Raw genomic sequence first — 108,240 nt, forward strand, 5'->3', positions numbered from 1 at the left:
ACGGGAGCCGGCATTGCCGTGTTGCCTGATTACGCAGCGGTGGGCAATCCGAACCTCGTCCAGATCCTGCGGGACGTGGAGATGCCGTCGCTCGACAGCTACCTCGTTTATGCAGAGGAAATGCGCTCGGTCGCCCGTGTTCAAGCATTCCGCGACTTCCTGATTTCCAAGGCCCAGCGCTGGACGTTCTAACGCATCGTGAGCAAAAACAAGGCTGATGTTCTAAGGTAAGAATCGCCCCTACTTGTGCAAGCTTGACCGGAATATGACCGTCCGCAGCTTAAGCCATGCACACAGCGCAGCCCTTTCATGAGGCATATTGCATTGCAAATAAGCGGTGAGCAGTCGATATGAGCCTTGGCTGATTTCACGCGGCATCGCTTTCTTCCTCCCGGCGACGCCGTGTCGGCCGTTCCCTCTGGAAGGTTTTGACTTTTTTGTCGGACCTCTACTTTATGCCGGGCCCTTGGCCCGGCTTTTTTTTGCCCTGAAACACGGCGCGCTATATAGAGCCGGTCCGGCTCACCTCTTCCTTGAGCATGCGGCGCAGGATCTTGCCGACATTGGTCTTCGGCAGGAATTCCCTGAACTCAACACGACGCGGGACCTTGTAGCCGGTCATGTTCTCGCGGCAGAAGTGGCGAAGGTCTTCGGCCGTCAGCGACGGGTCCTTGCGGACCACATAGGCCACGACCGCCTCCCCTGATTGCTCATCCGGCAAGCCGATGACGGCGGCCTCCATAACGCCGGGATGCCGGGCGATGACGTCTTCGACTTCATTCGGATAGACATTGAAGCCTGAAACCAGGATCATGTCCTTCATCCGGTCCACGATCTTGATCTGACCATCCGGCAGGATGGTGCCGACATCGCCCGTGCGGAAATAGCCATCCGGCGTCATGACCTTGGCGGTCTCCTCCGGGTTCTCCCAGTAACCGGCCATCACCTGCGGACCCTTGACGCAAATCTCGCCGCGCTCGCCGGGCGGCATGGTGGCGCCGTCCGTCGAGCGGATGGCGACATCGGTGGATGGCAGCGGATAACCGATGGTACCGGTGAACTCCTCGATGTCGAGCCGGTTGGCGCAGACGACGGGCGAGGTTTCGGACAAGCCGTAACCCTCGACGATGGGATGTCCGGAGACTTCCTTCCACTTGCGCGCCACCGTTTCCTGGGTCGCCATGCCGCCTGCGACAGCAAAGACGAGCTGCGAGAAATCGACGTCCTTGATACCTTCCGCATGAGCCAGCGCATTGTAGAGCGTGTTGACGCCGGCCATGAGCGTGAAGTGGCTCTTTTTGAGAATCTTCACGAAGCCTGGGATGTCGCGCGGGTTGGCGATGAGAAGCTGGCATCCGCCGATCTTCGTCATGAAAAGCGCGCAGACCGTCAGCGCGAAGATGTGGTAGAGCGGCAACGCGGTGACCATCGTGTGATCATCACGCTCGCCGAAGAACGGCCGCATCCAGGCCTCGCATTGCAGCACGTTGGCCGTCACGTTGCGATGGAGCAGGACGGCGCCCTTGGAAATGCCGGTCGTTCCGCCCGTATATTGCAGGAACGCGACGTCGTCAGGCGAAACGTCCACAGGAAGCGGCTTCTTCGTGAGCCCCTGTTTGTGGATGCTGGCGAACGAGAGCGCGCCCGGAATGTCGTACGGCTTGACCGCCTTCTTCACATAACGCGACACTAGATTGACGACCTGCCCTTTGAGACCGAGCAGATCACCGGGCTTCACGATGATGACCTTGGTCAGCGTGACATTCGCCATCGCCTCCTGCACGGTCTCGGCGAAATTCTCCAGGACGAAGAGCGTCTGGACGCGCGCATTCACCAATTGATGCCGCAGCTCGCGGGCTGTGTAGAGCGGATTGATGTTGATGACGACGCCGCCCGCCAGCAGCACGCCGAACATGAGCGCCGGATAGGCCATCACGTTCGGCAGCATGATCGCGACGCGATCACCCTTCTTCAATCCCTGGCTCTGCAGCCACGAGGCCACGGCTTCAGCGCTGCGATTGAGCTCGGCATAGGTCATCTTGCTGCCGAAGCTCTCGACGGCGGCACGGTTCGCGTATTCGACGACAGCGGCCCTGTAGATGTCGACGACGGTGCCGATGTGGCTCTCGTCGATGGTCTGCGGCACATTCGACGGATAGGATTTCAGCCAAGGGCGGGTTGAGGCGGTTCCAGCGGCATCGTTGAGGCTGGGCGCTGATGTCGTGGCGTTCATCGTTCTTCCTCCCGCCTGTGAGCGAGGCGTGTCCCTGATGGAGATGATATCTCCTTAAGGCAAAGATTGGCGCGGATACCCCCCTTTGTCGATGGGCCGAAGGAACGAGAAACGGCCGGCTTTGCGAGAGCCGGCCGTTCCAAAGGGTGTTTCAAGGTCAAAACCTGCCGATCAAAGCCCTAATGAGCCTTGTGGAGCACTATTTCAGCCGGCTTGCCGCTCAGTTCGGACAGATGGTCGAAATGCGTGGAGAACGTGCCGACACCGGCCGTCACGGACCGCAATTCGATGATGAGGTCGCCGATTTCCGCTTCCGGAATCGTTGCGCTGATTATGTCCCATCCGGTCCAGCCCGGCCTGCTGTCGTAGCCGAGGATCTGCCCGCGCCTTGCCGTGACGAGGCCGGTCGCCTTGGACAGGGCCTCCGTGGGGATCGCGATCTCGGCGGCGAGCACGGGTTCGAGAAGTACGGGCTTTGCTTTCGGCAGCGCTTCGGCCAGGGCGAGCTTGGCCGCTGCCTGGAATGCGGCATCGGATGAATCCACCGTGTGGTAGGAGCCATCCGTGAGCGTCACGGCGATATCCACCAGCGGGAAGCCGAGCGGACCGCTTTTCAGCGCATCGCGCACCCCCGTCTCCACCGATGGAATATACTGGCGCGGCACCACGCCGCCCGTAATCCTGTCCTCGAACAGGAAGCCTTCACCCTTCGGCAGCGGCCTGATTTCGAGCATCACATCGCCATACTGGCCATGGCCGCCGGTCTGCTTGCGATGCCTGCCGCGCGCCGATGCGGGACCGCGGATCGTTTCACAATAAGCCACGCGCGGCTTCATCATTTCCACGCCAACCTGAAATCGCGCCGCGAGCTTCTCGACCGCGACGCGCAGATGCATCTCGCCCTGCCCGAGCAGCCTGATCTCGCCCATGTCGGGACGGGTTTCGACGATGAGCGAAGGATCCTCCTCCGTGATTTTCGTCAGCGCACTGGAAAGGCGCACATCGTCCTTGCGATCCTTCACCTTGATCGCAAGCATGTAAACCGGTTCGGGCGGTGCGGGGGATACGATGGCGTCCGGCCGCGTCTTTCCGGATGAGAAGCTGTCGCCTGTCGCGATACCTTCCAAGCGTCCGAAGCCCACAGTGTCGCCGGCTTTCGCCTCCTGCACACGCGCGGTGCTGGTGCCGACAATCGTCACAAGGCTGCCGATGCGTGCCTCCGTGCCGCGCGATGCCAGGACCGTGTCGCCCTCATGTAACTCCCCGCGCAGAATGCGGGCGAGCGAGAGCTTGCCGCCCTGCCCCATATGCTGGGTTTTCATGACCTGCGCGAGAGGAGGCCCATCCTCGGACAGACCAAGACGAGTGCGGGTTTCCTCCAATCCAGGCGCCTCGTGGCGCAGGGCCTTGAGAAGACGCGTCACGCCGTTTCCGCGCTCCGCGGAGCCGATGAGGGCAGGCACCACATGCCGCTCCTTCAACTCGCGAGAGAGATCGTCGAACACACGGTCACGCGGGGGCTCGATCTCGGAAATCAGTTCTTCCATCAACGCATCGTCGTAATCGGCGAGACGTTCAAGCATGGCATAGCGTGCTTCGCGCTCGCGGGAATCCTCGCCATCGGGCATCTCCACGATCTCGCTCGGCGCGTGTTCGCGATAGATGAAGGCCCGCTCCAACGCGAGGTCGATGAATCCTCTGACGATGCCGTCCTTCCATAGCGGGATCTGGCGCAGGAGCAACGGCGTGCGTGAGGCCTGCTGCAGCAATGCCAGCGTTTCGCGCACGCGCTGCGTGGCCACGTCGATCTTGTTGATGAACAGGAAGCGCGGAATGTCGGCTTCCTCGAGCTCACGAAGGATCACTTCGAGAGCAGGCACCTTGCGCTCGTCCGCCTCGCACACGACGATCGCGGCGTCGCAGACCGGCGTGACATTGCGCATTTCGTGCAGAAATTCCATGGAGCCGGGGCAATCGACGAAGGTCATCGTCTCACCCATGAAATCGACTGTCGCGACATTGGGCTCGATGCTCATGCCATGCGCGCGAGCCTGGGCGCTTGCATCACCGACGCTGTCGCCATTGGCAACGCGGCCCGCGCGGGAGATCGCGCCTGTCCGCTCAAGGATCGCTTCGAGCAGAGTGGTCTTGCCGCTCTGGAATGGGCCGACGATGGCAACGCATCGCGGGCCCGCAGCTTGTCTGCCGTTGGGTGCCATGAAAAGTCTCCTTCCCTTGCCCCCAATGATCTACGCCCTGTGCGTTAAGGCGTCTGGCAGTCTCTTTTCAAGAATGCTCTGCTCATTGAGCAGCCTTGGCAAGGTGTCTTTTGTGCAAGCAAAACGGCCAAGCTTTCGCCTGGCCGTCGAAAATTTTCCGGTCTCGAAGGATTACCGCGCTGCACGCAACTCGAAGTCGCTGACGCCGAGAGCGAAATTCAACCCGGTCTGGCCGCCGACCGAAAGCGGTTGCAGAGCGACGGACCTGTTGGAGCCGCCGACCAGCACATTCGCTCCCAGGCCCGCGCCGACACTCGCTTCGGCTGTGGCACCGACATAGCTGCCGGCCAAGGAGCCAGGCGCAAGGCTGCCTCCTGAGAAGACTGCCCAGGCGAGAACGCCCCGCCCCGTCACGCCCACATCGAGCCCGAAACGGCGGATCACGCCGACATAGCGTTCGTTGCGGCCTCGGCGGGGATCGAAGGTGCAGGCTGTCGTCTTCTGCGATGTCACGATAAGCCCGATGCCGCCCGACACGTTGCAGGTCAGAACGCCCAAGCGGGTACGGCTCTGGGCTTGCGCCTCGTGGAAACCGGACGATGCGATGAGGGCAAGGATGGCGGCGGGAAGAGCGGCGCGAAGCATGGTTGAACTCCTAAGCTCTATGAAGCTTAGCGAGCAACCGGCAGACAGGAATGTCGTTCCATCGTTAGGCCGACACTCCTGCAGCAATATAGGATTGCCTCGGGAGTTAAGCTGTAATCCCGAGGCGGTAGAGATTGGTGGAGGTTAGCGCAGCGAACCGCAGAAACGCTGAATGCGGTTGCAAGCATCTTCCAGCAGCGTGTTCGACGTAGCGTAGGAGATGCGGAAGTTCGGGCCGAGGCCGAAGGACGAACCGTGCACCGCAGCGACGCCCTCGGCTTCCAGAAGCTCGGCGACGAAGTCCTCATCCGTCTCGATGACCTTGCCCGAAGGCGCGGTCTTGCCGATGGCCTCGGCGCAGGACGGATAGACGTAGAAGGCACCTTCCGGCATCGGGCACTTCAGATACTTCGACTGATTCAGCATGGATACCACGAGGTCGCGGCGCCCCTCGAAAGCCTTCTTGAAGACCTTGAGGTGATCCTGCGGACCGTCGAGGGCTTCCACGGCCGCCCATTGCGAGATCGCGCTCGTGCCGGAGGTCTGCTGGCCCTGCACGAAGTCCATGGCCTTGATCAGCTGTTCGGGACCGCCCGCGTAGCCGATACGCCAGCCGGTCATGGCATAGGATTTCGAGACGCCATTCATGGTGAGCGTACGCTCATAGAGGCGGGGCTCGACCTGGGCCGGCGTGACGAACTCAAAATCGCCGTAGGTCAGGTGCTCGTACATGTCGTCCGTGAGCACCCAAACATGCGGATGGCGCATCAGCACATCGGTGATCGCCTTCATCTCCGTGTAGGAATAGGCGGCGCCGGTCGGGTTCGAGGGCGAGTTGAGGATGATCCACTTGGTCTTGGGCGTAATCGCGCGATCGAGATCGCCCGCCTGGAGCTTGAAGTTGTGCTCCATCGTGCAATCGACGAATACCGGCTTGCCGCCGCAGAGCACCACCATTTCCGGATAAGACACCCAGTAGGGAGCAGGCACAATGACCTCGTCGCCCGGGTTCAGGGTGGCGAGCAGCGCGTTGTAGATCACGTGCTTGCCGCCGGTGGACACGATGGTCTGCGAGGGCTTGTAGTCCAGGCCATTCTCGCGCTTGAACTTGCGGGAAATGGCCTCGCGCAGCGGCACGATGCCGGAGACAGGCGTGTACTTCGTCTCGCCGCGGCGGATGGCGGCGATGGCCGCTTCCTTGATGTTGTCGGGCGTGTCGAAATCTGGCTCGCCGACGGACAGGCTGATTACGTCCCGACCCTGGGCTTTGAGATCCCGCGCTTTCTGCGTGATGACGATGGTTGCAGACGGCTTGATGCGCGAGAGGGCGTCAGACAAAAAGCCCATGGGAATCCTCCGATTGGGGCGGTAAGAAGGGAGCGTGACGGGGGCGGACCCTAATCCGCTCAAGCTGTCCAAGCAAGCAAAACAGCCCCGTTGAAGGGGTTTTTGAGGAGCCGCCGTTTCCCATGACAATATCCGTGACCCGCCGCCTCGCGCTCGGCCTTTTCGCCGGCGCGGCCCTTCTTTCCACCGCTGCCGTCGCGCAGACCTATCCCAGCCGTGTGATCAAGATGGTGGTCCCCTACCCGGCGGGCGGGCCAACGGACGTGATCGCCCGCATCGTGGCCGAGGAAATGGGCAAGGATCTCGGCCAGAACGTGATCGTCGAGAACCTGGCCGGCGCCTCCGGCGCCGTCGGCACCCGGACTGTGGCGCGCGCCGAGCCGGATGGCTACACCATTGTGTTCGGCAACAATCAGACTCACGGGAACAACATGTTCCTGCTGAAAGAGCCCGGCTATGACGCGGTGAAGGACTTTGCTCCTCTCGCAGGCGCCGGCGCGTTCGAGCATGTCTTCGTGGTGAAGAACGACCTGCCGGCCAAGACCATCCCCGAGCTGATCGAACTCGCCAAGAAGGACCCCACCAAGCTGAATTACGGCTCCACCGGTGTCGGCTCAGGCTCGCATCTGGCGACCGAACTCTTCATGACGCGCACCGGCACCAAGATGACGCACGTGCCCTTCCGGGGCGCTGCTCCCCTGGTGACGGAGCTCATGGCCGGGCGCATCGACGTGTCGAATTCGACCCTTCCGAGCGTGCTCAGCCAGTTCCAGGCCGGCCAGATGCGCGCCATCGGCATCGCAAGCCCGCAGCGCAACCCACAGGCTCCTGACGTTCCGACCCTGCGCGAGCAGGGCATCACCAATGCGGATGCGGAATCCTGGGCCGCCTTCTTCGCGCCGGTGAACACGCCCAAGCCCGTTCTCGACAAGCTGTCGGGCATGATCATCGCGATCCTCAACAAGCCCGACGTGAAGGAGCGCATCACAAAGCTCGGCTTTACTTTGAACGTGCGCGATCCCGACACCTTCAAGCCCTACCTGGAAAAGGAAATCCAGACCTGGGCCGAGATCATCAAAGCCGCAGGCATCAAAGCTGAATAACCTGAGCGATCATCACAGGCGACAGATGGCCGGGCTTGCCCCGGTCATCTGCATTTTAAGGATCGAACGCTCTCCTCAATCTTGCCCGCTCACGGTCAAAATGGTTAATGATTAGTTAACGCGGGCACTTAGCCAAGACTTTGAATGAATGACTTCAGTCCGCACCTGGAACTTTCTTGAGTCACAGAGGTTTTTTATCCAAACCCACCTTGGCCTCTTAAGGGGAAGAGCCCATGAAAACCTTTCGCTCAAGAAACACCTGCCATGTGGCATCCCGTGTCCATCGCGTCGACGCGCAGCAGCAGAATCGCTGGTCTCTGGCGCTGATCATGATCATGGGACTTGCGACGCTCTCGGTCCTCGCGACCACGCAATCCCTGTCGGCCCAGGACACGAATACTGTCCACGTCTATTCGCACCGGTAACGCTGGAGTGATGGGCGGCATAGTTGACGCCCTGGCCTGAAAGGTTAGCTCTCCGAACCTGGACTGACGGAGAGTTTTGATGACGATACCCCGCCTTGCCCTCGCCTGCGCCCTGACCTTCGCCGCAATCCCTGCGACCCTCGCCCAGGACACGCAGCGCCTTCGTACCGACAAGGTCGAAGTGATCGTCGAAACCTTCGCCCGGGGCCTTCAGAACCCTTGGAGCCTCGCCTTCCTTCCCGACAACAGAATGCTCGTGACGGAAAAGCCCGGCCGCCTGCGCATCGTCTCAGCGGACGGAGACTTGTCAGAGCCCATCAAGGGTCTGCCCCGCATCTCGGCGCGCGGCCAGGGCGGACTTCTCGATGTGATCCTCGATCCCAATTTCACCCAGAACCGCCTCATCTACATGAGCTTCGCGGAGGATCGGGGCGAAGGCAAAAACGGCACGAGCGTGGCCCGAGCCCGCCTGAGCCAGGATGGGACATCGCTCGAGGACACGCAGGTCATCTTCCGCCAGGAGCCGTCTTATTCAGGCACACAGCATTTCGGCTCACGCCTCGTCTTTGCCCGCGACGGCAATCTTTTCGTGACCCTCGGCGAGCGCAACGACCTGCGCGATCAGGCCCAGAATCTCAACAACCACCTCGGCAAAATCGTGCGCATCAAGCCGACCGGCGGGGCCGCGTCTGATAACCCGTTCCTTAACCGCGAGGATGCGCGTCCGGAGATCTGGTCGTCCGGCCATCGCAACGTGCAATCGGCGGCCATCAATCCGAAAACGGGTGAGCTTTGGGTCGCCGAGCATGGCGCGCGCGGTGGCGACGAGGTCAACATTCCCCAGAAAGGCAAGAATTACGGCTGGCCCGTGATTTCCTATGGCGTGCATTATTCCGGTGGGAAGATCGGCGAAGGCTCGGCGAAGGCGGGCATGGAACAGCCGGTCTATTACTGGGATCCGTCGATCGCCCCTTCGGGCATGGCCTTTTATACCGGCGACAAGTTCCCGGCTTGGCGCGGCAGCGTTCTCGTCGGCGCGCTGGCGGGCAAGCTCCTGTCGCGGCTCGAGACCAGCGGCAACAAGGTGACCGGCGAAGAGCGGGTGCTCCAGAACCTCGGCGAGCGTATACGCGACGTGCGCCAGGGGCCGGATGGCCTGGTCTATCTGCTTACAGATTCCCAGCAGGGCCGCATTCTACGGATGAAGCCGGCGGAATAGGCCACTTTTACCCGCGCGGCCCGAACAGGATGATCGCCGCACCGGCAAGACAAAAGGCGCCGCCGGCCAGATCCCAGCGGTCCGGACGGGTACTCTCCACGCCCCAGAGCCAGAGGAGCGAAGCCACGATATAGATGCCGCCATAGGCCGCATAAGCGCGCCCCGCGGCATCGCTGGGGGCAAGCGTCAGCAGATAGGCGAAAAACGCCAGAGAGCCCATCCCAGGCACGAGCCACCACGCGGATTTGTCCAGGCGCAGCCACGCCCAAAATGCGAAGCATCCCGCGATTTCGGCAAAAGCCGCACCGGCATAGATGGCGAAGGCCATCGTTTATTTGCCGTGGAAGATGAAGGCCGCGCCGCCGGCGATCAGGCAGAAGCCGATCAGATGATTCCAGCCCAGCGGCTCCTTGAGGTAGAGCACCGAGAAGCCTGCGAAGACCAGAAGGGTGATGACCTCCTGCATCGTCTTCAGCTCCGCCGCCGAATAGACCTCGGACCCGATGCGGTTAGCGGGTACGGCCAGCCAATACTCGAAAAACGCGATGCCCCAGCTCACGATCACGGCCACCCAGAGCGCCGTTGTCTTGAACTTCAGGTGCCCATACCAGGCAAAGGTCATGAAGACATTCGATGCGACGAGCATCAGTACAGGCGAGACATGTGGATTCATGGGATGGCCGGGATTTGGAGATTGCGAAAGACCAAAGTGAGATTGCGACCTGCCCTATTCTTCTGGATGGCAGTGTCAAGACACCCGCGAAGCCCGGATAGGATATGTCGCAGGAGCCACAGGCGCGGGGGATGCAGTATCAGCACAAGGCGGCTTGCGCGCCGCCCCTCGGTGGCCGGCAGGCTTGCCGCGAAGGAACAGGCCGGGCATTGAGGCGTGCCAGCACCTCCGACCCGCCAGCGATTTGCGGATTGGACGGATCGAAACCCTCTCGTCTTTCGCGCTGTGTGACAAGACTGCGCGCCGTCTCGAATGCCAGATCGAGGCGAGGCTCCTTGCGCACGGCCTTGTTGAAGAATGCATCCCCGAAATAAGTCCAGGTCGCGCCATCGCGGCAGCCGAAGGAGGGCCTGTCGGCAGCGGCCGCCGTGATCACGAGCGTGCGCGGATCGGCCAGGGCATTGGCGAAGACGCCCGAATAGCAGGCCGAGACGATGAGGATGCGGTGCCTGGCCTTGGTCTCGTTCAACAGAACCTTCACGTCATCCGGCGTCATGAGCTGCGTGTCCTGCCCTGCCACGATACCGATGCCCTCAGGCGCCCCATGCGAGGTCAGCGCGAGCGCCACGATGTCTTCCGCCGGATCGATGACCTGTCCGGTCGCCCGCGCAGCGGCGAGCAGGGCTGGCGGTGTCGCGCCGAAGCGGCGCTTGGTGTTGAAGTGCACAATCGTGCGGCCCTTCGAACCAAGCTGCGTTTCGAGGATGCGCGCAGCCCCCTTCGCTTCGCTCTCGAACACGCTCTGCGAACCCCACAACCCGAAGGAGAGAACATAGACATCGACCTGCCCCGGCCTTTGCGGCTGGAGGTCGAAACGGTTGGCAAGGCCCCTGGATTGAGCCGAGGCCCCAGTCACGCCATCGGCGGACAGCAAGGCTGCGATCAGGGAAAGCATAAGGAACCGGCGCATGACGACCTTTTTCTCTGTCAGAACATCCTAACAGCCATACCGTTTCATGGGAAAGGGCATCGAAAGCTGAACCGAAAGCCCTCTGAACGGTTTCCCTTGTCACAGAATTCAAAACCAATTTTCGAAGAGGGTTTCGATGGATATCGCGCTGGACAAGGTTTGCGAACTCATTCTCCGGGTCAGGGCTATCGACGTTAAGGAAGGGATGACCGATCCGGCTTCGGGCTCCAACCCCATCGATGACGGCGCTATCGACGCCCTCACCACCTCCCCCGACGACGCTACGGAAGACGAACTGCGCGACGTGATCGCCGGCCTCAATGACGACGAGCGCGCCGATCTCATCGCCCTCGTCTATATCGGCCGCGGCGACATGGAGCCGGAAGAATGGGGCGATGCCGTGCGCCTTGCACGCGAGCGTGAGGAGGCGAACTCCGTTTCGACCGCCGATTGGCTGATCGGCATCCCGAGCCTTGCAGATCTCCTGGATGAGGGCCTCAACTCCATGGGGCGCAGCTGCATCTGAGCGTGCACCACGTTCGGCGCTCCTGATCCAACGCCGGACTTGAGATGTCTGGCGTTCAATTTCACGTGTCTATGAGGCTGATCACAGACATTCCTCTCGTATTGGTGTGCATGAGATCGACGGCACGGTGACGGTGCCCTATTTGCGACACCAAGCAAGACAACAATCATATCCATAAATGCATGGAGGATGTCATGTCTCCGCGTTCCCCTGATGACACGCATGAGGACGACATGCAGGACAAGATCCTGCACGCCGTTCACAATGCGTTGGACGAAACTCACGAATCTCAGAAAGAACCCGCTTCCGTGGATGAGGAAGCCCCTGCCGAAAAGGCGAAGCAGGTCGAATTCATCGAGACCACGGTCGAACTCGACCGTGTGGCCGTCTATCTCAAGGGGCCGACCGCGTTCAGTGCCTGAGTGGCCCACCCTTCCTTCATAATCATCCCCTCATTCTGTCCCAATACCCATGATCCCTAGCCCATGGTGCAGGCGACTGTGAGTTAACTATAACCTTAGGTAGATCAAAAATATCTTCAGAAACCATTGGTTGCTATATGCAACACTGATACGTCTAGGCGCACAACCTAAGATTATGTGCGCCCGTGAGTACAACTTCCTCCTCCTGCCCTCTTCCTGTCGAGAACTTCATCGCCCGTTGGACAGCCCGTGAAGGCGGCGCCGAGCGTGCGAATTATCAGATGTTCCTCTCGGAACTCTGCGATATTCTCGAAGTGCCGCGGCCGGATCCTGCAGGTAACGAACGCGAGTTGAACGATTACGTGTTCGAACGCGCCGTGCGCCCACGCGACAGCGAAGGCGTTACGGCGTCCAGACGTATCGATCTCTAGAAAAACGCCTTCATCCTCGAGGCCAAGCAGTCCCGCCTGCCAGGCAAGAAGAATGCCATTCCTGGCCAGCTCTCCCTACTGGCAGAGGAGCCAACTGAGCTCGGCAAACGCAGCATCGCGCGCGGGTGGGACGTGATGATGAAGAATGCGCGTCAGCAGGCGGAATCTTATGTCTTCTTGCTCGATGCCAACCACCCTGCACCACCCTTCATCGTTGTTTGCGATGTCGGCCATTGCCTTGAGCTTTACGCCGATTTCACGGGCACGGGGCGCGCCTACGGTCACTTCCCGGACCGCAACGGCTTTCGCATCTACATGGAAGATCTGCGCAAGGAAGAGGTGCGCGTTCTTCTCAAGCGCATCTGGCTTGAACCGCATTCCCTCGATCCCTCGAAAGAGGCGGCGCGCGTCACCCGCGACATCGCCAGGCGTCTTGCTCAGGTAAGCAAAGCCCTTGAAGAGCGCGGCTGTGATCCGGAAGATGTGGCTCATTTCCTCATGCGCTGTCTTTTTACGATGTTCGCCGAGGATGTAGGGCTTCTGCCGCCCGACAGCCTCAGAGGCCTGCTGGAAAAAAGCGTCAAGGACCCCTCTCATTTCCCACATCGCCTGAAAGCGCTTTGGCAGGAGATGGAAAAGGGCGAGACATACAGCCATGTCATCGAAGCACGCGTGCGCCATTTCAACGGGGGCCTGTTCAAGGACACAACCGTGTTCGATCTGGACCGCGAAGAGATCGGGGAGCTCCTGGCTGCCGCGCGCTATTCCTGGACCGAGGTAGACCCGGCGATCTTCGGCACGCTGCTGGAGCAGGCGCTCGACAAGACGGAGCGCAAGAAGCTCGGCGCGCATTACACGCCTCGCGCCTATGTGCAGCGCCTCGTGGAAGCAACCGTCATGGAGCCGTTGCGTGAGGATTGGCAGAAGGTCATGCGCAAGGCCGAGCATGCGAAGGATACCGGTGATGAAAAGGCAGCGGTCGCGATTGTCCGCAATTTCCATCGCCAACTATGCACCACGCGGGTCTTGGATCCGGCATGCGGAACAGGGAATTTTCTTTACGTATCGCTGGAGCTGATGAAGAAGCTCGAAGGCGAAGTGCTGGAAACCCTCGCCCAGCTTGGCGAACCGGAAAGCATGGGCCTCGAAAGAGAAACGGTCGATCCGCACCAACTCCTCGGCCTGGAGCTGAACCCACGCGCCGCAGCCATCGCGGAACTCGTGGTGTGGATCGGTTACCTGCAGCAGCACTACCGCACCCGCAACGGCCATCCGTCAGAGCCTATCCTGCGCGCCTTCGAGAATATCAATTTCGGCAAGCGCCTGGGCTACGACGCGGTGCTGACATGGGATGGATATCCATCGCCACAGGTGGTGGAGAAGGATGGCAAGCTAGTCGAGACATATCCGAATGCGCGACGGCCTGTGTGGCCGGAAGCGGAGTTCATCGTGGGAAATCCGCCATTTCTTGGCAAGGGGGCTGCGATGCGTGGACCACTAGGCGATGCCTATGTTGATGCACTTTGGACTGCGCACCCTCAAATGAATGAGAGTGCTGATTTCGTGCTATACTGGTGGGACAAAGCAGCAGAAATGCTAACGCAGAAGAACGCGACGCTTCGACGTTTTGGATTAGTGACCACCAACTCTATTTCACAAACGTTTAATCGTCGTGTTCTTGAGCGCCATCTGGGAGAAGAAAGTCAAATAAGCTTGGCTTTTGCAATTCCCGATCACCCTTGGACAAAATCTACTAAGGATGCCGCAGCTGTAAGAATCGCTATGACTGTCGCATCATCTGCTTCGTCCCAAGGTTCACTATATGAAGTTGTATCTGAGAGAGGCTTGGAAACAGATGAGCCACATCTGACATTCTCAGTCAGACACGGAAAGATAAACCCCGATTTGACAGTTGGAGCTGAGGTTAGCCGAGCTAGACCTCTTCAAGCTACCGAAGGTCTATCTTGGAATGGAGTAATGCTCGCTGGAAAAGGCTTCGTACTGTCAGATACAGAGCGAGCGCATATCTGCGCAACCGATAACGGAAAATCTACGCAATTTATAAAGCGTTTCATCAATGGAAGCGATTTGGTCGGAACTGCGAAGAGGTGTTACATTATCGACTTCTTTGGCATCGATGATAGCCATGCCAGATCTAATGCGCCAAGTGCCTATCAACATGTTCTATCAACGGTAAAGCCGGAAAGAGATAAATCCAGAGATACTATGTTCCGTGAAAGATGGTGGCTATTTGGGCGCCCGCGTCCGGATTTAAGAAAAGCGCTATCTGGCATTGAGCGCTATATTGGAACGACTGAAACATCAAAACATCGTTTGTTTCAGTTCATAGATAAAAAAGTTGTTCCTGATCACATGGTTATTGCCATTGCATCTGATGATGCATTGATGCTTGGATACCTTTCTTCACGTCAACATATCTGTTGGGCGCTACGTGCGGGCGGCTGGCTTGGCATAGGAAACGACCCTCGATACTCGAAGTCTCGTTGCTTTGACCCATTTCCCTTCCCTGATCCATCCGAATCCCTAAAGTCCCAAATCCGCGTCGTCGCTGAAGAACTCGACGCCTTTCGCAAAGTGCATCAAGCCGAGCATCCTAAGCTCACGCTGACGCAGATGTACAATGTGTTGGAGAAGCTCAAGGCCAACGCACCGCTCAGCGCCGACGATAAGCGCATCAAGGATGAGGGACTTATCCTCATCCTGAAGGAGTTGCACGAGAAGCTCGATGCACTCGTGTTCCAGGCATATGGCTGGCCGGACGGTCTCACCGATGAAGAAATTCTTGAGCGGCTTGTTGCTCTGAATGCCGAACGCGCGAAGGAAGAGGCGGCGGGGCATGTGCGGTGGCTACGGCCGGATTATCAGATCCCGCGATTTGCCAAAGGCCTTGCTGCCACGAAAACAGGAGAACTGGATCTGGGCGACAACGTGGTGTCCATCGACAAAGGCCTGCCGGATTTCCCCAGGGACCGGACCGAGGATTCCCTGGCAGTGGAGCATGCCCTGTTGCAGGCCGGTCGCCCCATGGATGCGACGGAATTGGCGCGTGGGTTCAAGCGAGGCGGCAAGCGTATCGAGTTTCGCGTCGCCCAAGCCCTTACGACGCTGGTCCGCTACGGCCATATCACCGACATGAAGGACGGCCGCTATCTCGCCCGCAAAGCGGCCTGAGCTACCTTTCAGAGAGCCGCGCCACAATATTGTAATTCAATAGCGCAAAGCCCGATCAGGTGATATTTCCGGCTATCGCCGCAACCGCTGGCCAGACCCGAGGTTGTCGGCATAGGATATTCGACGGGAGACTCCATGAGCATCGGCCTAATCGCGCTGCTGGATGATATCGCTGGCCTTGCCAAGGTCGCGGCGGCTTCGCTCGATGACGTAACAGCGCAGGCAGCCAAGGCCGGGGCGAAGGCCGCGGGCGTGGTGATCGACGATGCCGCCGTCACGCCGCGCTATGTGGTGGGGTTTTCGGCCTCGCGCGAATTGCCGATCGTCGGCAAGATCGCGGCCGGCTCGCTCAAGAACAAGCTGATCTTTCTGCTGCCCGCAGCTTTGCTTCTAAGCTTTTTCGCTCCGTGGGCGATCACGCCGATGCTCATGCTCGGCGGCGCTTATCTCTGCTACGAGGGATCGGAAAAGGTGTTCGAGGCCCTCTTCCCCCGCGGCGCGCACCAGCACGAGGCAGCCGTGGGCGAGGCGTTGCAAAATGCGCAGAGCTTCGAGGATGAGAAGGTGCGCAGCGCGATTCAGACCGATTTCATTCTCTCTGCCGAGATCATGGCGATCACGCTGGCGACGGTACCGGAGACATCATTCTGGATGCAGGCCATGGTGCTCGCGGTCGTCGGCATCGGCATCACGGCGCTGGTTTATGGCGGCGTCGCCCTGATCGTGAAGGCGGACGATGCAGGCCTGGCGCTTGCCGCCAATGACAGGCCCGTTTCCACACTTCTGAGACGTGGTGATGCACGTCCTACCACCGGGGATCGCGCGCTTGCTCCCGTCACGCAGGGTTTCGGACGTGGCCTCGTTCACGCCATGCCCGGTCTTCTGCGCATCCTCGGCATCGTCGGCACGGCCGCGATGATCTGGGTCGGCGGCGGCATCATCATCCATGGAATGGAAGGCTATGGCCTTGCGAGTCTCGGCCATGTCATTCATGAGGTCGCTGCAGCCGCTGCTCATGCCGTTCCCGCTCTCGGCGGCGCTATCGAGTGGATCGTTTCCGCCGCAGCTGCCGGCCTCTTCGGCCTCGTCCTCGGCGCGGTGCTGATCCCTCTCATTCATTACATCGCCGTGCCGCTGCTGCGCGCCTTGCGCGGCACGGGACGGAAGTCTGAAAAGCATACGGCTTGAATCGAAAAGGGGCCGACCGAGAGCAGCCCCTTCGGCCATATATGCCTTGAATCTCAGAGCTTGCCGAGCTTTATGAATTGCGTCTCGCCGGAGGAGCCGCTCACGCCGTCGTTATCGGTGACGATGTAGGCATCACCCGCGGCATCGATGGCGAAGCTTTCCACCTTATCGAGCACATAGCCCTTCGCAGCCTTGAGATCCGGCAGGAGATCGCGCAGCAATGTCTTCTTCACGAGCGGCAGCTCACCGCCGAGGGCGACTGGCTTCATGTCCGATAGAGAGACCGAGTAGAGCTTCTTGATCTTCGCCTTCTCGGCAATCTGGTTGTCGCGCTCGATGATGATGACGCGCTCGCCCACAGCCGTGATCTCGGACAGGCCGACCCAACCCTCCTCCGTCATATCGAGCGGATAGCGCACAGCGCCCCAGCTCTTGTCGGAAGGCTTGTAGGCCAGCAGCTTCACGCTGTTCTTGGCATCGTCCGCCCATTCGCGCTGCACGGCGAGCCAGACGATTTCATCCGCACCGGAGCCGGTGACCGTCACACCCTCGACGCCGTAGTTCTTCGCGCCTTCTTCGAGAGCGGCGGGCAGGGAAATCTCCTCCTGGATCGCGCCTTTGGCATCGACCTTCACGAGCAGGTTTCTCACGCCTTTCGGCACATTGCCTTCCGAGGCAAGCCAGAAGCCGCCGTCGCTTGAAAGCGCCACGCCTTCGAGGTCGAGCTTCTCGGCCGCCTGTCCGTTGCGGGTCACGAGCGTTTCCGCCGTGATAAGAGCGGGCTTCCGCGTGGCATCGATAGTGAGGATGCGCGGCGCCGCGCCATAGGCGCTGTCGGTAATCGCATAGAGCTTACCGGCCTGCGACTTGTCGGCAACTATCCCGGAAAGAGCGCCCCATGCAATTGGAAGCCCCTGGTCGTTCTTAGCCGAGCGGATCGTGGGATACGCGGGCACTGCGCGCTCGGCACGCTGGTAGATCATCACATGCGGGGCGACGCCGCCTTCCACGTGCAGAGGCGTCTCGCTCGTTGCCACGAAGAGGTTGCGCGAGGGAATGGCGATCAGGCCTTCCGGGCCGACGCCCGTGGGAAGAACCTGCACGAGTTCAGGCGCCGCACCCGTATCGCGATAGACGCCGACGACGGAGGCGCGCTCGGAGCCCACGAAGATCAGATTGTCCTGACCGAAGCGCGCGGCCTCGATGCCTTCGAGCTCGACGCCCTTCTTGTTGCGCGCTTCCGGATAATGTCCGAGCGCAACGACTTCATGCTCCAGGCTGGCGCCGGATTCGTAAGATACGCTGCCGTCCTTGTTGAAGATGGTGAAACCGCGCGAGCCACCCTTCCAGTCACCTTCATTGGCGGTGGCGAAGCGGGTGCTGTCGATCCAGTGCACTCCATCGGGCTCACGCACGACGCCGCTCATGGAGCCGCTGAGATCGATCTTGCCGTCCTTCTTGGTATCGATGTTCTTCAGGTCGGTCTGACCGGCGGAGAAATGGGTTTCGACCTTGCCGGTCTTTCCATCCACCACAACGATGTAGTTGTTCTCCTGCATCGTGGCGACGATCTTGCCCTCGCCGTTAACGTCGACATATTCCGGTTCAGGATCATCACCCGCGACATCCGCAAGGCCTGTCATGGCGACCGTTTTGAGGGCCGAACACTCGATGGTGTTGCCCTTCAGGCTGCCGATCACCAGCGCGCCTGCGGGAAGCTGCGGCAGGGCGCCGTCATTCACTTTTTCATCGCGCTCGTTCTCGATGGCGATGGCCAAAACGCCCGCATTGGCGGCAACCGAGTCGGGCTGGCCGGGAAGCTGGCATTCCGAAGCGATCTTGCGGCTCGCCAGATCCACAAGGACGAGCTTGCCGCTCGGATTGGTGAAGCTCTCGGAGGTGTTCACGGCGACGAAAGCGGTGCCGCCCACGACCTTCACCGAGGTGGGCTCGCCGCCCAAAGCCAGCAACCCGCCAGGCTTCGGCGCCGCCGGATCGGTGATGTCGATGAAGCCAAGGCTCTTGCGCGGGCTGTCCGTATAGACGAGCAGATTGCCGTCCTCGCTCGCGGAGATGATCTCCGCCACTGTTTCACCCTTCTTGTCGGCATCATTGGGAAGATTGGCCGTGATCGGGAAACTGGCGATCCGGTCGAAATATTCGGCGGCTGAAGCGTTAAGAGCAGTACCCGATAGGAGAGCGGCTGCAAGTGAGCCGATGGCGAGAGAGCGATGCATGATATCCCCGCGATATGATTGAGCTTGGCACGGTTCTCATGCGTCAGTCTCATGACGGGTGAATGACGGTCGGGAGCCGAACTCCGCCCTTTTAATCCTCGCACTTTTGTACCATATTCGTTCCTATGGCCAAGACACCCAAAAAGCCCAAGCTTTCCACCGGGAAAGCGTCCAAGCCCGATCTTAAGCCCCTGGCCCCTCATCTGGCAGAACTTCTCAATCCCGCCGTCAACCGGGAGCGTGAGGCCGCTGAGGGCTTTGCCGAGCGTGCGCAGGAAACCTTCATTCACGGCGACATCACGGATGTCGACCCGGCGCTGGCCAAGAAGCTTGGCCTGAAGGGTGCCGACGACGGGCCGGATGTGGCGAACGAGCTGGGTGACCTTACGACGGAATCAGGTTTCTCGGCGACCGTAGATGCACTCTCGAGGCTGCTCACGGAAGGCGACCCGCGCTTCAAGGATGGCAAGCTCTGGACGCCGCACCGACCCGCCCGGCCTGAGAAATCGGAAGGCGGCATTCCGTTCAAGATCAAGTCCGACTTCCAGCCTGCGGGCGACCAGCCGAACGCGATCCGCGAATTGGTGGATGGCGTGCGCCGGTCCGAGCGCGACCAGGTGCTGCTCGGTGTAACGGGTTCGGGCAAGACCTTCACCATGGCCAAGGTGATCGAGGAGACGCAGCGCCCTGCCCTCATCCTCGCGCCCAACAAGACCCTGGCCGCGCAGCTCTATGGCGAGTTCAAGTCGTTCTTCCCCGACAACGCGGTGGAATATTTCGTCTCGTATTACGATTACTACCAGCCCGAAGCCTATGTGCCGCGCTCGGACACCTTCATCGAGAAGGAAAGCTCCATCAACGAGCAGATCGACCGCATGCGTCACTCGGCGACGCGTGCGCTGATCGAGCGCGACGACGTGATTATCGTGGCCTCCGTGTCGTGCATCTACGGTATTGGCTCGGTCGAAACCTATACGGCCATGACCTTCTCCGTGAAGGTCGGCGAGAAGATCGAGCAGCGCCAGCTCATCGCGGACCTCGTGGCGTTGCAGTACAAGCGCATTCAGAGCGATTTCGCTCGCGGCACGTTCCGTGTGCGCGGTGATTCCATCGAGCTGTTTCCGGCCCACTTGGAGGACCGCGCCTGGCGCATCGGGCTCTTCGGCGATGAGATCGAGAATATCGTCGAGTTCGATCCGCTGACGGGTAAGAAGACCAACGATCTGTCCTTTGTGAAGGTCTATGCGAACTCGCACTACGTGACGCCGCGCCCGACCCTTCAGCAGGCCGTGAAGGGCATTCAGGACGAGTTGCAGCACCGTCTGCAGGAACTTGCCCGCATGGGCCGCCTGCTCGAAGCGCAGCGCCTTGAGCAGCGCACGCAGTTCGATCTTGAGATGATCGAAGCAACCGGCGTGTGCAACGGCATCGAGAACTATTCGCGCTATCTCACGGGCCGCAAGCCCGGCGAGCCGCCGCCGACCCTGTTCGAATATCTGCCCGACAATGCGCTCGTGTTCACGGACGAGAGCCACGTCACCGTGCCGCAGATCGGCGGCATGTATCGCGGCGACTTCCGACGCAAGGCAACGCTCGCCGAATACGGCTTCCGCCTCCCCTCCTGCCTCGACAATCGCCCCCTACGCTTCGAGGAATGGGACGCCATGCGCCCGCAATCGGTGCACGTTTCGGCGACGCCGCAGAAATGGGAGATGGAGCAGACCGGCGGCGTGTTCGTCGAGCAGGTCATCCGCCCGACCGGCCTCGTCGATCCGGTCATCGAAATCCGCCCGGCGCGAAGCCAGGTGGACGATCTCGTCCACGAGGTGAAGGAGCTCGCCGCGCAAGGATACCGCACGCTCGTGACCACACTCACCAAGCGCATGGCCGAGGACCTCACAGAATACATGCACGAGAACGGCATCCGCGTGCGCTACATGCACTCGGATATCGACACGCTGGAGCGCATCGAGATCATTCGTGACCTGCGGCTTGGCGCCTTCGATGTGCTCATCGGCATCAACCTGCTGCGCGAAGGCCTCGACATTCCGGAATGCGCGCTCGTCGCCATTCTCGATGCAGACAAGGAAGGCTTTCTGCGCTCCGAGACCTCGCTCGTGCAGACCATCGGCCGCGCGGCGCGTAACGTGGAAGGCAAGGCGATCCTCTACGCGGACAAGATCACCGGCTCCATGGAGCGCGCCATCGCGGAAACCAACCGCCGCCGCGAGAAGCAGCTTGCCTACAACGCCGAGCACGGCATCACGCCGCAAAGCGTGAAGAAGAACATCACGGACATTCTAGAGAGCGTTTACGAGCGCGATCACGTCTCCGTCGATACGGGCCTCGCCGGCAAGACCGTCGGCCACAACCTCAAGGCCGTCATAGCGGATATGGAAAAGCGCATGCGCGAAGCCGCCGCGAACCTGGAGTTCGAAGAAGCCGCGCGCCTGCGCGACGAACTCAAGCGTCTTCAGGCGACCGAGCTTGCCATCAGCGACGATCCCATGGCGCGCCAGAGCGATGTGGAGCGCGATGCGGGCAAGTATGGCGGTTCGCGCAAATACGGCCGCAACGCCAACCTGCCGCCGAAAGGCCTGCCGCCTTCGCCCGAAGGCGCAGCCGGGGGCGATGAGGATTCGAATGCTTACGGCCCACTCGGCAAGGGACGCTCGGACGAAGGCACCCGCATCCGCAAGCCCGGGCTCGACGAGATGGGCCCCGGCACGGATCGCGAAGTGCCGCTGAACTTCCGCGAACGGCCGGCAGGCCGGTCGACGCAGGGTTTCGCGGGGCAAAAGCCGAAATACAAAGGACGAAAGGGGCGCTAGACGCCCCTTTGAGGCCGGCTCGCCCAAAAGTCGGGAGGCCCCGCCATGCCGCTAAGGGGATAACAGCCGACGGAGCCTGCCCTTCCCGATCCCGTCTCAGAGGATCCCTGGTCCGATCCGGCGTGCATGGCCGAGAGGTCGAGCGGCCATGAAGGCACCTGTTTCGTCTCGGCTGCGGAGGCGAACCGCAATCGAGAATACATTTCGCAGTAGAATATGCAACCTAAAGATGCATAAAGGCGGCGGGTATTAGCTCCGGTCAGGGAATGCCCCGTCATCCGCTAAGGGGCCAACGGATGACGGGGTCCCTTCCTGGCGCTCAGCACCAGGAAAGATAGCCCCACCCCTCAAGCGGAAGCACCGGCATGAGATAAGGGGAGCCATGCCGGCCCTTCCGTGAGCCCTTGAAGAGCGACGCAGGTTTATAGATAGGGCGGGCCCTTGCCCATCGATGTGCGTGGGCACACAAGCTCGGCAGTACCGTAAGAGCGTCTCGTAAAACGACGATGGCCGGGACATGCCCGGCCATCGCGATCGAGAAAGACCGATCGATCCGTCAGATCCGTCCCAGCAGCAGCAGAATGATGAGGATTAGCAGGATCACGCCGAGCAGACCGCTCGGGCCGTAGCCCCACCCGCGGCTATGGGGCCATGCGGGGACCGCGCCGATCAAAAGCAGGATGATGAGGATGAGAAGAATGGTGCTGAGTGCCATGGTTATTGCCTCCTGTTGTATCCCGCCTGATCCTCGACCGAAGCCTCCGGGTATGGAGACAGGCTTCGTTCGATGACCCGGCAAGGATCACTCTGTTGCAGGGAAACTTGGCCGTAAGGATTAAGTTCCACGAGCCGCATAAAGAGCTGTGGGTAATGCACAGAGCAAGCGCTGCCCTGGAGCATGTGGACCCGGTTTTCACTGGCGTGGCCCTACGGGTCGCTGGCGCGGCCCGCTGGGTTCGCGCGGACGATGCTCTGTTCATGCAGAAAGCATCGGATCGATCCAAAAAGTGCAAATCCACTTTTGGTCCGACGCTGTAACGGAACGATCAAGATGGCTTGACGTTAGCATGTCGGCGATTGGGTGCCACCCTGTGCGTGCCCTCTAAGGGAGGTCGCCACTTCTCCATGGATCAGGACGACCCAATGCAGAAAAAGAACCCAATTCATATGCCTCAGCACGATCCCGAGCCGGTTCCCGGCCTTAGAAAATCCTCATCGCCAGCACTCAGCCGATCCGTCCAGGCCCAACTCGGCCAGCGGCTGCGCCAGTTTTACGAGGCCCTCGCTCTTGGCGAGCAGCCGGTCCCGGATCGCTTCATCGAGATCATCAACCAACTCGATGAGCTTCAGCCGGAGAAGCAGCAATCATGAGCATCGATGCCGATCTTCGCGATTCAATGCTCAAGGCCACGCCGAACCTGCGCGCCTTCGCCATCTCGTTGACCAACAATGTCGACCGCGCGGATGATCTAGTGCAGGAAACATTGATGCGGGCGATTGCGAATATCGAACGCTTCCAGCCCGGCACCAACATGCAGGCCTGGCTCTTCACCATCCTACGCAATCTCTTCCATTCCGAATACCGCAAGCGCCGTCGCGAAGTGGAAGATGCGGATGGGAAATACGCGGCGGCCCTTTCGGTCCAGCCCGACCAGCTGCCCCATCTCGATTTCGAGGATTTGCAAAAAGCCCTTTCCCGCCTGCCCCACGATCAGCGCGAAGCCCTGCTGCTCGTCGGCGCTTCAGGCTTCTCATACGAGCAGGCCGCGGAGATCTGCGGCTGTGCCGTCGGCACCATCAAGAGCCGCGTCAACCGTGCCCGCAACCGTCTCGCAGAACTGATGCATTTCGAGGATATGGACGAGGATATCGGCCCTGACCGCGTGACCCTCTCGGTGATGCACGCCGTCGCCTGAATTCTGCTCCATGCAAGCGCACGAAGCCCGGCAAAGCGGAGACCGCTTCCGGGCTTTTATTTATCGGGCATCCTGAAATGAATGCGCAGCCTGATCCTGCGCAATCAGCTTACCGGCGACGGAACTGCTGATTGCCGCGCTGTGGCGGACGCGGACCGGACGATGCACCCGAGTCCTTGTGGCGGAAGATGAGCCGGCCCTTTTCGAGATCGTAGGGCGACATCTCGACGGTCACGCGGTCGCCCGCGAGCGTCTTGATGCGGTTCTTCTTCATCTTGCCGGCGGTATAGGCAATGACCTCATGGCCATTGTCGAGCTGTACGCGGTAGCGCGCATCCGGCAGGATCTCGGTCACAAGTCCTTCGAAGGTGATCAGTTCTTCCTTTGCCATGCAAAGTCTTCCTCATAACAAAAAAGCCGCTCCTCGAACGGAACGGCCGATAGGCAAGAGGACGCGCAAGGCACGCCCTCCGTCATCAAACCTTATGCGTTCTGCAGGTTCACTGCAGAAGTACGGCCGGTGCGCTGGTCAGTCTGAAGCTCATAGGAGATCTTCTGACCCTCGCTCAGACCGCGCATACCAGCACGCTCAAGCGCCGTGGCGTGAACGAAGATGTCCTTGCCGCCGTTGTCGGGCTGAATGAAACCATAGCCCTTGGTTTCATTATACCACTTCACGGTTCCCTGTTCCATGGGAAATCCTTTCACTGTCGTTTGCACGTAGGTGGGGGCCGAAGCCAATTTCACCCGCTAGTCGATATTGGTAGAGAAGGAACGTGCGCCCGGCAGTGCCAAAGCGAAGCAGCCCAGTCGTCCGGCCAAATGTCGATGGCCGTTAAGGTAGGGGAAGGATAGGGCAAATGCAAGGCGTTGCGGCTAAGCCTTCCTAGGTATTAAGGCCTCCACGGATGCCGGAAATGAAGGATTGCAAGGCTTTCTCGCCGCTGGCCGTGAAGTGGATCGCCTCTCCGTCCGCCTCGACGAATCCCCTGCTCTGCAGCTCTTCGACCGCCTTGTCGCTGGCCTTATGACCTGACCCGTCCTGTTGGACGACGCTCTTCACCATCTGTCCGCTGGTGAGTTGGTGATAGGCCGCGAATGCGAAGACAGCCAATGCTTCGTCGCTGAACCCAGACATGTCCGTCATCGTCAACCTCGCTTCGGAAACGCGCTCAAGGATCGCCTGCTCAGGACAATGCCGTTCATGCAGACGCGTTCAAGCGAGGCCGATCAAAAAGCCCGCCTTTCCGGGCTTTCTTGAGGGATCATGAATGGACTCCATAGGAACGTCCCATCGCCTCCCACGTTGTTTTTTCGAGCCCGATGAAATGGGCCATCCCTTCCCGAACAGCATGAGGAGCGCACCATGGCCAATGACCGTCATCGCTATGATCCCGACCGTGACGAGGATGGCTACATCGCCCGTCGCGGCTTCGGCAACGAACGTGCAGGCTACGACCGCGACCGCACCCGTGACGAAGGAATGACACGAGGCTGCGACCGTGACTTCGGGGATTCCGCAGGCTACGGCACGGGCGGTTCGTCCCGCGACTGGCGGGACGTCGTCGGCGGCGAGCGCGACTATGATCGCTCCACCTTCAGCCTGGATCGCTCGCGGGACACGGGTTTGGGACGGGACTATTCCAGTTCGCCAACCTACAGCCATTCCCGCGACCGCCACGGTCACGGCAGCCGCTACGGCTCGGACAGCTTCGGCCGTGGCTCGCGGGAACATCAGGAAGATCGCGGTTTCTTCGAGCGGGCCGGCGACGAGGTCCGTTCTTGGTTCGGTGACGAGGATGCCGAGCGCCGCCGCGATAGGGACATGCGCGAGGCAGGCTATCATCGCGGACGCGGCCCCAAGGGCTACCAGCGCTCCGACGCCCGGATCATGGAGGACGTCAACGACCGCCTGACCGACGATCCGCATCTCGACGCATCCGAGGTCGAAGTTTCCGTAACGAACCGCGAAGTGACCCTGACCGGCACCGTCAACACCCGGTTCGAGAAACGCCATGCGGAAGACCTCGCGGAATCCGTCTCCGGCGTTTCGCATGTGCAGAACAACCTGCGGGTCCAGCAATATGCCGGCGCGGGCATGGGCGGCACGATGAGCTCCGGCGCAGGCGCGGCCGGTGCCGGAACCACGGGTTCCCTGGAAACCGGAAACATGACCGGATTGACGGACGCAAACCGTGGATCCCGCACGAAATAAACTTCCTGAAAGTTGAGAATGCGCCCCGCTCCCAGAGGGCGGGGCAACTCCTCCGCGGCACCTGTCATGCCACCCTTGCCTTTTCCCGTGGAATCGCGCCCCCATATGTGACGGGGGAGGACAAGGATGATAATGGCAGGTATTTCCGTCACGCTTGAAGGCGACAACATCCAGCTTGCATTCCAGAAGGGCGAGCAATCGACGGCCGTCGTCATGGATCCTCATGCGGCCCGCTCCCTGGTCAGGGCCTTGAGCCAGCTCCTGATCGCCATCGGTGAAAACGCCGAGGGCGGAGAGGAAGACCAGGAGGAACTGGTTGAGGTAACCTCCCAGACCATCGATGTCGGCATGGATGAGCATGGTATGGCTGTGGTGGCCCTCCAGGCGGGTCTCATGCCGCCCTTCATGTTGCGTCTGAAGGACGACGAGGCCCGGCATATCGCTACGAGCCTCCTGGAAATCCTCAACAGCCCCCGTGACGTGCGTACATCTCACGGCGACCATTAGCCTTCGTTGCATAACGGCTTGTAACTAGGCGCCACGGAACTTCATTACTGCCATGCGGTTGTCGAACGCGGGTCATTACCGGCCGCGCTTTGGACAAGGCTTATGGCAGTTCACGATCCAGAACTCATTTCCAGCGCTCATCCTAGTGTTCCGATCATGGATGCCAAGGCGGAGCCGACACTCAAGCACCCGGAATCCGAGACTTTCTATGCCGAAGCGCTGAGAGAGCTGAACCAGCTCGGCCTGCCTTTCCTGTTGGCCGGTACCTATGCGCTCTCGGCCTATACGGGCATCACGCGGCCAACCAAGGATCTCGATATCTTCTGCAAGGCGGGCGACTACACCCGCGTGCTCTCGCACTTCCAGAATCTCGGCTACTCCGTCGAGATCGAGGACGACCGCTGGCTCGGCAAGGTTTTCAAGGGCAAGTATTTCTTCGACGTGATCTTCGCTTCCTCGAACGGCACCATGCCGATCGGCGACCAATGGTTCGAGCATGCTCGGCAGATCGAGGTTTTCGGCTCGCCGGTGCGCATCGTCGGTCCCACCGAACTCATCTGGTCGAAATGCTTCATCCAGCTGCGCCACCGATACGATGGGGCCGATGTCGCTCACACGATCTTGAAGGCGCATGACCAGATCGACTGGCACGGCCTGCTCGCTTACATGGAAGTGCATTGGGAAGTTCTCCTTATGCATCTTCTCAACTTCCGTTGGATCTACCCTTCCGAACGCGACAAGGTTCCGCGTTGGGTCATGGACGAGCTGCTTGACAGGCTTTCCAAGCAGCGCGATCTGCCGCCGCCGCAGATGAAGGTCTGCCGTGGCCGAATGTTCTCCCGGATCGATTACGAGATCGACGTGAAGCAGTGGGGCTTCGCGGATGTCGGCGGCGAAGGTGAATGGCGGAATGAGTGAAGCGACAGCCTCCTTGAGGGTCGCGGCGATGGGCGACCTTCACGTTCGCGAAGACAATCACGAATCCTATCGTGAGCTCTTCGGCGAAATCTCACGCGACGCCGACGTGCTCGTGCTGACAGGCGATCTGACCGACCTCGGCAAGCCGAAGGAAGCGGAGCTTCTGGCGCAGGATCTGAAAGCCTGCTCCATTCCCGTGATCGGCGTGCTCGGCAATCACGATTATGAATGTGGAGCCCATGAGGAAGTGGCTCATATCCTGCGCGATGTTGGAATGAAGGTTCTCGACGGACAATCCGTCGAGATCGACGGTGTCGGCTTCGTCGGGGTCAAAGGCTTTGCCGGTGGCTTTGGGCGGCGCATGCTCGGCTCCTTCGGTGAACCCGCCATCAAGCAATTCGTGGCGGAGACCATGAACGAGACGCTGCGGCTCGAGAATGCCATGCGTCAGGTTCGCGCCAAGCGCTCCATGGTCATTCTGCACTACGCGCCTATCGTCGAGACGATCGAAAGCGAGCCTTTGGAAATCTATCCCTTCCTTGGCTCCTCCCGTCTAGCCGAGACCATCGACCGTTTCAAAGTGAATGCCATCGTTCACGGCCATGCCCATCGCGGCCGCTACGAGGGACGCACGCCCGGCGGCCAGCCGGTTTACAATGTCGCGCGGCATATCGAGAAGCCGACCGGCAAGCCATATGCGTTGATCGAAATCTGATACTTAACAATGCTGCGGGCCGCCACATGAGCGGCCCGCCATCATTTCACAATCACATACGCGGTCCCGGATCGGTCGGATTGCCAGGCAGATAATCGGGTTCGGAGCCCGGCCCCTTCGGATCGGTGATACCCGGGTTGTCTACGGGATAGGGTGTGCGTGGCCCTGTCGGGCCGATATCGGGTTGCTCATCGGGAGAGATTCCCGGCGGCACTTCGCTGGGAATATTGCCGCCCGGTATCGGCTCGTTCGTAGGTACTCCTGGATTGGCCATTCTCTGTCTTCCTCGTTTTCTCTTCGATGATGAGGTCAACAGGCCCATGCATGAGGGGTTCCCAATCTTTGCACGTGCCGGAACCCTCCCTCGCTTCATCCGTTCGAGCTCTATCCCCTACGAACGATGGAGTGCGACATGCCTGATATCAAAGAGGCCAGGATCCTCATCATGGCGACCGACGGCTTTGAGCAGTCCGAGCTGATGGTGCCGCAACAGAAGCTCTCGGAAGCAGGCGCGAAGGTTGAGGTCGCCGCGCCGAAATCACGCATAAATCCTGGCGAGATCCGCGGTTGGGACAAGAAAGATTGGGGCCAGAGCGTAAAGGTCGACAAGGACATCGAAAGCGTCGATCCGTCGGCCTATGACGCGCTCGTTCTGCCGGGCGGTCAAATCAATCCAGACAAGCTGCGCACGGAAGAGAAGGCTATCGAGATCATTCGCGCCTTCTACGCCTCCGGCAAGACCATCGCCGCGATCTGCCACGCTCCGTGGCTGCTCGTGGAAGCAGGCCTCATCAAGGGCAAGAAGTGCACGTCCTATCACTCGATCAAGACGGATGTGGCGAATGCCGGCGGCCAGTGGCGCAATGAGACCGTTGTGACGGATCAAGGCGTGATCACCAGCCGCAATCCCGGCGATCTCGATGCCTTCGTGAGCAAGATCATCGAGGAAGTGCGCGAGGGCTCGCATGCGAACCGGCGAGATGCAGCGCAGTAACCGCGCCTGACATCGCGCAACGAAAAACGGCCGGTCGTGATGACCGGCCGTTCTGTTTCATATGAGGCTTAAGCTTTAAGCCTGCTGGATCGCAGAGATTTTCCAGTCGCCGCCCTGATCCCGGCGGAAGGTCCAAAGCTCGGTCGCTTCCTGGGCCTGGTCGGGGGTGCCCTCCACGACGCGGCCCGTAGCCCTGTCCGTCAGCACGTCGATCAGCGAGAAGCGCATGGCAACCGTGGCATATTCGGCGCTGTCTTCACGCCAGGCCTCGGACAGATCGCCCTGAAGCAGACGGACATCGGAGAGCTTGTTTCGGACGCCGCGCGCAGCGTTGTCGTTCAGTTCTTCCTGGATGTAGCCGGCCATCTCGGGTGTCGCGAGCGTCCAGAGCTTCGCGACGTCCTCGCGGGAATAGGCGTCCTGCAACTCGACGAGCGAGCGCTCGAAATCCGCATAGTCCTTTTCACCGATGTTGACCTCGTCGCGCACATCCGTGCGACGGCGCTGGTTCAAGCCGCCGAGAGCGCCACCGAGGCCGCCAGCAAGACCACCGCCGCCCATCATGCCGCCAAGTCCACCGGTTGCACCGGCAGTCTCTGAACGGCCACCTGTGGGAGGCACGCTGCCGCCGGTTGCCGAACGGTTATAGCTCTGCGGCCCGGCATAGGCCGGTTCCTGACGACGGCGGAACCACTTCATGGCGAAGGAGACCAGGAGCACGACCAAGCCGATCTGAAGCAGGAGTCCCATGATCGAAGCGAGGCCGCCGAGGCCGCCGAAGAAGCCGTTACCCATCAGCATGCCAAGAATGCCCGCGCCGAAGAGGCCGGCCATCAGGCCTGTGCCGAAGCCGAAGCGGCGCGGCTGCGCCACGTTCGGAGCCGGTGTGCCCGGGCGGTTCATAGCCGGACCCTGGTTCGGGATCTGCGAACGCTGGATCGGCGCGGCGGCATCGGGCGCCGTGCGGGTTGCCGGCGGCGGCGTGTAGGTGCGCGCACCGCGCGAGCCGAAGCTGCCGCCTCCTCGGCCGACGCGAGCCTCGGCGGCGCTGCCTGCGAATATCAGCGCGGCGGCCAGCGCGATCATGACGCGACTTCGGCGAGAAGCAATTTTCATCATCGTTTCGTTTTCCATCCCTGGGAATATTTGGAGCAGACTGCTCTTGTTCCACATGTAGTGATGGCCCGCCCTCCGCAAAAGAGGCGAGCCATCGTTCCTGGCGGAATCGTGAAGGAAACTTGGCTGATTTCAGCCTTGCCTGTCCTGCCTCAGCTGGTCGATGCGCTTCGAGGCCTCGGCCTTGTCGAGCTTAGGGTCATAGGCATCGGGCTCGTGGGCCTGCTCGGAGAGGGTCTTCAGATAGGAAGCCTGCGCTCCGGTCATGGGTTCATGACCCGATACCCACTCCTCCGGATCCTTGATCTGATTGTCCACGATGTCGGGGTTCATCTTAGGATTGTCGGCTTCCTTCGTTTGGCGCGCTTTGGTGTCGGAAGACATGAGAGACTCCTATTGTTCTCATTTTGTTCTGGAATGAGAACACCGGATTCAGGCCATTGGTTCCGCAAAGGAAAGAGTGGCTACTCCCCCGGACTCATCCCCGCTATCCACAGGATTCGGCCTCGACTCGCCGCTAAGCTTATGTTCTCATTTTGTTCACAAGCAAAATGAGTGGGCACCGATGCGCAAGCCAACAGGCCTGGAGCGGCTTTACGTCGACTTCGACTCCTTCTTCGCCAGTGCCGAGCAGCATCTTCAACCGCATCTGCGAGGTCGGCCTGTCGGCGTCATTCCGGTCGCCTCGGAGCATACGGGGCTGATTGCGGTCAGCCGGGAGGCCAAGGCTCTCGGCATCAAGCGCGGGGCTTTCGTGCGCGATGTCCGGCGCCAATGGCCGGGCGTGATCCTCGTGACGGCGCGTCACGAGATTTACGTGGAGCTTCACAAGGAGATCTGCAAAGCGATCGAGACGGTGCTGCCCGTCAAGGCCGTCTGCTCCATCGACGAAATGCTCTGCGTCCTCCTGCCCTCCGAGCAGGTCCAGGCGATGACCCTCGGCCGCCGGGTGAAGGAAACCATCGCCACCCTGATCGGCCCCACCCTCACCTGCTCCGTGGGCCTTGGACCGAACGATCTTCTCGCCAAGATCGCCGCCGAAATGGAAAAGCCGGATGGCCTCGTTGCCCTGCACCCGGACGACCTTCCAGGCCGCCTCCTCTCCTTAAGTCTCACCGACATTCCCGGCATCGCCAAGGGCAACGCGGCCCGCCTCGCCCGCGCCGGCATCAATGACATGGCGACGCTCCTGAAGCTGCAACCCAAGGAGATGCGCCGCCTCTGGGGCAGCGTGGAGGGCGAGAGGCTCTGGATGGGGCTTCACGGCTACACGGTGGAGCGGCCCGAAACGCAGCGCCGCATGTTCGGCCATGGCCGCGTGCTGCCCGCCGATTGGCGGCATCTGGGCGGCGCCTATGCCGCCGCCCGCGTCCTGTTGATGAAAGCTTCGCGCCGCATGCGCCGCTCGGGCTTCGCCGCCCGTGCGCTGGCGCTCTGGCTCACCGACAAGGACAGCGCCGGCTGGTATGGCGAGGAGCGTTTTCTCGCCACTTGGGACGACCCATCGCTTCTCGCAGGCTTAAGCCACCTCTTCCTGCACGCGGAGCGGGAGGATCTGCGCAGGAGCCGCAGCGTTCACGTCACGCTACACGATCTGGTGCCCATGCGCGACATCGAGCAGGACCTGTTCGGCTACACGGCGGAAGCACAGCTCAAACGCCGCATGGAATATCTGTCGATGATTGCGGACGGGTTCAACACGGCGCACCAGAAGACGCTTCTGCATTGGGGACCGATGATCGACATTCCCGGCGGTTATGCAGGCGCGAAAATCGCATTCAACCGCATTCCCGACGCGGAGGATTTTTAAAGCCCTCAAAACGTGAATGCCCGGCACGAGGCCGGGCATCACAGAGTCTTCGCGGAGGTTTGACTTACGCCGCCTTAGCCTTCGGCTGCACTTCGGCGAGGTAATCTTCCATCAGCGTCTTCGAAATATTGCCCGGCGTGAACTTGTAGGGGCCGATCTCGGCCACCGGCGTCACTTCCGCCGCCGAGCCGGTGATGAAGCACTCGTTGAAGCCGGCAAGCTCCTCCGGCATGATCCGGCGCTCTGCCACTTCGAAGCCGCGGCGCTTGGCGAGGTCGATCACCGTGCGGCGCGTGATGCCGTCGAGGAAGCAATCGGCAAGCGGCGTGTGGATCACGCCGTCACGGGTGAAGAACACGTTCGCGCCCGTGCACTCGGCCACGCGGCCCTGCCAGTCGAGCATGAGCGCATCGGCATAGCCCTTCCGCTCGGCCTTATGCTTGGAGATGGTGCAGATCATGTAGAGACCCGCAGCCTTCGCGGCGGAGGGGGCGGTCGCCGGATCGGGACGGCGGTATTCCGCCATGTCGATGCGGATGCCCTTCATCTTCTGGGCCGGATCGAAATAGCTCGGCCACTCCCAGGCGGCGATGGCGAGGTGGATCTTGTTGTCCTGCGCGGCAACGCCCATCATCTCCGAGCCGCGCCAGGCGACCGGACGCAGGTAAGCGTCCTTCAGGCCGCTCTTCTCCAGCACGAGGCGCTTGGCCGCGTCGATCTCGGCCACGGTGTAGGGAATTTCGAAATCGAGGATCTGGGCCGACTTCTTCAGGCGCTCGGAATGCTCGGTCGACTTGAAGATCTCGCCGCCATAGGCGCGCTCGCCCTCGAACACACTCGAACCGTAATGGAGACCATGGGACAATACGTGCAGCTGCGCGTCCTTCCACGGCACGATCTGCCCGTCGTACCAGATCCATCCATCACGTTGATCGAAGGGGGTCGCGGACATCGTCTCTTCTCCTTGCATGGCGGCCTTTGTGGCGAACCGGGGCCGTGTAATTTCCGGTTTGCTTTCGTCGCGTTGGAATTTCATTCATTTCGCGAAAGCGCCTTGACGAGTAACAATCGTCCTGAGATATGTCAACAAGGCTGACATAAAATTGGATGAGGAAGTTGCCCGATACGCTCCCGGTTCTGAAAACCCGCCAACCCGGCAAGGACATCCTGGCCGAGACGCCGGCCTATGACCTGATCGAGCTGTTCTTCTTCGCATATCGCGACTTCGTCAGCGATCCCGACAGGATTCTCGACGAGTACGGCTTTGGCCGGGCACATCACCGCGTTCTCCACTTCGTCAGCCGCCAGCCCGGCCTGACGATCGCGGAGCTCCTCGACATTCTCAGGATCACCAAGCAGAGCCTGAACCGCGTCCTCAAGGAGCTGATCGAGAAGGACTTCATCGAGAGCCGCATGGGCACCTCGGACCGGCGGCAACGGCTTCTGCATGCCACGCCGCAAGGCCATGATCTCGCCTTGAAATTGGCCAAGCTTCAAACCCGCCGCATCATGCGGGCCCTGTCGGATATGGAGCCGGAGGCAAAGGATGCTGTGAGCCGCTATCTCCTGCGCCTCATCGACCCGGATGACCGAGCCCATGTGGAGCACCTCGTATTCGGGCCGGCCGAAATCTGATAAAGCAGGCGTCCGACGACGTATGCCAAGCCCGAACACAAGAGACCTATGGAACCCAGCCGCATCGATATACCCGATCACGCCCCGCACGTCCTGGTGGTGGATGACGACCGGCGCCTGCGCGACCTGTTGACCCGCTTCCTCACAGAGAACGGCTATCGCGTGACGGCCGCCTCCAGCGCGGCAGAGGCGCGTTCCAAGGCCGGAAGCTTCGTGTTCGACGCCCTCGTGCTCGACGTGATGATGCCGGGAGAGACCGGCTTCGAATATGCCCGCAGCATCCGTGAGACCTCGCAGGTACCGATCCTCATGCTGACCGCCCGCGCTGATGCATCCGACCGGGTGACGGGCCTCGAGATCGGCGCGGACGATTATCTCCCCAAGCCCTTCGAGCCCCGCGAGTTGCTGCTGCGCCTCGGCAACATTCTCAAGCGCGCCGTGGCCGTGCCTGGGGCCGCCGATGCGGACGCCCCAGAGGTCATTCATTTCGGCCCCTTCTCCTATCGCTTCGACCGGGGCGAGTTGCGTCGCGGCGAGGAAGTGGTGCGCATCACCGAGCGCGAGCGCGAGATCCTGACGATTCTCGGGACGGCCACCGGCGACAACGTCCCGCGCGATGCGTTGGCCGGCAATGGCGCCGCCGCGAACGAGCGCACTGTGGATGTGCAGATCAACCGTCTGCGCCGCAAGATCGAGGTCGATCCGGCCAACCCGATGTTCCTGCAGACGGTGCGCGGCATCGGCTACCGGCTCGTGATCGACCGATGAAGTTCGGCGCGACTCTGCGATACGCACCACTCGATCATGCGATGCGCTGGTTCGGCAGGTTCCTGCCCAAGGGTCTTTATGCCCGCGCGCTCATCATCATCATCGCGCCGGTCATCCTGCTGCAATCGGTCGTGGCTTACGTGTTCATGGAGCGCCACTATCAGCTGGTCACGCGACGCCTCTCCTCCGCAGTCACCGCCGATATCGCGGCGCTGATCCAGATCTATGAGAGCTATCCGCAGGATCGCGATGCAACAGTTCTGTCGCGCATCGCCTCGGATAGTTTGCAGCTCGACGTGGACATTCTCCACAACACGGACCTGCCGCCGCCGGGACCCAAACCCTTCTTCTCGATCCTCGACGAGACTCTCTCGTACGAGCTTCAGCGCCAGATAGAGAGGCCCTATTGGCTCGATACAGTCGGGCGCTCGAATTATGTGGAAGTGCGCATCAAGCTCGATGGCGGCAACGTGATGCGCGTGCTGGCGCGGCGCAATCAGGCCTATGCCTCGAACTCCCACATCTTCCTCGTCTGGATGGGCGGCTCGTCTTTCGTGCTGCTCGGCATCGCCATTCTCTTCCTGCGCAATCAGATCAGACCGATCCTGCGTCTCGCGGAAGCGGCTGAAGCGCTCGGCAAGGGACGCGAAATCGAGTTCCGCCCGCGCGGCGCGCGCGAGGTGCGTCAGGCGGGCCATTCCTTCCTTGAGATGAAGCGGCGCATCGAACGCAACATGGAACAGCGCACCACCATGCTCAACGGCGTGAGCCATGATCTGCGCACCATCCTCACGCGTTTCAAGCTCTCGCTCGTCTTCCTCGATCAGACGCCGGAGGTGGAAGACCTCAAGCGCGACGTGGATGAGATGAGCCGCATGCTGGAGGGCTATCTCGCCTTCGCGCGCGGAGAAGGCGGCGATGCGGGCGAGGTTGCCTGCGAGACGGATCTGCGTCAGCTGCTGGAGGAAGCGCAGTTGGATGCGGAGCGGCAGGGCCACATCACCGAACTCGACATCGTGGGCGATCCGATCATCACCGTGCGCCCCGATGCCTTCCGGCGCCTCCTGTTCAATCTCGTCTCCAATGCAGCACGCCACGGCGACCGGATCGAGATCAGTGCGAACCATGAAACCCGCTGGCTCATCCTTCACGTGGATGACGACGGCCCCGGCATTCCGCAGGACATGCGCGAGGAAGTCTTCAAGCCGTTCGTGCGTCTCGATGAGGCACGCAATCAGGATGAAGGCGGTTCAGGTCTGGGGCTCGCCATTGCGCGCGACATTGCGCGCTCCCACGGCGGCGACATCATGCTGAGCGAGAGCCCGCTCGGAGGACTGCGCGCAACGGTGCGGCTGCCGGCTTAGAACCGTCATCCCGGACGAAGCGCAGCGAAGATCCTGGATCGCGTGCAGGATAAGGCACGCTCCGTTGTCATTCCGGGGCGAGCGATAGCGAGAGCCCGGAACCCAGAACCTCACCATATGAAGAATGAAGCGAGCGGCTCACTCTGGCGCCCTTTTTGGCGCCGTGGTGGTTATGGGTTTCCACGCCTGCGCGCGGCCCTTCGGGTCGGGCTCCGCTGCGCGGCCCGGAATGACAAAAGGGCAGCGCTCTGTCCTGACAACGATCCCGGATCAGCTGCGCCGTCCGGGATGACGCCAGTTACTTATGTCAGTAAAGCCGCCCACCAATCGGCACGTCGCGATCGGGCCGAATGAGCATCACGTCGCCATTGGCATCAGGCACGCCGAGGGTGAGCACTTCAGACATGAAGGGGCCGATCTGGCGCGGCGGGAAGTTGACGACGGCCATCACTTCGCTGCCGACAAGCTCGTCGATCTTGTGGTTCACCGTAATCTGCGCGGACGAGCGCTTGGTGCCGATCTCAGGCCCGAAATCGATGGTCAGCTTGTAGGCGGGCTTGCGTGCCTGCGGAAATGGCTCGGCGGCGACGATGCGTCCGACGCGGATATCGACTTTGAGAAAATCGTCGAACGTGATCGTCGCTGCATTTGATTGTGCCTGGTCCATGATGCCCCTTATGCAATGAATTAGATGGCAGCCGCGGGATTATCCGCATCGCCGTTATCGGTTGAAGCCTGCTCCCGCCGCCGCGAGCTGCGGCCTTCGACGAAGGCGCGGCCGATGGCGCGAAGCGGCGCGGTCAGGCGGCGGAAGTCCTCGGCGCCCTCGACCACGCGCTCGCCACGACGCAATTCGCGGTCGAGGCTCGCCATGGTACGCGCCAGCGCCGGATCGTCATCATCGAGCCATGTGCGCATGGTCTTGGAATAAACCGCGACCATGCCCTGGAGCTTCAGCGTGCCGAGCGGACCTTCCGTGTTGATGCCGGCGGCCGCGAGCATGAAGCGCATGGAATTCACTGCAACCTGATGCAGTGCAGCGAGCGACAGAGGATCGTAGCGCAGCTCGCGGAAGATGCGCCGTAGCGCGGGCTTGTAGGGTTCGAGCGCATCGAGGCGGCGCATGATCACATCGAAGCTGCGTTCGCGCGCAGGCTCGCCCGCGAGATCGTCGGTGGTTTCCTCCAGCACCTGACGGTCGATCACACGCGAAAGGCCACCGAGTACCGCGCCCTTGGAGGGAAAGAGATCGCGGAATTCCGCAAGCGACACGCCCGCCATCTGCGCGATGTCGCCGATCTCGATTTCATTCCACGGCCGTGTCGCGGCGAGATTCATCAAGGCTTCGATGATGGCCTTGCGCTTGTCGATCGGGGTATCCGCCATGGCAACTCTCCTTGAACCTTACATGCGTAATCTAGGTGCTGTCAGACCTAAGACCATGCCGTCAGCCGGAGAGTTCCCCGGCACGCCGCTTTGCCGCAGCCACCGCGTCGCGCATCAACGCCTTCATGCCGTTCGGATCGGCCATGAGAATTTCGAGCGCCGCCGCCGTCGTGCCGCCGGGCGAGGTCACATTCTGGCGGAGCGTACCGGGCGGGAGATCGCTTTGGAAAAGCAGCTCGCCCGCGCCTGTGATCGTCGCCCGCGCAAGGCGCTCGGCCAGATCGGGCGGTAATCCTGCCGCAGCGCCAGCCTCAGCGAGGCACTCGACAAGATGAAATACGTAAGCCGGGCCGGACCCGGACACGGCGGTGACCGCATCGATGAGGTCTTCTGAAGAGACCCATTCCACGATACCGTTGCTGGAAAGCAGCGCATGGGCCATGCGGCGCTGTTGATCGCTCACCTCGGCATTGGTTGCGGCACCGGTTGCGCCGCGTCCGATGCTGGCGGGCAGATTCGGCATGGCGCGGATGATGGCCGAGGCAGCGGGCAGGCGCGCCTTCAGATCGCCGATAGTCTTGCCTGCGAGAATCGAGATGATGAGCGTCTGCGGTCCGAGATAGCCGTTGAGATCTGCTGCTGCCGTATCGAGCATCTGCGGCTTGACGGCGAGCACGAGCACATCGGCGGGCGACACGCTTGCAGGATTAAGCGCGATGCCCTTCTCCGAGCAGAAGCGCATCATCGCATCGGAAGGGCACGGATCGACGACCGTCACGCCCTTCGGGTTCAGGCCGACCTTGAGCCAGCCCTCCAGCATGGAGCCGCCCATTTTGCCGGCACCGACCAGAATGAGGGATGACGGCAGATCGTGAGATGGAGACGACATTAAGCACTTCCCGAAGCATGGATGAATTTGGGCCGCATCATCCATGCTCAGCCCTGCCCTGTCGAGGCGGAGCTTGGTTTTCCGACGGGCTTTTAAGCCTCGCCCTCGGTTTCGAACAGCACACTGTCGAGAGCCTCGCGGGCGGTCTTGCCGGCCCAGATTACGAACTGGAAGGCCTGGAAATAGCGTTCGCAGGCTTCCACCGCGACGCGCAGCATGGTCTCGCACTGTCCCTGTGTCGGGTCCGCGCCGCCTGCGAGCAGCAGGGAATGGCGGAACATGACCACGTTTTCCGTGCTCCAGAGATCGAAATGGCCGACCCAGAGCTGCTCGTTGATGTAGGAAATGAGCTGAAGAACTTCCTGCCGCCGCCGTTCGGGCACCTTCAGGTCGAAGGCGCAGGCCACGTGCAGGGCCTCCACATCCTCGATCCAGGTGAAGGCGATGTCGTAATCGGCCCAGCGTCCGGCAACTGAAATCGACATTTCGTCAATTTCCGCGCGGTCGAAGATCCAATGCCGGTGAGAAGCAATCCGCTCGACAACGTCTAGCGGATGTTCCAGGCGATCGATTTCGATGTGATGCTGAGACATGTCGATCCAAGAAGCTCGATTGCCCGGATATGGCAAACAGAAACAGGCAATATCGTTGCGTTAATCCAAGCTTTTTCTGAAAAGAGCTTCCCGAATACGTGAACGCACACGGGATTCTTGTCACTTCCGGCTCGAATCAGCTCATGAATCACAGTCTTAGATTTTAGCCCTGCTCACAATGCGCGATCCGGACCTGTCCACAACAGGAGGGTCACGTTGGAAGCAGGGCCGTATCCCGTCCAGATCAGGGGGTGGAAGTTCCGGCGAGCTTTTCCTCGAGTGCCTTGAGGCGGGCTTCCAGACGCTCATTCTCCTCGCGGGTGGCGATCACCATTTCGCGAAGCACCTCCACCTCCTCGCGGGTGGCGACATCCATGTCCTTGATCAGGCGCTCGAACTGGCTGCGGACAACGGTCTCGACCTCTCGGCGCACGCCCTGCGCGGCACCGGCAGCGTCCGTGGCGAAGCGGGCGAGTTCATCGAAAATCCGGTTCGAGGATTGGGTCATGTGTGCAGTCCGTACCATTTTCAGGAGCGCGAGGGCCCGGGTGAGCCAGATGTGATCTTAAATCCCGGAAACTGCAACAGGGTTGACGATCGGTCCCCGCCGGGTCCAATGGCAGGGCATTCATACAAGGCCCGACATGCCTCTTTCCTTCCCGATCCTCGACCCCGTCGCTTTCTCCATCGGTCCCTTCGCGATCCGCTGGTATGCCCTGGCCTATGTGGCGGGCCTGCTCGGCGGCTGGTTCTATGCCAAGCGTCTCGCGGCCAAGGCGGAGCTCTGGACGCCCCTGAGCCAGCCCAAACCTACGGATATCGACGATCTCATTGTCTGGGTGGCGCTGGGTGTCGTGCTGGGCGGGCGCGTGGGCTATGTGCTGTTCTATAACCTCCACACCTATCTGCAGAACCCGCTGGAAATGTTCGCCATCTGGCGCGGCGGCATGTCGTTCCATGGCGGCTTCCTGGGCGCGGTGCTCGCCATCGTGCTCTTTGCCCGCTCGCGGGGCCTCAATGCCCTGGCGATGCTGGACATGGCCGCCGTCGTGACCCCCATCGGCCTGTTCTTCGGGCGCATCGCCAATTTCATCAACGGCGAACTCTGGGGTCGGCCCGCGCCGAATTTTCCCTATGCGGTGGTCTTTCCCCATGCCGGTCCCGAACCGCGGCATCCGAGCCAGCTTTATGAAGCGTTCGGAGAGGGGCTCGTGCTCTTCATCATCATGGCCATCGCCGCGCGAAAATTCGGCTTCAAGCGGCCAGGCCTGCTCGGCGGCATCTTCGTGCTGGGCTACGCCATCGCGCGGATCGTCTGCGAGTTCTTCCGCGAGCCCGATGCGCAGCTCGGCTTCCTCTTCGGCTCCTCGATCCAGGCCTTGAGCGGCGGCATCACTATGGGGATGGTGCTCTCCGTGCCCATGGCCCTCGTCGGCGCGGCGGTGATCTTCATAGCAGTGCGAGGCTATACCCGGCCCGCAAAGACCATCGAGGCGGCATGAGGAATCTTACGGATCATGTGCGCGAGCTGATCGCCCTCGAGGGGCCGATCACGGTCGAGCGCTACATGAGCCTGTGCCTCCAGCATTACTACGCAACACGCGACCCATTGGGCTCCTCCGGCGATTTCACAACGTCGCCCGAGATCAGCCAGATGTTCGGAGAGCTGATCGGCCTCTGGATGCTGGAAGTCTGGAACGGAATGGGACGTCCCTCCCCCGTGCATCTTGTCGAGCTGGGTCCTGGGCGCGGCACGCTCATGGCGGATCTGCTGCGTGCCACCCGGCTCCTGCCGGATTTCGCGGGTGCCGCGCAGGTGCATCTCTTGGAGACGAGCCCGTCCCTGAGGCAGCGCCAGCAGGCCACCCTCGCCTCCTCGGGCCATGCCATTCAGTGGCACGAGAATGTGGATGACCTGCCCGAAGGCCCGACGCTGATCGTCGCCAACGAGTTCTTCGACGCGCTGCCCGTGCGCCAGTTCCTCGCGACGGATCGCGGCTGGTGCGAGCGCTTGGTAGGGCTTGAAGGCGACCGCCTGATCTTCGGCCTGCGCCCCGAGCCTGAAACCGCTCTCGGCAATCCTCTGCGCCAGGACGACGTCCTCGAATGGCCAAGCGCATCCATCGACATCTTGCAGGCTCTATCGCGCAAACTCGCCCGCGATACGGGCGCGGCGCTCATCATCGATTACGGCTATTGGGGCCCAGCCTTCGGCGACACGTTGCAGGCGCTCAAAGATCACAAGCCCGTCGATCCGCTTGACGAGCCTGGTGAGGCCGACCTCACCACCCATGTGGATTTTCATCGCCTCGCACAGGCGGCAGCAACGGAGGCGCTGCGCGTTCATGGCCCGAGCATGCAGGGCGACTTCCTGCAGGCTCTCGGCATCGAAGCGCGCGCATCGTCCCTCAAGACACGCGCAACGCTTGAACAGGCATCCGGCATTGACAGTGCGCTTACCCGCCTCACCGAACGCGGCGCGACGGGCATGGGTGAGCTGTTTAAGGTTTTAGCCGTTACACATGAATCAATCGAGGCTGTTCCGGGCCTGCCGTATCTTTCCGTATCCTGAAGTTTCAAAAGCCATGTTCATCGAAGCCCCCGCCCTCATCGGTCTTCCCAAAATCCGCCACGCCTTTTTCACGCGGCAGGGCGGCGTGTCGGAGGGCATCTATGCTTCGCTCAACGGCGGCATCGGCTCGTCGGACGAGGCGGAGCATGTGAAGGAAAATCGCCGGCGCATGGCGGAAGCCGTCGGCGTTAAGCCCGATGCGCTGATCAGCGTGTACCAGGTGCATTCACCCGATGCCGTGCTGGTGAAAGGTCCGTGGAGTTCCGAGCGCCCCAAGGCCGATGCCATGGTAACGAGAACGCCGGGCATCGCGCTCGCCATCACTACAGCCGATTGCGGGCCGGTGCTGTTCGCCGATCATGAGGCGGGCGTCATCGGCGCTACTCATGCGGGCTGGCGCGGCGCGGTAACGGGTGTTCTTGAATCAACCCTCGATGCGATGGAGCGGCTTGACGCACAGCGCAGCCGCATCGTCGCGGTGCTGGGCCCGACGATCAGCCAGAAAGCTTATGAGGTCGGCCCTGAATTCGTCGCGCGTTTTGCGGAAGAAGCGCCCGGACATGAGCTCTTCTTCCGGCCTTCCGACAAGCCGGATCACGCCATGTTCGACCTGCCCGGCTTCATCGGGGCGCGGTTGAGGGCTGCCGGCGTTGGCAGCTTCACCAATCTCGATCTCTGCACCTATTCCGATGAGGAGCGGTTTTTCAGCTATCGCCGCACCACCCATCGCAAGGAGCCCGATTACGGGCGCCTGATCTCGGCGATCACACTCACTCCTTGATGCCCGCCACGTCCGGCGTCTCCCAGGCCAGATGCTGCCCGCCATCGACGGCAATCATCTGACCCGTGACGCTGCGCGCATTGGCGAGATAGACGACCGCCTCCGCGATCTCCTTAGGTGTGCCGCCATGGCCGAGAAGAACGGCGTTCGCCTGCTTGGCAAAATCCTCATCGCCCTGACGCTCGTTAGACAGCGTCGGCCCCGGCCCGATGGCATTGACGCGGATGCGTGGCGCAAGGGCCTGGGCCATGGTCTGCGTTGCGGTGAACAGGGCCGCCTTCGTGAGTGTGTAGGAGAAAAATTGCGGCGTGAGCTTCCAGACGCGCTGATCGACGATGTTGACGATGGAGCCCTCGAGATCGGGAGGAAGCTGTCGCGCGAAGTCTCGCGCCAGGAAAGCCGGCGCGCGCAGATTGACGGCGAAATGCCGGTCCCAGCGCTCGGTTGAAAGTGTCTCTACCTCATCCGGCTCGAACTCCGACGCGTTGTTGACGAGAAGCGTCAACGGACCTCCCAGCGCGCGCACGGCATCGTCGACGATCCGGTCGACATCCGGCGCATGGGCGAGATCGGCCTGCACAACGACCGCCTTGCCGCCCTTCGTGCGGATGCCGGCCGCGATCTCTTCGGCGGCATCCGTGGACCGGCGGCAGTGAATCGCCACCGCGTATCCTTCGCGGGCCAGGCGCTCGATAATACCGCGTCCAATTCTCTTTGCACCGCCTGTAACAAGAGTACTTTTGTGCATATATTCGCCCTTTGAACTGTAATCACGTATCGTAGACGAAGTACTCTGCCAAGAAAAAGACATTTTCTCGCCTGTCGATCTGAACTAACTGTCTAGTTCTACGTTAGAGTCCCCAGCGAGGCCACAAGGGGAAACAAGTAAGCATCGCCACATTACCGCCACAGTACCTTTCGGTGCTGTGTTCGTGATGTCACAGACCTCGACAGGTTGTCGCTCTATAAACAGATAGTGCCCAGCGTAATCCAGGACCTCCCGTGGACCAGGCGGGTACGACATCGATAAGGAAAGAGAAACTATGAAGAAGATTCTCCTCGCCAGCGTTGCCCTGTTCGGCTTCGCGGGAGCTGCTTCGGCTGCCGACCTGCCCATGCGCGCAGCTCCTCCGGCTCCGATCATTGCGGCTGCCCCGATCTTCACCTGGACCGGCTTCTACGTCGGTGTGAACGCTGGCTACGGCTGGCACAATGACGACAGCAACGCCTCGATCGGCGTTCCGGCTGGCGCTGTTGGCGTCGGCTCGCCCGCTGGCACCATCACCTTCGGCGACAGCGAAGGCGACGGCTTCGTCGGCGGCGGTCAGATCGGTTACAACTACCAGACGGGTTCGTTCGTGGTCGGTGTCGAAACCGACATTCAGTGGGCTGACCTCGGTGGTAGCAACGGCACGGCCTTCTACCCGGCTGCTTGGGATGCCTATGCATTCCGTCCGGCTGGCGTTGCAGGCGGCGTTGATTGGTTCGGCACCGTCCGCGCTCGCGCCGGTGTGGCCTTCGACCGCGCCCTCATCTACGCAACAGGCGGTTTCGCTTACGGCGGCGGTGACGACAACAACGACTTCTTCAGCAACAGCGACGACGTCCGTACGGGTTGGGTCCTGGGTGCAGGCATGGAATACGCCTTCACCAACAACCTGACGGCCGGCATCGAAGGTCTGTGGGTGAACCTCGACAACGACAAGACCACGTTTGTCGGCAGCTCTGTGCCGGCCTTCGCCGCTGACCGTCGTGCAGTCGATGCGCCCGGCATCCGCGACAGCGAGAGCGAGTTCTTCGTCGCTCGCGCCAAGCTGAACTACAAGTTCAGCTCGTACTAAGATCCGTCGTTCTGCGACAGATGAAAGGCCCGGGGAAACCCGGGCCTTTTTGTTGTTCACTTGTGCAGCGAGTGAAGCCCCAAAAGTGGTGTCCGCTTTCGGGTTCGTTCTTCTACGGGGTAACCTTCGTCTTTGCGAAGGCGGGAACGCGCGCTTCGAAATCGGCGAGCCAGGAGACGAGCTTCGGATAGCTCTCCCGCCACTTGCCCGCGAAGCGCAGGTCGAGATAACCGAGCGCGCAGGCGAGCGCGATTTCGCCAATGGTCAGGGATTCGGAGGGTGACGACAGGTTGGCTTCGGCATGATCGAGTCCGCGCTGAACCTTGCCGGCGTGATGCTCCACCCATTTTGCGTCGCGGCGCTCTTCCGTGCGCCAGCGCTCTTCATAAACCTGGAGAAGCGCCGCATCGGCGATGCCGTCGGCGAGCGCCTGGTTGCGCAGGGCCAAGAAGCGCTTCTCGCCGTTCGGGATGATCTTCCCGCCGCCGGCCAGATGGTCGAGATATTCCACGATCACGCGGGAATCGTAGAGCACGTCGCCGTTCTCCAGCACCAGCGTGGGAATTTTGCCGAGGGGATTCTGCTGGCGCAGCGTGTCCTCCGGGTTGTTGGTGTCCGCATTAACGACCTGGATTTTATCGGAGAGACCGAGAAGAGACGCCGCGATCTTGACCTTCCGGCCAAAAGGCGAGGCGGGCGACGAACGGAGAATGAGCATAGAGAATCCTGTCTTGGGCCAGATGCGAGCAACAGAGCGCACTCGCACCGCGATAAAGCGACGGCGCAATTCTTGGACCCTTATGCGGAACGCGGCAATTGGATTTATGCAGGAGGCCCGAAGGCTTCACAGCGATAAGCACCGTCGCCCGAGCGCGACAGACGCTCAGCCAGCGCCGGCAGCAGTGTTTCGGCCTCCTCACGTAGAGACCAGGGCGGATTGAGAACGAATAATCCGCTGCCGTTGAGGCGCGTCGGATCTCGCGGATCGTCCACGAGGAGCTCGAGGCGAAGACCGGGGCGCGTGCTCTGCTCGTGCAGCCTGGCAGCGACCGCATCGACGGCGCCCACATCCTTGATCGGATACCAGCCCGCATACACGCCCGTCGGCCATTTTTTGAGAGCCGTCAGCAACTCGGTGCCGAGCCGCTCCAGCTCGCCCGTTTTCTCGTAAGGCGGGTCGATCAGCACGAGCCCGCGCTTCTCCTTCGGCGGGATCAGGGCATGAAGCGCCGTCCATCCGTCGAGATGCATCACCTTCAGGTTTGAAACCTCGTTGTAGGCCTCGCTCAGCGCCTCATGATCGGCAGGATGCAGTTCAACGAAAACGCCACGATCCTGCCGCCGCAAGAGTTCGCGCACGATACCCGGAGAGCCGGGATAGATCATCTCGCCATGGCGCGCGCGCACCTCGGCGATCACGGCGCGATAAGGAGCGAGGATTTCCTCGACTTCGGGAGAAAAAGGCTCCTCCAGCCGGCCGATACCCTCGACCCATTCACCCGTCCGCTCGGCCTCGTCGGCGGTGAGATCGTAGAGCCCGATGCCCGCATGCGTGTCGATGACGCGCAAGGGCGTTTCCTTGCGTTGGAGATAGACGAGGATCCGCACCAGAAGAGCGTGTTTCATGACGTCGGCGAAATTGCCGGCGTGGAAGGCATGACGGTAATTCATAGACATGTCCTAGCACATCGTGCAGCCACAAGTGTCAGGCCCACGATGCACTACTCAAATAATAGATCTATCCGCTTCACTAACGGACGGCTGGGATCTGGAGTTCGCCTCCACGGCAGCCGGTTCGATCCACCTCGGGACATTGCCTGAAGTTTCGCAGGTCCTTGTCGAGGCAGATCCGCACCTCCTGGAAGATGCGCCGCCCGCAGGAAACCGCGATCATGTTAGGCCGTAGCCCTGGATTAACGCTCATGAAGGCCTGCTCGATCTCGCTCGGCAGGACCTTGGACCGGGCACTGAGCGCCTTGAAGCTCTCGGGAACGCGCACGCGCTCACGGGCGCGCTGCACCGCCTTGAAGTAGCCGCCCGGACTTTCGCCGGTGCAGGTGCCGTGCTTGCGCCACTGATAGCGGGCGAGGTTATCGTCGGGGTAGAGCCCCTTCACCTCATCGAGGGTCGTGCTTGGAACGAACCGTCCATTCGGAGCGCAGAAGCTGGGATAGCCCTGCTCCATTTGGGGCCACAGGCCATGCACCACGAAACCGAGCCCACTTCCCTGGTCACATTGCGGGCTCTGCCTGCCGCTGATTTCACAGAAACCGGGCGACCAGGAAAGGGCGAGCACATAGAAGTCGAATTGCCCCATGGGCGCGCCCCTCGCCTCGCGCAGGGGTTGCGCCGCAAGAGACGAGGTCAGGAAAAGGACGGCGCCTGCGAAAGAGAGGCACCATTTAAGGATCAAGGCAGAGCCTGCTTGCAATGGGGAGCGTAGGCGTAATTGCGGTCGAAGCCGTCGATGCAATAATCGGCACCCCAGCCGATGCCGATAAAGCCCATGTCCTCACCGATGGAGAAGTTGACCCGGCGTTTGAAGCCGTCGGACACGATGACCGTGCCGGAGCAGTAGCGGCGCGGGATATAGTCGAGGCCCCACGGACGGAAGGCCACTTCCTGGACCCGCTCGAAGCCGATGATCCTGACGTTGGTATTCCAGAACTTGGCTTCCTTGTGCTCGAAATTATGCGAGATGTTGCCAAGCACGGAAGGGTCGGCACAAGCCGGCAGGTTCGCGTTGTAGCGGTCGAACGACAGCTCGGAAGCCGTCTCGCGCCGCTCAGCGGGCGTAATCTCGCGCGCAAGCGCGGGGACGCTCAACAGCATGCAAGAGAGGATCGCCGCCAGCCACTTCATTCTACTGCTCCAACAGGTCGAAAGACTTTGTTACACCGACCATGTGGGGAGGAATGAGGAAGGTCAAGGCTCCGCTTGCGGATTAATAGGCGGCGTGTCTGTTCAGCACCATTGGCTCCCCAGCGGAAGAGCGCATCGGGCGGGGCGGGGCATAGGTCTGTTGTGGTGCATAACCCTGCCGTGGCGCCTGTAGCTCATAGCCGGGCGGCGGAGGCGGCACATAGACATCAGGGGCCGCATTGCTCGAATAGCTTGGAGCCGCAGGGTAGCGCGGCGCAGCGGGTGGCATCGGGGCGGACACGACGGGAGGAGCCATCGGGGCACCCATGGGCGCCCCCTGTTCATAAGGGACGGCGCCGCCCTCATCCGCCACATCCTGCTCCATATCACCGGCAGGGATGTCGCCGGCGGCGTTCACGCTTTGCATGACCTGGCGGCTCTGCTCGGGATCGATTCGCGGCTCGAACTTGAGGATCGGCTTGCAGACGCGGCGCTGGCCGCGCGGATCGTGCCGAGCCAAGTCCAGATGCAGGTGGTCGTAATGGAAAGCGTCCGACCCCGGACCGAGCACCGTCGTGAAATAGCGGCAGGCGCCGACAAAGGCCTCGCGCAGGAAGTCCTGCTCGGCGGGAGCGCCCTTCCAGCCCTTCACGACGGAGACCTCGCGGCCATCGGCCAGGACAAAGCCCATCACGTCGAGGGCGTTGCCGAAGGAATGCTCGGAGAGCTTGGCGCCCCGACGGTTGTTGCGCGGACGGCAGGAATAGGAGCCCGCTTTGATATCCACCACAGGCACGCCGAAATACATCACGGCGGCGGGCTTCACGATCTCGTCGAGCCAGGTGTCGATGCTCGGGATGATCGGACAGGCCAGGGTCACCTTGGACTTCAGGCTGACTTCGCCGTTGCTGAAGGCCGAAACCTTGAAGGCGTGGTCCATGCCGCACACGCCGGGACCGTCAATTTTTCCGGACATGGCCATATAGGCCGATGGCTGCACCAGTTTCTGGGCAAGGCAGGCTTCTTCCGCCTGCGCGCGCCAAGGCTCGCGCTGCTCGAAACGAAACAGCCCGCAACCGGTAACCCCAAGCCCAATGAGCGAAAGGGCGAAAAACGCAACTAACCCACGACGCATGAGCCGAGATTACCCGGCCCGAGGTAAACATCCCGTCAACGGGATCGCCCGATTCGGGAAGCAATCTCGTTTCAATCAGTTTGCGAGCAGCAAAATGGAACAGCCCGAAACAAATATTCTATGGGGTGCCTCAAAATATTTCGAGAGGCATGGTCACTCCCCTTCCCGGCCAAAAACAAGAGGTTAAGCGTCTGTTAACCATTAAGCCTGTCTGCGGCACGCGGTCCACAGCCTAGCTGGGCCTTTTCAGGTTCCATCGGCTCTGCTAGTGTTCCCCTCTATTCAGATAGGAAGATCCTAAATGAACCTGACGTCTCATCTAGACTGGACCGAGAAGCTCAATATCGCCGCGGTCTGCGTGTCTTTTTCATTCATTTGCGCGATCGTCGTCGGCCTCCTTTAAGGCCGCAGAAGAGCCCTCGAGGGCCATTCACCCGAGATTCTTTTTCCAAGAACGCTGCCCAACCGGCAGCGTTTTTCATGATTCCGGGCACGGTGTTGGCCTGATCCGCCAGGACATCACGTTCAGCTCCATGGAGCATTGGGCAATCCGCGGCCCATCCGTGGTTTGCAGGCAGGCCTCCTCCCCTTCCTCGAAGATCCTGCCAGCAGCCCGGCAATAGCAATCGGGAAGCGTGTGAGCCTGGGCAGGCTCAGGCATGGGCATGCCTTGGGCCGGCGCCGGCGCTGCGATCATCAGGACAAGAACGACAACGATGCTGTGCATGACGCACCTCTCGCTTGCCATATCCAGCATCATGCTCCGCCTACCTTGCGGCGGGATCAAGACGGGTCGTGCAAGCCAGGTTCAGCGCCAGCGTTCCATGGCATCGTCGTCAGTGGATTTCGCCTCCACCCAGGCACCCACCGTGCCGTCCTTCAGATGTTCCCGCTTCCAGAACGGGGCGTGGGTCTTGAGATAATCCATCAGGTAATCGGCGGCCTCGAAGGCGGCGCGGCGATGGGCGCTCGCGGCAAGAACGAGCACGATGGGCTCTCCCGGACGGATCAGCCCATAGCGATGGATGATCGTGAGCCCAATGAGAGGCCAACGCCCTTCCGCCTCCCCGGCGAGGCGCGACAACTCAGCCTCGGCCATGCCAGGATAATGCTCGAGTTCGAGGGCTGACAACCGCCCTCCTTCGTCCCGGCAGAAGCCGGTGAAGGCGACGGAGGCGCCGACATCAGCGGAAGTTTCGGCAAGAGCCGCCGTCTCCGCCGCAATGTCGAAGTTCTCGGCCTGAATCCTGATCCGGCGCATGATGCCTAGCCGCCGGTCATAGGCGGGAAGAAGGCGATTTCCCGCGCGTCGGCAATGGGGGCATCGGGCCTGGCGTGTTCGTGGTCGACGGCGGCGCGAACGACGTCTTCGTTCTCGAAGGCGTATTCGTACTCCTCGCCCCGGCCTTTCAGCCAGCGCACCAGATCGGCGATGGTAGCAACGTTCTCCGGTGGGCTGACCTCCTCGTCCGTCCTGCCGACCCGCTCACGCACCCAGGCAAAATAGACGAGCTTCATCGCCCTCACCCTTCGTCCACGAGGTGCTGAATGCCGGTCTTGAGATAATCCCAGCCCGTATAGAGCGTGAGAAGCGCCGAGATCCAGAGCAGGACGAGTCCGATCTGGGTATTGCCCGGCAACACCGTATCGCCTGCCGGGCCCGCGATGAGGAAGCCGAGGGAAAGCAGCTGGAACGTCGTCTTCCACTTGGCGACCCGGCTCACCGGCACGCTCACCTTCAGCTCGGCCAGGAACTCGCGCAGGCCCGAGACCAGGATCTCGCGGCACAGGATCACGATAGCGGCCCACAGGTCCCACCCCTGAATGGTATCGGTCGCGACCAGCATGAGCAGGCAGGCAGCCACCAGCAGCTTATCGGCGATGGGATCGAGCATGCGCCCGAGCGCTGAGCCCTGCGCATAAGTGCGGGCCACATAGCCGTCGAGATAATCGGTGATGGCGGCGATGGCGAAAACGGCGAGCGCGAACCAGCGCGACCAATGGTCCTCCGGCCAGTACAGAAGGCCGACCACGGCCGGGACTGCCACCAGCCGCAGGTAGGTCAACAGGTTGGCGAGATTGAAAGCCTTCGACCGGCGCATGGTGGGGGCTGTGCTCATAGGACAGGCAGGAAGCATGTCTCGGGTTGGTCCGTCAACCGGAATGCCCTCCACATTGCCGTTATCCGCCGCGCCATGCCAGCCCCGCCCCTAGCCGCGATCATGAAAGAAATCGTAGACCGCGCGGGCCGTGGCGGCATTGACCCCGGGCGCCTTCATCAGATCCTCCAGGGCTGCCCGCTGGATCGCCTTGACGGTTCCGAAATGATGGAGGAGCGCCCGCTTGCGGGTGGGGCCGATACCGGCAATCTCGTCGAGCGGGTTCTTTACCAGCTCGCGCTTGCGCTTGGCCCTGTGCGCGCCGATGGCGAAGCGGTGGGCCTCGTCCCGCAGGCGCTGCACGAAGTAGAGCGCCGGATCGCGCGGCGGCATCTTGAAGGGCGGCTGCCCGGGCTTGAAGAAGGTCTCGCGACCCGCATCGCGGTCACGCCCCTTGGCGATGCCGACGAGGGTGACATCGTCTTCGCTCACGCCGACCTCCGACAATGCCTGGCGCGCGGCCTCCAGCTGCCCCTTGCCGCCGTCGATGAGGACGAGATCGGGCCAGGCGGGGAAGGAATCGTCCCTGCCTGCCAAAGCCTCCCCATCGGCCGCCCTCGGTTCCTCCTTCACGAGCCGCGCGAAACGCCGCTGGAGCATTTCACGCATCATGCCGTAATCGTCGCCGGGCTTCAGGTCCTCGGACTTCATGTTGAAGGTCCGGTAATGCTGCTTCATGAAGCCGTTCGCACCCGACACCACCATGGCACCCACCGCATTGGTGCCCATGATGTGCGAGTTGTCGTAAACCTCAACGCGCCGAGGCGCTTTCGCCATACCGAAGGCCTGGCCCAGCGACAGGAGAAGCTTCTGCTGCGAAGCCGTATCCGCCAGCCGCCGCCCGAGCGCTTCCTTTGCGTTGCGCAACACATACTCGATGAGCTGACGCCGCTCGCCGCGCTGCGGGGCATGGATTTCCACGCGCGCCTCTGCCCGGGTCGAAAGCGCCGCTGCCATCAGCTCCGCATCCTCGATCTCGTGCGAAAGCAGGATGAGGCGCGGTGCAGGCTTGTCGTCGTAAAACTGTGCGATGAAGGACCCCAGAACCTCCTCCCGCGACATGGATTTGTCGGCCTTCGGGAAGTACGCCCGGTTGCCCCAGTTCTGCCAATTGCGGAAGAAGAACACCTCCACGCAGAACTGCCCGGCCTGCTCGTCGAGCGCGAACACATCGGCCTCTTCCACCGATTGCGTGTTGATGCCTTGCACGCCCTGAATCGCGGAGAGCGCGGCCAGCCTGTCGCGGCACCGCGCGGCGCGCTCGAATTCCAGATCCTCGGCCGCCTGCTGCATCTCGTCCGTAATGCGCTGCTTCACGGCGTTCGACTTGCCTGCCAGGAACGCGCGAGCCTCGGAAACGAGTCCGGCATATTCCTCGTTCGAAATCTCCTTCGTGCATGGACCGGAGCAGCGCTTGATCTGAAACAGCAGGCAGGGACGCGTGCGGTTTTCGAAATAGCTATCGTTGCACGAGCGTAAGAGAAACGCGCGCTGCAAGGCATTGATGGTGCGATTCACCGCCCACACGCTGGCGAAGGGGCCGTAGTAATCCCCTTTTCGCTTGCGCGAACCGCGATGCTTCACGAGCTGCGGTGCATCGTGATCGCCGGTGAGTAGGATGTAGGGAAGCGACTTGTCGTCCCGCAGCAGCACGTTGTAGCGGGGCTTCAGTTGCTTGATGAGGTTGGCCTCGAGCAGCAGCGCCTCGGTCTCCGTCGCCGTCGTGACGAATTCCATCGAGGTCGTCTCGCCGATCATGCGGGCGATGCGGTTGGAATGCGCCTGACCGCGTGCATAGGAGCCGACGCGGCTCTTCAGGCTCTTGGCCTTGCCCACATAGAGCACGTCACCCTTCGTATCGAGCATGCGATAAACGCCGGGCGCATTGGGCAGCGTCGTCCAGAAACGCTTGATGACCTCGGTTCCGCGCTGGACCAGGCTGGGGTTGGCCTCCAGGTCGAACTCGACATCCGAGCCGCTCTCGACGGCTAGGGTCTCATCGTCTTCTTCGGTGTCCAGAATGTCTGGTGGGACGTCGTTGGTGGGATTGCGACTCATGGGGGAGATTTAAGCCTTCCGGAGTCGTCAGGGAAGTGCACCGGACGAACTGGCGCGGATCGCCATGATAGTCTAAACGGCTAAGCTCCGAACACGGGAAAGCCGGACCCATGCGCCTGTCGATCATCACGTCCGCCGTTGTCGCGGCCCTGGTGGGCTTTGGCAGTACGATCGCCATCATCATCGCAGCGGCTCAGGCTGTCGGCGCCGATGCGGCGCAGACATCGTCCTGGGTGGCGGCCCTGTGCCTGTCCATGGCGGCGACGGCGGGATATCTGAGCGTTCGCTACCGCATGCCGGTCGTAACCGCCTGGTCGACGCCGGGCGCGGCGCTGATCGCGGCCTCCAGCGGCATCTCCATTCATGCGGCGGTCGGCTCCTTCCTGCTCGCGGGCGGGCTCATCATGCTCGCCGCCTTCATCAAGCCCTTCGGCCGCCTGATCGAGCGCATCCCCGCCTCGATTGCCGCCGCGATGCTGGCGGGCGTCCTCATCCGCTTCGTCATGGCCGTGTTCGAAAGCGCACAGGCCGCGCCCGGTCTCGTGCTGCCGCTCGTGGGCATCTTTCTCGTCGTGCGTCTGTTCAACCCGGCCCTCGCGGTTCTGGCCGTGCTGTTCGTGGGTCTCGGCATCGCCTTCGGCGGCGGGTTGGCGAAGCCCCTCGCCTCGGACCTGAGCCTGTCGACGCTCACGTTCATTGCACCAGCTTTCGAGCCCGCCGCCCTCCTTGGCCTCGGCCTCCCGCTCTTCCTGGTGACCATGGCGTCCCAGAACCTGCCGGGCTTCGCGGTTCTGCGCGCCTCGGGCTATACGCCGCCCTCCCGCCCGATCCTCGCCGTGACAGGCTTCGCCTCCGTGGTCACGGCCTTCTTCGGCGCTCACACAAGCAACCTCGCTGCGATCTCGGCCGCGATCTGCACCGGGCCGGATACCCACCCGGATCCCACGAAGCGCTGGATGGTCGGGCCGTTCTATGCCTTGAGCTACCTGATCTTCGCGGCCTTCAGCGCGGCTTTGATCGGGCTTATCGCAGCATTGCCGCCCGAACTCATCCGGACCGTGGCGGGCCTTGCCTTGATGGGAGCCTTCGCAGGGGCGCTGGGCTCGGCCCTGTCCGATGAGGGCCGGCGATTCCCGACCGTGCTGACGCTCGCCGTCACCGCCTCGGGCCTCACGCTCTTCGGCATAGGCTCCGCCTTCTGGGGTTTGGCCGCCGGCCTCCTTGCTCTTGGCCTCGATGCACTGATCCTTCAGCTGCGTAAGCGCGGCTGATCTGGCAAGCGTGGCCGATCTGGACTGCGGACCCTGTTACGGTTAAGACTTCGTTACCGATAACAAGAACGGATGCCTTGATGGCCGGGACAAAGGGTTGGGGGCGGCTTGCCGCAACTGCAATGATGGTTTCGCTTGGAGCCTGCCAGGGCTCGGTCAGCAGCTCGCCCGAAGGCGTGCCCGTTGCCCTCGAGAGCATCGACGGCGCCCCCGCCAAGGTCCAGACGGCGCTGATCGACGAATTGTCGAATGCAGCCACCGACCGCAAGGTGGAGCTCGTGGGCTCCAGCGCTCAGGCCCGCTACCGTGTGCGGGGTTACATCTCTACCGAGACAGCCGATGGCGAAACCAAGGTCGCCTATGTGTGGGATGTGTTCGACGCCCAGAAGCGCCGGGCCAAGCGCCTTGCCGGATCGAGCCCGGTGAGCATTGGCTCCGGCTCGATTTCCTCCATCGACAAGGAAACCCTTTCCAAGCTGGCAGCTGCAAGCATGGACGAGATCGCCGAGTTCCTGGCAGCCTCCAAATCCGAAAATCCGTTCCAGACGGCGGAAGCCTCGGATGACGAAACACCTGTTGCCGTGCAGTGACTGCATAGGCCTTAGTCGATATTGCCGCACATCGCGGCACTGACTCATATTGTGACGGTTTCGTATCGCTGCTAAGACCCATCCGCCTGGCCGCGCAGATGTTTTACTATTGCGTCACGGGCTCCACAGGTCACTCAAAGCTAGAAGTTGCTTGCATGAAGCTCGTTGCGGGAAACTCCAACCGTCCCCTGGCCGAGGCCATCGCCTCCTACCTCAATGTTCCGCTCGCCAAGGCGCAGGTGAAGCGCTTCGCGGACATGGAGGTGTTCGTCGAAATCCAGGAGAATGTGCGCGGCGAAGATGTGTTCATCATCCAGTCGACTTCGTTCCCCACGAACGATCACCTGATGGAACTGCTCATCATCACCGACGCCCTGCGCCGCTCCTCGGCCAGGCGCATCACGGCGGTAATTCCCTATTTCGGGTATGCTCGGCAGGACCGGCGTGCCTCCGGCCGCACCCCGATCTCGGCCAAGCTCGTCTCCAATCTGATCACACATGCCGGCGTCGACCGCGTGCTGACGCTGGACCTCCACGCTGGCCAGATCCAGGGCTTCTTTGACATCCCAACAGATAACCTTTTCGCGGCCCCCATCTTGGCTCGCGACATCAAGGAGCACCTCGCCGGCGGCAACCGCATGGTGGTTTCGCCCGACGTCGGCGGCGTGGTGCGCGCCCGCGCGCTCGCCAAGCGCATCGACGCCCAGCTCGCCATCGTGGACAAGCGCCGTGAGCGTCCGGGCGAGTCGGAAGTCATGAACATCATCGGCGACGTATCCGGACGCTCCTGCATCCTGGTGGACGACATCGTGGATTCCGGCGGCACGCTGGTGAATGCCGCCGACGCCCTCCTCGCTCAGGGCGCGAAGGAGGTCTATGCCTATATCACCCACGGCGTGCTCTCGGGCGGCGCGGTGGCCCGCATCGCCGGCTCCAAGCTGAAGGAACTCGTGATCACCGACTCGATCATGCCGACCGAAGCCGTGAAGGTGGCCCACAACATTCGCGTCATCAGCATCGCCCCGCTCATGGGCGAGGCCATCGGCCGTACGGCGACGGAAAGCTCGGTGTCGAGCCTGTTCGACTAAAAGCGATGCCGATCTCCATGAGGGCCGGGCAGCGAAAGCTCCCGGCCTTTTTTATGTCTGCCGCAAACGGCTCCGCAGGATGAGCCATGGCGTCGGCACCGCACGCCACTCCCAGACAGTCAGGAGCTGGTCGAGATGCCCAAGCTGATGCAGCCAGTCCGGCAGGTCCGGAACGATGGTCTCGGCCTGCTTGACCTCGATCTCGTGCGTGTCCCGGAACCGCTCGGTGAGCATGGGCAGGGTGCGCTCCCGGCCGGGATGCACCTCGACAACCATATCGAGCCATGAATAGTCGGCCTGAATCGGATCGAGCAGCTCGAACTCTGCTCCTTCGCAATCTATGACCAGAAGCGCCCGAGGCTCATGGCCAAAGTGGCTCTTCAACTCGGCACGAACGCCCTGGAGATCGCCCGGTGTGAATGTCTCCCGAAGATCGATCTGCCCTTCCACCGCGTTGAGGCGCGACAGCTCCGCGCACATTTGCCTGGCGCGGGGATCGATATCCCAGGCCAGGACCGGAGTGCCAGGTAGGAGGCGGGCGCAGCCGATGGCATAATACCCTTCGGCACAGCCGACATTGAGAACAGCATCGTAGCCTTGCTCCGGCAGGCTCTCAAAAAACGGCTGGAGGCAGGCTTCATAGGTGCCCATGAGCTTGGCGGTGACCCCACCTTCTGAGGGCTGCGCCAGATAGGTCATGCCGGCGAACGGCCCTTTCTGCACGACACTCCCATGACGTTGGACCATGGTATTGCCAAGAAGCTGGGAACGCCATTTAGCAAGCGCACGAAGGGTCTGTTCGAGCTTCTGCCGATCATCCAGGGACGAGGACAGGATCTTCTCGACCCGGTCGAGGGCAGCACGATCCAGGCTCATGAGGGCACCTTAAATGTCATAATGTGTCTTTGTCGGCTTTTAGCCCTTTCCGGGCCGTTACCAAAGTGTTGTCAAAATAGGTCTTTGAGGCTATAAGCCGCCTCGCGCCCGCTCGACACCCTTGGAGGCACGGGCGCGGACCTCATGGCCGCCGATAGATTTCCTTAATAGGAAGCCTTGGCGGCCATCGGTTTTATAACTCCCATTTTAAGGACCACGACCATGAGCGAAATTAAGCAAATCAAGGCCGTGGCGCGCGACCGGAGCGGCAAGGGGGCCGCCCGGGCTGTTCGTCGCCAAGGCCAAGTTCCAGCTGTTATCTACGGTGCCGGTCAGCCGGCCCAGTCGATTGCCCTCGACTTCAATCAGACCAAGCAGCTGATCTTCGCCGGCCACTTCCTGACCACAATCTTCGAGATCGACGTTGACGGTAAGTCCGTTCGCGTCATTCCGCGCGATTACCAGCTCGATCCGGTGCGCGACTTCCCGGTCCACATCGACTTCTTGCGCGTTTCCAAGGGCCAGACCATCAAGGTCGTGGTTCCGGTGCACGTGGTCGGCCAGGAGAAGTGCCCGGGCGTGAAGCGCGGCGGCACGGTCCAGATCGTCGAGCACTCGGTTGAACTCGCGGTTTCGCCCGACGCGATCCCGGACTTCATCGAAGCGTCGGTGGAAGGCCTCGATATTGGCTCCTCGGTTCACCTGAACGACATCAAGCTGCCGAAGGGCGCCAAGGCAACCTCCACGGAGAATGCCACCCTCGTCACCGTCGTGGCCCCGACTGGCCTGACGGAAGAAGACACTGTGGCCGCTCCGGCTGCTGAAGGCACCGCTGCCTAATCGGCTTTGATCGGGCGTTTCAAGCCCATTGATCGGCTTCAACGCTCCGACCGCAAGGCCGGAGCGTTTCATTATGAGAATGCCTTGCAATGCGCCTTTTCGTCGGCCTTGGTAATCCCGGTTCGCGCTACGCCAGAAACCGTCACAATATCGGTTTCATGGCCGTGGACGAGATTGCACGCGTGCACAACGCGGGCCCTTGGCGTAAGCGGTTTCAAGGCGAGGCTGCCGATGTCGTCATCGGCGGTGAGAAGATTTTGCTCCTCAAGCCGCAGACCTTCATGAACCTGTCCGGCCAGTCTGTGGGAGAAGCGCAGAACTTCTTCAAGATCGGCTTAAGCGACGTGACGGTTTTCTACGACGAGCTCGATCTGCCGCCGGCCAAGCTGCGCGTGAAGATCGGCGGCGGCAATGCGGGCCATAACGGCCTGCGCTCGATTTCTGCCCATTGCGGCAACGATTACCGCCGGGTCCGCCTCGGCATCGGTCACCCGGGCCACAAGCCCCTGGTGCAGCACCATGTGCTGGGCGATTTCGGCAAAAGCGAGGAGGCATGGGTCGAGGACCTGTGCCGCATCATCGCGGACAACGCTTCCCTGCTCGCCAAGGGCGAGGATGGAAGCTTTCAGAACAAGGTCCACCTCGCCATGGAGGCGAGAGGTTGGACGGATGTGAAGCGGCCCGGCGAAAAGGCCGCCGAGAAATAGGACTTCAGCCGGCGCTTGATCGGCCAGAAACAAGGAGTGAGGCCATGGGCTTCAAGATGGGCATCGTCGGTCTGCCGAATGTCGGCAAATCCACCCTCTTCAATGCGCTGACGCAGACGGCGGCGGCGCAGGCTGCGAACTATCCGTTCTGCACCATCGAGCCGAATGTGGGCGACGTGGCCGTGCCGGATGAGCGCCTGGATCAGCTCGCGTCCATTGGGGGCTCGGCCCAGATCATCCCGACGCGCCTCACCTTCGTGGACATCGCCGGCCTCGTGCGCGGCGCGTCGCAGGGCGAAGGCCTCGGCAACCAGTTTCTCGCCAACATCCGCGAAGTGGATGCCATCGCCCACGTGGTGCGCTGCTTCGAGGACACTGACATCACACACGTCGAAGGCAAGATCGACCCCACCGCCGATATCGAGACCATCGAGACGGAGCTGATGCTGGCCGACCTCGACAGCCTCGAGAAGCGCGTCACCGCGCTCGAGAAGAAGGCCAAGGGTAACGACAAAGAGGCGAAGGAAACGCTCGACCTCGTCAACCGCTGCCTGCCGCTTCTGCGCGACGGCAAGCCCGCCCGCCTGGTGGAGCGCAAGCCTGAGGAAGAGCGCCTGTTCCAGATGCTGGGCCTGCTTTCCTCGAAGCCGGTTCTCTACGTGTGCAATGTGGAGGAAGCTTCCGCCGATCAGGGCAACAGCTTCTCGGCAAAGGTGTTCGAGCGCGCTAGGCAAGAGGGCGCGAAGGCCGTCGTCGTCTCGGCCAAGATCGAGAGCGAGATCGCCGTTCTCGATGCGGCCGAGCAGAAGGATTATCTCGATGCCATCGGCCTTGCCGAGCCCGGCCTCAACCGCGTGATCCGCGCGGGCTATGAGCTGCTCGGCCTCATCACCTACTTCACGGTCGGCCCCAAGGAAGCGCGCGCCTGGACGATCACCAGGGGCACCAAGGCCCCCGGCGCCGCCGGCGTGATCCATACGGATTTCGAGAAGGGCTTCATCCGCGCTGAGACCATCGCTTACGTGGATTACACCACGCTGAAGGGCGAAGCGGGCGCGCGCGATGCGGGCAAGCTGCGCCTTGAGGGCAAGGAATACACGGTGCAGGACGGTGACGTCATGCACTTCCGCTTCAACATCTAAAGCGAACCTGTCGGAATCCTGAACGCCCGCTTCGCGGAGCGTTCAGGGCCGTTCTGCTTTGTTGTCCTTCATCATAGGACAGTGATCCATGCAGGACCTTCTTCACTCATTCATCTCTACCATCATCGCGCCTGGCTACGGCAGCGCCGAGTTCTTCGTCGCCGTGCTCGTGGCCTGCGGCCTCCTCATGATCGCGATCTCGTCCCTCCTGCCGAAGACAGCTTCGGACGAGTTGGAATGGTGGGAGCGCTAAGCGCGCTAAGGCATTTTCAGGCAAAGTGGATGCCGGTTTGCCGTAAAGAAAATGCCCCTAACTATGGCAAGCGCAACGCTTTCGGGCCTATCCCCAAGCCGATCTGCAGGCTCTCGGCGATGCGCTGGGCCCGGACGATGAAGAACTCCGCCGCATCCGGCTCGAAGAGCTCCCGCGCCGTCCCCTCGAACAGCTCCAGCCAGCGGCTGAAAAGCTGCTCGTTGAGAGGCAGCCCGAAATGGGCCGCCTGCGGCTTGCCGCTGTAGCGCGCGGTTCTCAGCGCAATCGACGACCAGAAATCCACCATGATCGCCAGATGCTCGCTCCAGCGGCCCGACAGGGCTTTGCTGAAGATCGGGCCGAGGTCCGGATCCTTCAGCACGCGGTCATAGAACGTGACCACAAGCTCGCGGATCATCTCCTCTGTCACGCCTTCGGCGGGAGTGATGATGGGAATGCTGCGGCCTGTCGCGGAATGGGCCAATGTCGGTCTCTCTCGACGGGATGAACTGGATTTGCCTTTTACAGGCTTTATGACCTCGATCGTGGCATAAAACCATCCGGAACATTCCTGAGCTGAAGCCTGCACATGGCCGTTTTCGGATCGTTCGGGAATCTTGGGCGTTGACAGAGACATCGTTCTCTTCAGCTTAACCGCATGCAGCTTCACCACAGACACGACTGGAATCTCACACCCTCGGAGGCCATCGCCCTGCAGCAGCAATTGCGCAGCGAGGTCGTCTCGGACCGACCTATCGATCTCGCCGCGGTCAAGCTGGTCGCGGGCGTCGATGTGAGCGTGAAGAACGAGCAGTCGCAGGCGGCCATCGTGGTGATGACTTATCCCGGATTTCTGCACGTCGAGACGGTGCTGGCGCAACGCCCTACCCCGTTTCCCTATGTGCCGGGTTTGTTGAGCTTTCGCGAAGGGCCGGTGCTGGAGGAGGCATTCGAGAAGCTGAAGGCCGAGCCGGACGTGTTCCTGTTCGACGGCATGGGCATCGCCCATCCCCGCCGCATCGGTATCGCCAGCCATATGGGCCTGTGGCTCCAGCGCCCCACCATCGGCTGCGGCAAGACCCTGCTCTGCGGCCGCTATAAGGACCTCGGCGAAGAGAAGGGATCCGCCGCGCCTCTCATCGACCGCAAGGAGACCATCGGGGTGGCACTGCGCACCCGCACCGCCAAGAACCCGATGTTCATCTCGCCCGGACACTTGGCCGATATTGCCACGGCAGCAGAACTCGTATTGCGGTGTTCACCAAAGTATCGCTTGCCCGAGCCGATCCGCCTGGCGCACAACGCAGCTGGACAATTCAACCCTTAATCAGGCCGATCCAGCGTAGCGCCGACCCAGATCCCATTGCAAAGATCGAGACCGATGCCCCGTTTTGCCTTTGAAGATTTCACGCCCGGCCACACGCAGATGCTTGGCCCCATCACCGTCGCGAAGGAGCATATCCTAGGCTTCGCGCGGGAGTACGACGCGCAGCCCTTCCACGTGGACGAGATCGCCGCCAAGGACAGCTTCATCGGCACCCTCATCGCCTCAGGCTGGCACACCTGCTGCATCAACATGCGCCTCGTCGCGGACGAGACCCTGCTCGATTCCACCGCCATGGGGGCGCCCGGCATCGAAGAGGTGAAATGGCTCAAACCCGTGCGGCCGGGCGATACCCTGCGCTCGCGCATGACGATCCTTGACAGCCGTCCCTCGAAGAGCAAACCCAATCTCGGCCTCGTGCGGTTCGGCTATGAGATGATGAACCAGGCCGATGAGACCGTGTTCACCCAGAAGAACTGGGTCATGTTCGCCCGCCGGGACGCGGAGCCTTTCGCAGGCGGCGGAAAAGGCGTGCTGGCGGCTGTCGCTTCCTCCATGCCGGGGAAAGTACCGGAACGGGAAATCCCGCATATCTCGGCCAATCCCTATTTCGAGGACCTGGTGATCGGCGAGACGGAGGAGCTGGGCTCCCACACCTTCGAGCCCGACGACATCATCCGCTTCGCCAGACAATTCGATCCGCAGCCCTTCCATGTGGACGCGGAGGCTGCGAAGAACAGCCTGTTCGGCTCTCTCTGCGCCTCGGGCTGGCAGACGGCAAGCGTGTGGATGAAGCACATGGTGGCCTATCGCGACCGCATCCGTACCAGCGCCCTCGCCCGTGGAACTAGGCCCGCGCGGCTCGGCCCCTCCCCCGGCTTCACTAACCTGAAATGGCTGAAACCCGTCTATGCGGGCGACACGGTAACGTACCGCACGACGGTCACCGCCAAGCGCACCTCCGCCTCGCGCCCCGGCTGGGGCCTCGTGTTCCACCACAATACCGGCACGAACCAGCATGGCGAGGACGTGTTCTCCTTCGACGGCATGGTGTTCTGGGAGCGGCAGGCGTAGAGCTGCTTCCACTTACGTGGAATCATCTCTGTTCTTTGTTGGACCGCATTTTTTAACGGCGAACCGGAGCCACTTTGCCGAAAAATGCTCTAACGTTTGCCCTTCGCGGCATCGGCCTGCGCCTGCGTCTCCTCGTCGAGAATGGCGCGAAGCGTTGCGAGAAAGGGATGGGCGGAAGTCTGCTTCTGCCCGTAGCCCAGATTGAAAGCGTAATCGAAGTCTTGCGGGTTCTTGCCCTGAACGTGCTGGAGAATGGTCTCCAGCTTGTCGAGCCCCTTGGCGAGAACGGCTTCAGGTGAAGCAGCGGTCTCGTATTCCTCCCAAAGCTCGATGATCTCGGCGCGTTTCTTCGCATCGAGCGCCTGAGTGAGCACTTCGAGATCGGCCCTTTCCTGAGCGGACTTATTCATGTCGCCAGTCTGATAGATGGCGGGGATGTCGCCGCTCAGGGCCTCGCCGAGATCGTGAACGATGCAGAGCTTGATGAGACGCAACAGATCGATGTTCTCGAACTCATCCGCGAAGACGAGCGCCATGAGGCACAGACGCCAACTATGCTCGGCCGTGCTCTCGGGGCGCCCTCCCGAGGTGAAGCCGCTGCGCAGGGTGCTCTTGAGCCTTTCCGCCTCGCGCAGAAACGCCAGCGCGCCTTGGATGCGATCCGCCGACATCGTCGGTTACCTCAGTGTCCCTCGAAGCTCACGAGGCTGCGCACTTCCACACCGAGATCGCGCAGCTTTTTCGCGCCGCCGAGATCGGGCAGGTCGATGATGAAGCATGCGGCGATGATGTTGGCGCCCATCTGTCGCAATAGCTGTGTCGCAGCCACAGCCGTGCCGCCGGTGGCGATGAGATCGTCCACCAGGATCACGCGCTCGTCCTGGCCGATGGCATCCGTGTGGATCTCCATCTCGTCCACGCCGTATTCGAGCGAATAGGCAATGCGCACGGTCTCATGAGGCAGCTTGCCCTTCTTGCGGATCGGCACGAAGCCGGACGAGAGCTGATGCGCGACCGCACCGCCGAGGATGAACCCGCGCGCTTCGATGCCCGCGACCTTGTCGATCCGTCCGCCGGCGAAGGGATGAACCAGTTCGTCCACCGAGCGGCGGAAAGCCCGCGCGTCACCGAGCAGCGTCGTGATGTCGCGAAACACGATGCCGGGCTTCGGGTAATCCGGAATCGAACGGATCGCTGATTTGAGATCGGTGAGGAGACGCTGGTCCATCATTGAGCCTGCCATAAGTGAGAAGTGTTGAGGTCATCCGAGGAGCTGAACCATGGCCGAGCAACCCTCCCGAACCGTTCTGACCGATATCGATATCCCTTTTGGAAGCCTTGTCCTGTTCTTCGTCAAGGCCTCTCTCGCCGCCATCCCCGCCACCATCATCGTCATGTTCATCCTCGCCTTCATCAGCTGGATCTTCGGTGCGCTGTTCGGCTTGGGCCATATGGGCTGGATGATGCGCTAAGCCTGCCGAGGCTTCAGCACCCGCCCAGCCACCGCATCGAGCTTCCTCAGAAGTTCAGGATCGCGCGCGGAAGGCGCCGTCATGATGGCGCCGTCGAGGGCGTGGTTGGAGCCGACGGGACATGGTTCATGCTCAGAGGGGAAGTCGCGGGCGATGCGGGCGAGGAGGCCCGCCACCTTCGTGGCGTTCTGGTGCGCCACGGCCACCACGGCGGCCACATCCACGTCGTCATGTTCCGGGTGCCAGCAATCGTAATCGGTCACCATGGCGATAGTGGAGTAAGAGATTTCCGCCTCGCGGGCGAGCTTGGCTTCCGGCATCGCCGTCATGCCGATCACATCGTAGCCGAGATTTTTGTAAGTCATGGATTCGGCATAAGTGGAGAATTGCGGTCCCTCGATGCACACCAGGGTGCCGCCGATGGTGAAGGGGATCCGCTCCGCCACCGCCGCATCGGCGATGCGCTGGCGCAAGATTGGGCTCACCGGATGCGCCATGGGCACATGGGCGACGCAGCCTTTACCAAAGAACGAACCCTCGCGCTTGTGCGTGCGGTCCACATACTGATCTACTAGCACGAAGAAGCCGGGATAATACTCTTCCCTAAACGAACCGCAGGCGGAGACGGAGATCAGGTCCGTGACGCCGGCCCGCTTCATCACATCGATATTGGCGCGGTAATTGATGTCGGAGGGCGACAGGCGGTGGCCGCGGCCATGGCGAGGCAGAAATGCCACATTCGTCTCGCCGATGCGCCCGATGCGCAGCGCGTCCGACGGCTCGCCCCAGGGAGACGCGATGCGCTCCTCACGCATGTCCTCGATCCCCGGAAGGTCATAGACGCCGGAACCGCCGATGATGCCTAGGATCGCTTTCGTCATGGGGCTCTCGCTCTCCGGTCGCTCAGAATCGGAGCGAACCATAACCGCTGCCCCGCCGATCCCCAAACCTGGTTCTCACCTCAAGGAGAATGAGCGAAGTTCGTCATATTCCGTGCAGGGAAAACGCCTCTCGCGAACGAGCTTGATGCTTTCCACACGGGCGCGAACCGTAACCGGCAAGCTCTCGATGGCCGCAACCACCTCGTCCGGTATCGTGGCCGAGACCTGATACCGGGCCAGCGTGGAATGGATGAGGTTGTAGCGTATGGTCTTTAGGCCCGGCGGCGGTGGGATGTGTTCGGCGATCCTGTGCCGGATCTCCTCGATCAGACCTGTAGTTTCCGCCGCGACGGCGATGATGGCCGTATCCGTCACCTTGAGGCGCGAATAGGTGAGTTCGATCGGACCGTGGCCCTGACAAAGGCTGTCCAGTATTTCACCGCAAGGTCCGGCAATGCTTTGCCAATAGGCTTCCTTGTCGAACCGGTCCTTCACATTGGCAAGCGCGTAAAGGGTCTGGTGAAGGGCATCGGGAGGGGCCTTATGCAGTGGATAGGGCCAGAGCGCGGCGACGGCCTTCTGCACCTCTCCAAGAGAGTGTTGAGCCTCGGCGCTCAGATGCGGCTGGACATGGAAGGCGAGGCAGGGTTGGCCCCAGATATCGTCGGCGAGGGTCTTCAGCATGGTTGCGAGATTAGACAGCCCGGCAACAAAATCATCACAAAAGAAAAAGGCCCCGAAACAGGGGCCTTTCTCATGAATCTTACGGGTTGTGCGTCATCGGAGGCGTTGCGTGGCCTTCGACCTCGCCGCCCACACGAGCCCAGACCTTCTTCTTGGTGAAGTAAAGCAGGCCGGACAGGACGAGCAGGAACAGCATCACCTGGAAGCCAAGGCGCTTGCGGGCTTCGAGGTGCGGCTCCGCCGCCCACATCAGGAATGCCGTCACGTCGTGGGCATACTGATCGAGCGTCTCGGGCACCTGAGGCTGGCCGGCCTCGTTCTTCGGATATTCGACCTGGCCGTCGCTGAGCGGCTTCGGCATCGCAATGACGTGGCCCGGGAAGTAGTGGTTGTAGTGACCACCCTGGGGCACCTGGAAGCCGGCCGGAGGTTCCTCGTAGCCGTTGAGCAGCGCCACGAGATAATCGGCGCCGTTCTCGGAATACTGACGGAACACATCGGTAATGAACCAGGGGAAACCGCGCTCATAGGTACGGGCCTTGGCCATTAAGGAGAGATCCGGCGGTGCCTTGCCGCCGTTAGCGGCGGCAGCCGCGTTCTCGTTCGGGAACGGCGACGGAAGGTGGTCAGCCGCACGGCCGGCACGCTCGAACATGTCGCCGGCCTCGTTCGGGCCGTCCTGGATCTTGTACTCGGCGGCAAGCGCCTTCACCTGGGCCTCGGAGAATTGCGGTCCGCCGGGCTGGGAGAGATTGCGGAAGGCCACGTAGCTCAGGCCGTGGCAGGAGGCGCAGACCTCCCGGTAGACCTTGAAGCCGCGCTGGAGCTGCGCCCGGTCGAAGGTACCGAACGGACCCTGGAAGCTCCATTTCTGCGGCGGCGGGACCGGGGTCTCGCCGGCGGCGAAGGCCGGAGCTGCGAGGCCGAAAACGGCCGCGGCGATGAGAAGAGTACGCTTCATCATTGTTCTTTTCCTCAACGCTCGCATCAGCCCTTGGAATGCGGTTCGGCATTGGCGCCGGACGGCATGCCCGCTCCGCCCTTCTGCACGCCCATCACGGATTCGAGGATCGAATTCGGCAGCGGCAGCGGACGCTCGATGAAACCGAGCACCGGCAGGACGATCAGGAAGTGGGCGAAATAAAGCACGGTAGCGATCTGCGACGCGATCACGTACCAGCCCTCGGCGGGACGCGAACCGAGCCAGCCCAGGAACACGCAGACAGCCACGAAGAGCCAGAAGAACTGCTTGTAGAGCGGACGGTAAGCGGTCGAGCGGACCTTCGAGGTGTCGAGCCAGGGCATGAACACCCAGATCACGATGGCCGAGCCCATGGCGATGACGCCGCCGAGCTTGTCGGGAATGGCGCGCAGGATCGCGTAGAAGGGCAGGAAGTACCACTCGGGCACAATGTGAGCGGGCGTGACAGCCGGGTTCGCCGGGATGTAGTTGTCCGCATGGCCGAGATAGTTCGGCATGTAGAACACCCAATAGGCGAAGAACAGCATGAACACGACGACGGCGAAGATGTCCTTGATCGTGGCGTAGGGCGTGAACGGCACCGCGTCCTTGCCCGACTTGATCGGAATGCCGGTCGGGTTGTTCTGGCCCGGCACGTGCAGAGCCCAGATGTGCAGGGCGACGACGCCGGCGATCATGAAGGGCAGCAGGTAGTGCAGGGAGAAGAAGCGGTTCAAGGTCGGGTTACCCACCGAATAGCCGCCCCAGAGGTAGCTGACGATGGTCTCGCCGACGACCGGGATCGCCGAGAAGAGGTTGGTGATCACAGTGGCGCCCCAGAAGCTCATCTGGCCCCAGGGAAGCACGTAGCCCATGAAGGCGGTGGCCATCATCAGGATGAAGATGATCACGCCGAGGATGTAGAGAACCTCGCGCGGGGCCTTGTAGGAGCCGTAGTAGAAGTTCCGGAAGATGTGGATGTACACGGCCACGAAGAACATGGACGCGCCGTTGGCGTGCAGGTAGCGGATGAGCCAGCCGTAGTTCACGTCGCGCATGATGTGCTCGACGGACTGGAAGGCCATGGCGGCGTTCGGCGTGTAGTACATGGCCAGGAACACGCCGGTCACGATCTGCGACACGAGCATGAAGGCCAGGATGGCGCCGAAGGTCCAGAAATAGGTCAGGTTCCGGGGGACCGGGAACGCGATGAACGAGGAATGGACGAGCCCCGCGATGGGCAAGCGGCTTTCGAACCACTTGCCGAAGGCGCTCTTGGGAACATAAGTCGTGGAATGTGAGCTCATGGATATCGCCTGATCGTCGCGGTGGGTTTACGCCGTTGCTTCTTCTTGGCCGATCACGATCTTCGTGTCGGATGTGAAGGCATAGGGCGGGATCGGCAGATTGATCGGCGCCGGGCCGCCGCGGACGCGGCCGGAGGTGTCGAACACCGAGCCGTGGCACGGGCAGAACCAGCCATGGTACTCGCCTTGCTGGCCGAGCGGCACGCAGCCCAGATGGGTGCAGTTACCGAAGACGACGAGCCATTGAGGCTTGCCTTCCTTCACGCGGGCCGAGTCTGCTTGAGGATCGCGCAGCGAGGACACGTTCACGTCCTCGGCGGCCTTGATCTCTTCCGCCGTGCGGTGCCGGACGAAGATCAGCTTGCCGCGCCAGAAAAGCTTCACGATCTGGCCTTCGGCAATCGGGGTCAGGTCGACTTCGACGGGGGCGCCCGCAGCCACAGTCGCCGCGTCGGGCGCCAGGGAGCTGACGAAGGGCCATACGAGGGTAGCACCGCCCACGACGGCGGCTGCGCCCGTGGCGATATAGAGGAAATCGCGCCGTGTCGGCTCTGCGATGGTCGTGGTGGTCTCGGCCACTTGGCTCTCCAGCATTGATCCAAAAACGAGAACCGCGCGTCTGAAATGCTTGGTAACCCAGGCATCAGGCGCCCTGTTCCCCCAAGTCGAGGAAGCATAGGCGGCAACGCGCGCGCAATGCGACTGGGAGTCGCCGCGCGGGCGCTCTTTGGCACGGCCAAGCCCGCCTGTCCATAGCCGATTGGAGTTGTTCCAGCCTAACCCTTACGCCGAAACCGCTTCGTCGGCTCCGAGGAACCCTCCCGACTGACGCCGCCAGAGCCTCGCATAGAGCCCTTCCCGCTCCAGGAGTTCTCCATGGGTCCCCTCCTCCACGATCCGGCCTTTCTCGATCACGATGAGCCGGTCGAGGGCGGCAATCGTGGAAAGCCGATGGGCAATGGCGAGCACCGTCTTGCCCTCCATGAGAGTGGAGAGCGATTCCTGAATGGCGGCCTCCACTTCGGAGTCGAGGGCCGAGGTCGCCTCGTCCAGCACAAGGATCGGCGCATCCTTCAGGATCACCCGGGCAATGGCGATGCGCTGGCGCTGCCCGCCGGAGAGCTTCACGCCCCGCTCACCCACATGGGCGTCGTAGCCCCGGCGGCCCTTGTGGTCCTCCAGCTCCAGAATGAAGTCATGGGCATGGGCAAGACGGGCGGCCTCGACGATCTCCGCCTCCATGGCGCCAGGGCGGCCATAGGCGATGTTGTCCCGGATCGAGCGGTGGAGAAGCGAGGTATCCTGCGTCACCACGGCGATGGAATCCCTTAAGGAATCCTGGCCGACCCTGGAAATATCCTGCCCGTCGATGAGGATTCGCCCGCTTTCAACGTCATGAAGGCGCAGGAGTAGCGAGGTGATGGTGGTCTTGCCCGCGCCGCTGGTCCCCACGAGGCCGACCTTCTCGCCGGCCCGGATCGTCAGGTCGAGCCCGTCGATCACCCCCTCCTCCCTGCCATAATGGAAAGAGACGTCTTCGAACCGGATCTCTCCACGCGGCACCGCAAGCCTGGGAGCCTGGGGCACATCGGTCAGCCCATGCGGCCGGGCGATGGTCTGCATGCTCTCCTGCACCGTGCCGATATTCTCGAACACGTCCCGCACCTCGTGCATCACCCAGCCGGACATGGCGAGGATGCGCATGACGAGGGCCAACCCCGCCGCCGCCTCGCCGCTCGTCATGACGCCCCGGCTCCAGAGGATGACGGAGAAGGCGCCGGTCGCCGCCAGAAGCAGGCTGTTCATGAGGGACAGAAGGCCGGTCACGACCGAGTTGAGCCTCAGCGATCTGAGGAAGGCCTCCGTATTAGCCCCCACCGCCTCCTTGACCGCCGAGCGCTCCTCGTCGGCGCGGGCGAAGAGTTTGACGGTGAGGATGTTGGTGTAGCTGTCGACGACCCGGCCCACGAGGGCCGAGCGGGTATCGGCGACCTTCAGGGACCGTTCCTTGGCGCGCGGCACGAAGAAATACAGAAGAAGCGCATAACCCATGATCCAGAGGCCCATGGGCAGGGCGAGCCAGGGGCTGACGCTGGAGAAGACCCCGAGCGCCGTGACGGCATAGATCAGCACATAGAGCAGCGTATCGATGAGGGTGACCGCGATGCTGCGGATGGCGCCGCCGCCCTGCATGATGCGGTTGGCGAGCCTTCCCGCGAAATCCGCCTGGAAATAGCTGACCGCATGGCCGAGCGTGTAGACATGGGTCCGCCAGCGGACCAGGTTGGTGCTCTGGGGGATGATGACCTGGTTGGAGATCACCTCATGGGCGAAGTTCAGGATGGGCCGAATGAAGATGACGAGGCCAGCCATGAATAGAAGCGCGGTGCCGTGATCGGCCCAGATCCTTTCCGGCGTCGAAGTCGCTAGAATATCCACCAGCCGGCCCAGCAGGATGTAGAGCGACGATTCGAACAGGCCGACAACCAGGGAGACGAAGAATAGGATCACGAGCCAGAAGCGGACCGGCTTGAGGTAATGCCAGGTAAAGCCGCTGACCGTGTTCGGCGGGGTCTCACCCTCATTGAACGGCGCGAACACGTCGATCCGCTTTTCGAGCCAACGGAATAGTCTCATCATTCGATACTCATCCTGACGTCCCCTGCTTCAACCTAAAGCATCGTGCGGAAAAGTGGGTCCGGTTTTCCGCCAGAACGATGCTCTAAGCTAAGGAGAGAAGCATCGGATTGATCCCAAAAGTGCAAATCCACTTTTGGGTCCGATGCTTTGGAACGTGAAGCGTTCACTTGACGCGGAGGCCGCCTGACCCGATGACGGATGTCATGCCTCATCTAGCCATCTACCAACCGGACATTCCCCAGAACACCGGCACCATGCTGCGCCTGGCCGCCTGCCTCGGCGTGCCCGTGGACATCATCGAGCCGGCGGCCTTCGATGTCTCGGACCGGAACCTGCGTCGTTCGGGCATGGATTACCTGAACAGCGTAACAATTACACGTCACATTTCCTGGCGCGCCTTCGAGGAGTGGCGACGGGAGACCGGGGGGCGGCTGATCTTGGCCACTACGAAGGGGGCGATGCCCTATACCGACTTCGCTTATCAGCCCAACGATATCATCATGGTCGGCAGGGAATCCGCCGGCGTGCCCGATGAAGTGCATGAGGCAGCGGATTCCAGGATTATCATTCCCATGCAGCCGGGCTTGCGCTCCCTCAACGTGGCGGTGACCGCCGCGATGATGCTGGGCGAGGCCTTGCGACAAACCCATACCTTCCCCATTCCCCCACAAGCCTGAAGCGACACGCCATGATCGACAAAGCCGATATCGAGCGCCTGCAGATCGAAGCGCCCCTCTGGTTCGCAGCCCTGCGCGACCGTATCTGCGCCGCATTCGAAGCTCTGGAAGACGAGGTTACGGCGCCGCTCCTGCCCGAGGCTTCAAAGCCCGGCCGGTTCGAGCGCACGCCCTGGGAGCGCAAGGACCATACCGGCGCGCCGGGCGGCGGCGGGGTGATGTCGATGATGCGCGGGCGCGTGTTCGAGAAGGTGGGCGTGCATGTCTCGACCGTGCATGGCGAGTTCGCGCCGGAATTTCGCGGCCAGATCCCCGGTTCGGATCAGGACCCGAACTTCTGGGCCGGCGGCATCTCGCTCATCGCCCATCCATGGAACCCGAACGTGCCTACCGTTCATATGAACACCCGCTTCGTGGTGACTACAAAACCCTGGTTCGGCGGTGGTGCGGATCTCACCCCCGTGCTCGACCGGCGGCGTACGCAGGACGATCACGATACCGTCGCCTTCCATAACGCCCTGGAGGAGGCCTGCCATCGCCATGCGCCGGAGGGGTCATACGAAAAATACAAGAAGTGGTGCGACGAGTATTTCTATCTCAAGCACCGCCACGAGCCGCGCGGAATCGGCGGCATCTTCTACGATTATCACTGGACCGGCGATCCCGACCGGGACCTCGCCTTCACCAAGGATGTGGGCGAAGCCTTCCTGAAGATCTATCCCGGGATCGTGCGCCGCAACGTGTTCAACGATTGGACTGAACAAGACCGCATCGAGCAGCAGGTTCGGCGCGGGCGGTATGTGGAGTTCAACCTGCTCTACGACCGCGGCACGATCTTCGGATTGAAGACCGGCGGCAACATCGCGTCGATCCTGTCATCCATGCCGCCGACGGTGCGGTGGCCGTAACACCAAGCGTATCATCCCGGGCGGAGTGAGCCGATGCGGGATCGTTTTCAGGATCGAGCATTGTCATTCCGGGGCCGCGCGCAGGCGTGGAAACCCAACCACGACGATGCCAAGAAGAGCGCTATGGCTTCCGACTGCTTTATTCTGTGACCATCGTGGTTATGGGTCCCCGCCTTCGCGGGAATGACAGCGTTGTGATTTAGGCACTCCATTCTGCTCGCGATCCCGGATCTGCGCTTCGCTCCGTCCGGGATGACGTCCGAGTTAGGTTTGCGCCACGACTCGCCCGATCAAGCCCTGCGTGTAAGCGTCATCCGTCGGGCAACCTTCAGCAAGCCATGCCTGCCGCGCCTGCGCCAGCAATTCCCCCACTCTCGGCCCTTTCGGAACACCGCGCTCGATAAGGTCCGCGCCGCGCATGGGGAACACCGGCACCGGTTCCGCACCGCTGCGATATTGCTCAAGTGTAGCAAGCGCATTCTCGTGCACTTGTGGACGCGGCTCGCCGCCGATAGCGGACAGAACAACGCCGAGCACCTCGGCTCCATGCTCCGCCACGAGCTGGCGAATGGCTTTTGCATCGAGCGGAAGCGCCCAGGTTTTGAGAATGTTCAACAGCCTTGCATAGGCCACGAGTTTCTTGTGTTCGTCGTTCGACAACCGCAGATGCTCGCGTAGCCGCTCCGCATCCTCCTCGACCATCACGGCGAGAGCGGCGAGCCGCCAGATGGGAACCGGCTTCTCCCCGGCAATGACGCGGGAAAAACGCCCAAATTCCGCGGCGCCCGCGAGCAGCCATGTCAGAAATCCGTGATCCGCGAGAATGCAGATTGTCTCTTCCGCGCGGCGCGCCACAAGAAGCCTGAGCAGCTCGTGCCGGATTCTCTCCTTCGACAGGATCGTCAGACCCTGCCGCTCGGAGCCCGATGCGGCAAGCCCTTCAGGATCGGGATCGCCGTTCGAATATTCCGCATGGAAGCGGAAGAAACGCATGATGCGTAAGTAATCCTCGCGGATGCGGGTATGCGCATCGCCGATGAAGCGCACGCGCCGCGCGGCAAGGTCGGCTTCGCCATCGGTGTAATCGTAGAGTTTCCCATCGAGGCCTAGCGACAGGGCATTGATGGTGAAATCGCGCCGCTTGGCATCGAGGACGAAGTCGCGCCCGAAATGCACGACGGCATAGCGCCCGTCGGTTTCAACATCCTCGCGCAGGGTCGTGATTTCGAAAGGCTCGCCATCGACGATGACGGTGATGGTTCCGTGCTCGATGCCGGTGGGAACGGACTTGAAGCCTGCCTTATTCGCACGCTGGACGATTGCCTCCGGCAGCATGGTGGTCGTGCAATCGACTTCCGTCACGGGTCGCCCGAGAAGTGCATTGCGCACGGCACCGCCGACGATGCGCGTTTCCTCACTATTGCCGTTATAAATTTCGAGCAGGCGCCGTAATTGCGGGCGCTCGAGCAGCTCATGAAGCGCCTTATGGTCGAGCGGCTGATTCACTGAAACTGCCCCGGGACGACGCGTCCGTTTTCGATATGGGTCGGCACGAAGGCGCCGGTCTGACGCTCGGTCAAAAGGCCCGTGGCGACGAGCGACAGGATGACCAAAACAAGACCCGCGATTGCGAGCCAGAAGGATTGTTTGCTCCAGGAGGACCATGCCAGGGCATTGCGGCGCAGGATGACGAGATAGCCGCCAAAAAGCACGAAAGGCAGGAAGAACAGGACCAATCCCTGCAGGAACGCACGCGTCATACTGAATAAAGCCTTTCGTACAGGTTGCGGATGATTCCCGCAGTCACTCCCCAGATATAGTGCCCTTCATAGGGCATTGCATAATAGCGGCGAAGCTTGCCCTTCCACTCGCGGGAATGGAGCTCGTGGCGCGCCGGGTCCATGAGGAAGCTCATCGGCACCTCGAAGGTGTCGGCCACCTCATGCGGATTGAGGCTCAGGGTGTAGGAAGGAGAGATCCGCGCCACCACGGGAACGACCAAATAATTGGTGGTTGAGAGATAGGCATCGAGATAGCCGAGCGGCGCGATGAAGCGGCTGTCGAGGCCGATCTCTTCCTGCGCCTCCCGGAAGGCCGCATCGAGGATCGAAGCATCGGTTGGATCGACCCTTCCACCGGGAAAAGCGATCTGCCCCGAATGCTGCCGCAGATGGACGGAGCGCTCCGTCAGCAGCAAGGCGGGCTCCTCGCGCATGACGACGGGCACCAGCACGGCGGCGGGCTTCGGGCTTAAGGGATAGATCAGCGGCACGTCGTCGAGGCTGTGATCGCCGCGCGGATTGGCGAGTGCATCCTCAAGATGCGGCGGCTCGGGACGCAGCCGTTCAGCGGCAAGCGTGAGGAAATCCGGCTTGTCCAAAGGCGCCGTTCTCACGAGGCCTCTCCGAGATCGGCAACCGGAGAAATGGGAAAGAAGGCTCCGCCTGCCGCCACGCCGAACATGAGCTCTCCATCGACCTCCCGTTCTTCGGTCATGCCGATCAGATCGAGCGCCAAAGCCCGGGTGACGAGCGCCCAGAGATCGCCACGCACCTTCACATAGGGTTTTACGCCGCCATGAGCATCCTCATCGAAGCGCACCGGATTATCGGGACCGACCTGCACCAGGTCGTTCACATTCGTGCGGAAGGCGATCTGCCGATCCTTCCCCTCACCCTCGACGGCCATTTCCACGGCGAGGAACGGCGCATCGTCCACAACGATACCGACCCGCTCGACAGGGGTCACGAGCACATAGCGCTCCGGATCCTTGCGCAGGACGGTCGAAAACAGGCGCACCAGGGCCGGGCGGTTGATGGGCGTGCCCATGTAATGCCAGGAGCCGTCGGCGGCGATGCGCATGTCGATTTCCCCGCAATAGGGCGGGTTCCACCGCTCCACCGGAGGCGGCCCTTTACGGGCGGCATCGGAGCCGAGTGCTTCCGTGAGGCGGGACAGGGCAGTTCCCGGGGCTGAGAGAGTTGGATCGGTCATGACGCAAGCGTGAACAAGAAAGTGAATGGGGAGGATCGACGAATGGCCGGCAATGGTTACTTCCTAGAGCATAGAGTTCTCAGGCCCTTCGTCCAATCCATCGATTCTTGCTGCGGCGCATCGACCCTTGCATATCGACACGGATCGAAGGCAGACTAGCTCCCTGGGGGCTTAGTGCAACGAAGAGGGAGAATGACCTCATGACGGCCAGCATTGCGCAAGCGCCTACCGCTCTGGACGACGCGATCATCCGCAACGCGGAGGCGACGCTTGAGGTTGTAGGGCGCGCCAGGGAGGCCATTCACACTGTCATCTTCGGCCAGGAAGATGTGGTCGATCAGACCCTGATCACCCTGCTCGCGGGCGGTCACGGCCTGCTCGTCGGCGTGCCGGGCCTCGCCAAGACGAAGCTTGTGGAAACGCTGGGCACCGTGCTGGGCTTAGACGCCCGCCGCATCCAGTTCACCCCCGACCTCATGCCCTCCGACATCCTGGGTTCCGAAATCCTCGACGAGGGCGCCGACCGCCGCCGCTCCTTCCGCTTCGTGAAAGGCCCTGTCTTCACGCAGCTTCTCATGGCGGACGAGATCAACCGCGCGAGCCCGCGCACCCAGTCGGCCCTGCTCCAGGCCATGCAGGAACATCACGTTTCCGTGGGCGGCGAGCGGCACGACCTGCCCCAGCCCTTCCACGTGCTTGCCACGCAGAACCCCATCGAGCAGGAAGGCACCTATCCGCTGCCCGAAGCCCAGCTCGACCGCTTCCTTCTCGAAATCGACGTCGGCTATCCGACCCGCGAGGCCGAACGGCGCATCCTCATCGAGACGACGGGCGCCGAGGACCATAAGCCCAGCGCGGTGATGAACGCTGAAATGCTCATGAACGCCCAGCGCCTGGTGCGCCGCCTGCCTGTAGGCGAGAGCGTGCTAGAGGCCATTCTCGACCTCGTGCGCTCCGCCCGGCCGGAAGGCGAGACCGTGGAAGGCGTGAGCGACAGGATTCTCTGGGGGCCGGGGCCCCGCGCCAGCCAGGCCCTCATGCTGGCGGTGCGCGCCCGCGCCTTGATCGAGGGTCGTGTCGCTCCCTCCATCGCCGACGTTGTGGCCCTCGCTGAGCCGGTGCTCAAGCACCGCATGGCGCTTACCTTCTCGGCCCGTGCCGACGGCGAGACGCTCAAAAGCGTCATCAGCCGCCTGACCGCCCGACTGGCGGGCTAAGGATAGCGATATGGCCCGTGTCCGGGTCCTCCCTGAAAGCGCCCGTTCTCCGGGCCGCCAAGAGACTGAGAGCGCCCTCTCGCTCGCCAACCGTATGCCGCATCTCGTGCTGGAGGCAAGGCGCGTCGCCGCCAACCTCGCCCACGGCATCCATGGACGCAGGCGCGCGGGTGTCGGCGAGACCTTCTGGCAGTTCCGCCCCTTCGTGACGGGAGAAGCAGCCCAGCGCATCGACTGGCGCCGCTCGGGCCGGGACGACCGGCTCTATGTCCGTGAGCGGGAATGGGAGACGGCACAGAGCGTATGGGTCTGGGTCGATCGCTCCGCCTCCATGGGCTATGCCTCGGAACTGGCCCAAGCGTCCAAGATCGAGCGCGCCATCGTGCTGGGCCTCGCCCTGGCCGATTGCTTCGTGGAAGCCGGTGAGAAGGTTGGCATGCTCGGCCTCATGCCGCCACGCGCCACCCGCCGGATCGCCGAGACCATGGCCCAGACCATAGTCTCGGACCGCATCTCGATGGAGGAAGACCTGCCGCCTGACGCGTCCATTGCGCCACAGCACGAAGCCGTCCTGATCGGCGACTTCCTCTCTCCCGTGCGGGAGATCGCTACGACCGTCGAAGGTATCTCGTCCCGCGGCGCGCGCGGCCACCTCGTCATGATCGTCGATCCGGTGGAAGAGACCTTCCCGTTCCAGGGCCACGCCGTCCTGCACGACCTGGAAGATGGTGTTTCCTTACGCATTGGCGATGCCGTTTCGTGGGGGAAAGTTTACAGGGAGAGGATCGAGCAGCACCGGGCAGCGCTTCAGGACCTCGCCCGCCGCCGGGGTTGGACCCTCACGATCCACCGGACGGACAGGCCCGCGAGCGAGGCGGCGCTTCGCATCCTGACCCTCGTTTCCGCCGGACGCAGCGGCAATCCGGGAGGGAGATGACAGAATGTTGGGACTTCCTCTCACCTTTGCCGTTCCATTGGTCCTGACGGCGCTGGCCGCCCTGCCAGCGATCTGGCTTCTGCTGCGCATCACGCCACCGCAGCCCAGGCGCGTAGACTTTCCTCCCCTGAAGATCCTCGCAGACCTGCGGCCCGAGCAGGAGATGCCTGCCCGTTCGCCCTGGTGGCTTCTGCTGATGCGCCTGCTGCTCGCGGCTTTTCTCATTCTCGCTGCGGCCGGACCGATCTGGAATCCCCTTGCCGAAGACGGCAGCCGTGGGCCGCTGCTCCTGGTCATGGATAACGGTCTCGCCTCGGCCCATGACTGGCGCGAGCGGATGGGCCTTGCTTCCGAGCGTATCGAAGCGGCAGGCCGCGATGGGCGCACGGTCGCCCTCGTAACGACCGCCGATCCCACCACCGCCATCGAGCCCGCCGCTCCGGACGCAGCCCTGGAGCGCCTGCGCTCCCTGAAACCGCAGCCGCATCTGCCGGACCGCGCAGCCCACATTGAGTCCATTCGCCGTTTCCTGCAGGCGACGCCCGATGCCAACATTGTCTGGATCAGCGATGGGGTTGCGGGCGTTGACGGTCAGGGCTTCATCGATGGCATGGCTCAGATGGCGGATGGACGGCGGATCACGGTTCTGAAGTCGGAGCGCGCCTCTGCCCTGGCGATTGCAGGCGTAGAGAATTCCGGTGGCCTCCTGAATGCACGAATCGTGAGAGCCGAGCCCAATGGCCGCGATTCCGGCACGGCGCGCGCCCTCGACCTGAAGAACCTGCCGCTGGCCGACATGCGCTTCAGCTTCGATCAGAACGCCTCCGAGACGAATGTGGCCTTCGATCTTCCCACCGAGATCCGCAACGCGATTGCCCGCATCGAAATCCTCGGAGAAGGTTCCGCCGGCGCGGTGCATCTGCTCGATGAGCGCGGCAAGCGCCGCCGAGTCGGCCTTGTCTTCGGCGGCACATCGGACCAGACGCAACCGCTGCTCTCGCCTCTCTATTATATCGAGCGTGCCCTCTCGCCCTATTCGGAAATCCGCATGGGCCATGGGGGGGTGGCCGATGCGGTCAGCCAGCTCATCGACGAACAGGTTTCGGTTCTCGTGCTCGCCGATGTGGGCGGCCTCGATCAGGAGACGCTCGCCAAGACCACCACTTTCGTGGAACAGGGCGGGTTGCTGCTGCGCTTCGCAGGCTCGCGCCTTGCCGCGGGCAATGACGAGCTCGTGCCTGTGCGCCTGCGCCGGGGCGGACGCAACCTTGGCGGCTCGCTCTCCTGGGACACGCCCAAGACCTTCGCGCCCTTCACGAGGGAGAGCCCATTCTTTGGACTCACTGTTCCGGAGGAGATCGGCATCCGCCGTCAGATCCTCGCTGAGCCCGATGGCGATCTCCCCTCGCGCACCTGGGCGTCGCTCGTGGACGGCACGCCCATCGTGACGGCTGACAGGCGCGGCGACGGGCTCGTGGTGCTCTATCACGTGACCGCCGACACCACATGGTCCAACCTCCCTCTGTCGGGCCTCTTCGTGGACATGCTGCGCCGGATCACGGCACTTGCCGGCGCCCCGAGCGACCTGAACGCCGAGGCCCGCAACGCGGAAAACGAGACGGTGGCTCCGCGCCTCACTCTCGACGGCTATGGCGCTTACACATCGCCGCCAGCGAATGCGCGCGCCGTGCCGCGCGGTTTCGCAGAGCGCGCAACCATCGAGCATCCGCCCGGCTTCTATGGTCCGGTGGATTCGAGCCTTGCCGTCAATGCGCTACTCCCGACCGACCGTCTCGCACCGCTCGACATCGCTCCGCTCAACGCCCGCGTGGCGCCGCTGGTGGGAGCGCAAACGATTGATCTTCGCACGCCGCTCTTCATGCTTGCTCTCATTCTGCTTCTCGCGGACACGCTCGCTTCCCTCTGGCTGGGCGGTCATCTCGCCAATCTGTCGGGGCGCTTCCGCAGGGCAGGCGCCGCAGCCTCCATCGTACTTGCCTCGTGCATGATGTTTGCGTCTGCCTACGATGTGCGGGCGCAGGAATTCGGCTCTCGCCGCGTGGACGAGAATGCGAGCCCCGCTCTCGTAACCCGGCTGGCCTATGTCATCACCGGCGATACGGGCGTGGATGAAGCGAGCAAGGCCGGTCTCACCGGCCTCACGCAGGTGCTAGGGCAACGCACGGCGCTGACGCCGGGCGATCCCATAGGCATCGATCCGGCGCGGGACGAGGTAGCGTTCTATCCGCTGATCTACTGGCCCATCATGGCCACGCGGCCCCAGCCCTCGGAAGCCGCGATCCGCCGCCTCGATGCATTCATGAAGGGTGGCGGCACCGTGATCTTCGACACGCGCGACGCCTTCAACAACCGCCCCGATGGAGCAACGAGCGCCGAGGGTCAGTATCTGCGGCGCATGCTGGCGAGCCTCGACATTCCCGAGCTCGAGCCCGTGCCTGCGGACCATGTAATGACGAAAACCTTCTACATCCTCGACAACTTCCCCGGCCGTTATGCGACCGGGCAGACCTGGGTCGAGGCGCTGCCGCCGCAGGCGGAAGGCGAGGAGAACCGCCCGGCCCGTTCCGGCGACAGCGTCTCGCCGATCATCATCACATCGAACGATCTCGCGGCGGCCTGGGCGGTCGGTGCACGGGGCGAGTACCTTTTCCCTGTCGTGGGCAGCGATCAGCGCCAGCGGGAAATGTCCTATCGCAGCGGCGTGAACATCGTGATGTATGCCCTCACCGGCAATTACAAGGCCGATCAGGTGCACGTGCCGGCGCTGCTCGAACGACTGGGCCAATGAGAAGCATGCGCTCAGCCAGCAACATCGATCTCGTCACCGACCATAGTGAAGAGATGTGAGGGAGATGCCTTTGCTCTCGGTCAGTTTCTCGCCTCTCATTCCTGATTACGCGCTCTGGATTATCGGCGCGGTCGCGGCCTTGCTCGCGGTCCTTGCGCTCGTCTCACGCGGCCCCATCGCGATCCTGCGGGCCGTTGCCCTCGCCCTCGTGCTGCTGGCGCTCGCCAATCCGTCCCTCGTGCAGGAAGACCGCGAGAAGGTGAAGGACATCGTCGCGGTCGTCACCGACCGGTCCACCTCGCAGACCCTCGGCGACCGCTCGGCCATGACGGATCAGGTTCGCGCCGAACTGGAGCGCCGCTTCGGCTCGCTTAACGATATCGAGCCGCGCTATATCGAGGCGGATGACGGCAGCGGCGATGATGGCACGCGCCTGTTCGCGGCACTCTCGAACGGATTGTCCGACGTGCCGCCGGATCGGCTGGCCGGCGTGATCTTCATCACCGACGGCGTGGTGCATGACATTCCGCCCTCCATCGACGCTCTCGGCTTCCGCGCGCCGCTTCATGCGCTCATCACTGGCCGCCCTGACGAGCGCGACCGGCAGATCAAGCTGCTGGAAGCACCGCGCTTCGGCATCGTCGGCAAGGAGCAGACGATCCGCGCGCAAGTGATGGAACGTGGCGGCACGGGCTCCGCGCTCGTCACTCTTCGACGCGACGGACAGGTTCTGGCACGCCAGCAGGTCCAATCCGACACGCCCTTCTCGCTGCAGGTTCTGATCGAGCATGGCGGCCCGAACGTGGTCGAGCTGGAAGTCGAGGGTTTGCCCGATGAGCTGACCCAGGCCAACAACCGCGCGGTGGTGCCGATCGAAGGCATTCGCGAGAAGCTGCGCGTGCTGCTGGTCTCCGGCGAGCCTCATGCGGGCGAGCGCACATGGCGCAACCTGCTGAAGTCGGACGCCAATGTCGACCTCGTCCACTTCACCATTCTTCGCCCGCCGGAGAAACAGGACGGAACGCCGATCAACGAGCTGTCGCTGATCGCATTTCCGACACGCGAGCTGTTCCAGCAGAAAATCAAGGATTTCGACCTCATCATCTTCGACCGCTACGCCAACCAGAGCATCCTGCCATCGAGCTATTTCGAGAACATCGTGCGCTATGTGCGTGAAGGCGGCGCGATCCTGGTGGCGGCGGGGCCTGAATTCGCGAGCTATGGCAGCCTTGCGCAAACCCGCCTCGCGCCAATCATTCCCGGCCAGCCCAATGGCCGCATCGTCGAGCAGCCCTACAAGGCCAGCATCACCGATACCGGCGAGCGTCACCCCGTAACGCGCGACCTTCCCGGCTCCGAGACATCGCCTCCTGCCTGGGGCGAGTGGCTACGCATCATCGGCTCGGAGGTTCAATCGGGCTCGACGCTCATGTCCGGCGCCAACGACCTGCCGCTGCTCGTGCTGCGCCGCGAGGACAAGGGCCGCGTCGCCCTGCTTCTCTCCGATCATGCATGGCTGTGGGCACGCGGCTATCAGGATGGCGGCCCCCATCTCGATCTGCTGCGCCGCCTTGCCCATTGGCTCATGAAAGAACCGGCGCTCGAAGAGGAAGCGCTTCGCGCCTCCGCCACCGGCCGCAACATCCGCATCGAACGCCAGACCATGGAGGAGGCGGCCCAGCCGGTCACGCTGATTGCGCCGAGCGGCGCCGAAAGCAATGTCCCCTTGAACGAGACCCGTCCGGGCCTGTTCACGGCGGGAGTGGAAGGCCGTGAGCTGGGGCTTTACACCGTGCGCTCAGGCGACCTCGTCGCCTTCGTCAGCATCGGTCCCGCCAATCCGCGCGAACTCATGGATGTGTTCAGCAACACCGAGGCCCTGGGACCCATCGCAGAGGCCACGGGCGGTTCCGTGCGTCGTGTAGCGATGGAGGGAGACAAGAACATCACGGTGCCGCGCATCCTCGCGGTGCATTCCGGATCGCGGTTCTCGGGCAGTGACTGGATCGGCGTGAAGCCGAGCGAAAGCGCTATCGTGCGTGGCGTTTCGGTGTTCCCGCTGGCGCTGGGCTTCCTGGGGCTGGTACTCCTGATCGGCTCGACCCTGGCGGCATGGCTGACGGAAGGCCGCCGCAGGGCGTAATCAGCCTTCTTTCGGCAACGGCGTGACGATTCCATTCGCGCGGGCGAATGCGCCCTCCGCCAGTTCCACGACGAGGAAGCGGCCCGGGTTCACCGGTCCCGGAAGCTGCAATTGCTGCGGCGGGATGCGCCTGAAGCCGAAGCGGCTGTAATAGGGCTCATCGCCCACGAGCAGAACCAGCGTATGTCCCTTCGCCTTCGCAGCTTCGAGGGAGCGGGTCATGAGGGCCGCGCCGATGCCCCGGTTCTCGAAAGCGGGCTCCACCGTCAATGGACCGAGCATCAGGGCAGGCTCCTCGCCCGCCATGACCGGGGTCAGACGAACCGACCCGACGAGCAGCGTTCCGACCATGGCGGTGAACGAGAGGTCAAAGACATGGCCCGCGCCTTCCCGCAGTCGCGACGCCGTGCGGGCGAAACGGCCGGGGCCGAAAGCACGCTCGTGCAGGCGCTCGATGGCCTCGGAATCGATGGGTTGCTCGGTACGGATCAGAAGCGAGAGCTCGGTCATGAACGGACTCTAAGACGGAGGATGACGAACGGAGGGCGGGCCGGAGGGGCTTCAGCCATGTCGTCGTCGCAAAATCCGTCTGATGGTCATGATCTCGGCTTCTCTTGGGTTTCCAACTTCCCTGGGTTCCTTGGCCATATCAGCGTAAGGCACGCGGCGCAAACGCTTCTCACCAGGTTGCGGAAAGCGGCTCGCCATCGAGGATCTCGGCAAGGCGCCGCCTTGTGGCCGCCGTGGTGCCCTCGGGCAGGTTGGCGAGGGGGAAGAAGCCGGCTTCGGCGATCTCCCGGTCCGGCTGCTTCGCCTCCAGGACCGTGAACTCACGGATCACATAAACCAGCACATGATCTCGCGGGGAGGTCCGCCGGTTGAAGAAGATTCCGGTCAGCCGAGGCGGCCCGTCGATACTGATGCAGGCCTCCTCGCGCAATTCGCGGATCAGCGCATCCAGGGCCGTCTCGCCGGTCTCGACCCCTCCGCCAGGGAGGTGCCAGCCCGGCACATAGGTATGCCTGATGAGAAACACTTGAGCCTGGTCATCGAGGATCGCGGCCTGGACACCCAGGGTCATCCCCCTGGCGAAACGCCAGTAAGTATGAAGGCCCCAGGTCATGAAACGGGCTGCTTTACTGGGCCTCTTGGAGTCGGACATCGGCAAAGGTGATCACAACAAGATTACGGTAAGATGAACGAAGCTATTCTGGAAACGCATAGCTGAGCCTTTAAAATGACGCGTGACCCGCATGCTACGAAGGTCTAATACAGCCGCAACCAAAGGTGTTCCGATGTTTCTCGCCCTGCTCCTCTCCCGTTTCAGCCGTTCCGCCCGTTTCTCGTGGTCGCCCGCCCTCAATTTCGAGGACCGCACGATCTACTCGACCCTGATCCCGGGCGCTCAGTACTAAGCTTCCTCGTTCGGCTGCATTCAGCCACAGGAAGGCTTGGCCAAAGGCTGATTTCTGTTTAGAATGTTTCTAAACAGGATCGGCCAGCATGAAGTCCCTCTCCGAACTGACTGAGCGCGAGGTCATCGCGCTCGCTATCGCCAATGAAGAGGAAGATTCGCGGATCTATCAGAATTTCGCGGATCGCCTTCGGCCCGACTTCCCTGCCTCTGCCGATATCTTCGATGGCATGGCTGGGGAAGAGCGCAGCCACCGCAATTCCCTCTATGATCTGTTTCGCTCCCGCTTCGGCGAGCACCTGCCTCCGATCCGCCGGGAGGACGTGCGCGGCTTCCTGAAGCGTCGTGCCGTCTGGTGGAGCCCCCATCTCGACCTCGACAAGATGCGCCGCGAGGCGGAAGTGATGGAGCTCCAGGCGGCGAGCTTCTACGAGAAGGCTGCGCAGCAGACATTGGACGTCTCGCTCCGCGAGCTCTTCATAAAACTGGCCGAGGTCGAACGTGGGCACGAACGCAAGGCGAGCGCGCTGCACGAGGCCCATCTCACGGAGAATGCGGAAGCTGCGGAAGAGCACGCCCGCAAACGCCTCTTCGTCCTGCAATACATACAACCGGGTCTCGCGGGCCTGATCGATGGCTCCGTTTCCACGCTCGCTCCCCTCTTCGCCGCCGCCTTCGCGACGCAAAACAACTGGGAGACCTTTCTCGTAGGTCTCGCCGCTTCCGTGGGTGCAGGCATCAGCATGGGCCTGACGGAAGCCCTCTCCGACGACGGCGAGATCACGGGCCGAGGATCCCCCTGGCTGCGCGGCCTCATCTGCGGCCTCATGACGGCAGCAGGCGGCCTAGGGCACACCCTGCCCTATCTGGTGCCGGATTCCTGGCCCAACGCCTTCCTGCTGGCGACAACCATCGCGGCCGTTGTGGTGGCCGTGGAGCTGGTGTCCATTTCGTGGATCCGTACGCGGTACATGGAAACGCCTTTCTGGAGCGCCACCTATCAGGTTGTCTTCGGCGGCGTGCTCGTGCTCCTCGCGGGTATCTTCATCGGCAGCGCTTGACGTTGACGCCGTGGCGGGCGAACTGTCGCCCACTCATCTCCGTTAAGCTCCATGTTCCGCATCGCCCATCTTACAGATCCCCATGTGGGTCCCCTGCCCCGGCCCCGCCTGAAGCAGCTCTTAAGCAAGCGGCTGACCGGCTGGTACAATTGGCATCGCAGCCGGCAGGACCTGCACGACATGGAGCTGCTCGCGGAACTCGTCGCCGACATTCACGAGCAGAAGCCCGATCACATCACCTGCACGGGCGACACCTGCAATATCGGCCTTCCCGACGAATGGGAGACGTCGCGCATCTTCATGGAAAGCCTCGGCGATCCGGCGCGCGTCACCTTCGTACCCGGCAACCATGACGCCTATGTGCGCGGTTCGCTCGAAGGCCTGCTCAGGAAGATTTCTCCCTGGACACGCGGAGATAACGGGCGCGAAGGCGTGTTCCCCTACCTTCGCCGTTATGGAGACATCGCCATCATCGGCCTGTCTTCCGCCATACCTACCCTGCCTTTCGTGGCAAGCGGCCGCGTCGGTTCGCAGCAGACGAAAGAGACCGAGGAGATGCTGAGCGAATTGGGACGCGATCCGTCCTGCTTCCGCGTCGTTCTCATCCATCATCCGCCGCATGTGGGCGGAGCGGAATCAGGACGCAACCTCACCGATGCGAAACGCTTCGAAGCCATGATCGGCCGTGTCGGCGCGGAGCTGATTCTGCACGGGCACAATCATGTGGGTTCGCTCGCGCATCTCGACGGACCGCGCGGACCTGTTCCTGTCATCGGTGCGCCCTCGGCTTCCGCACGGAGCGGAACCCTCACGCATAAGGCCGGCTATCACCTCTTCACCATCGACCGCGACGAGACAGGCTTCCTGCTCAAGGCGGAGCTGCGCGGTTTGAAACCGGACGGCACAGTCGGCGGTATGGGCATGCTTTCCTTGGCCCGCATTCGTCAGGCGAACAAGAATAATTGAGGCGCAGCGATCCTATAGTGAAGTAATGAAGAGAAAGCTTCGCTTCCCATTCAATTTTGGCGAGATGTAAGCAGCCATTCGCCAGCCAAGCTTGAGTGAAACGGCCAAGCCTGATGCGGATATATTTTCCTTTTCTGGAACCGCCTAGACTACTCCTCGTTGAAGGGGTGCAGCAGATACCCATGAACATTGCAAGCCAGTCGAGGCTTCGCACGGTGTACTGCGATCCAGAAACAGGAGTCCCTTATGAAGAAACATCTTGCACTTGCGGCCCTGCTCGCAACCGTTTCCTCGCCCGCTTTCGCTCAGGCCATCATGGATAGCCAGAGCTATCGCACGATGGCGGCCCAGTCCGATGCCTTCGAGATCGCTTCCAGCCAGCTGGCCCTCCAGCGCTCCCGCAACACCAATGTCCGTAATTACGCGCAGGAGATGATCCAGGCGCACAGCGCGACGAGCCAGGCGCTCAATGGCGGCCGCGCGGTCTACAGCTCCTCGGGTGAATTCATCACCGGCTCGCTGGGCGGCACTCTCGCCGGCGCGGGTATCGGCGCTCTGATCGGCGGCCCCGTCGGCGCTGCCGTGGGCGCAGGTGTCGGTGCCGCTGCCGGTTCGACCGCCGGTGCGGCCGCGACGTCTCCGGGCGCGGCGGGTGGCTCGGCCACGGGCGCTCTCACGGGTGCGGGCGTGGGCGCCCTGGTCGGTGGCCCGGTCGGCGCCGCAGTGGGTGCGGGCGTCGGTGCAACGACGGGCGCTGCCGCAGGCACCGCTGCCGATGTGCAGTCGACCGGCTCCATTGCCCCCATCCGCCTTGGCGTTCCACTGAGCCCGGAAAAGACCGCGATGCTCAATGAACTCGCCTCTACCTCCGGCTCACAGTTCGATCGTCTCTACGGGACGTATCAACGTCAGGCGCACCAGGAGGCTCTCGCTCTCCACTCCGGCTATGCACAGAATGGCGGCGATCCATCCCTGCGCCAGTTCGCAGCCTCCGTGGTGCCGCATATCGAGCATCATGCCATGGAAGCACGCCGTCTTCCGGGCAGAACCGCCCGCCGTTAAGCGGCAGGCTTGACTGCATCAGCGGCGGGTTCTCGGACCCGCCGTTTTTCATTTGGACCGCAGAAACTCTTCAACACCATCTCGTTGCGGGATTGGCGCAACCGCGCCCTTGCCCAGCGTCGACAGGGCCGCTGCCGCATTGGCATAGGCTGCCGACTTGAACGGATCACGGTGCACGAGCCACTCGGCCAGGAACGCGCCGTCGAACGTATCGCCCGCACCCGTCGCATCGACAGCCTCAACCGGATAGGGCGCAATGATCTCGAGACGATCCTTCGTCGCAACCATGGTGCCGTTCTTGCCCATGGTGAGCGCAACGACGCCGCAACCGAGATTCAGATAGAACGAGCAGATATCCTCGGGCCGTTCGAGTGCCGTGAGCTGCTGCGCATCGTCGAGCCCCGGCAGGAGGATGTCGGTCATCGCAGACGCCCCGTTGATGACGGCGCGCGCGCGGTCGAGCGGCCAGAGCTTCAAGCGCAGATTCGTATCGTAGCTGACAACCGTGCCGCTCGCCTTCGCGTGGCGCATGGCGGCATAGACCGCATCGGTGCAGCTCTCGGAGATGGCCTGGCTGATGCCCGATGCGTGCAGGATGCGCGCGGAGGCGATCTGTTGCAGCGGCAATTCCTCGACACTGACGAGGCTCGCGGCGGAGCCTGCACGGGCATAGGAGAACACATGCCCTTCCTCGCCGTAGCTGATGAAGTAAGCGCCGGTGCGGCCATCCTTGCGCGTGAGCACGGACGACGTGTCGATGTTCTCGCGCTGCCAGAGTTTCAGAAAATCCTGGCCGAAGGAATCATTCCCGAGCGCCGTGAAGATCGCGGTTTTCGCACCCTGCCGCGCAGCCGCGACAGCGGTGTTGGAAACGTCGCCGCCATGACCCGGCAAATAAAGGCGCTCACCGTCGCGCTGCACTTCCGCGAATTCCATCAGGGGCTCGCCGAATGTGAGAAGGTCGATGCTTTTCATGGATTATCCTGCCTTTGTCGGAAGTGCGGTCGGCCCGCCCTCGCCGATGGCGACGACCTTGCCGGGGTTGAGGATATTCTGCGGATCGAGCGCGCGCTTAACGCTGCGCATGAGGTCGAGCGCCACCGCATCCTTGTAGAGCGTCAGTTCGTCGCGCTTGATGAGGCCGATGCCGTGCTCGGCGGAGATCGATCCGTTCATGCCGTGCACGATGTCGTGCACGATGCGGTTGAAGCGCTCCCACTCCGCCAGATATGTGCTCTTGTCCATGCCCACAGGTTGGGACAAGTTGAAGTGAATATTGCCATCGCCGAAATGGCCGAAGGCGCAGACGCGCACGCCCTCCATTTCCGCTTCGCAGGCTTTCGTCGCGACATCGATGAACTCCGCGACGCGCGATACGGGAACGGCCACATCGTGCTTGATGGAGCCGCCTTCCATGCGCTGCACCTCCGAGAGATGTTCGCGCAGGCCCCAGAGCGCCTGGCTTTGCGCTTCGCTCGCGCCGATCACCGCATCCTGCACGAGGCCTTCCTCGAAGCACTCGCCGAGAACAGCCTCCAACTGCCCTTGCAGATCCGCATCCTTCTGCGGCGAGGACAGCTCGATCAGCGCGTAGGAATTGTGTTTCTCGGCCAGCGGACGTAACGAGCCCGGCATGTGCTTGAGCACGATCTCGATGCCGAATTCCGGCATGTATTCGAAAGCGGTGAGCTGATCGCCCGCCGACTCGCGAAGACGCTGGAACACCTTCAACGCATCGTAAGGAGCCTCGCAGCCGATGAAGGCTGTAACGCGCGCATGCGGCTTCGGAAAAAGCTTCAATACCGCCGCGGTGATGATGCCGAGCGTTCCTTCCGAGCCGATGAAGAGGTCCTTCAGGTCATAGCCCGTGTTGTCCTTGCGCAGGCCTTTCAAGCCGTCCCACACGCGGCCATCGGCAAGCACGACCTCGAGACCCAATGTGAGATCGCGCATGTTGCCGTAGCGCAGAACGGCGGTTCCGCCCGCGTTGGTGGCGAGGTTGCCGCCGATGCGGCACGAGCCTTCGGAAGCGAGCGAGAGCGGGAAGAGATAGCCGGCTTCGCTCGCCGCATCCTGCACCGCCTTCAGAATGGCTCCCGCCTCCACCGTGACCGTCGCGTTGACCGGATCGATCTCGCGGATGCCGTCCAAGCGGGTCAGGGACATCACCACGCCGCCATAAGGGACACCACCTCCGACGAGGCCCGTATTGCCGCCCTGCGGAACGACCGGAACACCCGCCTTCCCGCATTCACGCAGAACGAATGCAACTTCGTCACGATCCTTTGGGCGCACAACTGCCATGGCCTCGCCGCGATAGAGCCCGCGCGCTTCCGTGACATGGCCTTCGAGATCGTCCGCCGCCGTCAGCACATAGGCTGGCCCAAGCCGTGCCGTGAGGATCTCGATCAGGGTCGTGCCGGCCGCTGATGGTGCGGTCATCGTCGTTTCTCCTGTAGTGCCTTCGTTCAATACGACTTGTGAAGCGAACCGCAAGGTGTAGGAAAGGAGAAAGACGGCCCTGTTCCGGGCCACTATCAACGAGAGAGCTGTCACGAAACGCCATGGCCACCGTCATCCCCACGCCTCCGATCACCACCCTTCCCGTCGCCGGTTCCAGCGATCGATTTCCCGTTCGGCGCGTTTATTGCGTGGGGCGCAACTACGCCGCCCATGCCCGAGAGATGGGCGGAGACCCGACCCGCGAGCCGCCTTTCTTCTTCATGAAACCGGCAGACGCCCTCCAGGTCGTGCCCGAGGGACAGACGGTCGAGCACCCCTACCCGCCCAAGACGCAGAACTACCATTTCGAGATCGAACTCGTGGTTGCGCTGGCAAAAGGCGGGAAGAATATTCCCGTCGAGCAGGCCCTCGACCACGTGTTCGGCTACGCCGTCGGCCTCGACATGACCCGCCGCGATCTTCAGGACGAAGCCAAGCAGCTTCGCCGGTCCTGGGAACTCGGCAAGGCGGCGGATTTCTCAGGCCCGGTCGGCCCGCTCCATCCCGCATCAACGGTGGGGCATCCGGCAAAGGGGGCCATCTCGCTTTTTGTGGATGGAGCCGTGCGTCAGAAGGCGGACCTGTCCGACATGATCTGGTCCGTCGCCGAGCAGATCGCCTATCTGTCCTCCTATTTCGAGCTGGCGCCGGGCGATGTGATCTTCGCCGGAACGCCTGAAGGCGTGGGCGCGGTGACGCAAGGGCAAGTAATGACTGGGGCCATCGAAGGGCTTGGCGAGATCAAGTTGCGGGTTGTGTGAGGTTCGCCAGCTAAGACTTGCCTTTTGCAAAAGATTGGCTGTTACTGACTTACGGCGCGGCTCCCAAGGGGCCGCGAGCAATTCGGCCCGGGCGAGATCCGGGCCCGAGAATAAGGGAACGACTATGAATTTCGTTAAGACCATTGGCTTGGCTCTTCTCGGCTCCACGCTCGCCATGGGCGCGGCCTCGGCTCAGGAGAAGACCATCAAGATCGCTACCGAAGGTGCCTATGCTCCGTGGAACTTCACGGGCGCCGGCGGCAAGCTTGAGGGCTTCGAGATCGATCTGGCCAACGACTTGTGTGCGCGCATGAAGGTGAAGTGCGAGATCGTGGCCCAGGATTGGGATGGCATCATTCCCGCCCTCACCGCCAAGAAGTACGACGCCATCATGGCCGGCATGAGCATCACCGACGAGCGCAAGAAGACCATCGACTTCGCCGGTCCTTACGCTGCGGGCCCGAATGGCTTCCTCGTAGAGAAGAGCTCGCCGCTCGCCAAGATGCCGGGCACGGGCCAGGCCTACAACCTCAGCACCCAGAAGGAAGCCGCCGAGAAGGCCATTGAGGCCGTGAAGCCGCTCCTGAAGGGCAAGACCGTCGGCGTTCAGGGCTCGACCATCCACTCGAACTTCGCCGACAAGTACTACAAGGGCACGGCCGAGATCCGCGAGTATAAGACCACCGAAGCTCACGATCTCGACCTCGCCGCCGGCCGCATCGACATCGTCCTGGCCGATTCCACGGCCATCATCGGCACTCTCGAGAAGCCCGAGTTCAAGGACTACGTTCTCGTCGGCCCGTCCATCACGGGCGGCCTCCTGGGCAATGGCGTGGGCGTGGGCCTGCGCCAAGGCGATACGGAGCTGAAGAAGTCCTTCAACGAGGCGATCCAGGCAGCAGTCAAGGACGGCACCGTCAAGAAGCTGTCCGAGAAGTGGTTCAAGATCGACATCTCGCCGAAGGGCTAAGCCCTTCCCCCCAAGAATCCATCAAGGCGCGGCTTCTGCCGCGCCTTTTTGTATGGAAACGTGCAAGGTGCGATGCAAAACATCATTTTGGGCATTGTATTCACCATGAAATGGGCTTGCACTGGCTCGGCTTTTGAATGTTAGCTTTGACGTGGCGGGCGGAAGACTCCGCCTGGACAAGATTCAGCTCAAGCTGATCAAGGGAACGACGATGAACCTGTTGAAAACATTAGGTTTCGGCCTGCTGGCCTCCGCTCTCACTATCGGCGCCGCCTCGGCCCAGGAAAAGACCATCAAGATCGCCACCGAAGGCGCCTATGCCCCGTGGAACTTCACAGGCCCCGGCGGCAAGCTGGATGGCTTCGAGATCGAGCTCGCCAACGACCTGTGCGCCCGGATGAAGGTGAAATGCGAGATCGTGGCCCAGGACTGGGATGGCATCATTCCCGCCCTCAACGCCAAGAAGTACGACGCCATCATGGCCGGCATGAACATCACGCCGAAGCGCCTCGAGGCCATCAACTTCTCCCGCCCCTACGCCACCGGCTCCCACGGCTGGGGCGTGCTGAAGGATTCGCCGCTGGCCAAGCTCGCCGGCCAGGGCAAGCGCGTCAATCTCGACAAGGATCCCGATGCCGCCAAGGCGATGATCGAGGAATGGAAGCCGCTTCTGAAAGGCAAGACCATCGGTACGCAGAGTTCGACCGTGAACGGCGCGTTCCTGGAAAAGTACCTGAAGGACACGATCACCATCCGTGAATACAAGACCACCGAGCAGCACGACCTCGACCTCGCGGCGGGCCGCATCGATGCGATCTTCGCGGCGCATTCCTCGCTGAAGGCCTCGACTGAGAAGCCGGAATTCAAGGACATGATGATCGCCGGCGGCGCGGTTGACGGCGACGTGCTCGGGCGCGGCGTGGCGGTCGGCCTGCGCAAGGACGACGCCGAGCTGAAGGGCATGTTCGACAAGGCGATCCAGGCTGCCATCGACGACGGCACCGTGAAGAAACTCACGGAGAAGTGGTTCAAGATCGACATGGCTCCTCAGACCTGATGAGCAGAGACGGCGTGCTTGCGCGCCGGATGTGACACATGACGCCTCGCGCCCCGCGTCGAATGCGGGGCGCGAGGCACATTCAGGAAAGTCAAAACGCGTGCATCAACTGAGCTATTTCGAGCTCATCGGGTTCGGCCCCAACGGATGGGGATGGCTTCTCATCACGGCGACAGGCATGACGATCGCGGTCGCGATCTGCGGCTTCCTCGCGGGTTCCATCGTCGGCACCTTCGTGGCCTGGGGCAAGATCGGCGGCAATGTCGCCATTCGCGGGGTTGCGGATGGATACACAACTGTCCTTCGCGGCATCCCGGACCTGCTCGTCATCTATCTCTTCTATTTCGGCGGCAGCGCCGCGCTCGGCGCCATCGGCAGCCTGTTCGGCGCTGAAGGCTTCATCGGCGTTCCCGCTTTCGTCACCGGCGCCATGGCTATCGGCATCGTGTCCGGCGCCTATCAGGCGGAAGTGTTTCGTGGCGCCTTCCAGGTGGTGAGCCGTGGCGAGCTCGAAGCGGCGCGCTCGGTCGGCATGCATCGCTGGCTCATGTTCCGCCGCATCATCGCCCCGCAGGTCCTGCGCTATGCCATTCCGGGCCTCGGCAATACATGGCAGCTGGTGCTGAAGGAATCCGCGCTGATTTCCGTGACGGGCCTCGTCGAGCTGCTGCGCCAGTCGCAGGTGGCCGCAGGCTCCACGCGCCGTCCGTTCGATTTCTACATCACGGCCGCGATCCTCTACCTGCTCATCACCTGGGTTTCGACCTATCTCTTCCAGCGTGCGGAGACCTACTCGATGCGCGGCATTCGGAGGGCTTCCTGATGGATTTCGCCTTCATGTGGGAGGCTTTCTTGCGGCTGATCGAGGGCATTCCGCTCACGCTCAACCTGGCCTTCACCTCCATCGCCTTCGGCGCCGTCTTCGCCATGATCCTCGCGCTCATGCGCATGTCGAAGATCAAGATCTTCGACTGGCCGGCGCAGGCCTATGTGTTCGTGTTCCGCGGCACGCCTTTGCTCGTGCAGATCTTCCTGATCTATTATGGCCTCGGACAGTTCAGGCCCACCTTGCAGGAACTGGGGCTCTGGGGTTTCTTCCGCGAGCCCTATTGGTGCGCGGTTCTGGCGCTTACGATGAACACCGCGGCCTATGGCAGCGAGATCATTCGCGGCGGAATGCAATCAGTTCCGTATAATCAGGTGGAAGCTGCGCGCGCATGCGGCATGTCCGGCTTCCTGCTCTTCCGCCGCATCGTTTTCCCGATCGCCCTGAGGCAGGCCCTGCCTGCTTATGGTAGCGAGATCATCCTGATGGTGAAGGCAACCTCGCTCGCCTCCGTCATCACCATGATGGAAGTCACAGGCCTGGCGGCGAAGATGATTTCCCAGACCTTCCGCGCGGTCGAAATCTTCGTCGTCGCGGGCATCATCTACCTGTTCCTGAACTTCATCATCACGCGCATTATCATGGCCATCGAATGGTGGCTCTCGCCTCACCTGCGCCGGCCGCCCGCCCTCAAGTCGCGCCTGGAGGCCGTCCATGTCTAACGGAGTCGCATCCTTGTCGCTTGAGTCCACGCCCGCCATTTCGATCAACAACCTGCGCAAGAGCTTCGGCTCCCTCGAAGTTCTTAAAGGGGTGTCCCTGAAGGCCAACGAGGGCGACGTGATCTCCATTCTCGGCGCGTCCGGTTCGGGCAAGTCGACGATGCTTCGCTGCATCAACATGCTCGAAGTGCCGGATGCCGGCGAGGTTCGCATCGGAGGCGAGGAGATCAAGCTGAAATCCACCCGCAAGGGCATGGTGCCAGTGGACCAGCATCAGGTGGATCGCATCCGCGCGCGCGTCGCCATGGTGTTCCAGAGCTTCAATCTCTGGTCCCACATGACGATCCTGGAAAACGTCATCGAGGCGCCCGTGCATGTGCAGAAGCGCCCGAAGGCGGAATGCATCGCGGAAGCGGAAGAGCTGCTGGCGAAGGTGGGCATCGCGGACAAGCGCAACCAATATCCCTCTCACCTCTCCGGCGGCCAGCAGCAGCGCGCGGCCATCGCGCGGGCGCTTGCCATGCATCCCAAGGTGATGCTGTTCGACGAGCCGACATCCGCGCTCGACCCTGAACTCGTCGGCGAGGTTTTGCGCGTGATGCGCTCGCTTGCCGAAGAAGGCCGCACCATGCTGGTGGTGACCCACGAGATGGGCTTTGCCCGCGACGTATCGAACCGGGTCATGTTCCTGCACAAAGGCATGGTCGAGGAAGAAGGCGCACCGGCAGACGTATTCAGCGCTCCGAAGTCGGAACGGTTCAAGCAGTTCATTTCGAGCCATCGCTAGAGCTTTTCGACAGATCAGAGCTGCAAGGAAAAGGGCCGTTTCCACGACGATGGAAACGGCCCTGATTTTTTAGCGTCGCTCGATCTGGCGCAAAGGGGCCTGTGGCGGAGGCTGATAGCCATCGCCGCGAGGGCCGGCCGGATAATCCCGCCGCTCACCACTCATCGACGCCAGCTGCGATCGGGGGACGAGCAGGCCGAGCACTGCGGGAACGGCGAGGGTCAGCAGGGACACCAGGCCCCACACGAACACGATGGCGCCGAGGCCGAGGCCGCGCAAGGCTGCTAGCGCCCATGCGATCCACTCGACCGATTCAGGGGTGGCGCCGATCATATCCGCATTGCGCACCGCCATGCCGCCGAACAGGTCGAACAACCCGTAGGTGCCCCATGCCACGAGGGACCAGATCGCGACCGCGATCCAGGCGATAACCCAAAGCAACCGCCTCATGATCAGCGCTCCCCGACACGCACGGCCGTGCCCTCGATTTCCCGAGGCCTGCGCTTCGTGATGCCGAGATGCTCGTGGATGATGCGAAGGTTGCGCTGGTTTGCCTTGAAGAAGACGTCGAACACGTCGCCTGCCAGCGGAATGGCGCCGATGGCCGTATCCACAGCCACGTTGCCGACCATGCGGGCGATCTTCCAGCGCGGCAGGCCGAGCCGACGTGCCTCCCAGATGATGTAGCTGGCAAGCGCCGCCGAGATGGCATCGCCCACGCCGGGCACGAGGCCAATCACGGCATCGAGGCCCACGCGCCGGTTCAGACCGGGAATGAGAAAGGCATTGTCCAGGAGCTTCGCCAGCAACCCGATGCGCGCAAGCGCATCTTCCCGGGTCGAGCCAGCGGCCTTGAGTACTTCGAACATATCTCCACGAGCAGCCTTCATTCCACGCTCCAATGCCGATGTTACGGCTCGCAACATGATATGAGTATCAGTGAAGGCAGCTACAAGAGCCCTAGATGCAAATCTTATAACGTTAGAAACGCATCATATAACATTTAGTATCGAATAATTTCTTTAGGCTATAATCGTTACGAAATAAGGCACTGGAAAATCAATAATCCTTTTGAGCCTACCCATTACCTTGTCTTGCTATTGTCACATCAAAGAGATTGCTTAATTCATTGACCCCAAGCGGAAAGCGCTACTGTCAGTTTACTGACCAATAACAATGGGTTGCCGTTGCGGGAGGACTATCCACTCGGCGCTATACGTGTAGGGGCTCAGACGGGGAGATCCCGATGAGCGCGAAATCTCAAATGTGCCTTGCGTTCTGGCTCGCCTGCACGGCGAGCCTCATGTCCACGGGCCTGACAACGGCTCTCGCCTCCGATGAGATGCCATTGCCGCCGGCGGCCTATGCCAGCCTGCCTTCGAACGACAAGATCAATGAAACCAGCACCACCGGCAGCCTGCCCAGTTCAAACCAGCTCAATTCAAACCAACTTGGCGCGAGAACCCTGTCCGGCTTTGCCTCGCTGGTGGCGCAGGGCAGCATCACCCTTCGCGCCAGCGCCCCGACGAACTGCCTTCCTGGAAACTTAAGGGAAGTGGTGGCGGATGTGGCGAGCAAGTTCGGCTCTGTGAGCGTCGAGTCGACACACCGAAGCTCGGGCCGCAACTGGCGCGCGGGCGGTGCGCGCCAATCCCTGCACCTCTCCTGCCGCGCCATCGACTTCAGGGTTCGCACCCGCGCCCGCGGCGTCATGGCCTATCTTCGAGGTCGCTCCGAAGTCGGCGGCCTGAAGGTTTATGGCAACGGCATCATCCACATCGACAACGGCTCACGCCGATCGTGGTAGCAAGAAGCTGGAACATGGGGTGAAAGTGTAGGACACTCGCCCCATGTTCGAGACCTTCACGCATCGCCAGATCGAGACCTCCGAGGCCGCCATCAACCTGCGCCATGGCGGCAACGGCCCGCCGGTTCTACTTCTGCACGGCCATCCGCAAACCCATGTGATGTGGCATCGCGTGGCGCCACGACTGGCTGAAACCTACACGATCGTCTGCGCCGATCTGCGCGGCTATGGCGACAGCTCGAAACCACCGACGACGAAGGACCATGCGCCCTATTCGAAGCGTGCCATGGCCCGCGACATGGTGGAAGCGATGCAGCAACTGGGCTTCGAGCGCTTCGCCGTCGTCGGCCATGATCGCGGCGGACGCTGCGCCTATCGCATGGCGCTCGATCATCCTGAACGGATCGCGGCATTATCGGTTCTCGACATCCTGCCCACATGGGAGCATTTCACGCGCACCGACATGGCTTTCGCCATGGGCTACTGGCACTGGTTCTTCCTCGCACAGCCTCATCCGATTCCGGAAACGCTGATCGCTGCGAATCCGGACATATTCTATCTGAGGCGCGGCATCGACATGTTCGATGCGCAGGCTCTGGCGGAATACAGGCGCTGTTTCTCTAATCCTGAGACGATTCACGCCATGTGCGAGGATTATCGCGCGGGAGCCACCATCGACATGCGGTTGGACGGCGCCGACAAGCAGACCGGACGGCGCATTCAATGCCCAATGCAGGCGCTCTGGGGGCAGAGGAACGGGCTCGACCGCTGGTACGATGTGCTTGCCGTCTGGCGCGACTGGGCAGACCGCGTGGAAGGGCACAGCATCCCTTGCGGTCACTACCTCGCGGAGGAAGCGCCTGAGGAAACCCTGGCCGCACTCATGCCGTTTCTGGAGCGTGCCTTCAAGGTTTGAAGGTCTCGATGCGCGCGACGCGCAGCGACATTGGGAACCGGATCACGCGCTGCTTGTCCGGCTCTCCCCACGCACTTAGCAGATCGCGTTTGAACTGCTCGATAGGCTCTCGCCCCAAAGCCTTCTCCGCACCGCGCACAACCGACCATGTATCGGCATAGCCGATGAGTTGTGATGCGTTCCACTGCACCTCGATGGCAAGAGGAGGCGCTGTCAGTTCGTCGAACGGAAAGCTGAGAGAACGATAGCCGTCCTCCACATGGCGGCGCTCGGGCGGCCAGTGGGGTCCGACCACATCCTTGTAAAAATGCTGAATGGTGGCGTCGACATCGGGATCGGCTTGGACCACGCCATAGGTGATCAGCGCCAGCACTACGCCGAGTTTCCCCACCCGCCGCGCCTCCATGTAAAACGCGTCGAGATCGAACCAGTGGGCGGCCTGCGCCACCGTGATCAGATCGAAGGAGCCTTCCGGCAATCCGCTCTTCTCCGCCGGAGCAACGCGATATTCCACACGCTCATGTTCTTCCGCACTCTCGATCTGCTGCGCGCTGGCATCGGTGCCGACCACGTGCCTGAAGCGCTCGGCCAACAGCACGGAGAGCTGACCCGTTCCGCAACCCACATCGAGCGCGGCATCGGTACTCTCGCAAAGGCTCGCGAGATAGTCGGTGAGAGCGTCCGGATAGGTCGGGCGGTACGCAGCGTAATCGCCGGAACGTGAGGAGAAGTGATCCTTAAAGGACACGATCTCAAGATCCTTAGAACGGCGCGATGACGACGCCATTCGCTTCGAGATTCTGCCTGACAGTCCTCGCCATCACGACAGCGGTAGGCTCGTCGCCATGGACGCAGATCGTGTCGATCTCGACGGGAATGCGCTTCCCGGACACGGTCGTGATCGCCTTGTCCTGGACCATGCGAAGCACGCGTTCCGCCGCCGCATCCGCATCGTGCATCACGGCGCCGGGCTTCTTGCGGCTGGTGAGCGTCCCGTTATCCTCATAGGTGCGGTCAGCAAAGACTTCGCGCACCACCTTCACGCCGACCGCATCGGAGGCCTTCTCCATCAGGAGACCGGGCATGCACATATTGATGAGGCTTGCATCGACGCCCTTGATGGCGCGGGCGATGGCGAGCGCCAGATCCTCATCCTCATTCGCCATGTTATTGAGCGAGCCATGCACCTTCACATAAGTGACCTTGTGCCCGGCGAGCGAGGCCACCGCCTGCATGGCGCCGATCTGATAGGCGACCATGCGCTCGATTTCGGCAGGCGTATCGCCCTTGATGAAGCGGCGTCCGAAGCCATGGAGATCGTTGAAGCCGGGGTGCGCGCCGATGGCGACGCCCTTGCGCTTCGCGATCTCAGCGGTCCGGAACATGATCGACGGATCGCCCGCGTGAAAGCCGCAGGCGATGTTGGCGGAGGAAACGATGTCGAGCATCGCCTCATCGTCTCCCATGGGCCAGGGGCCGAAGCCTTCGCCCATATCGCAATTCAGATCGATCTTCATGAGCCTCACACCAGAACGGGCTGCGCGCGTTGCGCGCCCACATGGAATACACGCTTGTAACGCTCGACTTCCGCGCCCGGCCCCATCGCCTTCGTCGGATTGTCCGACAGCTTCACCGTCGGACGCCCATCGGCGGAGATGACCTTGCAGACGATAGAGATCGGGTCGAGACGGCCTTCGGGTGCGAGCCCACGGAAATCGTTGGTGAGCAGCGTGCCCCAGCCATAGCCTATGCGCATGCGGCCTCGGAAATGGTTGTGAATGCGCTCGATCACATCGACATCGAGACCATCCGAGAAAATGGCGAGTTTTTCCGCCGGGTTCTGCCCGCGCTCGCGCCACCACGCAATCGCCTCCTCGCCGCCTTCGATGGGATCCTTCGAGTCGACGCGGATGCCGGTCCAGGACGGCACCCATTCCGGCGCGTTCTGAAGGAAGTTTGTGGTGCCATAGGTATCGGGCAGGATGACGAGCAGGTTTCCCTCATAATCTTCCTGCCAGTCGGCCAGCACGCGATAGGGCGCCGACGCCAGTTCCGCATCGCTGTCCGCAAGCGCCGCATAGACCATGGGCAATTCATGCGCGTTGGTGCCGACGGCCTCCACCTCCTGACGCATGGCGATGAGGCAGTTCGAGGTGCCGAGGAACGAATTTCCCAGGCCTTCGATCATAGCCTGCACGCACCAATCCTGCCACAGGAAGCCATGGCGGCGGCGTGTACCGAAATCGGCGATGGAGAGATCGGGCATCGTCTTCAGCCGTTCGATCTTCTCCCATACGCGCGTCATGGCGCGGGCATAGAGCACCTGAAGCTCGAACTTGCCCATGTCCCGCAGCACACCACGCGAGCGCAGCTCGTTGAGAATGGCGAGTGCCGGGATCTCCCACATGGTGGTCTCGATCCAGGGACCGTGGAAGGTCAGCACGTATTGGCCGTCTTCCTTCTCCAGCAGGTATTCGGGAAAACGGAAGGTCTCGAGCCAGTCCATGAACTCGGGCGAGAACATCTGCCGCTTGCCGTAGAAGGTATTGCCGCGCAGCCATGTGGATTCGCCGCGCGTCAGGGAGAGGCTTCGCACATGGTCGAGCTGTTCGCGCAGTTCGCCGGCGTCGATGATGTCGGCCAGCCGGATGCGCGTGGTGCGGTTGTGGATGCCGAACGTGACCTGCACGTCCCGATGGCGGCGAAAGATCGTCTGCGCCATCAGAAGCTTGTAGAAGTCCGTATCCAGCACCGACCGCACGATCGGGTCGATCTTCCAGGTATGGTTGTAGACCCTGGTCGCGATGTCCACCATGCCCTGCTCCTCACCGTTTCAAGGAGGCGAGACCATAGCGAAGCCTTACCCAGGAAGAAAGGGTGCCCGGCTCCCTATCCAGGCCAGATCCGGCCTAAGGCGGCAGAACATCGACCTGGATGGAGGAGAAATAGGCCGCGATGTCGGCCATATCCTGGTCCGACAGGTCTTTTGCTACGATGTTCATGCTCTCGTTCTTGCGGGTCTCGGCCTTGTATTCGGCAAGCGCCTTGACGAGGTAGCCCTCGATCTGGCCCGCGAGGTTCGGGGCCTCCGGGTTCTTGGAGAGGCCGTCGAGCCCATGGCAGGCCTGACACGTCGTGATCTTCTGGCGTCCGGCCTTGGCATCGCCTGCGCCTGCGGCCTCTGGAGCAACGATCCCCAGTACAGCCCCCAAGGCTGCGAGAGTAAGAATTCGCTTCATGTCGATGCTTTCCGCAAAAGAACAGGCGCGCCTGGGGCGGCGCGCCTGTGGGGATGCCGTCACTGGCTCTCGTAGGAGATGCGATAGATCGCACCCGCCGTGTCGTCTGAGACGAGAAGCGAACCGTCGAGGAGCACGGCCACGTCGACCGGGCGACCGAGATATTCCCCGTTTTCCGTCAACCAGCCCTCGGCGAAGACCTGCGGCTTGTCGGCCGTGCCGTCGGGCTTTAGCGGCGTGAACATGATCCGTGCCCCGATGGGTTTGGTGCGGTTCCAGGAGCCATGCTGCGCCGTGAAGATACCGCCCTGATAGGAGCGCGGGAACATGCGGCCATTATAATAAACTAGCCCAAGGTCAGCCGCATGCGGCGCCATCTCGACCTGTGGAGCTACGGTACCGGCGGGCACCTGGTCATCCTTGTACTCGACCGTACGCACCATGCCGCCGCCGTAATAGGGGAAGCCGAAATTCTGGCCCATCTGCGTCGCACGATTCAATTCGCCCGGAGGCTGGTCGTCTCCCATGCCGTCCACCTGATTGTCGGTGAACCACAGCGTCTTGTCGTTGGGATTGAACTCGATGCCCACGGAGTTGCGGATACCTGTGGCGTAAACCTCCTTGTTCTTGCCGTCCTGGTCCATGCGGATGATGCCGCCGATGCCGTTACGTTTGTAAAGCTCCATCTTGTCTTTCGGCGGAACGTTGAAGGGCTGACCGAGAGCGATGTAGAGCTTGTTGTCAGGCCCCACGCGACACACACGGGCCGTGTGATTGAAGCTTTCCTCTGTCGGCGGGATCAGTTCGCCCTGCTTCACGACGACACCAGCCGCCACATCGGGACCTTCATAGAAGAATTCAGCCGCCGGGAATTGCAGCACCCGATTCTGCTCGGCAACATAAAGCATGCCATCGCGGGAGAAGCAGACGCCGTTCGGTATCTTGAACTCGACGGAGGGCGCGAACTGCTTCACCTCATCCGCCACACGATCCTTGTCGCGATCCGTGATCACATAAACATTGTTCTTGCGCGTTCCGACGAATACGACACCGGCATTGGGACCGACGGCCATGTGCCGCGCATCCGGCACGACGGCATAGAGATCAATCTTGAAGCCTGCAGGCAACTTGACCTTCTCGAGATTTTTGCGAATGGCGTCGGCCCGGCGGCCTTCCTGCGGAATTTGCTTGGGCTCGACGGTGCCCGTGCTCTGAAATGTTTGGAGCTTTTCGAGATTGCCGCTCGGCTGAGGCGCAGGCTGGGCAAGACTTGATGATGCAAACGCTACAGTGGAGACGGCGGCAAGCCAGACGAACTTCATCGTTCCCTCCCTGGGAGCGCCCCCCTCTGCTGATTCATTATTGCCGGACGGATTCCTCCGCTTTTGCTTATTGTCCTTGATGATACTCAAGCTTTCACTTGAAAGAAACACGAAAGAAAGAAGTAAACCCGGGCAACAAAAAGGGCCGCGTCGCGGCCCTCATTGCATAGATGCCTGAACGTTGCATCAGCTGAGATTGACCTTCGCCTGGTCGCCCGGATGCGGCGGCTTACCGGTGATGGCTGCCTTCGCATAACCGTAGAGATGCACGATGGTCGAGGACGGGCTGTCCCAATATTCACCGCCCTGCGGATGCACGCGGATCAGGGCGATCTGCGGATCGTCGACACCTTCAGGGAACCAGGCCCGCAGCGGCTCCGACCACTTATCCTGAATGGTCGCCTTGTCACGCACGATCTCGGCCTTGCCGGTGACCGAAACATAGGTCTGGCTCTTCGGGTCGCTGTAGGCAAGGTTCACCTCGTTATCGCGCGAGAGCTCCGTGGTTTTCGGCGACTGGATCTGCGTGAAGAACCAGAGATCTCCGTGCTCATCCGCTTCCTGGCTGTGCATGGGGCGGCTGTGCAGCTTTCCCTCGGTATCGATGGTCGTCATCATGGCGATCTTCACATCCTTGATGAGCTCATAAAGCTTCGCGGCATTCGGATCGTTATGCCCGTGCTGGTGCATCATTGACTCCTTGGAAATCTCGAAACGCATCCCGGGCCTGGCGAGGCAGGACGAGCCGCTCCGGCCGCCCGAGGGTCGGGTGGACAACGGACCAGCTGCGGTTTGGTTCAGGAACTTGCGCCCTTCCAAGCGCGAACACCTTAACGTAGAGCCCTTCGCCCTATACATGAGGGATAAGAATCTGTTGTCGGATCGAGTCCAGGAGTATCCATCGTGGCGATCACCCGTGAACATGTGCTGCAGGCCTTGGCAACCGTGCCGGTCGATGCAACCGGAACGGACCTTGCCGCCTCGGGGCGCCTCTCCGACGTGCATATCGACGATGCGGGCCGGGTGATGTTCTCCATCGCCATCGATCCCTCCGAAGCAGCAGTCATGGAGCAGGTTCGCCAGGCGGCTGCCACCGCCGTGCAGGGACTGCCGGGCGTGAAGGGCGTCTTCGCCAGCCTGACGGCGGATCGGGCACCCGGCTCCGCTCCCGCGGCACCACCCGCGCCGCAGCGCCCACGGGCCGCCGCGCAGCCCAGGAACCAGCGCATTCCCGGTGTGCAGCACGTGATCGCGGTCGCCTCCGGCAAGGGCGGCGTCGGCAAGTCGACCACCGCCTGCAACCTGGCGCTCGGCCTCGCGGCCCAAGGCCTGAAGGTCGGCATTCTCGATGCCGACATCTATGGCCCCTCCATGCCGAAGCTTTTGGGCATTCACGGCAAGCCCCGGCTTCTCGAGAACCGCATTCTCGAACCCATGGAGGCTTATGGCCTCAAGGTCATGTCCATCGGCTTCCTGGTGGAAGAGGAAGCGGCCATGATCTGGCGCGGCCCCATGGTGATGTCCGCAATCACGCAGATGCTGCGCGAGGTGGCCTGGGGCGATCTCGACGTGCTCGTGGTGGATATGCCGCCCGGCACGGGCGACGCCCAGCTCACCATGGCGCAGGCCACCCCCCTGGCTGGAGCCGTGATCGTCTCGACCCCCCAGGATCTCGCCCTCATCGATGCCCGTCGCGGCGTCTCGATGTTCAAGCGGGTGGAGATCCCGATTCTCGGCATCGTCGAAAACATGGCAACCTTCGTCTGCCCCCATTGCGGCCAGACCTCGCACATTTTCGGCCATGGCGGCGCGCGGTCGGAAGCCGAACGCCTGGGCGTCCCCTTCCTGGGCGAGGTCCCTCTCAACATGACGATCCGCGAATTATCGGATGCGGGCCGTCCCGTGGTCGCGGTCGAGCCCGATGGGCCTCACGCCAAAATTTACAAGAACATGGCGCAGCAGATCTGGGCCACCCTGTCTGGCGGGGCCGCTTCGCGGCCTGCCCCCCGCATCGTGATTGAGTAAGCCGCCATGGTGCCCTACCCCGCCACCCTGGGCGCCATCCTCGGCGGCGGGCTGGCACGCCGCATGCACGGAGTCGATAAGGCTCTTCTTGAGTTGAACGGCCGCCCCCTGCTCTCTCATGTCTGCGAGCGGCTTGCACCTCAATGCGAGGGCGTGATTCTGAACGCGACCGGGGACCTGTCGCGGTTCGGAAACTTGGATTTGCCCCTCGTACCGGATTCGGTTTCCGGTCATCCGGGGCCCCTGGCGGGAATCCTGGCCGCCCTCGAATGGACTGCCCTTCACCGTCCCTCCCTGGAATGGGTGGTCAGCGTTCCAGCAGATACCCCGTTCATCCCATCCGATCTCGTTCAGCGCCTGCACGGGGCACGGCAGGCTCAAGGCCAGCCTCTCGCCTGTGCTTCATCAGGCTCTCAGGACCATTTCGTAATTGGGCTATGGCCGGTCAGCCTGCGTCACGATCTCCAGCGGGCCCTCGTTGAGAAGGGCGTGTGCCGGGTGGAGGAGTGGGTGCGGCATCACGGAATGGCACGCGCAGAGTGGCCCGCCGCGCCGAGCGATCCATTCTTCAACATCAACACGCCGCAAGATCTGGCAAAGGCGCAGGGCCTGGTTGAGCCTGCCGCGATGCGCCGCTAAGAAGCTCATCGGAAGCCGGAGAATTGCAATGGTGGAACTGGACCTTTCCGGCCTGAAATGCCCGCTGCCGGTGCTGCGCACGCGCAAAACACTCCTGACCCTAAAGCCTGGCGATCAGCTTTGCGTGATCTGCACCGATCCTCTCGCTGGGATCGATCTACCCAACCTCATCCGCGAATTGGGCGATGACCTGCTCGAACAACGGCAGGACGGTAATGCGATTACCTTCGTGATCCGAAAAGCCCCATGAAAAAGGCCCGGCATGAAGCCGGGCCTTCGTCAGAAAATCTAGGGTGATCAGGAGCCTTTGCGCAGGCTGTCCTTTATGCCGCCGATGGTATTCTGGATGCGGCCTTCAGCCTTATCCATCTTGCCTTCGGTTTCCAGCTTGGAGTCGCCGATGGCCTTCCCGACGCCTTCCTTCACGCGACCCTTAATGTTCTTCATGCTACCTTCGGTGCGATCGTTATCCATGATAAATTCTCCAATAAATTGATATTCTGGAGTGAGAACGCAGGGCGTCACAGAAGGTTTCAAGCTTTGCCTTATCGTAAACCGGGATCGGATCAATCAATTGCCACTTCAATAAATGTTCAGAAGTTGAATTTTATGCTGAATAAAATGCGCTTAAAACATTGCGGATACACCTTATTTTACAAGCGATCGATCCGATCCTTTATTGCACAGACAATCAAATAACTAAATTATGCAGGTAAATTCTCGCATCTATACGCAAATCAATAATCCCCAATAACATGCTCAGTTATTTCATTGCGCGCATGGACAACAGGCTTGGCTGCGCTAATTCGAGCAATGGGGCAACAAATGTTATATAATTTTGGGGTTGAGAGTTTCTGTGTCCTCTGCACCAAAGGCTCCAAAGGAGCCAATCAAGACTGCGCGCGCGAAAGGCAGCCGGGACGTTTTGAAGCGAACCGCGCAGCCTCTCGACCGCATTGCGCTTCTCGCACATCAGCTCAGAACACCTCTTTCCGCCATCAACGCCCTTGCACAAGGCATCATGCGCCGTGCGGACAAGATGAGCCCGGAGGACGTGCGCGGCCGCGCGGAGAGGATCTGGCGGGCGAGCCTACGCCTGGACGAGCTGATCGAGATGATCATGTCCTACACGCGCGCGAGTGCGGGAGGCATGCTGCTCAACCCCAGCGAGTTCAATCCTGAAAGCCTGATCCTGCGCGCTTGCCAGGAACAGGGCAGCCACGAGCCTGACCGCCCCTTCACCATCGACATTCAGGGTTTGCCCGATACGATCATCGGCGATCCGATCCTGCTGGAACAGGCTATCGTGATCATCCTGTCCAATGCCATGAAATATTCGCCGCCAGACTGTCCGGTAAGGGCGACCGCCCGTGCAATGGAGGACGGCATCTCCATCGTCGTGAAGGACGAAGGCATCGGCATTTCCGAATGGGACCTGCCCTTCCTGATGCAGCCCTTCTTCCGGGGCCGCAACGCCAAGCAACTTCCAGGCACGGGCTTGGGGCTCAGCCTCGCTTGGCACATTTTGAAGCTGCATGGAGGCGGCTTGCAGATTGAAAGTCAGGAAGGCAAAGGCGCCACCGTCACGATAACGATCCCTGAGAAGAACGTGACGGGAGCCAACAGCGTCTTCTGACGATCCTCATGGGCGGATGAGGATGCAACGGAAATCATTCACATTGGTCAGGGTCGGCCCTGTCACGATGAGCCGGTCGAGGGCGGCGAAAGCAGAATAGCCGTCGTTATTGGCAAGATGCGCATCGAGATCGATGCCCTTCTCGCGGGCGATGTCGAACATCGCGGCATCGAACCACGCCCCGGCATTATCCTCCGATCCGTCGATTCCATCCGTATCGCAGGCGATTGCGGAGATCTTCGATTCATCACGAAGCTCCAGCGCCAATGCGAGCAGAAACTCCACATTGCGTCCGCCGCGTCCGGAGCCGCGCACGGTCACCGTGGTTTCACCGCCGGAGAGCAGGACGCAAGGCGCCTTGACCGGCTCACCATACATCATCGAGGAGCGCGCAATGCCAGCCATCACGCGGCCCGCTTCACGCGCCTCTCCTTCGATGGCATCACCGAGGATCAACGGCGTCAAGCCGAGTTCGCGCGCTTTCGCAGCAGCTGCATCGAGCGCCATCTTCGGCGTGGCCAGCATGTGAGCCTCACCGCCGGACGCCGCATCGTCGACGGCGTTCGCCTCGATGGCTTTCACCACATGCGCAGGAACATCGATATTGTACTTGCGCAGGATCGACAGGGCGGTCTGCGGATCGATGCGCTCCGGTATCGTCGGTCCGGAGCCGATGCTGGATGGATCGTCTCCCGGCACGTCCGAGATGAGATAGGTGACGATTTGAGCAGGTTTAACGGCCGCTGCAAGCCGCCCGCCCTTGATCGCGGAGAGCGACTTGCGCACCAAATTCATCTCGCCGATCGGCGCGCCGGATTTCAGGAGCGCGCGATTGAGCGCCTGCTTGTCGGCGAATGTGATGCCCTCGGCAGGCAGCGACAGAAGCGCCGATGCACCGCCGGAAATGAGGCAGACGACGAGATCGTCGGGGCCTGCTTCCCTGGCGAGTTCGAGAATGCGCCCTGCCGCCTGAAGCCCCGCTTCGTCCGGAACGGGATGTGCGGCCTCGACGATTTCGATGGATCGCGTCGGCACCGCATGCCCATAGCGCGTGACGACAAGACCCTCGCAGGCGCCGCCCGCCGCAGCCCACGCCTCTTCGAAGGCCGCCGCCATGCGAGCCGATGCCTTTCCGGCTCCCAGGACAATGGTTCGGCCCTTCGGCCGGGGCGGCAGGCGCCCGTCGAACTTCCCATCCGGCAGAGCCGAGCGGAGGGCTGCATCGAAGACGGCACGCAGAATCAAAGCATCGCTTGTCATGCTGTCCAACTACGACAGAACCAGGCTCGGATCAGCAAAGATCGTCCCTCAAGACGGCCGCAAATCTGCTGAAAACGGCCCAGCTTCGGGAAAAATGTTGGAACATTCCATTCATTTATGCTTGATGCTGCGCCCGATAACCTTTTAGTCGCCTAACGAATATCTGCGAAGGAACGCCTGCTCATGATCGAGATCGGCCGCTTAGCCCAAATCACCATCCCAGGAGGCCCGGCATGAACCCTCTGGCTCAGTTGCCGCTTGAGAAGGCTCGCTCGGTTCGCGTGATCCTGACCGATATCGACGACACGATCACATCCGAGGGCATGCTGACGGCCTCGGCCTATGCCGCCCTGGAGAACCTGCAGTGCGCCGGCTTTCTTGTGATCCCGGTGACGGGGCGCCCCGCCGGCTGGTGCGATCACATCGCCCGCATGTGGCCGGTCGATGCCATCGTCGGAGAAAACGGCGCCTTTTATTTCCGCTACGACCGTGAGCGGAAAAAGATGCATCAGCATTTCTGGGCGAAACCTGAGGAACTGAAAGGCAACCGCGCCAAGCTCGATGCCATCGAGAAGGACGTCCTGTCATCCGTGCCGGGATCGGCCCTCGCCAGCGACCAGGCCTATCGTGTCGCCGATCTCGCCATCGATTTCTGCGAGGACGTTCCAGCTTTGCCAGAATCGGAAGTCGACAGGATCGTGTCCATCTTCGAACGCCACGGTGCGCAGGCGAAAGTCAGCTCCATTCACGTGAACGGATGGTTTGGCGACTACAACAAGCTCAGCATGGCCAAGACGCTGCTTGCCGAAGTGTTCGGACTGAGTTGGGAGCAGGCGAAGGAATGCGTGATTTACGCAGGCGACTCGCCCAACGACGAACCCATGTTCGAGGCTTTCCCTCTCAGCGTCGGCGTCGCCAACATTCACGCCTTCGAACACCGTTTGAAGCATAAGCCGGCCTATATCGCCAAAGGCCATTCCGGCGATGGCTTTGCCGAACTGGCGGAGCTTCTGCTGAGCGCACGTCAGCGCTGAACATTCCGATCGGCCTGCACATCGAAAACCCTGTTCGGCCTGGACCGAGCAGGGTTTTCTTTACTTCCGCGTTACAGTCCCGAGAGCGCGACGTATTTGATCTCGAGGAAGCCCTCGATGCCGTACTTGGAGCCCTCGCGGCCCAAGCCCGACTGTTTCACACCCCCGAACGGCGCCATCTCATTGGCAAGCGCTGCCGTGTTCACGCCCACCATCCCGCTCTCCAGCGCCTCGGCCACGCGCCAAACACGCGCCATGTCCCGCGCATAGAAGTACGATGCCAGCCCGAACTCCGTGTCGTTCGCCATCGCGATCACATCCGCCTCATTCTTGAACGTGATGATCGGAGCCAACGGCGCGAACGTCTCCTCCTTCGTCACCTTCATCGCTTGCGTGATCCCCGTCATCACCGTGGGCTCGAAGAACGTGCCGCCGAGGCTGGAGCGCTTGCCGCCCAGCACCAGCTTGCCGCCCTTCTCGAGCGCGTCGGCCACATGCTCCTCAACCTTGGCCACCGCGCGGTCATCGATCAGCGGCCCCATTGCGACGCCTGCCTCCGTGCCCCGGCCGAGCTTGAGGCCTCCGGCCTTGGCCGCGAACTTCTCGGCAAAGGCCTCCGCCACGCTCTCCTGCACATAGATGCGGTTGGCGCACACGCAGGTCTGTCCGGCATTGCGGAACTTCGAGGCCAGCGCGCCTTCGACCGCCGCATCGAGATCGGCATCGTCGAACACGATGAAGGGCGCATTGCCGCCCAACTCCAGCGACAACCGCTTGATGCCGTCCGCGGCTTCGCGCATGAGCCAGCGGCCCACATTGGTTGAGCCGGTAAAGGTTATCTTGGCCACCTTCGGATTGCGGCAGAACTCCTCGCCGATAGGCTTGGCCTCGCCAGTGATGACCGAGAATGCGCCTTTGGGTACGCCGGCCCTCTCGGCCAGTACGGCCAAGGCGAACGCGGAGAGCGGAGTTTGAGCTGCGGGCTTGAGCACCATGGTGCAACCGGCGGCCAGCGCCGGGCCCACTTTACGCGTGATCATGCCATTGGGAAAGTTCCACGGCGTGATGGCGGCGCACACACCTACCGGCTGCTTGAGGACCAAGATGCGCTGCCCTGGATTAGCGCCGGGAATGATGTCTCCGTCGATACGCTTGGCCTCTTCCGCGAACCACTCGATATAAGCAGCGTTGGAGATCACCTCGCCCTTGGCCTCGGCGAGGGGCTTGCCCTGCTCGGTGGTGAGGATGAGGGCGAGATCGTCGGCATTCTGGATAATGAGGTCGTACCAGACCTTGAGAATGGCGCTGCGCTCCTTGGCGGTGCGCTTGGCCCACTCCTTTTGCACCTCATGTGCCTTGTCGATGGCACGGCGGGCGATGTCGGGCCCGAGATCGGGCACATTTACGATGAGCGCACCATCGGCGGGGTCGGTCACGGCAATGGTCTTGCCGTCAGGAGCATCGATCCACTCGCCGGCGACATAAGCCTGCGACACAAGCAGAGACGGATCCTTCAAGTCCGGGATGCGATGGGACGGCGCGGC

119 protein-coding genes (2 of these 119 running past the window's edge) are annotated in these 108,240 nt (G+C 61.9%); 58 read left to right on the forward strand and 61 right to left on the reverse strand.

What is annotated here, in order from left to right:
- A protein-coding gene (locus AB4Y85_RS02535) for a LysR family transcriptional regulator (protein ID WP_441983281.1) crosses the window boundary here: on the forward strand, nucleotides 1-192 show its end. The gene continues 699 nt to the left of window position 1, outside the view; only the last 192 of its 891 coding nucleotides appear in the window; its start codon lies beyond the left edge, outside the window; it ends in the stop codon at nucleotides 190-192.
- 310 nt (nucleotides 193-502) lie between these two features.
- Here the strand turns inward: AB4Y85_RS02535 and AB4Y85_RS02540 are convergent, their stop codons facing one another.
- The 4 genes from AB4Y85_RS02540 to AB4Y85_RS02555 form a co-directional block, all read right to left on the reverse strand.
- Nucleotides 503-2,233, reverse strand: coding sequence for an AMP-binding protein (locus tag AB4Y85_RS02540; RefSeq protein ID WP_441983282.1), 1,731 nt, complete (start codon nucleotides 2,231-2,233; stop codon nucleotides 503-505).
- A 179-nt stretch (nucleotides 2,234-2,412) separates the two neighbouring features.
- The gene (locus tag AB4Y85_RS02545; RefSeq protein WP_441983283.1) at nucleotides 2,413-4,452 is read right to left on the reverse strand and encodes an elongation factor G; all 2,040 of its coding nucleotides are present in this window, start codon (nucleotides 4,450-4,452) and stop codon (nucleotides 2,413-2,415) included.
- Nucleotides 4,453-4,623: 171 nt separating this feature from the next.
- Nucleotides 4,624-5,097: a DUF992 domain-containing protein gene (locus tag AB4Y85_RS02550; protein ID WP_441983284.1), complete on the reverse strand. Its 474-nt coding sequence runs from the start codon at nucleotides 5,095-5,097 to the stop codon at nucleotides 4,624-4,626.
- 144 nt (nucleotides 5,098-5,241) lie between these two features.
- Complete coding sequence (locus AB4Y85_RS02555) at nucleotides 5,242-6,444, reverse strand: pyridoxal phosphate-dependent aminotransferase (RefSeq protein ID WP_441983285.1); 1,203 nt, start codon at nucleotides 6,442-6,444, stop codon at nucleotides 5,242-5,244.
- Between the two features lie 122 nt (nucleotides 6,445-6,566).
- Here AB4Y85_RS02555 and AB4Y85_RS02560 point away from each other — a divergent pair, with 122 nt between their 5' ends.
- The 3 genes from AB4Y85_RS02560 to AB4Y85_RS02570 all read left to right on the forward strand — a co-directional run bounded on the left by AB4Y85_RS02560 (nucleotide 6,567) and on the right by AB4Y85_RS02570 (nucleotide 9,191).
- Nucleotides 6,567-7,547 carry a Bug family tripartite tricarboxylate transporter substrate binding protein gene (locus AB4Y85_RS02560; protein ID WP_441983286.1) on the forward strand — a complete coding sequence of 327 codons (981 nt, stop codon included), beginning with the start codon at nucleotides 6,567-6,569 and terminating at the stop codon, nucleotides 7,545-7,547.
- 233 nt (nucleotides 7,548-7,780) lie between these two features.
- On the forward strand, nucleotides 7,781-7,972 hold the full coding sequence (locus AB4Y85_RS02565) for a hypothetical protein (RefSeq protein ID WP_441983287.1): 192 nt from the start codon (nucleotides 7,781-7,783) through the stop codon (nucleotides 7,970-7,972).
- Nucleotides 7,973-8,051: 79 nt separating this feature from the next.
- Complete coding sequence (locus AB4Y85_RS02570; protein ID WP_441983288.1) at nucleotides 8,052-9,191, forward strand: PQQ-dependent sugar dehydrogenase; 1,140 nt, start codon at nucleotides 8,052-8,054, stop codon at nucleotides 9,189-9,191.
- Nucleotides 9,192-9,198: 7 nt separating this feature from the next.
- On the opposite strand, the gene AB4Y85_RS02575 is transcribed toward AB4Y85_RS02570, so the two are convergent.
- The 3 genes from AB4Y85_RS02575 to AB4Y85_RS02585 form a co-directional block, all read right to left on the reverse strand.
- Complete coding sequence (locus AB4Y85_RS02575) at nucleotides 9,199-9,519, reverse strand: YnfA family protein (protein ID WP_441983289.1); 321 nt, start codon at nucleotides 9,517-9,519, stop codon at nucleotides 9,199-9,201.
- A 3-nt stretch (nucleotides 9,520-9,522) separates the two neighbouring features.
- Nucleotides 9,523-9,864 carry a DMT family protein gene (locus AB4Y85_RS02580; RefSeq protein ID WP_441983290.1) on the reverse strand — a complete coding sequence of 114 codons (342 nt, stop codon included), beginning with the start codon at nucleotides 9,862-9,864 and terminating at the stop codon, nucleotides 9,523-9,525.
- Between the two features lie 139 nt (nucleotides 9,865-10,003).
- A complete protein-coding gene (locus tag AB4Y85_RS02585) occupies nucleotides 10,004-10,834 on the reverse strand; it encodes a C13 family peptidase (RefSeq protein ID WP_441983291.1) in 831 nt (276 codons plus the stop codon).
- 136 nt (nucleotides 10,835-10,970) lie between these two features.
- Here AB4Y85_RS02585 and AB4Y85_RS02590 point away from each other — a divergent pair, with 136 nt between their 5' ends.
- From AB4Y85_RS02590 to AB4Y85_RS02610, 5 genes are all read left to right on the forward strand, one after another.
- Entirely contained in the window at nucleotides 10,971-11,360 is a 390-nt protein-coding gene (locus AB4Y85_RS02590) for a DUF3775 domain-containing protein (RefSeq protein ID WP_441983292.1), read from the forward strand.
- A 194-nt stretch (nucleotides 11,361-11,554) separates the two neighbouring features.
- Nucleotides 11,555-11,782 carry a hypothetical protein gene (locus AB4Y85_RS02595; RefSeq protein ID WP_441983293.1) on the forward strand — a complete coding sequence of 76 codons (228 nt, stop codon included), beginning with the start codon at nucleotides 11,555-11,557 and terminating at the stop codon, nucleotides 11,780-11,782.
- Between the two features lie 185 nt (nucleotides 11,783-11,967).
- On the forward strand, nucleotides 11,968-12,213 hold the full coding sequence (locus AB4Y85_RS02600; protein WP_441983294.1) for a hypothetical protein: 246 nt from the start codon (nucleotides 11,968-11,970) through the stop codon (nucleotides 12,211-12,213).
- Nucleotides 12,214-12,225: 12 nt separating this feature from the next.
- The gene (locus tag AB4Y85_RS02605) at nucleotides 12,226-15,405 is read left to right on the forward strand and encodes a class I SAM-dependent DNA methyltransferase (RefSeq protein ID WP_441983696.1); all 3,180 of its coding nucleotides are present in this window, start codon (nucleotides 12,226-12,228) and stop codon (nucleotides 15,403-15,405) included.
- Between the two features lie 135 nt (nucleotides 15,406-15,540).
- The gene (locus AB4Y85_RS02610) at nucleotides 15,541-16,593 is read left to right on the forward strand and encodes a DUF808 domain-containing protein (RefSeq protein WP_441983295.1); all 1,053 of its coding nucleotides are present in this window, start codon (nucleotides 15,541-15,543) and stop codon (nucleotides 16,591-16,593) included.
- 53 nt (nucleotides 16,594-16,646) lie between these two features.
- On the opposite strand, the gene AB4Y85_RS02615 is transcribed toward AB4Y85_RS02610, so the two are convergent.
- Nucleotides 16,647-18,830 (reverse strand): esterase-like activity of phytase family protein, encoded by a 2,184-nt coding sequence (locus tag AB4Y85_RS02615; RefSeq protein WP_441983296.1) that lies wholly within the window; start codon nucleotides 18,828-18,830, stop codon nucleotides 16,647-16,649.
- 125 nt (nucleotides 18,831-18,955) lie between these two features.
- Here AB4Y85_RS02615 and uvrB point away from each other — a divergent pair, with 125 nt between their 5' ends.
- The gene (gene uvrB / locus AB4Y85_RS02620) at nucleotides 18,956-21,661 is read left to right on the forward strand and encodes an excinuclease ABC subunit UvrB (RefSeq protein WP_441983297.1); all 2,706 of its coding nucleotides are present in this window, start codon (nucleotides 18,956-18,958) and stop codon (nucleotides 21,659-21,661) included.
- A gap of 556 nt (nucleotides 21,662-22,217) precedes the next feature.
- Here the strand turns inward: uvrB and AB4Y85_RS02625 are convergent.
- Complete coding sequence (locus AB4Y85_RS02625) at nucleotides 22,218-22,376, reverse strand: DUF3309 family protein (RefSeq protein WP_441983298.1); 159 nt, start codon at nucleotides 22,374-22,376, stop codon at nucleotides 22,218-22,220.
- Between the two features lie 155 nt (nucleotides 22,377-22,531).
- Between AB4Y85_RS02625 and AB4Y85_RS02630 the strand changes: the two genes are divergently transcribed.
- The 3 genes from AB4Y85_RS02630 to AB4Y85_RS02640 all read left to right on the forward strand — a co-directional run bounded on the left by AB4Y85_RS02630 (nucleotide 22,532) and on the right by AB4Y85_RS02640 (nucleotide 23,577).
- Nucleotides 22,532-22,699: a hypothetical protein gene (locus tag AB4Y85_RS02630; protein WP_441983299.1), complete on the forward strand. Its 168-nt coding sequence runs from the start codon at nucleotides 22,532-22,534 to the stop codon at nucleotides 22,697-22,699.
- Between the two features lie 105 nt (nucleotides 22,700-22,804).
- Nucleotides 22,805-23,032: a NepR family anti-sigma factor gene (locus AB4Y85_RS02635; protein WP_441983300.1), complete on the forward strand. Its 228-nt coding sequence runs from the start codon at nucleotides 22,805-22,807 to the stop codon at nucleotides 23,030-23,032.
- On the forward strand, nucleotides 23,029-23,577 hold the full coding sequence (locus AB4Y85_RS02640; RefSeq protein ID WP_441983301.1) for a sigma-70 family RNA polymerase sigma factor: 549 nt from the start codon (nucleotides 23,029-23,031) through the stop codon (nucleotides 23,575-23,577). Before AB4Y85_RS02635 ends, AB4Y85_RS02640 begins: the two co-directional genes overlap by 4 nt.
- Nucleotides 23,578-23,686: 109 nt before the next feature.
- Here AB4Y85_RS02640 and infA read toward each other — a convergent pair whose 3' ends face one another.
- The 3 genes from infA to AB4Y85_RS02655 form a co-directional block, all read right to left on the reverse strand.
- Complete coding sequence (gene infA, locus AB4Y85_RS02645; protein WP_009494617.1) at nucleotides 23,687-23,968, reverse strand: translation initiation factor IF-1; 282 nt, start codon at nucleotides 23,966-23,968, stop codon at nucleotides 23,687-23,689.
- A 92-nt stretch (nucleotides 23,969-24,060) separates the two neighbouring features.
- Nucleotides 24,061-24,270 carry a cold-shock protein gene (locus AB4Y85_RS02650; RefSeq protein ID WP_441983302.1) on the reverse strand — a complete coding sequence of 70 codons (210 nt, stop codon included), beginning with the start codon at nucleotides 24,268-24,270 and terminating at the stop codon, nucleotides 24,061-24,063.
- Between the two features lie 193 nt (nucleotides 24,271-24,463).
- On the reverse strand, nucleotides 24,464-24,724 hold the full coding sequence (locus tag AB4Y85_RS02655; RefSeq protein ID WP_441983303.1) for a hypothetical protein: 261 nt from the start codon (nucleotides 24,722-24,724) through the stop codon (nucleotides 24,464-24,466).
- 219 nt (nucleotides 24,725-24,943) lie between these two features.
- Here AB4Y85_RS02655 and AB4Y85_RS02660 point away from each other — a divergent pair, with 219 nt between their 5' ends.
- The 4 genes from AB4Y85_RS02660 (at nucleotide 24,944) to AB4Y85_RS02675 (ending at nucleotide 27,932) form a co-directional block, all read left to right on the forward strand.
- On the forward strand, nucleotides 24,944-25,792 hold the full coding sequence (locus AB4Y85_RS02660) for a BON domain-containing protein (protein ID WP_441983304.1): 849 nt from the start codon (nucleotides 24,944-24,946) through the stop codon (nucleotides 25,790-25,792).
- 132 nt (nucleotides 25,793-25,924) lie between these two features.
- A complete protein-coding gene (locus tag AB4Y85_RS02665; protein WP_441983305.1) occupies nucleotides 25,925-26,299 on the forward strand; it encodes a hypothetical protein in 375 nt (124 codons plus the stop codon).
- A gap of 102 nt (nucleotides 26,300-26,401) precedes the next feature.
- Complete coding sequence (locus AB4Y85_RS02670) at nucleotides 26,402-27,217, forward strand: nucleotidyltransferase family protein (protein ID WP_441983306.1); 816 nt, start codon at nucleotides 26,402-26,404, stop codon at nucleotides 27,215-27,217.
- Nucleotides 27,210-27,932 carry a metallophosphoesterase family protein gene (locus AB4Y85_RS02675; protein WP_441983307.1) on the forward strand — a complete coding sequence of 241 codons (723 nt, stop codon included), beginning with the start codon at nucleotides 27,210-27,212 and terminating at the stop codon, nucleotides 27,930-27,932. Before AB4Y85_RS02670 ends, AB4Y85_RS02675 begins: the two co-directional genes overlap by 8 nt.
- A gap of 52 nt (nucleotides 27,933-27,984) precedes the next feature.
- On the opposite strand, the gene AB4Y85_RS02680 is transcribed toward AB4Y85_RS02675, so the two are convergent.
- Nucleotides 27,985-28,206: a hypothetical protein gene (locus AB4Y85_RS02680; RefSeq protein ID WP_441983308.1), complete on the reverse strand. Its 222-nt coding sequence runs from the start codon at nucleotides 28,204-28,206 to the stop codon at nucleotides 27,985-27,987.
- Between the two features lie 138 nt (nucleotides 28,207-28,344).
- Here AB4Y85_RS02680 and AB4Y85_RS02685 point away from each other — a divergent pair, with 138 nt between their 5' ends.
- Nucleotides 28,345-28,926 carry a type 1 glutamine amidotransferase domain-containing protein gene (locus AB4Y85_RS02685; RefSeq protein WP_441983309.1) on the forward strand — a complete coding sequence of 194 codons (582 nt, stop codon included), beginning with the start codon at nucleotides 28,345-28,347 and terminating at the stop codon, nucleotides 28,924-28,926.
- A 75-nt stretch (nucleotides 28,927-29,001) separates the two neighbouring features.
- On the opposite strand, the gene AB4Y85_RS02690 is transcribed toward AB4Y85_RS02685, so the two are convergent.
- Together AB4Y85_RS02690 and AB4Y85_RS02695 are read right to left on the reverse strand one after the other, a co-directional pair.
- Complete coding sequence (locus AB4Y85_RS02690; protein ID WP_441983310.1) at nucleotides 29,002-30,045, reverse strand: Tim44 domain-containing protein; 1,044 nt, start codon at nucleotides 30,043-30,045, stop codon at nucleotides 29,002-29,004.
- 129 nt (nucleotides 30,046-30,174) lie between these two features.
- Complete coding sequence (locus AB4Y85_RS02695; RefSeq protein WP_441983311.1) at nucleotides 30,175-30,426, reverse strand: DUF3072 domain-containing protein; 252 nt, start codon at nucleotides 30,424-30,426, stop codon at nucleotides 30,175-30,177.
- 181 nt (nucleotides 30,427-30,607) lie between these two features.
- Here AB4Y85_RS02695 and AB4Y85_RS02700 point away from each other — a divergent pair, with 181 nt between their 5' ends.
- The gene (locus tag AB4Y85_RS02700) at nucleotides 30,608-31,852 is read left to right on the forward strand and encodes a Y-family DNA polymerase (RefSeq protein ID WP_441983312.1); all 1,245 of its coding nucleotides are present in this window, start codon (nucleotides 30,608-30,610) and stop codon (nucleotides 31,850-31,852) included.
- A gap of 64 nt (nucleotides 31,853-31,916) precedes the next feature.
- Here the strand turns inward: AB4Y85_RS02700 and AB4Y85_RS02705 are convergent, their stop codons facing one another.
- Complete coding sequence (locus AB4Y85_RS02705) at nucleotides 31,917-32,804, reverse strand: branched-chain amino acid aminotransferase (protein WP_441983313.1); 888 nt, start codon at nucleotides 32,802-32,804, stop codon at nucleotides 31,917-31,919.
- Between the two features lie 164 nt (nucleotides 32,805-32,968).
- Here AB4Y85_RS02705 and AB4Y85_RS02710 point away from each other — a divergent pair, with 164 nt between their 5' ends.
- The 3 genes from AB4Y85_RS02710 to AB4Y85_RS02720 are packed head-to-tail and all read left to right on the forward strand — an operon-like array spanning nucleotide 32,969 to nucleotide 35,619.
- Nucleotides 32,969-33,487, forward strand: a complete 519-nt coding sequence (locus AB4Y85_RS02710) for a MarR family winged helix-turn-helix transcriptional regulator (protein WP_441983314.1) — start codon at nucleotides 32,969-32,971, stop codon at nucleotides 33,485-33,487.
- Nucleotides 33,488-33,535: 48 nt separating this feature from the next.
- Nucleotides 33,536-34,255: a response regulator gene (locus AB4Y85_RS02715; RefSeq protein WP_441983315.1), complete on the forward strand. Its 720-nt coding sequence runs from the start codon at nucleotides 33,536-33,538 to the stop codon at nucleotides 34,253-34,255.
- Nucleotides 34,252-35,619, forward strand: coding sequence for an ATP-binding protein (locus tag AB4Y85_RS02720; RefSeq protein ID WP_441983316.1), 1,368 nt, complete (start codon nucleotides 34,252-34,254; stop codon nucleotides 35,617-35,619). Before AB4Y85_RS02715 ends, AB4Y85_RS02720 begins: the two co-directional genes overlap by 4 nt.
- 307 nt (nucleotides 35,620-35,926) lie before the next feature.
- Here AB4Y85_RS02720 and AB4Y85_RS02725 read toward each other — a convergent pair whose 3' ends face one another.
- The 5 genes from AB4Y85_RS02725 to AB4Y85_RS02745 form a co-directional block, all read right to left on the reverse strand.
- Nucleotides 35,927-36,286 (reverse strand): tRNA-binding protein, encoded by a 360-nt coding sequence (locus AB4Y85_RS02725; RefSeq protein ID WP_441983317.1) that lies wholly within the window; start codon nucleotides 36,284-36,286, stop codon nucleotides 35,927-35,929.
- 20 nt (nucleotides 36,287-36,306) lie between these two features.
- The gene (locus tag AB4Y85_RS02730) at nucleotides 36,307-37,005 is read right to left on the reverse strand and encodes a TetR/AcrR family transcriptional regulator (protein WP_441983318.1); all 699 of its coding nucleotides are present in this window, start codon (nucleotides 37,003-37,005) and stop codon (nucleotides 36,307-36,309) included.
- A 61-nt stretch (nucleotides 37,006-37,066) separates the two neighbouring features.
- Nucleotides 37,067-37,894 (reverse strand): pyrroline-5-carboxylate reductase, encoded by an 828-nt coding sequence (gene proC, locus AB4Y85_RS02735; RefSeq protein WP_441983319.1) that lies wholly within the window; start codon nucleotides 37,892-37,894, stop codon nucleotides 37,067-37,069.
- A gap of 92 nt (nucleotides 37,895-37,986) precedes the next feature.
- Nucleotides 37,987-38,487, reverse strand: a complete 501-nt coding sequence (locus AB4Y85_RS02740; protein ID WP_441983320.1) for a YbjN domain-containing protein — start codon at nucleotides 38,485-38,487, stop codon at nucleotides 37,987-37,989.
- A gap of 244 nt (nucleotides 38,488-38,731) precedes the next feature.
- Nucleotides 38,732-38,995, reverse strand: a complete 264-nt coding sequence (locus tag AB4Y85_RS02745; RefSeq protein WP_441983321.1) for an accessory factor UbiK family protein — start codon at nucleotides 38,993-38,995, stop codon at nucleotides 38,732-38,734.
- 136 nt (nucleotides 38,996-39,131) lie between these two features.
- Here AB4Y85_RS02745 and lgt point away from each other — a divergent pair, with 136 nt between their 5' ends.
- From lgt to pgeF, 3 genes are read left to right on the forward strand one after another with little or no spacing between them, the layout of a single operon-like run.
- Nucleotides 39,132-39,989, forward strand: a complete 858-nt coding sequence (gene lgt, locus AB4Y85_RS02750) for a prolipoprotein diacylglyceryl transferase (RefSeq protein ID WP_441983322.1) — start codon at nucleotides 39,132-39,134, stop codon at nucleotides 39,987-39,989.
- On the forward strand, nucleotides 39,986-41,059 hold the full coding sequence (locus AB4Y85_RS02755) for a class I SAM-dependent methyltransferase (RefSeq protein ID WP_441983323.1): 1,074 nt from the start codon (nucleotides 39,986-39,988) through the stop codon (nucleotides 41,057-41,059). The genes lgt and AB4Y85_RS02755 overlap by 4 nt, the downstream gene beginning before the upstream one ends.
- Nucleotides 41,060-41,072: 13 nt before the next feature.
- Nucleotides 41,073-41,840, forward strand: coding sequence for a peptidoglycan editing factor PgeF (gene pgeF, locus AB4Y85_RS02760; RefSeq protein ID WP_441983324.1), 768 nt, complete (start codon nucleotides 41,073-41,075; stop codon nucleotides 41,838-41,840).
- On the opposite strand, the gene AB4Y85_RS02765 is transcribed toward pgeF, so the two are convergent.
- On the reverse strand, nucleotides 41,830-42,588 hold the full coding sequence (locus tag AB4Y85_RS02765) for an SDR family oxidoreductase (RefSeq protein WP_441983325.1): 759 nt from the start codon (nucleotides 42,586-42,588) through the stop codon (nucleotides 41,830-41,832). The genes pgeF and AB4Y85_RS02765 overlap by 11 nt on opposite strands.
- Before the next feature lie 295 nt (nucleotides 42,589-42,883).
- Here AB4Y85_RS02765 and AB4Y85_RS02770 point away from each other — a divergent pair, with 295 nt between their 5' ends.
- Nucleotides 42,884-43,681, forward strand: coding sequence for an outer membrane protein (locus tag AB4Y85_RS02770; RefSeq protein ID WP_441983326.1), 798 nt, complete (start codon nucleotides 42,884-42,886; stop codon nucleotides 43,679-43,681).
- Nucleotides 43,682-43,793: 112 nt separating this feature from the next.
- Here AB4Y85_RS02770 and AB4Y85_RS02775 read toward each other — a convergent pair whose 3' ends face one another.
- The 10 genes from AB4Y85_RS02775 to uvrC form a co-directional block, all read right to left on the reverse strand.
- The gene (locus tag AB4Y85_RS02775) at nucleotides 43,794-44,399 is read right to left on the reverse strand and encodes a glutathione S-transferase family protein (protein ID WP_441983327.1); all 606 of its coding nucleotides are present in this window, start codon (nucleotides 44,397-44,399) and stop codon (nucleotides 43,794-43,796) included.
- A 104-nt stretch (nucleotides 44,400-44,503) separates the two neighbouring features.
- Nucleotides 44,504-45,352, reverse strand: coding sequence for a 23S rRNA (adenine(2030)-N(6))-methyltransferase RlmJ (locus AB4Y85_RS02780; RefSeq protein ID WP_441983328.1), 849 nt, complete (start codon nucleotides 45,350-45,352; stop codon nucleotides 44,504-44,506).
- A 79-nt stretch (nucleotides 45,353-45,431) separates the two neighbouring features.
- On the reverse strand, nucleotides 45,432-46,094 hold the full coding sequence (locus tag AB4Y85_RS02785) for a ribonuclease T2 family protein (RefSeq protein ID WP_441983329.1): 663 nt from the start codon (nucleotides 46,092-46,094) through the stop codon (nucleotides 45,432-45,434).
- Nucleotides 46,091-46,543, reverse strand: a complete 453-nt coding sequence (locus tag AB4Y85_RS02790; RefSeq protein ID WP_441983330.1) for a hypothetical protein — start codon at nucleotides 46,541-46,543, stop codon at nucleotides 46,091-46,093. Before AB4Y85_RS02790 ends, AB4Y85_RS02785 begins: the two co-directional genes overlap by 4 nt.
- A gap of 82 nt (nucleotides 46,544-46,625) precedes the next feature.
- Nucleotides 46,626-47,678 carry an extensin-like domain-containing protein gene (locus tag AB4Y85_RS02795; protein WP_441983331.1) on the reverse strand — a complete coding sequence of 351 codons (1,053 nt, stop codon included), beginning with the start codon at nucleotides 47,676-47,678 and terminating at the stop codon, nucleotides 46,626-46,628.
- Between the two features lie 478 nt (nucleotides 47,679-48,156).
- The gene (locus AB4Y85_RS02800) at nucleotides 48,157-48,405 is read right to left on the reverse strand and encodes a hypothetical protein (RefSeq protein WP_441983332.1); all 249 of its coding nucleotides are present in this window, start codon (nucleotides 48,403-48,405) and stop codon (nucleotides 48,157-48,159) included.
- 81 nt (nucleotides 48,406-48,486) lie between these two features.
- A complete protein-coding gene (locus AB4Y85_RS02805) occupies nucleotides 48,487-48,939 on the reverse strand; it encodes a molybdenum cofactor biosynthesis protein MoaE (protein WP_441983333.1) in 453 nt (150 codons plus the stop codon).
- A gap of 5 nt (nucleotides 48,940-48,944) precedes the next feature.
- Nucleotides 48,945-49,196: a molybdopterin converting factor subunit 1 gene (gene moaD, locus AB4Y85_RS02810; protein ID WP_441983334.1), complete on the reverse strand. Its 252-nt coding sequence runs from the start codon at nucleotides 49,194-49,196 to the stop codon at nucleotides 48,945-48,947.
- A gap of 5 nt (nucleotides 49,197-49,201) precedes the next feature.
- Nucleotides 49,202-49,798, reverse strand: a complete 597-nt coding sequence (gene pgsA / locus AB4Y85_RS02815) for a CDP-diacylglycerol--glycerol-3-phosphate 3-phosphatidyltransferase (protein ID WP_441983335.1) — start codon at nucleotides 49,796-49,798, stop codon at nucleotides 49,202-49,204.
- 90 nt (nucleotides 49,799-49,888) lie between these two features.
- Nucleotides 49,889-51,895 (reverse strand): excinuclease ABC subunit UvrC, encoded by a 2,007-nt coding sequence (uvrC, locus tag AB4Y85_RS02820; protein WP_441983336.1) that lies wholly within the window; start codon nucleotides 51,893-51,895, stop codon nucleotides 49,889-49,891.
- A gap of 110 nt (nucleotides 51,896-52,005) precedes the next feature.
- Here uvrC and AB4Y85_RS02825 point away from each other — a divergent pair, with 110 nt between their 5' ends.
- From AB4Y85_RS02825 to AB4Y85_RS02835, 3 genes are all read left to right on the forward strand, one after another.
- Nucleotides 52,006-53,166 (forward strand): benzoate/H(+) symporter BenE family transporter, encoded by a 1,161-nt coding sequence (locus tag AB4Y85_RS02825; protein ID WP_441983337.1) that lies wholly within the window; start codon nucleotides 52,006-52,008, stop codon nucleotides 53,164-53,166.
- An 80-nt stretch (nucleotides 53,167-53,246) separates the two neighbouring features.
- Nucleotides 53,247-53,756 (forward strand): hypothetical protein, encoded by a 510-nt coding sequence (locus AB4Y85_RS02830; protein ID WP_441983338.1) that lies wholly within the window; start codon nucleotides 53,247-53,249, stop codon nucleotides 53,754-53,756.
- Between the two features lie 155 nt (nucleotides 53,757-53,911).
- Nucleotides 53,912-54,844 (forward strand): ribose-phosphate pyrophosphokinase, encoded by a 933-nt coding sequence (locus AB4Y85_RS02835; protein WP_441983339.1) that lies wholly within the window; start codon nucleotides 53,912-53,914, stop codon nucleotides 54,842-54,844.
- A gap of 51 nt (nucleotides 54,845-54,895) precedes the next feature.
- Here the strand turns inward: AB4Y85_RS02835 and AB4Y85_RS02840 are convergent, their stop codons facing one another.
- The gene (locus AB4Y85_RS02840) at nucleotides 54,896-55,720 is read right to left on the reverse strand and encodes a hypothetical protein (protein WP_441983340.1); all 825 of its coding nucleotides are present in this window, start codon (nucleotides 55,718-55,720) and stop codon (nucleotides 54,896-54,898) included.
- Nucleotides 55,721-55,942: 222 nt separating this feature from the next.
- On the opposite strand from AB4Y85_RS02840, the gene AB4Y85_RS02845 reads away from it, so the two are divergent.
- From AB4Y85_RS02845 to AB4Y85_RS02860, 4 genes are all read left to right on the forward strand, one after another.
- Complete coding sequence (locus AB4Y85_RS02845; protein ID WP_441983341.1) at nucleotides 55,943-56,560, forward strand: 50S ribosomal protein L25/general stress protein Ctc; 618 nt, start codon at nucleotides 55,943-55,945, stop codon at nucleotides 56,558-56,560.
- Between the two features lie 89 nt (nucleotides 56,561-56,649).
- Entirely contained in the window at nucleotides 56,650-57,267 is a 618-nt protein-coding gene (pth, locus tag AB4Y85_RS02850; RefSeq protein WP_441983342.1) for an aminoacyl-tRNA hydrolase, read from the forward strand.
- Nucleotides 57,268-57,311: 44 nt separating this feature from the next.
- Complete coding sequence (gene ychF / locus AB4Y85_RS02855; RefSeq protein ID WP_441983343.1) at nucleotides 57,312-58,409, forward strand: redox-regulated ATPase YchF; 1,098 nt, start codon at nucleotides 57,312-57,314, stop codon at nucleotides 58,407-58,409.
- A gap of 88 nt (nucleotides 58,410-58,497) precedes the next feature.
- Nucleotides 58,498-58,662: a hypothetical protein gene (locus AB4Y85_RS02860; protein ID WP_441983344.1), complete on the forward strand. Its 165-nt coding sequence runs from the start codon at nucleotides 58,498-58,500 to the stop codon at nucleotides 58,660-58,662.
- Nucleotides 58,663-58,723: 61 nt separating this feature from the next.
- Here AB4Y85_RS02860 and AB4Y85_RS02865 read toward each other — a convergent pair whose 3' ends face one another.
- Complete coding sequence (locus AB4Y85_RS02865; protein ID WP_441983345.1) at nucleotides 58,724-59,146, reverse strand: group III truncated hemoglobin; 423 nt, start codon at nucleotides 59,144-59,146, stop codon at nucleotides 58,724-58,726.
- Nucleotides 59,147-59,320: 174 nt separating this feature from the next.
- On the opposite strand from AB4Y85_RS02865, the gene nfi reads away from it, so the two are divergent.
- Both nfi and AB4Y85_RS02875 read left to right on the forward strand, forming a co-directional pair.
- Entirely contained in the window at nucleotides 59,321-59,989 is a 669-nt protein-coding gene (nfi, locus tag AB4Y85_RS02870; RefSeq protein WP_441983346.1) for a deoxyribonuclease V, read from the forward strand.
- Between the two features lie 54 nt (nucleotides 59,990-60,043).
- A complete protein-coding gene (locus tag AB4Y85_RS02875) occupies nucleotides 60,044-61,060 on the forward strand; it encodes a MaoC family dehydratase (RefSeq protein WP_441983347.1) in 1,017 nt (338 codons plus the stop codon).
- An 89-nt stretch (nucleotides 61,061-61,149) separates the two neighbouring features.
- Here AB4Y85_RS02875 and AB4Y85_RS02880 read toward each other — a convergent pair whose 3' ends face one another.
- Together AB4Y85_RS02880 and AB4Y85_RS02885 are read right to left on the reverse strand one after the other, a co-directional pair.
- Nucleotides 61,150-61,731 (reverse strand): HD domain-containing protein, encoded by a 582-nt coding sequence (locus tag AB4Y85_RS02880; RefSeq protein WP_441983348.1) that lies wholly within the window; start codon nucleotides 61,729-61,731, stop codon nucleotides 61,150-61,152.
- A gap of 11 nt (nucleotides 61,732-61,742) precedes the next feature.
- The gene (locus AB4Y85_RS02885; protein ID WP_441983697.1) at nucleotides 61,743-62,288 is read right to left on the reverse strand and encodes an adenine phosphoribosyltransferase; all 546 of its coding nucleotides are present in this window, start codon (nucleotides 62,286-62,288) and stop codon (nucleotides 61,743-61,745) included.
- 52 nt (nucleotides 62,289-62,340) lie between these two features.
- On the opposite strand from AB4Y85_RS02885, the gene AB4Y85_RS02890 reads away from it, so the two are divergent.
- Nucleotides 62,341-62,532, forward strand: a complete 192-nt coding sequence (locus AB4Y85_RS02890) for a hypothetical protein (protein WP_441983349.1) — start codon at nucleotides 62,341-62,343, stop codon at nucleotides 62,530-62,532.
- On the opposite strand, the gene AB4Y85_RS02895 is transcribed toward AB4Y85_RS02890, so the two are convergent.
- From AB4Y85_RS02895 to AB4Y85_RS02920, 6 genes are all read right to left on the reverse strand, one after another.
- The gene (locus AB4Y85_RS02895) at nucleotides 62,529-63,413 is read right to left on the reverse strand and encodes an S-methyl-5'-thioadenosine phosphorylase (protein WP_441983350.1); all 885 of its coding nucleotides are present in this window, start codon (nucleotides 63,411-63,413) and stop codon (nucleotides 62,529-62,531) included. The genes AB4Y85_RS02890 and AB4Y85_RS02895 overlap by 4 nt on opposite strands.
- A 75-nt stretch (nucleotides 63,414-63,488) precedes the next feature.
- Nucleotides 63,489-64,097 (reverse strand): hypothetical protein, encoded by a 609-nt coding sequence (locus AB4Y85_RS02900; RefSeq protein WP_441983351.1) that lies wholly within the window; start codon nucleotides 64,095-64,097, stop codon nucleotides 63,489-63,491.
- Between the two features lie 79 nt (nucleotides 64,098-64,176).
- Nucleotides 64,177-65,061, reverse strand: coding sequence for a cytochrome c1 (locus AB4Y85_RS02905; RefSeq protein WP_441983352.1), 885 nt, complete (start codon nucleotides 65,059-65,061; stop codon nucleotides 64,177-64,179).
- A 23-nt stretch (nucleotides 65,062-65,084) separates the two neighbouring features.
- The gene (locus AB4Y85_RS02910) at nucleotides 65,085-66,365 is read right to left on the reverse strand and encodes a cytochrome b (protein ID WP_441983353.1); all 1,281 of its coding nucleotides are present in this window, start codon (nucleotides 66,363-66,365) and stop codon (nucleotides 65,085-65,087) included.
- A 27-nt stretch (nucleotides 66,366-66,392) separates the two neighbouring features.
- Nucleotides 66,393-66,944 carry a ubiquinol-cytochrome c reductase iron-sulfur subunit gene (gene petA / locus AB4Y85_RS02915; protein ID WP_441983354.1) on the reverse strand — a complete coding sequence of 184 codons (552 nt, stop codon included), beginning with the start codon at nucleotides 66,942-66,944 and terminating at the stop codon, nucleotides 66,393-66,395.
- 204 nt (nucleotides 66,945-67,148) lie between these two features.
- Complete coding sequence (locus AB4Y85_RS02920; protein WP_441983355.1) at nucleotides 67,149-69,005, reverse strand: ABC transporter ATP-binding protein; 1,857 nt, start codon at nucleotides 69,003-69,005, stop codon at nucleotides 67,149-67,151.
- Between the two features lie 203 nt (nucleotides 69,006-69,208).
- Between AB4Y85_RS02920 and AB4Y85_RS02925 the strand changes: the two genes are divergently transcribed.
- Nucleotides 69,209-69,682, forward strand: a complete 474-nt coding sequence (locus AB4Y85_RS02925) for a tRNA (cytidine(34)-2'-O)-methyltransferase (RefSeq protein ID WP_441983356.1) — start codon at nucleotides 69,209-69,211, stop codon at nucleotides 69,680-69,682.
- Between the two features lie 11 nt (nucleotides 69,683-69,693).
- Nucleotides 69,694-70,590 carry an oxygen-dependent coproporphyrinogen oxidase gene (gene hemF / locus AB4Y85_RS02930; protein WP_441983357.1) on the forward strand — a complete coding sequence of 299 codons (897 nt, stop codon included), beginning with the start codon at nucleotides 69,694-69,696 and terminating at the stop codon, nucleotides 70,588-70,590.
- Nucleotides 70,591-70,854: 264 nt separating this feature from the next.
- Here the strand turns inward: hemF and AB4Y85_RS02935 are convergent, their stop codons facing one another.
- Genes AB4Y85_RS02935 through AB4Y85_RS02950 form a run of 4 tightly spaced genes read right to left on the reverse strand, consistent with a single transcriptional unit; the run spans nucleotide 70,855 to nucleotide 73,584 of the window.
- Nucleotides 70,855-72,096: a CCA tRNA nucleotidyltransferase gene (locus tag AB4Y85_RS02935; RefSeq protein ID WP_441983358.1), complete on the reverse strand. Its 1,242-nt coding sequence runs from the start codon at nucleotides 72,094-72,096 to the stop codon at nucleotides 70,855-70,857.
- Nucleotides 72,093-72,350 (reverse strand): DUF6111 family protein, encoded by a 258-nt coding sequence (locus AB4Y85_RS02940; RefSeq protein ID WP_441983359.1) that lies wholly within the window; start codon nucleotides 72,348-72,350, stop codon nucleotides 72,093-72,095. Before AB4Y85_RS02940 ends, AB4Y85_RS02935 begins: the two co-directional genes overlap by 4 nt.
- Nucleotides 72,347-72,985: a CoA pyrophosphatase gene (locus AB4Y85_RS02945; RefSeq protein ID WP_441983360.1), complete on the reverse strand. Its 639-nt coding sequence runs from the start codon at nucleotides 72,983-72,985 to the stop codon at nucleotides 72,347-72,349. Before AB4Y85_RS02945 ends, AB4Y85_RS02940 begins: the two co-directional genes overlap by 4 nt.
- Nucleotides 72,982-73,584: a DUF1285 domain-containing protein gene (locus AB4Y85_RS02950; protein WP_441983361.1), complete on the reverse strand. Its 603-nt coding sequence runs from the start codon at nucleotides 73,582-73,584 to the stop codon at nucleotides 72,982-72,984. Before AB4Y85_RS02950 ends, AB4Y85_RS02945 begins: the two co-directional genes overlap by 4 nt.
- A gap of 200 nt (nucleotides 73,585-73,784) precedes the next feature.
- Here AB4Y85_RS02950 and AB4Y85_RS02955 point away from each other — a divergent pair, with 200 nt between their 5' ends.
- The 4 genes from AB4Y85_RS02955 (at nucleotide 73,785) to AB4Y85_RS02970 (ending at nucleotide 80,690) form a co-directional block, all read left to right on the forward strand.
- Nucleotides 73,785-74,801, forward strand: a complete 1,017-nt coding sequence (locus AB4Y85_RS02955; protein WP_441983362.1) for an AAA family ATPase — start codon at nucleotides 73,785-73,787, stop codon at nucleotides 74,799-74,801.
- A 10-nt stretch (nucleotides 74,802-74,811) separates the two neighbouring features.
- A complete protein-coding gene (locus AB4Y85_RS02960; protein ID WP_441983363.1) occupies nucleotides 74,812-75,738 on the forward strand; it encodes a DUF58 domain-containing protein in 927 nt (308 codons plus the stop codon).
- 4 nt (nucleotides 75,739-75,742) lie between these two features.
- Entirely contained in the window at nucleotides 75,743-78,547 is a 2,805-nt protein-coding gene (locus tag AB4Y85_RS02965; RefSeq protein ID WP_441983364.1) for a DUF4159 domain-containing protein, read from the forward strand.
- A gap of 70 nt (nucleotides 78,548-78,617) precedes the next feature.
- Entirely contained in the window at nucleotides 78,618-80,690 is a 2,073-nt protein-coding gene (locus tag AB4Y85_RS02970) for a hypothetical protein (protein ID WP_441983365.1), read from the forward strand.
- Here the strand turns inward: AB4Y85_RS02970 and AB4Y85_RS02975 are convergent, their stop codons facing one another.
- Both AB4Y85_RS02975 and AB4Y85_RS02980 read right to left on the reverse strand, forming a co-directional pair.
- On the reverse strand, nucleotides 80,691-81,200 hold the full coding sequence (locus AB4Y85_RS02975) for a GNAT family N-acetyltransferase (RefSeq protein WP_441983366.1): 510 nt from the start codon (nucleotides 81,198-81,200) through the stop codon (nucleotides 80,691-80,693).
- 169 nt (nucleotides 81,201-81,369) lie between these two features.
- Entirely contained in the window at nucleotides 81,370-81,813 is a 444-nt protein-coding gene (locus tag AB4Y85_RS02980; protein WP_441983367.1) for an NUDIX domain-containing protein, read from the reverse strand.
- Nucleotides 81,814-82,193: 380 nt separating this feature from the next.
- Here AB4Y85_RS02980 and mbfA point away from each other — a divergent pair, with 380 nt between their 5' ends.
- From mbfA to AB4Y85_RS02995, 3 genes are all read left to right on the forward strand, one after another.
- Complete coding sequence (mbfA, locus tag AB4Y85_RS02985; protein WP_441983368.1) at nucleotides 82,194-83,165, forward strand: iron exporter MbfA; 972 nt, start codon at nucleotides 82,194-82,196, stop codon at nucleotides 83,163-83,165.
- A 51-nt stretch (nucleotides 83,166-83,216) separates the two neighbouring features.
- Entirely contained in the window at nucleotides 83,217-84,131 is a 915-nt protein-coding gene (locus AB4Y85_RS02990) for a metallophosphoesterase family protein (protein ID WP_441983369.1), read from the forward strand.
- 246 nt (nucleotides 84,132-84,377) lie between these two features.
- On the forward strand, nucleotides 84,378-85,193 hold the full coding sequence (locus AB4Y85_RS02995) for a DUF4142 domain-containing protein (RefSeq protein ID WP_441983370.1): 816 nt from the start codon (nucleotides 84,378-84,380) through the stop codon (nucleotides 85,191-85,193).
- A 48-nt stretch (nucleotides 85,194-85,241) separates the two neighbouring features.
- Here the strand turns inward: AB4Y85_RS02995 and AB4Y85_RS03000 are convergent, their stop codons facing one another.
- Entirely contained in the window at nucleotides 85,242-86,168 is a 927-nt protein-coding gene (locus tag AB4Y85_RS03000) for a sugar kinase (RefSeq protein ID WP_441983371.1), read from the reverse strand.
- Between the two features lie 3 nt (nucleotides 86,169-86,171).
- Complete coding sequence (locus AB4Y85_RS03005) at nucleotides 86,172-87,635, reverse strand: FAD-binding oxidoreductase (protein WP_441983372.1); 1,464 nt, start codon at nucleotides 87,633-87,635, stop codon at nucleotides 86,172-86,174.
- Between the two features lie 122 nt (nucleotides 87,636-87,757).
- On the opposite strand from AB4Y85_RS03005, the gene AB4Y85_RS03010 reads away from it, so the two are divergent.
- The 6 genes from AB4Y85_RS03010 (at nucleotide 87,758) to AB4Y85_RS03035 (ending at nucleotide 92,818) form a co-directional block, all read left to right on the forward strand.
- Nucleotides 87,758-88,456, forward strand: coding sequence for a fumarylacetoacetate hydrolase family protein (locus AB4Y85_RS03010; RefSeq protein WP_441983373.1), 699 nt, complete (start codon nucleotides 87,758-87,760; stop codon nucleotides 88,454-88,456).
- A 124-nt stretch (nucleotides 88,457-88,580) separates the two neighbouring features.
- Nucleotides 88,581-89,426 (forward strand): lysine/arginine/ornithine ABC transporter substrate-binding protein, encoded by an 846-nt coding sequence (locus AB4Y85_RS03015; RefSeq protein ID WP_441983374.1) that lies wholly within the window; start codon nucleotides 88,581-88,583, stop codon nucleotides 89,424-89,426.
- Nucleotides 89,427-89,637: 211 nt separating this feature from the next.
- Complete coding sequence (locus AB4Y85_RS03020) at nucleotides 89,638-90,483, forward strand: lysine/arginine/ornithine ABC transporter substrate-binding protein (RefSeq protein ID WP_441983375.1); 846 nt, start codon at nucleotides 89,638-89,640, stop codon at nucleotides 90,481-90,483.
- A 100-nt stretch (nucleotides 90,484-90,583) separates the two neighbouring features.
- Nucleotides 90,584-91,306, forward strand: coding sequence for an ABC transporter permease (locus AB4Y85_RS03025; protein WP_441983376.1), 723 nt, complete (start codon nucleotides 90,584-90,586; stop codon nucleotides 91,304-91,306).
- Nucleotides 91,306-92,031 (forward strand): ABC transporter permease, encoded by a 726-nt coding sequence (locus AB4Y85_RS03030; RefSeq protein WP_441983377.1) that lies wholly within the window; start codon nucleotides 91,306-91,308, stop codon nucleotides 92,029-92,031. The genes AB4Y85_RS03025 and AB4Y85_RS03030 overlap by 1 nt, the downstream gene beginning before the upstream one ends.
- Nucleotides 92,024-92,818 (forward strand): ABC transporter ATP-binding protein, encoded by a 795-nt coding sequence (locus AB4Y85_RS03035; RefSeq protein WP_441983378.1) that lies wholly within the window; start codon nucleotides 92,024-92,026, stop codon nucleotides 92,816-92,818. The genes AB4Y85_RS03030 and AB4Y85_RS03035 overlap by 8 nt, the downstream gene beginning before the upstream one ends.
- Before the next feature lie 69 nt (nucleotides 92,819-92,887).
- Here AB4Y85_RS03035 and AB4Y85_RS03040 read toward each other — a convergent pair whose 3' ends face one another.
- Entirely contained in the window at nucleotides 92,888-93,268 is a 381-nt protein-coding gene (locus AB4Y85_RS03040; RefSeq protein WP_441983379.1) for a hypothetical protein, read from the reverse strand.
- 2 nt (nucleotides 93,269-93,270) lie between these two features.
- Nucleotides 93,271-93,708 (reverse strand): DUF4112 domain-containing protein, encoded by a 438-nt coding sequence (locus tag AB4Y85_RS03045; protein ID WP_441983380.1) that lies wholly within the window; start codon nucleotides 93,706-93,708, stop codon nucleotides 93,271-93,273.
- Between the two features lie 356 nt (nucleotides 93,709-94,064).
- On the opposite strand from AB4Y85_RS03045, the gene AB4Y85_RS03050 reads away from it, so the two are divergent.
- Nucleotides 94,065-94,625 carry a D-Ala-D-Ala carboxypeptidase family metallohydrolase gene (locus tag AB4Y85_RS03050; protein WP_441983381.1) on the forward strand — a complete coding sequence of 187 codons (561 nt, stop codon included), beginning with the start codon at nucleotides 94,065-94,067 and terminating at the stop codon, nucleotides 94,623-94,625.
- A 43-nt stretch (nucleotides 94,626-94,668) separates the two neighbouring features.
- Complete coding sequence (locus AB4Y85_RS03055) at nucleotides 94,669-95,541, forward strand: alpha/beta fold hydrolase (protein ID WP_441983382.1); 873 nt, start codon at nucleotides 94,669-94,671, stop codon at nucleotides 95,539-95,541.
- Here AB4Y85_RS03055 and AB4Y85_RS03060 read toward each other — a convergent pair.
- The 6 genes from AB4Y85_RS03060 to AB4Y85_RS03085 all read right to left on the reverse strand — a co-directional run bounded on the left by AB4Y85_RS03060 (nucleotide 95,531) and on the right by AB4Y85_RS03085 (nucleotide 100,792).
- Nucleotides 95,531-96,328 carry a class I SAM-dependent methyltransferase gene (locus tag AB4Y85_RS03060; RefSeq protein ID WP_441983383.1) on the reverse strand — a complete coding sequence of 266 codons (798 nt, stop codon included), beginning with the start codon at nucleotides 96,326-96,328 and terminating at the stop codon, nucleotides 95,531-95,533. The genes AB4Y85_RS03055 and AB4Y85_RS03060 overlap by 11 nt on opposite strands.
- Nucleotides 96,303-97,058 carry a LamB/YcsF family protein gene (locus AB4Y85_RS03065; RefSeq protein ID WP_441983384.1) on the reverse strand — a complete coding sequence of 252 codons (756 nt, stop codon included), beginning with the start codon at nucleotides 97,056-97,058 and terminating at the stop codon, nucleotides 96,303-96,305. Before AB4Y85_RS03065 ends, AB4Y85_RS03060 begins: the two co-directional genes overlap by 26 nt.
- Nucleotides 97,059-97,063: 5 nt before the next feature.
- Nucleotides 97,064-98,356, reverse strand: coding sequence for a nicotinate phosphoribosyltransferase (gene pncB / locus AB4Y85_RS03070; RefSeq protein ID WP_441983385.1), 1,293 nt, complete (start codon nucleotides 98,354-98,356; stop codon nucleotides 97,064-97,066).
- Nucleotides 98,357-98,450: 94 nt separating this feature from the next.
- The gene (locus tag AB4Y85_RS03075) at nucleotides 98,451-98,780 is read right to left on the reverse strand and encodes a c-type cytochrome (protein WP_441983386.1); all 330 of its coding nucleotides are present in this window, start codon (nucleotides 98,778-98,780) and stop codon (nucleotides 98,451-98,453) included.
- Nucleotides 98,781-98,839: 59 nt separating this feature from the next.
- Nucleotides 98,840-100,102 (reverse strand): PQQ-dependent sugar dehydrogenase, encoded by a 1,263-nt coding sequence (locus AB4Y85_RS03080; RefSeq protein ID WP_441983387.1) that lies wholly within the window; start codon nucleotides 100,100-100,102, stop codon nucleotides 98,840-98,842.
- Between the two features lie 186 nt (nucleotides 100,103-100,288).
- Nucleotides 100,289-100,792 (reverse strand): pyridoxamine 5'-phosphate oxidase family protein, encoded by a 504-nt coding sequence (locus AB4Y85_RS03085; RefSeq protein ID WP_441983698.1) that lies wholly within the window; start codon nucleotides 100,790-100,792, stop codon nucleotides 100,289-100,291.
- Nucleotides 100,793-101,005: 213 nt separating this feature from the next.
- Here AB4Y85_RS03085 and AB4Y85_RS03090 point away from each other — a divergent pair, with 213 nt between their 5' ends.
- Genes AB4Y85_RS03090 through AB4Y85_RS03100 form a run of 3 tightly spaced genes read left to right on the forward strand, consistent with a single transcriptional unit; the run spans nucleotide 101,006 to nucleotide 103,016 of the window.
- Nucleotides 101,006-102,127, forward strand: coding sequence for a P-loop NTPase (locus AB4Y85_RS03090; RefSeq protein WP_441983388.1), 1,122 nt, complete (start codon nucleotides 101,006-101,008; stop codon nucleotides 102,125-102,127).
- Nucleotides 102,128-102,133: 6 nt separating this feature from the next.
- Entirely contained in the window at nucleotides 102,134-102,766 is a 633-nt protein-coding gene (mobA, locus tag AB4Y85_RS03095) for a molybdenum cofactor guanylyltransferase MobA (protein WP_441983389.1), read from the forward strand.
- Between the two features lie 28 nt (nucleotides 102,767-102,794).
- Entirely contained in the window at nucleotides 102,795-103,016 is a 222-nt protein-coding gene (locus AB4Y85_RS03100) for a sulfurtransferase TusA family protein (protein ID WP_441983390.1), read from the forward strand.
- Between the two features lie 47 nt (nucleotides 103,017-103,063).
- On the opposite strand, the gene AB4Y85_RS03105 is transcribed toward AB4Y85_RS03100, so the two are convergent.
- The gene (locus tag AB4Y85_RS03105; protein WP_441983391.1) at nucleotides 103,064-103,240 is read right to left on the reverse strand and encodes a CsbD family protein; all 177 of its coding nucleotides are present in this window, start codon (nucleotides 103,238-103,240) and stop codon (nucleotides 103,064-103,066) included.
- A gap of 451 nt (nucleotides 103,241-103,691) precedes the next feature.
- On the opposite strand from AB4Y85_RS03105, the gene AB4Y85_RS03110 reads away from it, so the two are divergent.
- A complete protein-coding gene (locus AB4Y85_RS03110) occupies nucleotides 103,692-104,402 on the forward strand; it encodes a sensor histidine kinase (protein ID WP_441983392.1) in 711 nt (236 codons plus the stop codon).
- Nucleotides 104,403-104,408: 6 nt separating this feature from the next.
- On the opposite strand, the gene AB4Y85_RS03115 is transcribed toward AB4Y85_RS03110, so the two are convergent.
- Entirely contained in the window at nucleotides 104,409-105,662 is a 1,254-nt protein-coding gene (locus tag AB4Y85_RS03115) for a glycerate kinase type-2 family protein (RefSeq protein WP_441983393.1), read from the reverse strand.
- Between the two features lie 233 nt (nucleotides 105,663-105,895).
- Between AB4Y85_RS03115 and AB4Y85_RS03120 the strand changes: the two genes are divergently transcribed.
- Complete coding sequence (locus AB4Y85_RS03120; RefSeq protein WP_441983394.1) at nucleotides 105,896-106,696, forward strand: HAD family hydrolase; 801 nt, start codon at nucleotides 105,896-105,898, stop codon at nucleotides 106,694-106,696.
- Nucleotides 106,697-106,767: 71 nt separating this feature from the next.
- Here AB4Y85_RS03120 and AB4Y85_RS03125 read toward each other — a convergent pair whose 3' ends face one another.
- Nucleotides 106,768-108,240, reverse strand: partial view of an NAD-dependent succinate-semialdehyde dehydrogenase gene (locus AB4Y85_RS03125; RefSeq protein WP_441983395.1) — the 3' portion only. The gene runs 12 nt beyond the window's last position; 1,473 of the gene's 1,485 nt are visible here — the last part of the coding sequence; its start codon lies beyond the right edge, outside the window; its stop codon occupies nucleotides 106,768-106,770.

It is taken from the genome of Microvirga sp. 2YAF29 (genome assembly GCF_052114605.1).
Classification (GTDB): Bacteria; Pseudomonadota; Alphaproteobacteria; order Rhizobiales; family Beijerinckiaceae; genus Microvirga.

Coding starts and splice junctions, on each gene's coding strand:
- AB4Y85_RS02540 (WP_441983282.1), bottom strand. CDS start 2,233: ATGAACGCCACGACATCAGCGCCCAGCCTCAACGATGCCGCTGGAACC.
- AB4Y85_RS02545 (WP_441983283.1), bottom strand. CDS start 4,452: ATGGCACCCAACGGCAGACAAGCTGCGGGCCCGCGATGCGTTGCCATC.
- AB4Y85_RS02550 (WP_441983284.1), bottom strand. CDS start 5,097: ATGCTTCGCGCCGCTCTTCCCGCCGCCATCCTTGCCCTCATCGCATCG.
- AB4Y85_RS02555 (WP_441983285.1), bottom strand. CDS start 6,444: ATGGGCTTTTTGTCTGACGCCCTCTCGCGCATCAAGCCGTCTGCAACC.
- AB4Y85_RS02560 (WP_441983286.1), top strand. CDS start 6,567: ATGACAATATCCGTGACCCGCCGCCTCGCGCTCGGCCTTTTCGCCGGC.
- AB4Y85_RS02565 (WP_441983287.1), top strand. CDS start 7,781: ATGAAAACCTTTCGCTCAAGAAACACCTGCCATGTGGCATCCCGTGTC.
- AB4Y85_RS02570 (WP_441983288.1), top strand. CDS start 8,052: ATGACGATACCCCGCCTTGCCCTCGCCTGCGCCCTGACCTTCGCCGCA.
- AB4Y85_RS02575 (WP_441983289.1), bottom strand. CDS start 9,519: ATGGCCTTCGCCATCTATGCCGGTGCGGCTTTTGCCGAAATCGCGGGA.
- AB4Y85_RS02580 (WP_441983290.1), bottom strand. CDS start 9,864: ATGAATCCACATGTCTCGCCTGTACTGATGCTCGTCGCATCGAATGTC.
- AB4Y85_RS02585 (WP_441983291.1), bottom strand. CDS start 10,834: ATGCGCCGGTTCCTTATGCTTTCCCTGATCGCAGCCTTGCTGTCCGCC.
- AB4Y85_RS02590 (WP_441983292.1), top strand. CDS start 10,971: ATGGATATCGCGCTGGACAAGGTTTGCGAACTCATTCTCCGGGTCAGG.
- AB4Y85_RS02595 (WP_441983293.1), top strand. CDS start 11,555: ATGTCTCCGCGTTCCCCTGATGACACGCATGAGGACGACATGCAGGAC.
- AB4Y85_RS02610 (WP_441983295.1), top strand. CDS start 15,541: ATGAGCATCGGCCTAATCGCGCTGCTGGATGATATCGCTGGCCTTGCC.
- AB4Y85_RS02615 (WP_441983296.1), bottom strand. CDS start 18,830: ATGCATCGCTCTCTCGCCATCGGCTCACTTGCAGCCGCTCTCCTATCG.
- uvrB (WP_441983297.1), top strand. CDS start 18,956: ATGGCCAAGACACCCAAAAAGCCCAAGCTTTCCACCGGGAAAGCGTCC.
- AB4Y85_RS02625 (WP_441983298.1), bottom strand. CDS start 22,376: ATGGCACTCAGCACCATTCTTCTCATCCTCATCATCCTGCTTTTGATC.
- AB4Y85_RS02630 (WP_441983299.1), top strand. CDS start 22,532: ATGCACAGAGCAAGCGCTGCCCTGGAGCATGTGGACCCGGTTTTCACT.
- AB4Y85_RS02635 (WP_441983300.1), top strand. CDS start 22,805: ATGCAGAAAAAGAACCCAATTCATATGCCTCAGCACGATCCCGAGCCG.
- AB4Y85_RS02640 (WP_441983301.1), top strand. CDS start 23,029: ATGAGCATCGATGCCGATCTTCGCGATTCAATGCTCAAGGCCACGCCG.
- infA (WP_009494617.1), bottom strand. CDS start 23,968: ATGGCAAAGGAAGAACTGATCACCTTCGAAGGACTTGTGACCGAGATC.
- AB4Y85_RS02650 (WP_441983302.1), bottom strand. CDS start 24,270: ATGGAACAGGGAACCGTGAAGTGGTATAATGAAACCAAGGGCTATGGT.
- AB4Y85_RS02655 (WP_441983303.1), bottom strand. CDS start 24,724: ATGACGGACATGTCTGGGTTCAGCGACGAAGCATTGGCTGTCTTCGCA.
- AB4Y85_RS02660 (WP_441983304.1), top strand. CDS start 24,944: ATGGCCAATGACCGTCATCGCTATGATCCCGACCGTGACGAGGATGGC.
- AB4Y85_RS02665 (WP_441983305.1), top strand. CDS start 25,925: ATGGCAGGTATTTCCGTCACGCTTGAAGGCGACAACATCCAGCTTGCA.
- AB4Y85_RS02670 (WP_441983306.1), top strand. CDS start 26,402: ATGGCAGTTCACGATCCAGAACTCATTTCCAGCGCTCATCCTAGTGTT.
- AB4Y85_RS02675 (WP_441983307.1), top strand. CDS start 27,210: ATGAGTGAAGCGACAGCCTCCTTGAGGGTCGCGGCGATGGGCGACCTT.
- AB4Y85_RS02680 (WP_441983308.1), bottom strand. CDS start 28,206: ATGGCCAATCCAGGAGTACCTACGAACGAGCCGATACCGGGCGGCAAT.
- AB4Y85_RS02685 (WP_441983309.1), top strand. CDS start 28,345: ATGCCTGATATCAAAGAGGCCAGGATCCTCATCATGGCGACCGACGGC.
- AB4Y85_RS02690 (WP_441983310.1), bottom strand. CDS start 30,045: ATGATGAAAATTGCTTCTCGCCGAAGTCGCGTCATGATCGCGCTGGCC.
- AB4Y85_RS02695 (WP_441983311.1), bottom strand. CDS start 30,426: ATGTCTTCCGACACCAAAGCGCGCCAAACGAAGGAAGCCGACAATCCT.
- AB4Y85_RS02700 (WP_441983312.1), top strand. CDS start 30,608: ATGCGCAAGCCAACAGGCCTGGAGCGGCTTTACGTCGACTTCGACTCC.
- AB4Y85_RS02705 (WP_441983313.1), bottom strand. CDS start 32,804: ATGTCCGCGACCCCCTTCGATCAACGTGATGGATGGATCTGGTACGAC.
- AB4Y85_RS02715 (WP_441983315.1), top strand. CDS start 33,536: ATGGAACCCAGCCGCATCGATATACCCGATCACGCCCCGCACGTCCTG.
- AB4Y85_RS02720 (WP_441983316.1), top strand. CDS start 34,252: ATGAAGTTCGGCGCGACTCTGCGATACGCACCACTCGATCATGCGATG.
- AB4Y85_RS02725 (WP_441983317.1), bottom strand. CDS start 36,286: ATGGACCAGGCACAATCAAATGCAGCGACGATCACGTTCGACGATTTT.
- AB4Y85_RS02730 (WP_441983318.1), bottom strand. CDS start 37,005: ATGGCGGATACCCCGATCGACAAGCGCAAGGCCATCATCGAAGCCTTG.
- proC (WP_441983319.1), bottom strand. CDS start 37,894: ATGTCGTCTCCATCTCACGATCTGCCGTCATCCCTCATTCTGGTCGGT.
- AB4Y85_RS02740 (WP_441983320.1), bottom strand. CDS start 38,487: ATGTCTCAGCATCACATCGAAATCGATCGCCTGGAACATCCGCTAGAC.
- AB4Y85_RS02745 (WP_441983321.1), bottom strand. CDS start 38,995: ATGACCCAATCCTCGAACCGGATTTTCGATGAACTCGCCCGCTTCGCC.
- lgt (WP_441983322.1), top strand. CDS start 39,132: ATGCCTCTTTCCTTCCCGATCCTCGACCCCGTCGCTTTCTCCATCGGT.
- AB4Y85_RS02755 (WP_441983323.1), top strand. CDS start 39,986: ATGAGGAATCTTACGGATCATGTGCGCGAGCTGATCGCCCTCGAGGGG.
- pgeF (WP_441983324.1), top strand. CDS start 41,073: ATGTTCATCGAAGCCCCCGCCCTCATCGGTCTTCCCAAAATCCGCCAC.
- AB4Y85_RS02765 (WP_441983325.1), bottom strand. CDS start 42,588: ATGCACAAAAGTACTCTTGTTACAGGCGGTGCAAAGAGAATTGGACGC.
- AB4Y85_RS02770 (WP_441983326.1), top strand. CDS start 42,884: ATGAAGAAGATTCTCCTCGCCAGCGTTGCCCTGTTCGGCTTCGCGGGA.
- AB4Y85_RS02775 (WP_441983327.1), bottom strand. CDS start 44,399: ATGCTCATTCTCCGTTCGTCGCCCGCCTCGCCTTTTGGCCGGAAGGTC.
- AB4Y85_RS02780 (WP_441983328.1), bottom strand. CDS start 45,352: ATGAATTACCGTCATGCCTTCCACGCCGGCAATTTCGCCGACGTCATG.
- AB4Y85_RS02790 (WP_441983330.1), bottom strand. CDS start 46,543: ATGAAGTGGCTGGCGGCGATCCTCTCTTGCATGCTGTTGAGCGTCCCC.
- AB4Y85_RS02795 (WP_441983331.1), bottom strand. CDS start 47,678: ATGCGTCGTGGGTTAGTTGCGTTTTTCGCCCTTTCGCTCATTGGGCTT.
- AB4Y85_RS02800 (WP_441983332.1), bottom strand. CDS start 48,405: ATGCACAGCATCGTTGTCGTTCTTGTCCTGATGATCGCAGCGCCGGCG.
- AB4Y85_RS02805 (WP_441983333.1), bottom strand. CDS start 48,939: ATGCGCCGGATCAGGATTCAGGCCGAGAACTTCGACATTGCGGCGGAG.
- moaD (WP_441983334.1), bottom strand. CDS start 49,196: ATGAAGCTCGTCTATTTTGCCTGGGTGCGTGAGCGGGTCGGCAGGACG.
- pgsA (WP_441983335.1), bottom strand. CDS start 49,798: ATGAGCACAGCCCCCACCATGCGCCGGTCGAAGGCTTTCAATCTCGCC.
- uvrC (WP_441983336.1), bottom strand. CDS start 51,895: ATGAGTCGCAATCCCACCAACGACGTCCCACCAGACATTCTGGACACC.
- AB4Y85_RS02825 (WP_441983337.1), top strand. CDS start 52,006: ATGCGCCTGTCGATCATCACGTCCGCCGTTGTCGCGGCCCTGGTGGGC.
- AB4Y85_RS02830 (WP_441983338.1), top strand. CDS start 53,247: ATGGCCGGGACAAAGGGTTGGGGGCGGCTTGCCGCAACTGCAATGATG.
- AB4Y85_RS02835 (WP_441983339.1), top strand. CDS start 53,912: ATGAAGCTCGTTGCGGGAAACTCCAACCGTCCCCTGGCCGAGGCCATC.
- AB4Y85_RS02840 (WP_441983340.1), bottom strand. CDS start 55,720: ATGAGCCTGGATCGTGCTGCCCTCGACCGGGTCGAGAAGATCCTGTCC.
- AB4Y85_RS02845 (WP_441983341.1), top strand. CDS start 55,943: ATGAGCGAAATTAAGCAAATCAAGGCCGTGGCGCGCGACCGGAGCGGC.
- pth (WP_441983342.1), top strand. CDS start 56,650: ATGCGCCTTTTCGTCGGCCTTGGTAATCCCGGTTCGCGCTACGCCAGA.
- ychF (WP_441983343.1), top strand. CDS start 57,312: ATGGGCTTCAAGATGGGCATCGTCGGTCTGCCGAATGTCGGCAAATCC.
- AB4Y85_RS02860 (WP_441983344.1), top strand. CDS start 58,498: ATGCAGGACCTTCTTCACTCATTCATCTCTACCATCATCGCGCCTGGC.
- nfi (WP_441983346.1), top strand. CDS start 59,321: ATGCAGCTTCACCACAGACACGACTGGAATCTCACACCCTCGGAGGCC.
- AB4Y85_RS02875 (WP_441983347.1), top strand. CDS start 60,044: ATGCCCCGTTTTGCCTTTGAAGATTTCACGCCCGGCCACACGCAGATG.
- AB4Y85_RS02880 (WP_441983348.1), bottom strand. CDS start 61,731: ATGTCGGCGGATCGCATCCAAGGCGCGCTGGCGTTTCTGCGCGAGGCG.
- AB4Y85_RS02885 (WP_441983697.1), bottom strand. CDS start 62,288: ATGGACCAGCGTCTCCTCACCGATCTCAAATCAGCGATCCGTTCGATT.
- AB4Y85_RS02890 (WP_441983349.1), top strand. CDS start 62,341: ATGGCCGAGCAACCCTCCCGAACCGTTCTGACCGATATCGATATCCCT.
- AB4Y85_RS02895 (WP_441983350.1), bottom strand. CDS start 63,413: ATGACGAAAGCGATCCTAGGCATCATCGGCGGTTCCGGCGTCTATGAC.
- AB4Y85_RS02900 (WP_441983351.1), bottom strand. CDS start 64,097: ATGCTGAAGACCCTCGCCGACGATATCTGGGGCCAACCCTGCCTCGCC.
- AB4Y85_RS02905 (WP_441983352.1), bottom strand. CDS start 65,061: ATGATGAAGCGTACTCTTCTCATCGCCGCGGCCGTTTTCGGCCTCGCA.
- AB4Y85_RS02910 (WP_441983353.1), bottom strand. CDS start 66,365: ATGAGCTCACATTCCACGACTTATGTTCCCAAGAGCGCCTTCGGCAAG.
- AB4Y85_RS02920 (WP_441983355.1), bottom strand. CDS start 69,005: ATGATGAGACTATTCCGTTGGCTCGAAAAGCGGATCGACGTGTTCGCG.
- AB4Y85_RS02925 (WP_441983356.1), top strand. CDS start 69,209: ATGCCTCATCTAGCCATCTACCAACCGGACATTCCCCAGAACACCGGC.
- hemF (WP_441983357.1), top strand. CDS start 69,694: ATGATCGACAAAGCCGATATCGAGCGCCTGCAGATCGAAGCGCCCCTC.
- AB4Y85_RS02940 (WP_441983359.1), bottom strand. CDS start 72,350: ATGACGCGTGCGTTCCTGCAGGGATTGGTCCTGTTCTTCCTGCCTTTC.
- AB4Y85_RS02950 (WP_441983361.1), bottom strand. CDS start 73,584: ATGACCGATCCAACTCTCTCAGCCCCGGGAACTGCCCTGTCCCGCCTC.
- AB4Y85_RS02955 (WP_441983362.1), top strand. CDS start 73,785: ATGACGGCCAGCATTGCGCAAGCGCCTACCGCTCTGGACGACGCGATC.
- AB4Y85_RS02960 (WP_441983363.1), top strand. CDS start 74,812: ATGGCCCGTGTCCGGGTCCTCCCTGAAAGCGCCCGTTCTCCGGGCCGC.
- AB4Y85_RS02965 (WP_441983364.1), top strand. CDS start 75,743: ATGTTGGGACTTCCTCTCACCTTTGCCGTTCCATTGGTCCTGACGGCG.
- AB4Y85_RS02975 (WP_441983366.1), bottom strand. CDS start 81,200: ATGACCGAGCTCTCGCTTCTGATCCGTACCGAGCAACCCATCGATTCC.
- AB4Y85_RS02980 (WP_441983367.1), bottom strand. CDS start 81,813: ATGACCTGGGGCCTTCATACTTACTGGCGTTTCGCCAGGGGGATGACC.
- mbfA (WP_441983368.1), top strand. CDS start 82,194: ATGAAGTCCCTCTCCGAACTGACTGAGCGCGAGGTCATCGCGCTCGCT.
- AB4Y85_RS02990 (WP_441983369.1), top strand. CDS start 83,217: ATGTTCCGCATCGCCCATCTTACAGATCCCCATGTGGGTCCCCTGCCC.
- AB4Y85_RS02995 (WP_441983370.1), top strand. CDS start 84,378: ATGAAGAAACATCTTGCACTTGCGGCCCTGCTCGCAACCGTTTCCTCG.
- AB4Y85_RS03000 (WP_441983371.1), bottom strand. CDS start 86,168: ATGAAAAGCATCGACCTTCTCACATTCGGCGAGCCCCTGATGGAATTC.
- AB4Y85_RS03005 (WP_441983372.1), bottom strand. CDS start 87,635: ATGACCGCACCATCAGCGGCCGGCACGACCCTGATCGAGATCCTCACG.
- AB4Y85_RS03010 (WP_441983373.1), top strand. CDS start 87,758: ATGGCCACCGTCATCCCCACGCCTCCGATCACCACCCTTCCCGTCGCC.
- AB4Y85_RS03015 (WP_441983374.1), top strand. CDS start 88,581: ATGAATTTCGTTAAGACCATTGGCTTGGCTCTTCTCGGCTCCACGCTC.
- AB4Y85_RS03020 (WP_441983375.1), top strand. CDS start 89,638: ATGAACCTGTTGAAAACATTAGGTTTCGGCCTGCTGGCCTCCGCTCTC.
- AB4Y85_RS03030 (WP_441983377.1), top strand. CDS start 91,306: ATGGATTTCGCCTTCATGTGGGAGGCTTTCTTGCGGCTGATCGAGGGC.
- AB4Y85_RS03035 (WP_441983378.1), top strand. CDS start 92,024: ATGTCTAACGGAGTCGCATCCTTGTCGCTTGAGTCCACGCCCGCCATT.
- AB4Y85_RS03040 (WP_441983379.1), bottom strand. CDS start 93,268: ATGAGGCGGTTGCTTTGGGTTATCGCCTGGATCGCGGTCGCGATCTGG.
- AB4Y85_RS03045 (WP_441983380.1), bottom strand. CDS start 93,708: ATGAAGGCTGCTCGTGGAGATATGTTCGAAGTACTCAAGGCCGCTGGC.
- AB4Y85_RS03050 (WP_441983381.1), top strand. CDS start 94,065: ATGAGCGCGAAATCTCAAATGTGCCTTGCGTTCTGGCTCGCCTGCACG.
- AB4Y85_RS03055 (WP_441983382.1), top strand. CDS start 94,669: ATGTTCGAGACCTTCACGCATCGCCAGATCGAGACCTCCGAGGCCGCC.
- AB4Y85_RS03060 (WP_441983383.1), bottom strand. CDS start 96,328: ATGGCGTCGTCATCGCGCCGTTCTAAGGATCTTGAGATCGTGTCCTTT.
- AB4Y85_RS03065 (WP_441983384.1), bottom strand. CDS start 97,058: ATGAAGATCGATCTGAATTGCGATATGGGCGAAGGCTTCGGCCCCTGG.
- pncB (WP_441983385.1), bottom strand. CDS start 98,356: ATGGTGGACATCGCGACCAGGGTCTACAACCATACCTGGAAGATCGAC.
- AB4Y85_RS03075 (WP_441983386.1), bottom strand. CDS start 98,780: ATGAAGCGAATTCTTACTCTCGCAGCCTTGGGGGCTGTACTGGGGATC.
- AB4Y85_RS03080 (WP_441983387.1), bottom strand. CDS start 100,102: ATGAAGTTCGTCTGGCTTGCCGCCGTCTCCACTGTAGCGTTTGCATCA.
- AB4Y85_RS03085 (WP_441983698.1), bottom strand. CDS start 100,792: ATGCACCAGCACGGGCATAACGATCCGAATGCCGCGAAGCTTTATGAG.
- mobA (WP_441983389.1), top strand. CDS start 102,134: ATGGTGCCCTACCCCGCCACCCTGGGCGCCATCCTCGGCGGCGGGCTG.
- AB4Y85_RS03100 (WP_441983390.1), top strand. CDS start 102,795: ATGGTGGAACTGGACCTTTCCGGCCTGAAATGCCCGCTGCCGGTGCTG.
- AB4Y85_RS03105 (WP_441983391.1), bottom strand. CDS start 103,240: ATGGATAACGATCGCACCGAAGGTAGCATGAAGAACATTAAGGGTCGC.
- AB4Y85_RS03115 (WP_441983393.1), bottom strand. CDS start 105,662: ATGACAAGCGATGCTTTGATTCTGCGTGCCGTCTTCGATGCAGCCCTC.
- AB4Y85_RS03120 (WP_441983394.1), top strand. CDS start 105,896: ATGAACCCTCTGGCTCAGTTGCCGCTTGAGAAGGCTCGCTCGGTTCGC.